This window comes from Sphingomonas glacialis (assembly GCF_006439055.1).
In the GTDB taxonomy this organism is placed as follows: domain Bacteria; phylum Pseudomonadota; class Alphaproteobacteria; order Sphingomonadales; family Sphingomonadaceae; genus Sphingomonas; species Sphingomonas glacialis_A.
This window is the reverse complement of the sequence record NZ_RCZC01000013.1, coordinates 1-84,293: the sequence shown is the minus strand read 5'-3', so window position 1 is coordinate 84,293 and position 84,293 is coordinate 1. Positions and strand designations below refer to the sequence as shown.

The following is an 84,293-nucleotide window of genomic DNA, read 5'->3' as shown; positions in this document are numbered from 1 at the left end:
TGCACGAACCCGCTGCGCGGGAGGGCGTGTGCGGCATGGTTGAGGTGAAGGAAAGAGCGTTGCGCGCCGGTTGAGCGATGCAGGACGCAGGCAGAGCATCGGGCTCCACCAGAAGGAGCCTCACCATGCACATCCTCGCACCCGCCGTGGCTGTCAGCCCGCTACGCCAGCGCCTCATCGACGAGATGGAGATGCGACGGTTCTGTCGCGAGACGCAGCGCAACTACATCCGCGACGTCGGGCGGTTCGCCACATTCCTGGGGCGCTCGCCCGACACCGCAACGGCGACCAGGTGCCTCAAGCATCAGGCGGCGCTGTCCGTCGCCTATGGCGCCGGGCTGCGCGCGGCCGAGGTCGCCGCCCTGAAGGTCCGCGACGTCGACAGCGAGCGCATGCTGCTGCGGGTCGAGCGCGGCAAGGGCGGGCAGTATCGCAACGCCATGCTCCCAGCCGGCCTGCTCGCGCTGCTACGGGAGTGGTGGAAGGTCGGGCGGCAGGAAGGCGTGATGCACCCGGATGGCTGGTTGTTTCCAGGCCAGCACTATCTCAAGCCGCTGAGCACGCGGCAGCTGCACCGAGTGGTCGYCGAGGCCGGCATCGCGGCGGGCATCGACAAGCGGATCGGCCCCCATACGCTGCGGCACTGCTTTGCGACCCACCTGCTCGAGGACGGGATCGACGTGCGGATCATCCAGGCGCTGCTTGGTCACGCGAAGCTGGATACCACCGCTTATTACACCAAGGTCGCGACCCGGACGATGCGCAACGTGACCAGTCCGCTCGACAAGCTGACGATGGTCACAACCGCGGGAAGAGCACCCGGCGGCTGACCCGGTGCGTGCCTCACTCGAGGTCGCAGACATCTTCCGCGCCGCCGGTCCTGCATATCGGACGAGCCATGCCGGGCACCTGAGCCTGGACAAGCTCAAGGTCATGTCGGCGATCGAGCACTGTCGGACGGCGGCCCTTGGCGGCCATGTCGACGCCTGTGAGGACTGCGGCCATTGGCGGGTCGCGTATAACAGCTGTCGGAACCGGCACTGCCCGCGGTGTCAGGGTGCCGCCGCGCGCATCTGGCTCGCCGAGCGCGAGGCGGACCTGCTGCCGGTCGGCTACTTCCACGTTGTGTTCACGCTGCCGGCCGAGGTCGCTGACATCGCGCTCCAGAACAAGGCTGCGGTGTATGGCCTGCTGTTCCAGGCAGCGTCGGAGACGATGACGACGATCGCGGCCGACCCGAAGCACCTCGGTGCCCGCATCGGTATCACCGCCGTGCTGCACACCTGGGGCTCGGCGCTCACCCACCATCCGCACATCCACATGATCGTGCCGGGCGGCGGGCTGTCGCCGGACGGCACCCGTTGGGTGTCGTCGCGACCGGCGTTCCTGCTGCCGGTCAGGGTGCTGAGCAAGCTGTTCCGGCGCCTGTTCCTCACCCGGCTGATGGCGCTGCACGAGGCGGGGCGGCTCGCGTTCTTCGGCAGTCTCGCGCCACTCGCCGACCGCCGCGCGTTCCTGCGTCACCTGTCACCGGTTCGGAAGAAGCGCTGGGTGGTCTACGCCAAGCCGCCGTTCGCCGGACCCGAGACGGTGCTCGCGTACCTGTCGCGCTACACCCACCGGGTGGCGATCTCGAACAGCCGGCTGATCCGCCTCGACGACAGCGGCGTCACCTTCCGCTACAAGGACTACCGCTGCGGCGGCGCCGAGCGGCAACAGATCATGACGCTCACCGCAGACGAGTTTATCCGCCGCTTCCTGCTCCACGTCCTGCCCAAGGGCTTTCACCGCATCCGCCATTACGGCCTGCTCGCTGGCGCCACCCGCAAAAGTCATCTCGACCACGTTCGTCAGCTGCTTGGCGTTGCGCTACCCGCCGCCGCCGATACGCCAATCGAGCCCGATGATGTGCGACCGCCATGCCCATGCTGCGGCGGCCATATGGTCGTGATCGAGACCTTCGAACGCCAGCACCAGCCTCGCGCACCGCCGGCGTCGACGGTGCCACCCGGAGTACGGGCGCTGTGACCCGGCACGGCCCGTTATCGATAGACCCCGCATCGCGACCGCGTCGGGGAACAGACGAGCTCGCGCGTAGCGATATCAGAGGCGTCGCTGCGCCCGGCGCGGATCGTCGACCTATACCTGAAAGCCCATTATCAGCTCCCGCATCGGGTCGGCCCGCGGGGACGGACGACAACAAATCCGTCAGGTCAGCAACCACTCCAACCTGCCAAAATCCGAAATCCCCATAGGTCACCGCTCGAGGCCCGCGGGTTCGGGCCTCCCAGACTTTCGTACGCCTGCCGGCGCCCGAAACTCTTCAGGNGGCACGGCCCGTTATCGATAGACCCCGCATCGCGACCGCGTCGGGGAACAGACGAGCTCGCGCGTAGCGATATCAGAGGCGTCGCTGCGCCCGGCGCGGATCGTCGACCTATACCTGAAAGCCCATTATCAGCTCCCGCATCGGGTCGGCCCGCGGGGACGGACGACAACAAATCCGTCAGGTCAGCAACCACTCCAACCTGCCAAAATCCGAAATCCCCATAGGTCACCGCTCGAGGCCCGCGGGTTCGGGCCTCCCAGACTTTCGTACGCCTGCCGGCGCCCGAAACTCTTCAGGATTACGGACTGGCCGGTTTGGAGCCGCAGACTGCGTTTTCGGTCATTCGTTCAGCTTCATTGGGGCGGCAACAATGTGCCCTAGTTTCTGTCGTTGAGGGCTCAACGCATCGATTTCAAAAGCGACCGCTGCCGTAGCCGGTGGAATATTTCGGCATTCTTTAACCATCGATGTCTTTAGTCGCGCTGCGTTGGAGTTTCGCTGAACGCTCTTCAATCGTCATTTTGTTCGCCATTCGCTCGTCGTCCACACGGGGCGCAGCTTATTAATATCTGGCGGCTAGAACCGACTTCCTCGGCAGGAGAACGCGTCACATCGTCGCGCAACTACACATAAAGCCAGTTTGGCAGAGGCCGAAAACTGAAACGGCGGCGGCGGGGATTCAATGAGTTTACCTCAATCCACAGAGAGTCCACCTATCCTTCGCTCGACAGCAGCAAATTCGTCGGAATTCGGTGTCCGTGATTCGCTGACCGGCCTTCCTGGCCGCCAGCAGCTCGTCGATGCGCTCGCGGCCCTGTTTGCCCCGCCGAATGCCAACCCGGCCCTCATCCTGTTGGATCTCGACCGCTTCAAGCTGGCCAACGACGGGTTTGGTACCGAGGTCGGCGACGCCCTCTTGTGCCGAGTCTCGCAGCGACTAGTCAGCCTGGCGAAGGGAGCCGTTATGGTAGCACGCGTCAGCGGCGATGGCTTCGGTGTCCTCTTGGCCGACACCGTGGAGACCGAGGCGGTCGCGCTTCGGATTCTGGACTACATCGGCCGCCCTTATGCCGTCAGCGGTCATTCCGTCACCATAAGCGCAAGCGTCGGGTTTGCGATGGCCCCTGAAGACGGGTTCGACGCCGCTTCGCTGTTTTACGGTGCCGACCTCGCACTTCATCAAGCGGAGAAGGATGGCCGAAGTCGGCTGCGCCGGTTCGCTTCCTCGATGCAGACGACGGCCAGCGTGCGCCAGAAACTGGAAAGCGATCTACGTGCAGCGCTGACACTGCAGCAGGTGGAACTGCGGCGTGCGCTCGTTTCGGAACAGTTCGAGGTCCATTATCAGCCCCAGGTGTGTCTCGCCGATGGGCGGCTGAAGGGGTTCGAGGCTCTGCTGCGATGGCGGCATCCTCTCTGCGGCTGGATTTCTCCGGCCGAGTTCATTCCAATCGCCGAAGAGATCGGCCTGATCGAGCTAGTCGGTGAGTGGGTTATGCGCATCGCCTGCCGCGACGCCGCCGCGTGGCCTGTTCCACTCGGCGGACGTCCTTTGAGGATTGCCGTCAATGTCTCGCCCCTACAGTTGCGGGATGGGCCATCTCTGCTGGCAGCCATTGCTCGCGCCGCCATGGAGGCAGGCCTACCCCTAAAGCGGCTGGAGCTGGAAATCACCGAGAACGCCCTGGTCTGCGACGTGGCCGAGACCCTTCTCGCCATCAAGCAGATGGGTTGCGAGCTCGCGCTTGACGATTTTGGCACCGGATACTCGTCGCTCGGCCGACTGCGCAATCTACCCTTCGATCGCATCAAAATTGACCGCTCGTTTATGTTGGACCTCGCCGAAGAGGCAGCAGATGAAGCGCGCAGCAGCGCTATGTGGATGGTTCGAGCTATCGCCTCGCTTGGCTCAGGCCTAGGTCAGGAGACGATCGCTGAAGGGATCGAGACTGAGGGTCAGGCGGCACTGGCGCGGGACGCCGGCTGCACCGAGATGCAGGGCTTCCTAGTCAGCCGCGCCATCCCCAATACCGAGGTGGCCGACTTCATCGTCAACCACGTCTGCGCCGAGAAAGGGCAGCCCCTCCATGACTGATCCCCTCTATATGCTCGCTTACTTCAGCCGAAATGCGGTCGATAATCAGGACCTCTCATCCTTGAATAAGGAGATCGAGGCGATCTTGCACACGGCGCGCGAAAGCAACCGTCAGCGCGGGATCACCGGCGCGCTGCTCTACAGCTCGGGTTGTTTCGCTCAGGTCTTGGAAGGTCCGCTATCCGAAGTTGAAAGCACGTTTGAGCGTATCCAGTTGGACCCTCGGCACCGCGATGTCGCGCTGATCCAGCACCAGCCCATTCCAAGCAGGAGCTTCGCCGACTGGTCCATGGCCTTCGCGGGTATTGACCCGGATGCCCCAGAACGCGCACAGATCGACGAAGTGTTGGCCGATCCAGATAAGATCACTGCCGAGGCCGACGGCCTAACGTTCGTCAGCGTCTTGCGACAGCTAATCGGGCGCCACGAACTTCACCAGGTGTGAGAGGTAGCTCGGGCAATGTCAGATCAACGCGCCCGGGCGCGATGGCAGAATGATAGCCGCTCATTAATTAGATGTATCGCACAGTTTATTAATGGCCGAAATGGTACATCTATCTGCCTCATTCGGAGGGGGATAACATGGCCGTTCACACAATCGTTTACCGCAGCGTTCCTGTCTTCAACGGATCAATTTCTTCTTATCTTGGAGAAGTCGACAGTATCCTAGCGACGGCGCGACGACGCAATCCTGCAGCCAATGTGACCGGTGCCATGTTGTTCAAGGAGGACTGGTTCGTCCAATTGCTTGAGGGTGACGAAGGCGATGTCCAGACCACCTTTGATCGCATTGCAACCGATCCGCGGCACGAAGATGTTGAATTGCTGGTCAATCGCACGGTGCCCGCTCGCCAGTTTCCCGATTGGTCAATGGGATTTGTTGGAGACGCGCCTGCGGTACGCAAGCGCTTCGCGGAATCTCCATTGGCTGCGCCGGGCCTGGTATTGCGCGAGGACGAGATTGTCGATTTCATGGTCTCGCTTGCGCGTGATGAGGCGTCAAAAGTGTGAGCCCGCCCCGGCGCAAGGTGTTAGACGACCGCGATCTGGTCCTCAACATCAATGTCAGCGATTGTAAATTCGCGGCGGTGGAAACACGCGACTATGCGGTCCTAAACGGCGTGCTGAAAACGTGACGAAAGAACAATGCGGACCTTGGGCTGACGGGCGCTTTATTGTTGTGCGAAGGCTCGTTCGTCCACGTGCTTGAGGGGACGCCGAATGGCGTAAAGAAGATGCGAGCGCGCGTTGTCGCTGATCCGCTGCACACCAATGTGCGTAACTTGCGCGAAAAAGCATGTATCAAACGCCGCTTTTCTAATTGGCCGCTTGCCTATGTCGGGCCGCCCCGCTGGGTACAGCGCGCACTGAAGAACCATGAACTGGCCTCAATGGGGTCTGAAACACCCGATGAGGCCGAGTTTCTGGTCGATTTAATACTTAGTTTTGTCGGAGACGACCCCGGGACCGCTACCGAACTTTCGCTCCCAGCTTGGGTATAGAGAAAGTCGGAGCCTAGGACTGAAGCGACCCTTATGGCTTAGGGGCCGACAAATTTAATTTTGTCTGTTTCAATCTCGGGCTTGTCAGGAATCATATTTCGGTAGGTGCAACCGCGACGTACGAATGTCTGAAAGCGGACGGCGGCCAGGCGGATCGCGATGCGTAAAGAAAAGACGACGAAGCCCGATTTAACCAGAGGTCGCGGAGCCTGGTGAACATAACGTCGCGCCAGCTAAGCTAGAGAAACTAGGCCGAGACATTTCAGCCCCGGCCGCGTCCCACTACCGTAAAATTGGTCGCCCGCATCTCGGTCGGCCAAAGCAACATACATCAACTATGATTGCCGTATAGCAATAAATCTGCTGCCAAAGTTTGCTCCTCGCAGTGGCCTCATTGCACCGGGCGCCGCGGTCGCGGATGTGTATCATCTTCGATCACTTAAGCAGATCCCGGTTTGACGGTAATTAGCGTTTCGCTCGCCCGCAAGGCGATCGGATCCGCGTGAACTGATGCTCTGCCGTTTCGGCGTTCGCTCGGCGATTGAGGCCGGTAGGAAGGTCGGTGTCATCGTCTGCATGCCGTAAAGCACCTATTTATGACTGATGAAAGCAAAGCCTGGTGTCGAGCGCGAAGTCGAACCGGCCCGGCGGGCGACACTGCCAATGCTCGATCAGATCGGCCAGTGGCGCGGACCAAGTGCTTCGATCGGCATTGTCGCGGCAGAACGGTTCCAGGCGGCGGCTGAGGCAGTATTGAAGCGACAGGAAAGTCACGAGATTGTCGTATCGCGCGCATCAGCGCGTTGAAGGGCACGGACAGGGCGTTGATCAGGCCACATGCGGCAGCATTTCGACGATCATTGCCACTGCCGCCTCGATCACGACGGTGCCTGTCGCCTCTAGCGGTTCGAGGAAACCGGCCGCCAGCCCGACCGCGGCACGATTGTCGATCCACTGGCGTTCGCGATAGCCCTGCTCGAAAGCCAGGCAACGCGTCGGAATCGTGCCGGGCTCAACACCAAGCCAGGCATGAAAAGTTTTTTGCCGCGCGCGTCGTCGATATGCGCGCTGGAGTATACACACCCATGCCATGCGCGTCGGCGAATCTCATGTCCCAAATCCAGCCCGCCTCGCGCGCTGTCGCGCCCGTGAAGCTTGGAAGCTGGGCGCGGCCGACGATAGGGTACCTGGGCGGTGAGCGCGCGATCGGTGAACAGACGGGAGCGCACCGATTTGTGGGGTCGATTGAAAACCGTGAACTCACCTTCCGGTCGGAGGAACCGGGCGGCTCTTTCGGGGGGCGTTGACCTGTACTTGAGGCCGCTCACTCTGCTGAGAGCATCGTCCGAGTTGCGGGAATTACGGGCCCCGCGCGATACAAACCAGAGAGACGGTTTCGATATCACTCAGTCCACACAAAATCTCAGCCGGAGATCGTCCGGCCTGTAGTGGAGTAGGTGGAATGAAGATGCGAACCGTCATGAACCTTACGGTCCTGCTAGCAGGGATTGCAGCCCTTCCGTCCGTCGCGAACGCGGAATCCAAATTCGTAACCGGCACGGCGACGCCGTTGACGGCGACGGCGAATCTGGATTTCACCATCACGATCCCGAAATTCGTATATCTACGTGTCGGCACTGGCACGAATGCTGCGACCAGCGCGACAATGGATAATCTGATGTTCACCGTCCCAGCAGCTAACATCGGTGATGGGACTGCGATCGCGGGTACTGGCGGCGATCTCACCGGCGGTCAGGTGACCGCGCGCGTCATGGGCAATAATGGCGCTATCGCCTTTAGCTCGACGACGACTGGTGCGCTCGGCAATGGCGCTGGCGACACGATCTCTTGGACGCAGATGAACGTCGCGGTTGCTTCCAACACCTCCGCGACTGCGCTCAGCCATCCGGGTCTGGTCGATGGCAGTACGACGAGCATCAACTTGCCGACCACCAGCGGTACCAAAGTGACCAATCTCGATGCCAAATGGACCTTCAGCTACAAGAACACCGCGATTGTCGCCGCGGGTACCTACGGCGGTATCAACACCAACAATGGCCGGGTCACGTACGGCGTATCCATGCCCTGATAGGTGCGATAAGGTACTGTGGTAGCGCGGCCCCAGGGGCGCCAATTGTGCCAATACGGGGCCGCCGGCAACCGTGGTCGAATGCGGTAAGGGGGCAGGAATGGTTCAGCGAAAATCGGGTCTGCCGATTGGTATTATCGCAGGTCGCGTACAGCTGGCATTAGCTTTCGCTTTGCTGGCGACCCCCGCAGTTGCCGACGCCTATACCATCACGATCACGGCGGCGCAGCGATCCATCTATCTTCAGGTCGGTGTTGGCGGCTATGTAGGGACGTATAACGCCGGCGGGAAACCGGGCAACAATGCGACAATCAACGTCGTATCGGTAAGCGTCCCGGCGGCGAGCCTCGGTTCTGGGACCGCGGTGCAGATGACCTCAAACAGCACCGCGTCGGCAAGCCCAATTGACGGTTACGCCTTTTGCACGCCCCCATCTCAAGTCTATATCGGAGCCTGGTCGGCACCGGGCGCGGGCGCGGGGACCGCCACACTTACCGTCACCACGCCCGTGAATCTGACCAACGGAAGTGACACGATCCCGTTCAGTCAGATCAGCTGGGTCATGTCGGGTGCCGGCGACACCATCACACAATTTCCGAACGGCACCTTCAGCGGGGGAACGCAGACGTTGGCGACCTTCCCGGCGAATGCGTGGAAGGAACAGTGCATGACCTTCACCTACGCCAACACGGTGGTGCCGGCGGCGGGCACGTATACCGGCCGCGCCGTCTATACGCTTTCACTGCCATGAACAGGTTGCGCACGGCAGTACTCCTTTTCTGGTTGAACGTGATGCCGTTAGCGCCCCTCACAGCGCAGACGGTCGCCTCAGGCTCGGCCACTGGAAGCAGCTTTCGGGTCGACGATAGTGGCACGGTCGTACTTGATCCGGTGCTAGCGATGCGGTGGCGCCCAGTCGGCCGGTCGGGCGCCTCATCGATCGTTTCGGCCAACACGCGTGTCGGCGTGCAACTCAATCTCGCCAGTTGGATTGGACGCTCCGGGCGGATTTATATGAGCCTCCCGCGCACATCGGGTCCGTCGGTCCGCGGAACTTGGACAACGGGCGGCGCAATGCTCGCCGGAACATTAATTTCGGGTGATCGTACGCTCGTCTATGCCGGCCCGATCACCGGACCAATTCTGCGCGACCAGTTCAACATCACCCTCGAGGCCGACGGCACGCGGCTTACGGGCCCCGAAGCGCTGGGCTTCGGGTTTGAAATCGATTTGGACTAGTAAAACATGGCATTACTCGCTCGAATTTGCTCTGCCACTGCCTCGATCGGATACACCGCCGCGCTGTGGCCCGCACCTGCGCATGCGGAGGATTTTGCTCTGTCTGTTTCGCCCCCGAGGTTCGAGCTTGCGGGCCAAGCGGGGCAGACTGTTCGCGGCGTCGCCGAGTTGTCCAACTCTTCCAATATTGGGGCGGAGTTGAATTTTGCAACCGCCGAATGGGAGCTAAGTGCCGATGGCGGCGTCGCGACGAGCACTGCGCTCAAGCCTGGATCGTGTCGCCCATGGGTGTCGATCGAACGCGCTCAAACGATGCTACAGTCAAAACAACAATTGCGCTATCGTTTCGAAGTAACGCCCCCTCCGGGCACGCCGCCGATGGAATGCCGCTTCGCGATCCTTATTTCGAGCGGCGAAAAACGCGTCTCGCCGACCGCTGGCGTTAGCTTCCCAGTGACTGCGCAAATCGCGCTGATCGTCTACGTCGCCATCGGTGGAGTGAAACCGCATCTCCAAATCGTGAAGGCTGACGTGCGGACGGTCGATGGCGTTAAGAAACCAACGCTGCTCGTAAAGAATACCGGCGAGGCGCATGGCCGTCTCGCTGCGTTCCTGACAGGAACCGACGCTAAGGGCATCAAGCGCGAATTCACACCTTCTACTCTCCCGATCCTACCCGGCGAGACCCGAATGGTCATTCTCGACGTGGATACCGGCACGGATGCGATTGAACGGGGCGGTGCAGCACCTACCAAGGAAGCGAAGGTATATCCGATCGCCTATCCGCTGAAGATGACGGGGACCATGAATGATTCGGCAAATTCGTTCAAGTTCGACGCTCTGTTTGATCCTTGATGCGTGGGCCTCCCGGCGATTGGTTTGGCGCTCGGTCCGGCGGGCTGAAATCGGCCGCCAGCATGCTCCTGTCCGCATTGCTGGCCCTATCGCCCGGCGTGGCGGGCGCACAAACCAGCGGCGCGCTCGTTCCGCCCCCGGCCGAACCCTATATCGACCGGCTTATTACAAGCGGTCAGCTCAAGCCGCTCACTCACGATGAATCTGACGCGACATCCGGGAAAAGCGGCCCGATCCGATCGTTAATCGTCGAAATCGGTGCATCACAGATCCTGCCAAAGTCGCGAGTTAGCGACTTGGAGACAGCGCTTGTCGACACTGCACAGCAAGAGGTCGGCATCTCGATTACTGGTCGGTACCAGACCGCAAACTATGGCCTGTTGGGCGTAAACGCGCAGCTCCGACGCGGCAGTGGCGACACGCTCTTCGACAGCACGCGATCGGACAGCACGAATGCCTCGATCACGCTCTCGAGTAAGGGACTTCCGCTCGGCAAAGGCTGGCTTGCGGACAGCGCGATCGGCATGACGTCGACTCGGTCGATTGGCACTGTCAACCAGCAAGGGCGATTCTTTATCCCTACCACGCCGCTGCTCGGCAGCAGTGTTTCACTGAACAGATACGCGCGAATAACCGCTGCAAACGGCACTGACGACCCCCGACCAGTCGCCACGGTCAACCTTTCGATTGGTGAACCCGGTTTGCTGGGCGGCCTGCGGCTCGGCAATTTCAGAGGGCTGTCAGGTGTCGGTGCCTCGGCCGGCGCCCAAGTCAACGTCTCGCAAACGTTGACGGTCGGGCTGCAGGCGATAGATATCGAGAACACGCACGATCCCTATTCTGTTATCCAGCAAGCTGCAGCCCCGAGCGCTGCCGCATCGAAGATTTCGTCGCGCGCCGCGCTCGTCTCGCTCGACTACCGAGCGAACGGGCTAAGCTTGCGGACGACCGCGCTTTGGTCGAGTGTGGGTGGATCGACAACGGACCCAATAATTCTTTCGCGCAATTCGGGGCAGGCAGCCGGTGCGTGGGTCGACGCGAGCTACCGCGCGGGGCGTACGGTGCAGACAGGCGGCGTCTATTACTTCGCGCCGAACCTGAGCTGGGGAACGTCTGCGATCGTCAACAATGCGGTCGGCGGCTATTATCGCATCGCAACCTCGTCGCAACGCTGGCGCATGACGCTGAGCCTCGATGGAGTGCGCGCGCTCAACGAACTTGGATCGCGCGGGTTCGTCACCAATGCCGATGTTCGGCGCCAGCTCACCTTTGTCACTTCGGTAGGGATCAATAGCACCTTCCGCAGGGCCAACGGAATTACCGCGTTCCAAACCCTCGGCTTTGTCGATCTACCGACGCCGCTAGGCCCGACGCGTGGCGAAGCCGGCTGGAGCCACGACCCGTTTTCCGACTTGTTTCGGCTGGGGTGGAATCAGACCTGGTCGCTGCCTGCTTGGTTCCCCTCCGGGAGCCGGCTCACCACGCAACTCTCTTTCGACCATCGCCGCCAGTCGGATGGCGCGCTTTTTGGCGCCTCGACTGGCTCGAAGGGACAATCCAATACCCTGAGCGGCGCGATCAGCGGCGGTGCGACCCCGTTTAACGGAGTCACGCTTGATGCGACGATCGCCTATAGCAGCAACGCTGCGAGCACTTCGTCCGCCTATTTTGGCCCAGTCGATTCGACGGGTGGCGCACTCAGCACGCTGACCTCGCAACAGGGTCAGACCTTTTCGGGCACCGCCATCGCAACGGTCCGGCTGTCTTCATTGTGGACCCTGTCAGCCTCGTTGACCGACGCCCGATCAAGCTTTTCGAGCCGTTATGGGCTGCTCGGTCTACCGACCTCCCCCTTGGGCTATACCCCACAGGAGATCGCCCGGCTGCAAAGCAGTTCGTTCCGGCTGCGCTCCGGTGCATTTACCCTGCGCTACGCGCTGTCCGCAGGGCTGCCGAACGCGCTCCTGGGTCGATCGACCTATCCCGTCGGGGGCACTGGTACGTTGGAAGGCAACGTTTATCTGGATGGCAACGGCAACGGACGTAGAGAAGCCGATGAGCACGGTGTTCCCGGCGTCGTTGTCATTCTGGATGGAATCCAGGCGATAACCACCGATTCCGCGGGTCGCTATCGGTTCGAACATGTCGCGGACGGACCGCACCGAATCTCGGTAAATGCCGATGCTTTGCCACTGCCATGGTCGCTCGCCTCGGACGATCCGACTGGCGCCAGCGGCAGCTTTGCAAAAATAGTTTCTGTGGACGTCCGTTCGACCGAGATTCTTGATATTGCCGCCGTGCGGCAGTAGCCACGTCCGTGCGTGTGTTCCATCGGCCCAATCTTCAGCGGTCTTTAGGCCTATGCCGCTATTAGGCTCGAGTGACCTTGAATTACAGATCTAGGATCAGCGCGTGAGCGATTTCGTCTATATCGTCGATGATGACCCAATCCTGCGCGATATCCTGCGATCGGCCTTGCTTCATCATCAGAATTTGCATGTGCAGTGCTTTATCTCGGGCGATGCGTTTCTTCGCGATTGCGAAGACCGTGATCCCGGCGTTCTGCTTCTGGATGTGCAAATGCCGGGATCTTCGGGGATCGATGTCCTGCGGCACCTAAGTAGCGAGCCGAAGCGGTTTGAAACGATTGTGCTAACCGCGACCGGCAACATCGCTATGGCGGTCGAGGCAATGAAATACGGCGCGCGCGATTTTCTCGAAAAACCGTTCGAAGTTGACCAACTCCACCGCCGAATAGATCAGGCGTTCGAGGCGCTATGTACCGATCGCGCAGCAAACCAGTCCAAGCGCAAGGCCATGGCATTGATCGCGTCTTTGTCAGTCCGTGAGAGGGAAGTCCTTTCGCGCATCGCCGATGGCCAAGCAAACAAGGTCACTGCGCACGAGCTTGGGGTAAGCATCCGTACGATCGAAACGCATCGCGCGGCGATCATGAACAAGTTGGCCGTCACAACGATCTCCGAGGCCGTGCTCGTCGCCGCGCGTGCTGGGATGTTGCGCTCATCGGATGTTGCGGAAACTACGGACGAGTCCGTTTATCGATCCGGTACGAACCACGGTTAGATTTGCGCACGGCGTAAGGCTCGGAATGGGTGCGGCAAATGTTGATATTAACGGTCGATGACAGTGACATTATCCTCGACATTCTCGAGGATGCCCTGCTCGAAGCGGGGCACCGAACAGCCCGCGCGGGTGATGGCGTGGAAGCGATCGAATGGCTGGGCCATCACCGCGCAGATGTGATCACCACCGACAGAAACATGCCTCGGATGGACGGCTTTAGCCTGCTTGAGACACTAGCGAATCGCCATGACCTTGGCGAGCCGCCCATCATCGTTATCTCATCACTGAACGACACGGCATCGCTTGACCAAGCCATGGCTGCCGGCGCAACCGACTGGTTCGTCAAACCTTTCGATCCGCAAAAGCTGATCGAAAGGATTGCTACCCTCGCCACAGAAGTCCCGATCGCGTCGGGGCCACTCAGCTGACGAATACAGGGCGGGCCAGACTGTTATCTGATGGATGTGTGGCGTACGCGTCAGCTATGCGTCGACGCCATTATCAGCGCGGCTCACCTGATAATGCCGCCTGCGCTCGCCATAACCTTGCCGATGGCTTCGAATAGAATGTCCATGGCGACTGGCTTAAATAGCACCTCATTCGCCCCTGCGGCATCGCAACGGGCGCGCAAGTCAAATGCTGTGTCGGCAGTTAGCACTATGACCTTCAAATTTGACTTTGCGTCATTCCGAGTGCGAATTTGGCGTAGCGTTTCGAATCCGTCGGTTCCCGGCATGCGTAAGTCGAGCAACACGAGGTCAAAATCGTGATTGTTGATGAGGCCTATGCCAATTTCGGTGCTTTCCGCCTCGATCATTGTAGCTCCGGCGACGTCGAGCATGTCTCGAACAACCCGCCGGTTCATCGCGTCATCCTCGATGAAGAGAATGTCCAAGAAACGCCCTACCGTGATCGTCGAGCCAAAAATGTGGCCGAACCGGTCAATTTATGAACTCCTTTCCAACGTCTGTAAAGCTGCGGTGCACGTGTTCGAAGCGGAAGCACGGGCTATCTAAAACTGACGTCCGTGGTGATCGTATCGACGACCATAGAAACATGTTGTCGTTACGGCCCGCGGCCGACGTACTTGGATCGGTACGAGCGAAAGCCGAGGCGTAACGAAACAACTTTACCTTGATCAAATCACCCTAGAATTTCCGATACTGGCAGGCGCGCGATAATCTCGCTGCGGACCTTTTCCGCAAAAATTAACCTAACGCCGCTAGCGTTTCTTAAATGACGAAAATCATTGTAGAGCCGACATCACGTCGCGCTAAATTCGTTCTGCGCGTTCTTGCTATCCTTGCCATTGCGGGACTCGTCAGCGCACTCGCCTACGCTGGCCTTGCTTTAACCCGCACCGGAGGCCGAGTTGCCGCCCTCTGGCTACCCAATGCTGTGTTGGTGGGGATCCTCCTCCGAACCCGCAATAATAGCTGCCCGTGGATCGTCGCTGCCTGCTTTGCCGCGAACGTCGTGACGAACATGCTGGTCGGCGACGTTCCGTCGGTCGCAGTGACGCTTTCATTCGCGAATGCTACTGAAGTCGTCATCGCTATTTTCGTCATGCGCCGGGCGTTCGGCCGCAATCCCGAAGTGGGGGACCTGCGAACGCTTGGTGCGTTCCTTGCCCTCGCTATTATGGCGCCACTCGCGTCGGGCGCGGTCGCGTTAACTGGTCTGGCGACAAACGATCAGGACATGCTGACTGCATACGGCTCTTGGGTAATCTCGGATGGGCTAAGCCTAGCGATCGTCACTCCGCTAATCCTTGTCGCGGTCGACGCGTGGCGGGCACGTCGACCATTGACTCGATCAACGGCGACAAATTGGGGCGTGCTGCTTTGTCTCGCACTGATCGGCTCGGTGCTGATTTTTTCGCAGGAACGCTTTCCGTTTCTCTTCCTTGCATGCCCGATCGTGATCGTGGCTGCGTTTCGCGCCGGCATTCCTGGAACTGCCGCAAGCGTTGGGATCGTAGCGGTCGTCGCCTCGATCGCGACATTCCTCGGAACCGGCCCGATCATGCTTGTCCATGGGGACGTGGCAGCGAAGATTTTGGTCCTGCAAGCGTTCCTCGCAACAGCGTTCGCCATGGGGCTACCGGTCGCGACTGTATTGGCGGGCCGCGAAACGCTGCGTCGGCAACTGGCTGACGCGCAATCCTTTACGAGCACGATCCTCGACAACATGCAGGAGGTCGTTTTCCGCACCGATACGGCGGGCCGCTGGATCTTCCTCAACCCGGCGTGGGAGAACCTCACCGGCTATTCCGTCAGAGAGAGCCTCGGTTGGACGACGACGAAGCTGCTCCATACCGAGGACAAGGCGGTCACGCTCGACATTTACCCGAAGATCGCGGTCGGCGATCTCGAGGAGGCAAGGCTGCGGCAGCGGTTCTTTACGGCGTCGGGCGAACGCCGGCACATCGAAGTGCTCGTCCGGCGGCTGACAGATGGCGACGGACGCTTCATCGGGACGACGGGCAATATCCGGGACGTCAGCGAGGCCGTGCATCACGATCGCGAACTCGCCGAAAGCGAAGCGCGCTTTCGCTGCATGGCCGAAGCGGCGCCCGTCGGGATCTTCCGCGCCGATGCGCTAGGACAGGTCACCTACGTCAATCGGCTCTGGTGCGAAAAAGTTGGTCTGACGGTCAACGAATCGCTAGGAAGCGGCTGGATGCAAGCAGTTGCCGATCCCCAAGCCTATGCCGATGATCCGGCATTTACCGGCTTTCATGCGGCTGGCGACGTGCGCCGCCGAACAGTGCGATTGCGCGGTGTTGCAGGGGACGACCTTTGGGTCGAGACTGTAAACGCCGCCGAATTCGACGAGAATGGCACGCTGACTGGATACGTCGGTGTGATCGTCGATGTCACGGTGCAGCGTGCTGCGACCGAGGCGCTACGCGATAGCGAGCGTAAGTTCCAAACGCTGGCAAATCTAGCGCCAGCTGGGATCTTTCGTACGGACGGCACAGGCAACTGCCAATATGTCAACGACGCGTGGTTGCGGCTGACGGGATTTGAGGACGACAGCTGGAGGAACGACGGCTGGACGACTTCGCTCCATCCCGATGATCGCGATAGGGTCTATGCGGCATGGGCCGCCGCGGTCGCGGAGCGGCGCGCTTTCCGCGAGGAGTGGCGTTGGGTGCGCAAGGATGGGTCTATCTCGTGGGTCGATGGGATCGGCCGGCCAGAAGTTGACGAGAAGGGTGTGGTTAGCAGCTTCGTCGGCGTCAATATTGACATAACTGAGCGCCGTGCTGCCGAAGTGAAGCTTGCCGAGCGTGAAGCCCAGCTGGAATTGCTCGCTACCAACGCCACGGATGCCGTCTTCCGCATCGGACTCGATGGCCGCTGCCGTTACGCCTCGCCGTCGGTTGGGCGGCTAACGGGCATTGACCCGGCGCAAATAGTCGGTCGCCAGATGCTTGCGCGCTTCCATCCTGAAGATTGCGCGACCGTCACCGATGCGTTCCTCAATTTGGCAAGCGGCTCGTTGTCCGAGACGATCATCACCTACCGGTCAGAATTGGCAGGCGAACCGGGAGTCTATCGCTGGCTCGAAGCCAATTGTGGCTTGGTACGCGACGTAGCAGGTCGGCCGAGCGAAGTCATTGCGTCGATTCGCGATGTCTCATCTAAAAAAGAGATGGAGGAGGCTTTGCGTCAGGCGCGTGCGAACGCAGAGAATGCGACGTCCGCGAAGGCTGCATTCTTAGCTAATATGAGCCATGAGATTCGCACTCCGATGAACGGAGTGCTGGGATTTACCGAGCTCCTCGCTGCCAGCAGCCTCGACCAGGAGCAGCAGCGCCAAGTGCAACTCATCGCGGAGTCTGGGCGAGCAATGATGCGGCTGCTCAATGATATTCTAGACATTTCGAAAATCGACTCGGGACAGATGGAGATTTCTAGCGAACCGGTGGACCTGCGGCACAAATTGCAAAACTGCGTGCGGTTGATGGAGGCTGTGGCGATGTCGAAGGGCCTCCTGTTGACGCTCGACATCGATCCAGTGCTGCCGGAATATATCTTGAGTGACGCACTGCGCATTCGGCAGATCGCCCTTAACCTGATCGGCAATGCCCTCAAGTTTACCGACACGGGTGGCGTGACGGTTCGGGCTTCAGTGCTCGACCAGACGCTGCTAATCGAAGTCATCGACACTGGCGTTGGCATTCCCGACGATCGTTTGAATGCGATCTTCCAACAATTCGCGCAGGCTGACGGCTCGATTGCGCGGCGTTTCGGGGGAACTGGCCTTGGGCTTTCGATTAGCAGCGAATTGGCCCGCCTGATGGGCGGCGCAATCGACGTGCGCAGCGAATTGGACAAAGGGTCTACCTTCACGATCCGGCTTCCCCTGCAGGTCACCACGAGAAATTCAAACGAGCAGGCTGCCTTCGCAGCAGCAGAGCGCAATGAGCCACTTGCCAAGCGCGCGCGCATCCTCATTGCCGAGGATTACGAGATCAATCAGATGCTGATGCTTTCTCTAGCGACCGCCGCCAACTTCGACGCCGCGATCGCTAAAGATGGCGCCGAGGCGGTGAGGATGGTCGAGGACGCCGCTGCTGACGGGAAGCCATACGACCTGGTCTTCATGGACATGCAGATGCCGCTTGTTGACGGGTTGGAGGCGACGCGCCGGTTGCGGGCACGCGGCTTCTCGGCCGAGCGGCTGCCGATAGTCGCGTTGACTGCCAACGCGTATCAGGATGACATTAGGGCCTGTCTAGAAGCCGGGATGCAGACGCATTTGTCCAAGCCGGTTCGCACGCGGGACCTGACCGATGTTATCAGCCGTTTCGTAAAAAACACCATGCGTGAAAAAGCGTTAGACCAGCCCGTCCTATTATCCGCGGACTCGATACAAGATCTATATCTTGAACGTCGGGAGACGACACTGAAAGTTATCGCTACGGCGGTCCGGGAGAAGCATCTCGACAAGCAAAGCCTAGCCCACATAACCGATTTGCTCCATAAATTGGCAGGAACAGCGGGCTTCTTCGGCGAAGCGGCATTGGGGTCGGCTGCCGCCGAACTTGAGGCGCAGCTAACGCGCGTTGCTTCAGACGAAACGCTCAGCGTTTTGTCAGATGGATGGCCAAAGCTCGCCGACGCCGCGTAAGGGGCAGCGTCTTACCGCCTAGTAACAACTGAATAAATAAGGGACTCGTAGTAAGAGCCATTCGACCCACGCAGCGAAATATTGAGGGTGCGTTCGAATTGGTGTGGGAAGAGGATTGATCCTGGCAGTGTCATATTGGTTGATGATCGCGAGATCATAGCACGCCTCGTCCCGGATGCTTTTATGACAGCCGGCCACGCGTTAGGCGGGCTTCTTGACGGCTTTTCAGCCTTGGAGAGAATCAAGCGCCGGCCGCCGGATTTTCTTGTACCGGATTGCAATATGCCGGGGCTGTCGGGCGTTCAGTTGCTTCACATCGTGCGAGAATCTTCGCAGTTGCAAAGCCTGCCCGTACTTTTGCTCACCGGCCGCGAAAGCGATGAGCGTATCGTACGTTATGAAGGCGCTAATGCTTATCTGCGAAAGCCGTTCGATGCGGTTCGGTTGGTCGGCAATGCTGAAGCGATGATGAGTGGAGGAAAGGCGTGGACGTAAGCGCTACGGCACCGAGCGATGTAACAAAGGTCCTAATAATTGACGACGATCCGATCATTTGTGCAATTGCGACGCGGATATTGTCCGAAGCGGGCTATGACGTGATCTGCGTCGCCAATGGCGAAGACGCCATGGACATCGCGTGGTATGAGGCCCCCGACATTGTTCTTCTCGACTGCGGTCTGCCGGGCAAGCCTGGCATGACACTTTTAAATGAATTCAGGGCATCGGCGCGGTTTCGCGCGATTCCGATAGTGATGATGACTTCACGTCGGAGCCAATGGTCTGAACGTATAGCTCGTGAGCACGGTGCCAACGCATATATTCGGAAACCGTTCGACGCACGAAACTTATTGATAGAAGTTGCACGGGTTTTCTCAGGACTTTAGTAGATGAAGACTTCATTCTTAGATGCGCAGCCGATGAGAACCGTTGGTTTACCCGCGTCGCGCGTGACCTGCTCCCCATTTCAGATCGCTGATACCTTAGCTTCGGTGTCCATGTGCCCTTGGCGGGGGCGGTTCGTAAACTCGTCGGGTGCCAACCCGTCAAGGCTACTCGGCGGATGCACGGTGTCGTAGACCGTCCGCCAGGCCTCGATGCGCCGTCTCGCCGCAACTGGCGAAGGGAACAGGTGCTCGTTCAAGCATTTGTCGCGCAAGCGACCTTTAAATGGTTCCACAGAACCGTTCTGTTGGGGCTTCCCCGGCGCGATGCGGCGTCCTGGCACCAGCCGAGGACGGCGTGACTGGTCAACTCGGTGCCATTGTCGCTGACTATCATGCACGGCAGCCCGCGACGTTCGGCGATGGCGCTCAGTTCACGAACGACCCGCGGACGGGACAGCGAGGTATCGACGATGCAAGTCAGGCATTCCCGGCCGTATCGGCGTGCTTGCACCCAATGTTGTACTGCGCAGCCAACATGAATGAATGGCCGGAGTTGGGAAGCGACAGTGGTGCCCTGGGCGTCCGGATCTGGGTCTTGGAAGCCGTAGCAACGCCTAACGGTCCACATTCAATCGCGTTTGTCGGGCATTAGCTGGCGTATTTCACAGACCGCAAACCCTTCCGGCGCCTCGCCAAAAGGAACTTCTTTGTCAATCTGGATGGATGAACCAGCGACCATCCGACCGATCGGCCCAATAACAACGGAAACGGTCCTCCGAACTCGGGGCTAAGACAGCCGCGGCATCTATTGGCCACTTGGCGTTATCGTCCTTGCCGTAGGACCGGCAGATCACCGCGGCTTTTGCCGCTACCGGATCGCTTTGGTAGGCATACGCCCGATAGTCGGGTCCTGCGGGACCACGTTCAAAACCGTCGGCAAGCAATGTTGTCAGGTCCGCAGTTGTCTCGGCTGGGGCGTCAACGAGACGATCTCGCTCGCTTCTGCTTCCAAGCCCGAGGGCGCTAGGCCGACGCTTAAGAACATGGATAGCCCGTGCGTCGAGCAAAACCGAAGCGCGATCAGTGCATATCACCTCTTTACCCAGGCAAGATTTATCGAAGCGCGCAATCAATTCGACCGTCGCGTAACGGTAGACGGCGTCAAAGCTGAAACCCCGCGCAGGTGTCGTGCCGCGCTGCCAATCCCATGAAAGCGACAAGCATCGGCTGGACATCGGGTTTTCCGGCGTTGCCTCTTTGGGGCACACTCTGCACCCCCACCCTTGGCACCGGTCGATCTGACCAACAAGCCGCACAGACGTTCCATTATAATCGTCTGGCTGGGAAATTATGTCGTCCAGGGATGTGACTACCTCGGCAATCCTGGGTGTGGCGGATCGCGGACCCGGCGCTGGGCCGCCGACCATAATCGCTACCGTCGAGAGCAGTAACAAGGTCATCATATCGACAAGCTCCGATAACCGTCGGCTTTATGTGTTCGAATGCTAGCCTCCTTGCGGACCAGCTGACGGTCTCGTTTCAGATATCATCGATGATCGACGGACAGGCCGACGACCAGAAACCGGCTGCAATTTCTCGATGAACCGATGTCTGTTTTTGGGCAGCGGAAAGTGCAACCTGAATGGCCCGAACTGGGTCGTCGTTGCCGCAAAGCTGACGGACCCCTGTCGATCAGATCTTGCCGTCTAGGAGCACATCGTTCGATGCCGAAAGCAGCCGCACCGTCATCGCGAAAGGGGTCCATTTCGCAATTTGTAAGTCTGTCTGTCAGTTTGTCGCTGATGTAGGGCGGGGCATGAAACAGCTGCTGAATGACCAAAACGGGTTTGTAGGATCGAACTTGCAACCAAGATGACTTTCTACGGCAAGCCGCGCCATCTCAACAGCAAATGCCGTACCTGGCTGGTCCTTACCTCCACATTGCGCCCAGCTTCCGCTGCCCTGCACCGCGTCTTCCGACGTTCCAAACCGGACGATCCAGCCATGACATATTGGCGGGGGCGGTAGTGACGGAAGATCGGGTTTGGGCGGGTCCCACGGTACATACGGCTTCGGTGCCAGCATATTCCCCTCCAAGCTCGTTAGATGCTCCCACGCCGAGGCGGGGAGATTTACTGGGTCGCTCTCGCCGGCTCGCCCCACAACCCTGATGGTCACTGTCCCATCCGATAGATGCTCTGCTTCAACACCGGGAATCGGTAGTATCATGTATGGATCTTCAAACAGTGCCCGGCGAACGATCCTTTTCGATTCGAGCATGTCAGCCAGCGGCCTGAAGCCTGCTTCAGTAAAAAGCCGTTGCTCGAATTTCGCTTGATTGGCTTGCCCGCGTTCAAAATCTGCTCGTTGTTGGGCAGATCCTTTGGGGGGATAGCTAAGCTCTGCTCCTATCGCGGGGGATGCAAAGACGAGAAGAACAGCTAAAAATTTCATGTCGAGATGATATTGGGACGCGCTATCCTAGCAAGCGGCATCATGATTACCGTTGCAAGGGTGTCGCTTTTTCAACGATGAAAAGACAGCGTGCGATATGAACGGCTTGGCTGCTGCAAAAGGCAGTGGCGGAATGTCGGCTTTCGTGCCGCAGAATTTTTATTTTTTGCATCACAAGCGACCGATCAGCACTCCTTCCCAATTGCGGCGTTCCCAGGGTTTGTCCTTGCGCACCATTGGTGAGAGCGACTTGGCAGCAGGGTCCTCGATCAGTTGTCGGAGACGCACTCTGCCGCGCGCCACCCGGCTTTTGAAAGTGCCTTCTGGTATAGCGAGCTCACGTGCGGCGTCTTCGATTGATACGCCGTTCCCGGCGAGCACCACTGCGTCGCGCTGGTCTGAACTAAGCTTGCCGAGTGCCCATCCGATGTCCCGCAACTCCACGGCCTGGTCCTGCCCGCCCTCGACACCGGGCATGCGATCGAACGCTTCTTCCGGCAGACTGGCATGGAAACGATCGCGGCGATGAGTCGAAAGGAAGCTGTTGCGCATCACCACCCGGCTCCAGGCCCCGAAATTGCTACCCGGCTCGAAGCTGTTCCGGGCCGACCAACACCGCAGCATTGTGTCCTGGACAAGATCAACCGCATCGATGCTGTTTCCGGTCAGGCGACGTGCATGGGCGCGAAGCGGCGTTCTATGACGATCTAAAAGCTCTGCGAAAAGCGTATCCGTAGCGGTCACGTTAAAGCGTGCGTGGTACATGGCGACAACTCCGCTCGTCTAAGTCAGACACCCTGTACGCCCGGGTTTCTTGCTGGCCGATGAGCGGCGCATCATACTGTCACCCGCTAGTCCTTCTATTTGTGAATAAGATACCGATCATCTGCGACGCGGTGGAGGGAGGGGCCGTGATAACGAGGCATCGTTGGCAAAGCTTGGCCCGGGACCCGCGGGTTGATTCAAGGCTGCCGTTTGAAGGGGGCATCGTGCGATCGGACCCGGGAGTTGGACTAAGAATTGGCGCTGACTGCCCGGATCGCCTGTTAATGGCCGATCCGAGGCAGAGGTTCGATGAACGTATGACCGGACTTGGGATATCAGAAGGCGCCTCGGAATGGCCGGTTGTGGGTCACTCCATCGGATCACGGACGTGCCTCCAAGCTCCACTGAGCTGCCCCTCTCGAAACCCCATGTCCACCCTAAATTGTCGACGTCGACAATTTTCGTTGACGGGGGCCTGTTGCGTACGGCAGCGTGTTCCCAACTATCGGCAATGACCGAGACGTCGGAGGGTTGGCAGTGGTTAAAAAAAGTTCCGAATGGAAATGCGCGCTGCGGATCGCGCGCGCATCGACGCTCGCCGCGGGTCTGTTGGCCGCGAACGCAGCTTCCGCCGGCGAACAGCGGCCAATCCTTGATCTCACGTTTGACTCACCGGCTACGGAATCCGAATTCCGCATCGAGACGCAGTTTTCCCAGCCGGATTTTACGTCCGGTGTCCGGGGCCGCGGGTGGCGCAGCGACGGCTTTTCTAGTGCTGTAATTGCGCCACTCACGCTTGCACCCAACCGCGGCTTTACGATTGAAACCTGGGTCGCGCTGGAAAGCAATCCGTCCGATGCCGAGGTGCCTGTCGCCTCCCTTAAGCCCGCGTCCTTTCTGAACCAGGCAACCGCTAAAGCCGGCTTTGACCTGTTCATCGACATGTACGGGCGCTGGGGTTTGCGCATTTCCACAACGCGCGGAAACAAGCGCGTCGTTGCGAGCGCGCCCTTTCCCCTCGGTCGTTGGGCGCATCTGGCAGCGACATTTGACCCGGCGGTGGGAGTGGCTCGGCTGTTCCTCGACGGCAAGAGCGTCGGCGAGGTCGCAACCGGGGTGGGCAAGCCATTTCTCGTTGCACCTAGAGACCTGCGGATCGCACGCAGCTGGCAAGATGCAACGATGGGCATATTCTCTGTCAACGGACTGAACGCCGCTTTCGATGATGTGCGAGTGTTTGATCGCACCTTGTCCCGCGAGGATATCCTGAAACAGGCAGAAACGGTTCCGGCTTCTGACGCCGCTGCCTCGCTTGCTGTCCCCGCCAGCCGCTTTGCTGGCGATATCCAGCGCCCCCTCTACCACGCTATGCCATCCGCGAATTGGACCAACGAGCCGCATGGCCTAATCCGGCGCAACGACGGTTGGCACATGTTCTACCAGCGAACGCCGAACGGCCCGTATAAGACCGAGATGCATTGGGGCCACATGGTCAGTCGCGACCTCGTCAAGTGGCGTTATATGCCCGACGCTTTGTGGCCGACCCTGCAGACGGATACGTTCGGCTTCGACATGAAGGGCATTTGGTCGGGTGACGTGGTGACCGGGCCGAAGGGTGTTGCGTATGCTTTCTACACCAGCGTCAACAATAGTCCGGATCTGTTTAATCCCGGAATTTCGGTTGCGCTGAGCGCCGATCCAGACCTCAGGACGTGGCAGAAGCGCGGGCCAATCATCAATGCGGCGGGTTTGCGCGACTTCCGCGACCCGTATGTGTGGCAGCAAGATGGGGAATGGCGGATGATCGTCGGCGCTGCGCTGCCGGAGAAGGGTGGCGGGGTCGCCTATTATCGCTGCGCTGACATCGACGACATCAAGGGCTGGAAGAAGCAGCCGCGGATTGCGCCGTTCGAGAAGATGGATATTGGCTCGGATATCTGGGAGATGCCCGTCTTCCAGCCAATCGGGCAGGGCAAATATATCCTGCTCGCCAATCCGATCGGCGGCGCTGTCTCGAAATATGGCGATCCCACGACGCGCGCGGTTTATTGGATCGGCGCTTGGGACGGCAAAGCTTTCACGCCCGAGCAGTTCGCGCCGAAGTTCCTCGATTTGATCCCAGGACATTTGAGCCCGACGGTGGATCGTGATGCTGCGGGCAATCTTGTCGGTATCGGCATCGTCGACGAGCGCCGTTCCACCGAGGCCCAGAAGCAGGCCGGCTGGGCGCATACGTTTAGCCTGCCGCGAGAGTGGCGGCTTCTAGGGGACGGCAAGACGCTGGGGCAAGCGCCTTTGTCCAAGCTGGCCGCGCTCCGCGACTCAGCTCGGACGCTCGAGGGGGCCGTCGAGGGGCTCGTCGGCGATCAGATGATAGGCGATCTCGGTGCCAGCGCCGAGTATAAGGTCGACTTTGGCGACAAGACCTCAAGTAGCCCGATCGGTCTAATTCTAGCGACCTCGCCCGATGGCGCCGAGAGCACGCAAGTGATTTATGACCCTGCAACGCGCAAGCTTACCCTCGACAAGCGCAAATCGAGCCTTTCCGGGACCAGTGAGGGGCCGATGCTTTTGACTGGCGCTTATGATGAGGTGGCGTTCGGCAGGCCGCGATCGTTCCACGTATTCGTGGACCATTCTGTGGTCGACGTCTTCATCAACGACGCTGCTGCCTTCTCGTTCAGGCTGTATCCGTCGCGCGCCGACAGCACCAAATTTGGCGTCATCGGAAGCCAGAACGGGCCGGTTCGCTACCAAGGGTGGCGGCTGCGCGCTGCAAAGTTCAGCTCGGACGTCGGCGAGCGCTCGACCGGTTCACCCTGAAGCGCGTATGACAATCGGACAGGGAAGGCATTCGACGCCTCCCTCCGATACGTCGCCAGCGAGGATTGCAAGCAGGCGGTCAGCGGCGCGAACGCCGATGTCGTAATAGGGCAGCGCGACAGTGGTCAGCGGCGGGATAACTTGTGCCGAGATCATTTGAAAATCGTCGAACCCAATGATCGCAAGATCATCGGGAACGCGCATCCCGAGCGAGTGCGCAGCGAACAGGCATTGCATGGCGACCTGGTCGTTCCCCGTTAGCAGGACCGTCGGGCGATCCGCCGCCTGAAGCATGTCGCGTGCGACATCATAGGCGCACAACTGTTCTTCGCCGATGCCGCCGAGGTATCCGGCGCGGACCCATTCCGGCCGCACCTCGACGCCGCGCGACGCCATCGCGTCGATGAACGCCTTGCCGCGAAGCTCTGCGGCGATGATCTTTGGGTTAAGCGTCACGAAGCCTATCTTACGATGGCCTTGGTCCAACGCGCGCAGGGCGGCGACATAGCCCCCTTCATAATCGTCGGGCACAACTGAAGGCATGCCCGGCTCGTCGGCAGCGGTGCAATTGACGAGCACGGTTGGGATTGTGGGACGTGACGCGAAGGTCACGCGGCGATGGTACATGGTCGCGAACAGAACGCCATCGATCCGGTGCTCCTGAAAGGTCCGCCAGATCCGCTGCTCGGCGTCGGGCGCACCAGCGGTGTTGGCGATCAGCAGGCTTTGTTTTGCGGTCGAGACGCGATCCTGGATGCCGCGAATGATGTCGACGGAATTTGGTGTTGTCGACACAACATCGGAAATGAGCCCAATCACACCAGACCGGTTGGTGCGAACGAGCCTGGCGCCCATGTTTGGGACGTACCCGAGCGTTGCGATCGCTGCCTCCACCAGCGCCTTGGTGCGGGCGCTGACATTGGGCTCGTTATTGGCGACGCGGGATACAGTTTTATCGGATACGCCGACATGCGCTGCGACGTCTCTTATGCTAACCATGTCGCCCTTCCGTTCCGCCGTTTCAGCGGGATCAGACCCTGACCGAACTCTGCCGCTTTGTACAACGTACAAGCGATTCAAAGACAAATTGTCGACGTCGACAAAAAGGATTGACGACGTCGACAATTGGCGAGATATGGACGTTGCGAGCCAGCGAGCCCGTACAATCGTCAGCAGGCCGCACAAGATGGCCATTGGGAGGTAGGATGATCAGGCACTTGCGGGCGACAGCCCTCGTCACAGTATCCGGTATTGCGCTTTCGGCCCTCGCGCCGGCTGGAGCGTACGCACAACAAGCAACGCCGGTCCAAGGTCAGTCACCGACTGTGCCGGTAACCGCGGCCGACGCAACGCCGGCGCAGACGTCCGCCCCAGCATTGCCTGACAGCCAGAACCAGAATGACATCATCGTGACCGGGGTCGCGGACAAGTCTCGCAAGATCGACACCACCTTTACGATCAATACGCTGACGCAGGCGCAGATCCAGCAACTCGCTCCGATCAGCACCGCCGATCTGCTGAACAACATTCCAGGCTTTTTCGCCGAGGGGAGTACGGCGGGCGAGCGCAGCAACAACGTCACCGTCCGTGGGCTGCCGAGCAGCGGCTTCCGCTACGCGCCTCAGCTCGTCGATGGTATGCCGGTGTTCCAGGATTCGGACATTCCGTTCGCTAACAGCGACGTCTTCTTCTCGCCAGACCTGATGACCGACCGCGTCGAGGCGATCAAGGGTGGCCCGGGCGGCACGCTCTATTCGAATGGTCTCGGCGGCGTCGTCAACTACATCACCAAGACCGGCGGCGACAAACTGGCGGGCGGTTATAAACTGGAAGTGGCCGATTACGGCTTCGTCCGCAACGATCTGTTCCTGTCTGGACCTCTTACCGACAAGCTGCACTTCGCCGTTGGCGGCTTCTACCGCCGATCGGACGGCTTACGCGACACGGGCTACACCGCCGACAGAGGGGGCCAGATCCGCGGTAATCTGACTTTCAAGAGCGATGACGGCAAAACCAACCTCGCGCTCTACGCGACGTATCTAAACGACCGCACCGCGGTGTATAACAACCTGCCGATCGAGGTTCCGGGTTTTGCGACCCCGGGGACCGTCGACCATCCGATCTACATCAATTCGGATAGCGTGAAGCCGATAGGGATCAATTTTCGGAACGGCACTTTGTTGTCGCCGTCCAACCGCTACGTTACGCAGATTAGCAACGATGGCCGTGTCACTAAGGCCGATCTTGGGGACGGCATCCACCCGGAATTCGTCACGCTTGCGGCGAAATTCTCGAAGGAATTCGATTCGGGTTGGCGCGTCTCACTGAATGCGAATTACGTGGAAGGATCGAGCGGTTTCAATGCGCTCTTCGCCGGCAATGACGCGGCGCCTGCCGCCAACTTCCTCAACGATCGATACATCGGGGACTTCCTGCAGCCGGCGTTCGATGCCAATTTCCAGTCAGCATCAGGCACGCCGCTCAATTCGTCGGCATACAATCGGAACGTCCTTGCAAGCTATTTTAACGCGCTCAGTCCGGCCGCCTTCCAAGCGCAATATCTCAATCCGCTCAATGCCGCAGGCTTCTCCAATTTCGAGGCGTTGCGCGCACAATATGGCAACCAGCAAACGATTGCTGGCCCTGGCGGTCACCTCGCGGCGTTCAACGTCAGCAATGGCCAGCCAATCGCGGCCGGCAGCAACCTAAGCTTCGAGATCCCGTGGATCGTGCATTCCAAGCTGCGAAGCGCGACGCAGGATCTGCAGGTCCAGAAGGACTTCACTTTGTTTGGCGAACACAGCCTCACGGTCGGCGGCTATCACAGCACCGATCATGACAACTATGATTTCCAACAGAGTCTGACGGTCTCGACGCTCGCCTCGCCAGCCGAGCTGGTCGACATCTATCTGGTCAACGCGGCAGGGGCCAAGGTTGCGCCATTGTCGCTCAACGGCAGCTTTCTTCCAGCGTTTTCTGGGAATGCGGCGTCGGGCGGAGCCGAGAACTTTGCCGGATACGTGCTCGATCATTGGGAGCTGTTCGATCGCAAGCTGAAGATCGACGCCGGTTTTCGTTGGGAAACCGAGCAGCTCGACATCCGCTACCAAAACCGCACGTGTTGCGTAACGTCCTTTCCTAACGGGGCGACCACCGGCAATCGCGCTCTGTCGCAGACGCAGACGCTGGGCGATCCGCAATATCTGAAGGAGCGCTATTACGGCCATGGGTGGTCGATCGGTGGCAACTATTCGATCAAGCGTAACCTGGCGGTCTATGCGCTCGCGTCCCAGTCGTTCCGCTTGCCGAGCTTCAACGACGGCGTCGCCTTTGCGCAAAGCCAGCCGCTTGGTAGCGCCGTCGAGCACATCACCCAATACGAGGGTGGCGCGCGTTTCCAGTCGCGCTATTTCGATGCGTCGGTGGCGGGCTTCTACAACAAATTTACGCCGCGAACGCTGATCAATACGTACCAGGACATTAATTCGCCGCTGTGCACGGCGGGGGGCACCGTCGCCACTACGTCGACGATCACTTCCTGCCCGAACATCTATCAGCCCTATTCCTACGGCACGACAAACTACGGGACCGAAATTCAGGCGACGATCCGCCCGTTCATCCCGGGGTTCGATGTCGGCATTGACGTCACGCTACAGGATCCGAAGGTCAACGGTTCGGGTTACACGGTCGTCAATCAGGTGGGGACCAGCTACCAGTTTGCTCAGATCACTCAGGACGGTCGGCGCGAGGCACGCCAGGCGACCACGCGGATCTTCATTCGTCCGCGCTGGGATCTGGGTCCGCTGTTGCACCTGCCGGTCAAGTTGTACGGTAGCTACGAGCATGAATCGCCACGCTATTCGACATCGCAGGATATCAATGTGACGGTCTATCCTGCCTATTACATCCTCGATGCCGGCGCGTTGTGGGATGTGTCGAAGCGGCTGTCGCTTCAGGTGCATGTTGCCAACCTGACCAACCAGCTGTCGTTCACCGAAGGCGATCCGCTATTCTTCGACCTCAAGGCGCCCGATGGTATCGGGAATCGTGGCGTCGCACGGCCGCTGTTCGGACGCACCTCCCGGCTTATGCTGAACTACAAATTTTGACCGATCCGGGGCCGGCGGAGCGCTTAGATGCGTCGCAAACACGGGGCTTGCCGGCCCCAAAAAATGGACTGCACTTCGATGTCAAATGACCTGTTTGCAGCCATTGAGGCCGGCGGCACCAAGTTCCTCTGTGCGGTCGCATCGGCGGACGGGCGCGTGCTGGCGCAGGAGCGGATCGCGACCTCTGCGCCGGACGAGACCTTCGCCGCGGTCGCGGCATTCTATGACCGTCAACGCGAAATGCTCGGCCCGATCCTAATCGGCGGCGTGGCGAGCTTCGGACCGCTCGATCTCGATCGTGGGTCACCAAAATATGGAAGGCTGACGAGCACCCCGAAGCCGGGCTGGTCGGGCGTCGACGTACGTGGTCGCATCGCCAGCGTCGTTCGCGCGCCGGTCGTGATCGATACCGACGTGAATTGTGCTGGCTTGGCGGAGGCACGCTACGGTGCGGGGCAGGGGCTCGACCGACTTTGCTATGTTACGGTCGGCACCGGTATCGGCGTTGGCGTAATCGAACAAGGACGTCCGATGGGCGGGGTCGGCCACTCCGAAGCCGGGCATATTCGCGTGTCGCGCGCCTCCGGCGACGATTTTGCAGGCTCCTGTCCATTTCACGCGGATTGCCTGGAAGGGTTGGCGTGTGGCCCCGCCATCGCGGAACGTTGGGGGCAGTCGGCAGAAGAGCTCGGCGAAGGCCATCCGGCGTGGGCCATGCAAGCGCATTATCTGGCCTCGCTCTGTGTCAACCTTACGTATTTGCTGCGGCCAGAGCGCATCGTCGTTGGGGGAGGGGTGATGGCGCACCCCGCGCTGCACGATGCGGTTCGCGTGCGCTTCGCCGAGCTTTCTGCCAATTATGCGCTCGATCGTTGCAGCGCTAACCCCACCACTTTCATCTGCCCGCCGGCAGCGCAGGAGCCATCTGCCGGACTGCTCGGCGCGCTTGCGCTTACGCGTGATTTCATAGCGGATTCGCACTGTGGGTAAGCGATGCGGAATTGCTGCGGGCCTAGCGCTGCTGTTCGCGCTCGGCGGGTGCAGCGATCAGCGCCGCGTGGACGGGCGCATAGACCTGTCGCTATGGCGGCACCAGGCGGGCGACGTGGAGGAATCGGCAGGTCGATACGCGATCGCGCGCTTCGAAGCGTCGCAGTCCAAGTGGCACATCACGCCCCAGTCGCTGCCTCAAGGCGGCTATACGCAATCGATCGTGGCGGCCTCGCTCGCCGGGCAATTGCCATGCCTGATGACGGTTGATCAGCCAATGGTCGCGAGCTTCGTCCAAGCGGGGCACCTCCGACCGCTCGACGGCTTAATCCCCGCAGCGGTGGTTGCGCAGCTGAACCCCGCAGCGCAGGGGCGCTATCAGGGCCATCTTTACTCGGTCGGGCAGTTCGACGCCGGGCTCGCGATTTTCACGAGGCGCTCCGCACTTGATCGGATCGGTGCACGGATTCCGACGCTCGACCATCCGTGGTCGCTCGCTGAGTTCGACGACATCCTGGGCAAGCTCAAGGCGACCGGCGCCTACAAATATCCCCTCGATCTGGCAACGCGCGACCCTAAGGCGGATTGGTGGACCTACGCCTTTACGCCCATGCTGCAGAGCTTTGGCGGCGATCTGGTCGATCGTGCGACTATGAGGAACGCCGATGGCGCCCTCAACGGCCCGGCTGCGCAAAGATTCGGGACATGGTTTCAGTCGCTATTCGTCCGGGGGCTGGTCGATCGGCGCGAGCCAGACGACCGCGCATTCGTGACGGGGCGTGCGGCCATGGCCTATACCGGCAATTGGTGGGCGCCCGACTACCGCAAGGCGGCGGGCGACGATCTGCTGATCCTGCCGCCCCCCGATTTCGGTCGCGGCACAGTGATCGGCGGCGGAAGCTGGCAGTGGGCAATCAGCTCTACGTGCGCACACCCCAATGGGGCTGCGGCATTTTTGCGCTTTCTGCTCCGTCCGGATGAGATCGCACGGATGGCGGACGATGCTGGGATGATCCCGGTCAGCGAGGCAGGCGCGGCGCTCTCGACCGACTTCCGCCGTGGCGGCAAAAGTCGTGCGTTCTTCGATCTGATGCAGCGTTTCGCGCGCCAGCGTCCAGCGACCCCCGCCTTCTCGGCGATCTCGAACAGCTTCTTCTTCGCCTTGCAAAATATTGCCGATGGCAAGGATCCACATGATGCGCTCGACGACGCGACCGACGCGGTCGATCAGGCGATCGCGGATGCCGGGAGCACTCCCGCTCCGCAGCCCGGGAAGGTGCGTGAATGACACAGTCGCGGAAGCGCGCGTATGGCCGCCGCATTGCCCTTCTGTCGTCTGGCCCGGCCCTGTTCGGCCTGACCCTATTCCTCATCATTCCGTTCCTGTTGGCTTTCGCATTGACCTTTACCGATCAGCGACTGGTTGCGACGGATTCGGGCCGTTTCGTCGGCTGGCGCAATTACGAACGGCTGCTGTCGATCTCCTATGTAGTGCAGGATCCGCAGCCGGGGGTGCAGGGAAAGCCCGCTTTCGCAAGGGTTCGGGACGTGACGCGCGCGGATCCGGTCCATCGCGGTTTTCGGCCGTTTTCTGACTTTAGCTGGGGCCAAAAGCGTGTCACGATCCTCGCAAAGGATCCGGTGTTCCTGGAATCCTTGCTCAACACCTTCGGCTTCGCACTTATGGTTGTGCCATTGCAATGTGCGATGGCACTCGCTCTGGCGTTGCTGGTCAATGCAGGTCTGCGCGGGCAGACCTTCTTGCGCGCCGTCTATTTCTCGCCGGTGGTGATGTCGATGGTGGTGGTCTCGATCGTCTGGACCTTCCTTTTCGACCGCGACTTAGGCTCGATTAACAAGCTGCTCTCGCTGCTCAGCTTGGGCACGATCGGCCCAGTCAACTGGTTGGGAGGCCGAGCAACGGCGATGCCGGCGATTGCGCTGATGTCGGCGTGGCAGGGCGCCGGCTTTCAGATGCTCATCTTCCTTGCCGGGCTGCAGGGCATTTCGCAGGAGCTCTACGATGCGGCACGGATCGATGGCGCGACGGCGTGGCAGCGCTTCTGGAACGTCACCATCCCCGGCCTGCGGCAGACAATCGCATTCGTGCTGGTTGTCACCGCGATTGCGGCGCTGGGGTTGTTCACCCAGGTTGACGTGATGACCCAAGGCGGACCGCAGAACGGAACCTCTACCGTGATGTTCCATGCCATTCAGCGCGGCGTGCGTGAGGAGAATATCGCCTACGGGTCGACCGTGGCGGTGGTGTATTTCGCGATCATCACGCTCCTGATACTCGCGCAGCAAGCGCTTCAAAGGCGGTGGTCGAAATGAGCGTCTTGTCGACCGGACGACACCAATCGGTGAGCCTGCGTTTCGCGCTCTACGCGCTGATGCTGCTGCTCGCCCTGGTCTTCGTATTTCCGTTTTTGTTCATGCTAACCGCGTCGTTTCGCACGAATGAGCAGATATTCGCGCACTCAGGGTCAATCGGTGCGTTCGTTCCGACGGGAGAGCTAACCACCGCCAACTATGCCTATGTGCTCGGTAACGGCAACATCCTGCATTTCTTCCTCAATTCGGTAATCATCACGACTCTGACCGTCGGCCTCGGTCTTATCGTAAACAGCCTGGCCGCGTTCAGCCTGGCGCGGCTTCAGTGGCGCGGTCGCGAGGCGGTCGCGTCGCTGTTGGTGGTGTTGCTCGTCATTCCGTTCGAGGCGATCTCCGTGCCGCTGATGCTGCTAGTTGCCCATCTCCCCGGGCTTGGGTTTGAGGCGGGTCGGCTGGTCCTGACCCGGTCCTGGCTCAACACACTGTATGTGCAGATCCTGCCATTCGTCGCCAACGCCTTCTCGATTTACCTGTTCTATCAATTCTTCCGTAGCATCCCGAAGGATTTCGACGAGGCCGCCTATATCGACGGCGCGACCCCCCTGCAGGTCTACCGGCATGTTATCGTGCCGTCGTCCAAGCCGGTTTTCGCGACCGTCAGCATCCTGCAGGGGCTTGCAATGTGGAACCAGTATCTCTGGCCGGTGATCACTGTGCCGGGCGAGTCAGCGCGACCACTCATGGTCGGAATGCAGCAATTCTTCGGGCACACGACCGAATGGGGCAACGTCATGGCCTACGCCACGATCATCACCGTTCCTGTGCTCGCCGCCTTCGTCATCTTCCAGCGCTGGTTCGTTCGCAGCGTAATCGGCAGCGGCGTCAAGGGTTAGGAGTAGATACGTGCCTGCATCTCTAGAACTTCGCGACATCCACAAAGAATATGGCGGTCGCCAAATCATCAAGGGCGTCAGCCTGACGGTTGCGCCGAGCGAGTTCCTCGTTCTGGTCGGGCCCTCGGGGTGCGGCAAGTCGACTCTGTTGCGCATGATCGCGGGACTTGAGGAGATCAGCTCGGGCGATCTGCTGTTCGATGGCGAGCGCGTCAACGACTGGGATCCGGCCCGGCGACGCATCGGCATGGTATTCCAGTCCTATGCGCTCTATCCGCACATGACCGTCGCCGAAAATGTCGGCTTCAGCCTGAAACTGGCGAAGATGCCGCGCGCCGAGCGGCAGCAGCGAGTCGACGACGCTCTACGCACCCTTCAGCTTGAGGAACTGCACGACAACAAGCCGAGTCAGCTTTCCGGCGGGCAGCGCCAGCGCGTTGCGATCGGCCGCGCGATCGTCCGCAACCCCAACGCCTTCCTGTTCGACGAGCCGCTGTCGAACCTCGACGCTTCACTGCGCATCCAGATGCGGATGGAGATCAGCCGGTTGCATCAGCGGCTTCGCAATACAGTTGTCTATGTCACTCACGATCAGGTCGAGGCGATGACTCTTGCGGACCGCATCGTCGTGCTAGAAGGCGGCGTCATTCGTCAGATCGGCGCACCGCTCGACCTATACGAACGGCCCGCCAACCGCTTCGTCGCGGGCTTTATCGGCACCCCGACGATGGCATTCCTGCAGGTGGCGCGGTGCGAGGAGACGAGCGGCCGTCTCGCGGTGAAACTGGTTGGTCAGGACGAGCATACGCCTTTGCTAGAGCTGGACACCGTTGCGTCCGCGACGCGGGGCGAGGGTCCCGTCACGCTCGGGATTCGCCCCGAACATTGCCGTCTCACGGCGCCCGATGGCGCGATGCTCGCTGGCACTGTCGCAATGGTCGAGCGGCTGGGTGCAGACACGTTCGCGTTTCTAGACTTGCCCGGCGCAGAGGACACGGTCGCTGTTCGGCTTGGCGAAGATGCCAGCCGTATCGCCGTCGGTGACCGCGTCGGCCTCCAGTTCGACGCGGAGAAAGCCCATCTGTTTGACGCTGGTGGCATCGCCGTCCGGTCGCCCGCCCGCTGAGCGCGCGCTCCCTAAATCTCCCCGTATATCTCCGAGGAACGATCTCATGGAAAATCTTGCACATTCGCATCCCGTCGATGCCCGAGCAGCGGACGATCAGGCGCGATACCGACCGCGGCTGCACTTCGCGCCGCAGCGGAACTGGATGAACGATCCCAACGGGCTCGTGTATTTCGCCGGTGAATATCACCTGTTCTACCAGTACAACCCGTACGGCGACCAGTGGGGACACATGAGCTGGGGGCACGCCGTCAGCCAGGATCTTGTAACGTGGGAGGAACTCGCGGTCGCGATACCCGAGCAGGCTGGCGAGATGATCTTTTCGGGCTCGATCATTGTCGACTGGGACAATGTCTCGGGCCTGGGGGTGGGGGGAGAGCCCCCATTGCTCGCTTATTACACTGGCTTCGATGCCGTTGCCGACATTCAGCGGCAGTGTCTTGCCTACAGCCATGATCGCGGCCGCACCTTTAGCTTCTATGCTGGCAATCCGGTGATCGATCTGGGAATGGCGCATTTCCGCGACCCCAAGGTATTTTGGCATGCACCGAGCAGCGCTTGGGTCATGGTTGTCGCTTTGTCGCGCGAGCACAAGGTGCAATTCTACCGGTCGACCAACCTGCTCGACTGGTCGCTGACCGGTTCGTTTGGCCCCGCTGGCGCGACCAGTGGCCAGTGGGAATGCCCCGATCTCATGCTGGTGCCGCTACAGAACGATCCGTTGCAGACCCGCTGGGTGCTCAAGGTCGATGTCGATGCGGCTTTCGTCGGGGGCGGTTCGGGCGCGCAATATTTCGTCGGCAAGTTTGACGGGTTCAGCTTTATCGTTGATCGGGACAGCGCCGACGGCGACACGGTCGATTTCGGGCCCGATTTCTACGCGGCGATCAGCTGGGGGGAACTGCCGTCTGAGCAACCTGGGCCACTGTGGATCGGCTGGATGTCCAATCATCAGACCGGCCGGTTCTACCCGACCCAGCCTTGGCGCGGGGCGCAGTCGCTGCCACGCACGCTGTTCGTATTCGAGGAAGCGGGGCGGTGGAAGCTTGGTCAGCGGCCGGTCGCATCAGCAGCAAAGCTATTCGAAGCGCCACAACGCGGCGTTGTGGGCGACTTGACGGTGGCGTCGGGCCCAACGAAGGGATCGTTCCACGCGAGCGTCTCGCTCACCGTCACAGAGGGAGCCTCTGAAACTATGGTGCTTGTCGCGGGAGACGAGGTCTTGCTTTCGATACGCTATGAGCGGGAACCTGGACTGATCTTCAATCGCAACGATCACGGCGACATCCCGGAAGGGTCGCTAACCTTTGAGACCGTGACCGCGTATCCTACCGAAGGACGGATCGCCATCGAGCTCTTTTTCGACAGCTGCCTGGTGGACATTTTCGTTGACGGTGGGAAGCGGGTCTATTCGTGCTGCGTATTTCCCGAAGCACCTGCCTTCGCCCGTGTCGCCCTAGAGCAATGACGGCCATGGATGTCGCTACTCCCGTGACTGTTTTAATGGATATCGATGTGCTTAGCCAGCCGGATTTCTTGGCCAGCGTCGCGGCGGCATTGACCATCGGCGCCGCACTGTATGTTTTCATCTGAAAGGGCCGGTCAGGCGGTGTGGGCATGTCGCTCGATCTTGCCGACGAGAAGCCAGTAGGCGGCGATCGCGGCGACCATGTGCAGCTCGACATAGAGTAGCGCGCCGTCATACGCCTCGGTCCAGGCGATGATTGCTCCGACGGCGATCGCGTCAGTATACCGGCTATGCTGCCCGCGCCGTTGAACAAACCGCCTGTCATGCCGATCGCCTCGCGCGGAGCGGTATCGGCGATAACTGTCCAGCCCAACGCCCCGAAACCCTTGCCGAAGAAAGCAAGGCACATGATCACGACCTTTCAAGCTCTATGCGGGTAACCGGCCTTACGCCACCGGCCCACTTTCGGTCGTTCTGCGATGCCGGGAGGGGAAAGCTGGATGTCGGCTCCTCACGAGACCCGTCGTTTGAAAAGTCGCTCGGAACAGCAGGGTTGTCACTGTTTTCGCAATTCCAGCGGCGCCTTGGTAGATCGCGATCTGATGAATGAGTGTCCGGAGTTGGGAAGCGCGAGGAGGGCGCTGAGCGTCCACAAATGGGTCTGAACGGCCGCAGGCTGCGCGGCCGGCAGCGGCCCTTCCCGACCTGAGAAGGACGTCGCTAATGCATAAACAATATTGGATCAGCGGTCACGTAGCGCTCCTGCTGAGTAAAAGGCACGCTTCGCGTCTTGAGGTCAATCACCTGGCGGCGAATGCGCGTCTGATCGAGTGTCGCTCTGGGCCATTGGGGTAAGCCGGGGCCGTTTGGATTACCAAACCTGACGAAATTCGCCCAGTAGCCGCTCATCATCCCCGAGACAGTGCGGTCGGCGTCGGTCCAGGCGTAGATCGGGTTCACGTTCAGATTGCCCAGCGCATATTCAATCTCTGCGCTATGCACTGCCCCCCAAGCTGGCTGACTACCGGGATCTAGTAGAAAGCGGGGGCGTACGTGCGTGTAGCGGAAATAGTAGGTTGGCGCGCCTGTGCGCCGATGCAAATCGAACCATTTCCACGTCGGCAGACCGAGGTAATCGTCGCTCGCCAATTCGGTTGCGGCCGGTAAGACGTCCGCATCGCCGGCGGCGGGATAAAGGCGAAAGAAATGGTCGGCCTTGTCGCCCAACGTCCGTGAGAGCCCCGCGCGATATGAGGCCACAGTCGCGGTGCCGTCGCCGAACACCGCAGTCCCAGGTGCTTCCTGCGAGTTGGACCCGACGAGGAGCGGCACATGGGCAGCCTTCCCGCCGGCGAAGGTGATCGACGGCGCCTCGGTGAGGAAATAGCCATCGATGATCGGATCGAAGGACATGCTCTCCGACTTACCCTGCGCCTCAAGCAACTTGTCGGCGGACATTGCACGCAAGGCGGACAGGGTGGGCGCACCGATGCCCTTGGAGAACACGACGGCTTTCTGCTCGATGTCGATCCTGCCGGGCGGCGTCCATTTCTGCATCATCGCGCCGCTTTCGCCGATAGCGCCCGCGATAATGTCACGCGAGAGCTGAGATGCCATCAAGGCGCTGACCGCCATCGATCCGGCAGACTCGCCTCCGATCGTGATCTTTTTGTGATCGCCGCCAAAGGCCACGATGTTGCGCTTCACCCACTTGAGCGCTGCTACTTGGTCGAGCAGGCCGTAATTTCCCGACGCATGATGCGGAGATTCTGCCGTGAGATCGGGGTGCGCGAAGAAGCCAAACATACCGAGGCGGTAGTTGACGGTGACGACGACGATGCCCCGGGCGGCCAGCGCCGCGCCGTCGTATCGCTTCTCCGATCCATCTCCCGCCACAAAGCCGCCGCCATGAAAATAGATCAGGACCGGTAGGAGCCCGGTCGCCGCCTGACTGATCTTCGCGGGTGTCCAAATGTTCAGGTAGAGACAATCCTCGCTCGGTGACGGAGAGCGAAACTGCATGTCGGAATAGAGAGGCTGCTGCATGCAACGCGGAGCGAACGCCTTTGCCTTAAGTGTCCCGCTCCACGGTTTCGTCGGATTGGGTTCTCGCCAGCGCAGCGGGCCGACCGGCGCTGCCGCATAAGGGACGCCGCGGAAGATCCGGATGGACGTCGTTCCTCTTGTGTCTACGCCTTCGACGAGGCCGCTCTCAGTCTTTACAACTGGGTCCGCCCAAGCGGGGGCCGAAACCACCGATGCGCCAAAAGCCGGCGGCAAATAGCAGAACATCGTGAATGCCAAGGGTGCCGTGAGGTTCACTCTAGCCCAAGCGCGATACTTTTCCTGTCTCACCCTGGTTCCCATCCATCCTGTATTGGCAGACTAACACAGGTGGATCGGTGCCGCAAAGAACCGGGGTTGGGCTTTCGGGATACCCATCCCTTTCGGGATAATTGATGACGGCGGCTCGTTGCGCTTGCTCGCGGGTCGAGATGAACGAGTGGCCAAAGTTGGGGAACCGACATGGCACCCTGATCGTCGTCTTCTGGGTCGTCGATGCCCCTAGTGAAAAGGGCTTAGCCGACACTCTGCGGCGTCAGCGTGCCCGCGACCTGCTGGCGCACGATTTCGCTCACGCCGCCAAAGACGAGATGAGAGGCATAGGAATAGAGGTTGCTTGAGATCCCCGCGTCCCACGGAGGGCTGCCAAGCCCCGTCGCGGGGACCGCGACTTCGTCCAATATTGTCGCGGTGCCGAGCCCGAACGCCGTACCAAAGCCCAAGGTAACCGAAGGTCGGAACTCCGCGGCGATACCATAAGCAGCACCTAACGCGATCCCGACCGCATAATGGACCGCCTGCCCAGCAAGCGGTTTGTCCGCATCAGGGATCGCATAGCCTGTGATGCCCATCGTTATGGCGTCGGCCGCTTTTTCGGTTGCCGGTTCCGAATTGCCCCCGCCCGACGGCAGTAGCGGAGATGCCGCCGCCTGGAACCGGTCCATGGCAAAGGACGCAACGGCGCCCGCGATCACCCCTGCCACCAGACCGCGCGCGATTTTGGCAGCGTTGCTCTCATCAGTCTTGGTGGGGGTCGAGGCCATCGCGTATCTCCTTGGGTCTGGCACTCAGTAACTCCGGAGGCGGGGGCGGGTTGCCCCAGAAGGGGCCCAAAGCTTCGAAACATTCAGATTAACGAATAACCGGATTGGGGAGTGGGATAGGTTGCACGAAAGGCCGGATGGGGTCCTTGCCGGGGATAACCGGGCCCTGATGAAAGCCAGGTAAGGAACGCGATCATTCAATTCCGACTATGCCGAGATAGCCTTTTCAGCTCGCCAGCCAATGTATTGAGGACCGTCCTGATCCGCGGCTCGTGACGAAGGCGTTCATGCGTCAGCAGCCAAATGCCGTGTCCTTCCGGGGACTGACGAGAAAGGCACGCAAGCAACTCGGGATCATGGTCGGCAACGAGGCATGGGAGGATGGCGAGTCCAGCACCAGCGCGCACAGCCGCCAACAGCCCGACCGGCGAAGAATAGCGTATCGTAACGGCGGCTTCGAGGTCATTGGTCTCTAGCCACTTGCGATAGTGCTCCCAGACATGGGTGCCACCTCCGCCGATCAGGGGATGCCCCTTGATTTCAGAAATGCTTGCGGGGCGACCGTGCGTCTCGGCATAGCTCCGGCTGCAATACAGCGACCAGGGATCATCGCCGATGCGCCGGCCAACCAAACCGGCTCCAAGTGGGCTGGCCGACGACCGTATCGCTATATCGGCGGCGCCTGACGCCAGGTCGCGCGGCTCGCTACTTGTGTCGAGGTCGATCGTGATATGCGGATGCGCGACAGCGAGATCGCGAAAGACCGGAGCCAACACCGTCACGGCCAATGTCTCGACGACGGTGACGCGAACCACACCACCGACGGTGCGGGCAAGGGACGACGCCTGCTCCTCGAATCCACATATCGCATCCGCGGCCTCTCGCGCGCGTTGGTGCAACGCGACACCGTCCGGCGTCAGCGCGTAGCCTGCCGGGCCCCGATCGAACAACCGTACGCCAATTGAGCGTTCCAAACTTGCCACTCGCCGGGCCGCAGTCGTCTGGCTCACTCCCAGGCGCCGGCCCGCAGCAAGCGTGCTGCCCGCTTCGGCGACCTCCAGGAAGTGTTTCACGTCCTCCCAATCCATTGGGAGACTCTGCGCATATGCAGAACCTAAAGGCAATAACGGTGTTCGTGGCCTACCCCCCTGATCGCATAGTCTTACGCGCATCGACCCGCTGCGGTCCCATTCGGAAAGAACATAGATCGATGCGCAAACACCAGAACGTAGGTCGGAACATTTCGAGCACTCGACAACGGCTTATTGCCGTCGCGGCGACGATGGTCGCCATCCCTTTTGCAAACACTACCAGCTACGCGCAGGAAGCACCTTTCTCGGGCGCAGGCATCAAGGCGATCACATTCGACGTTCAGGGAACGCTCGTCGACTACTCGGCGCCGTTCGCCCGCGTCACCGCGGCTATCGACAAGCGGAAGGGCACAAAGTTCGAGTGGGTGGGCTTCCTTGCCGATTGGAACACCCGTGCCGCAACGAATGGCTTGGCAATCGTCAGCGGTAAGCGCGCGTGGGTACCGGTTGGCCAACTTCTTCGAGAAGCGCTGGACGCGACGGTTGCAGGTCGCGGATTGAACGCCAGGCTCGATAACCGCGACCGGATCGAACTGCTCTCACTGTGGGGCCAGATGGTAGCGTGGCCGGATAGCGTCGACGGACTCGCCTTGCTCCGACGCAGGGCGATCGTCGCCGCGCTTTCCAACGCCGGTATGGCCGCCACCATCGCGACCACCAAACGAACGGGTCTGACGTTCGACGCGGTTTTGAGCGGCGAACTGGTTCACGCGTACAAGCCCTCGCCAGAAGTCTATCAGGCCGCGTCGACCTATCTGGGCGTTCCGGCCGGCGCCATCCTGATGGTTTCAGCGCACAAGATCGACTTAAAGGCGGCGAAAGCGTCCGGATTCAGGACCGCGTATATCGCTCGGCCTGGCGAACTGGGTCCGGACACGAAGGCCGACAAAACGCAGGAGCCATTTGTCGACATCTATGCTGACAGCCTCACCGATCTGGCACGCAAGTTGGACGCCGACACCGTTCGGTCTGCCAATTAATAGCCGCGCCACGGGCGGTTCGAGGCGCGCCTGTGGCCTTCTCGTAGCCGAACTCCAAACTGAGACAGATCGGAAGCGTCCATGAAGCTGATTGCCACCTCCGGCGCGATCATCCTGGCGATGATCACCGTGTCCGCGTTCGCCCAAACGAGCAACGAGGTCACACAGACGCAAATCATTCGTACTACCGACCTCAACCTCTCGAACCTTGAGGATGTCCGAATCTTCAAGCACCGCGTGAGCATGGCCATCGTTGACGTCTGCGGTTCGGCATCCGCGATTGACCTCGAGGGCGCGCTGAGTATCACCAAGTGCAGGCACGACCTGACCGCCCGGACAAGGGTTGACCTGTCGCGTGCGATCGCGATCGCACAGCACAAGGAGAGACCAACCGTTCAGACGGCGAATGCTCACAACTTTTCGTCTGCACCATGGCATCTTCAGGCATGCAGCGGTGACGATAAGGAATGATCTACGATGAACGTCGTTCCCTTGTGCGTCGCTGCTATGATCTTTTTACTTCTCGGCTTGAGCGTCAATGTCTCACGCCTCCGGCGGAAAAGTCGGACGGATAATCCTCCTTCTGAGTTGGCCATTCCCAACGCCGTTAGAGCCCAGGGCAATGCGTCGGAATACATCCCGGTCTTCGTAGCACTATTGCTTTACATGAATGCCGTGCCGACGGCATCACATGCGTTTGTCACGACGGTCGCTATCCTCGCTTTGGCAAGTCGTGTCGTTCACGCGATCGGTATGCTAAGTGTTACCAGCGTTGAGCAACGGCATCCTTTACGGCCCCTTGGTGCACTCGGCACATATATCAGCTTGCTGCTGCTTGGGGCGGCATTGCTCTTTCACGTTTTTTAAGATCCCAGGGCAAACACTGCCTCTGTCGTAAAACAGAGGCAGTGCACCTCTACTCATTCTCGTTCACCATCGTTTTCGGAAAAGCCGGCGCGCGGTCGGGCAGGGCAATGCCTGCGGCATCCTCCGTCTGAGCAGATGGTGTTTAACGAGCGACCGCTTTCGAGTAGCGCGCCGGGCGGGCCGAATGGCGATCATTGGGTCAAAATGCCGCGACGGTCCGATGGAATGTGGGAGGCGCGTCGCTCGCCCCCCGTTTAGGTCAGCTGCGGACAAAGCTCAGCAGGTCGCGGTTGATGACGTCGGCATGGGTGGTCGGCATGCCGTGCGGCAGGCCCGGATAAGAAATAAGTGTGCCATTCTTCACCAGCTTGACCGAACGCGCGCCGGTGGTTGGGAACGGGCAGATTTGGTCGTCCTCGCCGTGCATCACCAGCACTGGGCAGTCGATTTCCGCCAGGTCGTCATAGAATTCGGTTTCTGACAGCACGCGCACGCATTCCCAATGTGCAATCGCAGCGCCCATCATGCCCTGCCGCCACCAATTGTCGCGGATGCCTTGCGACACCACGGCGCCCTCGCGGTTGAAACCGTAAAAGGGCATCGTGATGTCCTGATAGAATTGCGAGCGGTGAAAGGCGGTGCCGTTGCGGATCGAGTCTACTGCTGCCTTCGGTACGCCATCGGGGTTGCGCTCGGATTGCATAAAGGTCGGTGGGATCGCGCTGATCAGCACTGCTTTGGAGACGCGGCCCTTCCCGTACTTCGCGACGAACCGGGCGACCTCGCCGCCGCCGGTCGAATGGCCGATATGCACGGTGTCGCTGAGCTCGAGCTTCTCCACCACAGCGAGCGCGTCGGCGGCATAGGTATCCATGTCGTGACCGTCCGCGGTCTGGGTCGAGCGACCGTGCCCGCGGCGATCGTGCGCGACGACACGGAACCCGTGCGCGAGGAAAAACATCATCTGGCTGTCCCAATCGTCGGCGCTAAGCGGCCAGCCATGGTGGAAAAAGAGCGTGGCCCCGTCCTTCGGGCCCCAATCCTTGTAGAAAATCTCGGTGCCGTCAGCAGTCGTTACGATGGGCATGTCGGACTCCTTCAACCGGTGGGTGTTGGAAGAGTCGGTAGACTTGTGATGGGCGCGCGGCTTGGAGGTCGTTGCTTCCGGTGGACGATCCTTGCTCCCGCGGCTCAAATTTTCCGTCGGGGATGTCGTTGCCATGCGTGATCGCGTTGGTAGTCAGACGGCGTGCGGCCCTCGTGATGCCGGAAGCGACGCGTGAAGTGGCTCTGGTCGGCAAAGCCAACGGCGTAGGCGATGTCGGCCAGCGACAATTGCCCAATGCAAATCATCGCCTTCGCGCGTTCGATCCGCGAGCGTTCGACGTAAAGCGCCGGAGGCATCCCGACGTACCGTCGAAACAGCCGGCTGAAATGGAAGCGGCTGAGTCCGGCCACGGCTGCAAGGTCGCCGAGGGAGACGCGCACGCCGGGTTGATCCTCGATATAGGCGAGCGCCCTATGCAGCGCCGCCGGAGCTACGTTCCTCAGAGGCTGCTCATCGCGCCAGGGCACGCCGGTATAGCCTCTCAGGAGATGCAGCAGCAGTGCGGTGACAAGCGATTCGACCAGCACGTCCTGCGCGGGGTGCGGTGCCCGACTGATCTCCAGGCTGAAAATCGCGGCCATATTGGCGATGAACGGGTCACGTATGCGGAAGTTGTTGGCGATTGCTTGGTGCGGAGTTCCCATCGGAAGCACGTCCGAGGCCATTTCGATGATGGCCGATGCTGGTATGCGGACGGTGACGTGTGCCGGCACGTTCCCATCCCAGGTCGATGCCTCGCCGGCTGGGATGATTGCAGCTTCGCCCAGGCGCCCGGCGCTCTCGTAGACACGCCCGCATCTCTTGGCGCGGACATAGGGATGATCGGCGAGGTTGATCGCGAGCAGATGATGGTCGCGCGGCCCCACTGCCATTTCAGAGACGGTGTACGCCGATAACTGGTCAATCGCGACGCCAGCCCACGTTCGCCCCGTAAGCATCGCCATCGGCGGACCTGCGCTGAGGTTTCGGCGAGCGTCCTCGATAGTCGCCAAGTGGGAATTGGGCTGCGGGCTCACAAGACGGGAATGCCGGTCACGACGCGCCTCTCGATCCTGTAGTTGTGACCGATGCTAGGGTCTGAAACAAGAGCGCATGGCAGGATGAACCAGTGTCTACTTTCGGCATCCGTTAGCCATCACTGAGCGTCCGGTGCTGGGTCTGTTCGTCATTGCACATGGGACGGGTATCAGATTGGTCCGAAAGGCCTGATTGACACGCTGAACTTTGTAGGATGCTACCACCGCTGGTTCACTTATCAATCAACGCGGGGAAATCGGTGGCCATCGGATATCTGGCGCTTGCCATCGTGCTCGCCTTCACATTGAACGCGCGGGCGCGGTGGTTGCGGATCGCCGGGACGGTTATCGCCGCGCTTGGGCTGGCGATGATGGTACTGTCGATCATCCTTGCCGACCTGGATGGCACGTTCGGTGCAATACCGTCGAGCGCGCCTGAAGCCCACCGGATTACGCCAGCGGTTCTGAACGTACAGGCGGGCATTGCCGCGGTCGCGATTCTGTTGCTGGCCTGGTCGGCCTGGACGCAGGCCCGACGACCGCTCGTCACGGCCTTGCCGCTGCACAATGACGCAACCCAGTTTGGCAAAGCTTCGCGCGCCTTCCACTGGGTGATTGCTGTCTTAATGTTCTGTCTTATGCCGATTGGCCTATTCATGGCCATCTTGCCCGAAAGCTCGCCCGTACGCGCAGGGTTCGTCGGCGCACACCAGTCGCTCGGCTTGAGTGTGCTGGTGCTGGTGATTGGACGGATCGGCTGGCTGATCGCGAGTCCGCCGCCGCCATCGCTGCCAGTGCTGACGGCATTGGAGCGGCGCGCCTCGCGCGCGGTCCATCTCGGACTATACGGAATACTGCTGGCGTTCCCCATCAGCGGATATCTCATCAGCCAAGGGCCGACGATCGACTTTTATGGCTTTGCAATCTCCCGACCTGACTGCGCCGGGTCATCGGGTGTGGCGCTCTGGGTGCATGCGTGGGCGCTGCCTGCATTCTTTTATGCAACACTGCTGCTGCATATCGGCGCGGTGGTGAAGCGGCATTTCGTACACCGCGATAAATCAGCCGTGCGCAGAATGCTGCGCTGATCTGGCGAGAACAGGCCATTCGTTTCGGCTTGGGTAAATTGCGTACAGCCGTAGAAACTCGATCTGGCCGCGAACGACCGAGATATTTGACTTTCTGCCACGTAAAGCGGCAGCCCGAGTTGCCGGAAAGGACGAACAACCATCATTAATGAGCGTGCAGTTTCGGGAAGTGCTTACGCTGAAAAAAAGTGTCCGGGTCTGGGTCGAGCCGGACGGGAGGCCAGGTAGGCTTCTGCCGCTGATCAGTTGACAAGTGCCGCCCAATTGCAGTGAATGATCGAGCGGAGTAGCGTCTATATCGGCTGTCGCTCTCGGAGGTCCATATGCTGATCCGTGCTGCTGTCCTTGCAGGTTTGCTTGCTGCGCAACCCAGTCGACTCGATTTTCAGTTGATGACCTCGCCGGCCTATCAGAATTTCGCCGATAAAGCAGACGGGCTATGTCCCGCACGCAATTTGCGACACCTGCACCCCGCCGACCTCGACGGCATCGAGGAAGATTTTATGCCGTCTATGACGCGACGTGAGCGACATCGGGTCGCCACTCTCAATCGTGGAGACAAAGGTTGCACTGGCGCCGGGGCATCCTGTCCGGCCCAAAACACGTTGGCTGCAATCTCGCAGGCAGGGCTGCTCGACGCGTTTGTCAGTTTCGCCTGCGCATCTGCCATTTAGCGAAGTGAGTATCTAGGCGGCCAGGCCGCCATCTATCGCCTAGTTCCGCGAATGCGATGATCATCCTCGAAGCGGCCGTCTGGATGAATAAGCGGCGGCTTTTGGGGAACGGGCGGGGCGGCCAGAGCCTCCGCGAATGGCTCAAAATCGGCTATAAGTCCTATAATCCGCTAGCTTGAGTGCATCTGAAGCCGACGCTCGAAGGTCTAGCCTTTTCTTTGTAGCCCAGTATCGTCTGATTGGCAGTCGAACCACGCTTCACGCAATCGTAGATGCGCCGGACCTGACGGCAAGGTTTGAACAGTGGAACGCCAGACGCGAAACGTCGCTGGCAATGAACGGCCCGCGGCGACAAGAGCCGCTGACAAACGCCAGAAATTCTGTTACTTCGAAAACACGTTGGAGGACGAGGGCGCACCGGACACTGACGAATTGTGCCTCCGCAATTTTGCGCTTTCAGATCGGCTTTCGGGGGGAATGTTATGACCGCCACCCTTGGCATTACGCGCCCCCGACCAGCGGTGGTCGGGCGCCCTTTCTATCTCGTTATGTCGCTGGCGATGGCGGCGGTGTTTATTAGCGGCTTCGGTAACACGGTGCCGAATGATTTTATCGGCACACCCGCTTTGCCGCTGCTGCTGCACGTCCATGGTGCGGTCTTTACGCTGTGGGTGATGCTGTTCGTCGCGCAACCCGCGTTCATCGCGCGCGGATCGATCACGCTCCACCGCAAGATCGGTTGGCTGGGCGTAGCCCTTGCCGCGGCGATGCTGATTATGGGCGTGGCGGCAACGCTGTTTACCGTCCATTACGGTTACATTCCGTCGTTCCTCCCACCAGCAATTTTTCTAGTGATGAACTTGGTCGGCATTGCCGTCTTCGCCGGACTGATCGCGGCGGGCATCGCGCTACGCAAGCGCAGTGAGTGGCACAAACGGCTGATGCTCGGCGCGACCGTGTCCATCCTAGGTCCCGGGCTTGGGCGCTTGCTGCCGATGCCATCGTTCGGCGCGGCCGCGCCAGTGGTGTTGTTCGGTGTGGGCATGCTATTCGCGCTCGCTGGTCCCGTCGTCGATCTGATCGTGCGGCGACGCGTTCACCCCGCCTATTATTGGGTGGTCGGCACTATCGCGGTCAGTCAGTTGGCAATCGCCCCGCTCGCCTTTTCCCCGATCGGCGGCGGCTTGCTCGCGGTTGTCCGAGCGCAGTGAGAGAGACCAATCCCGAGATAGGAGAAACGGCGATGCGGACGGCGCTTGTCATCGGTCTAGGTCTTCACCTGATCGCCTCCGGCGCGCCTGCGCGCGCGCAACGCATCGACCCGGCACCGGCGCTGGCGCTCGACCATGTCGGTATACAGGCAGCCGACCTTGTTCGCAGCGCCAGATTTTACGGGGATGTGCTTGGTCTAAAGGAAGCGTCGACGCCGTTTCCGATAGGTGCTGCACGGTGGTTTGCCCTTGGCGGCGGCAGGATGTTGCACATTGTCGCCAACGTCACCGTTGGTGCGCCGCATAACAGATGGGATCATTTTGCATTGGCCTGCGCCGATCTGGACGCGATGATCGCCCGTCTTGATGCACGGCACATCCCGTGGGCCGACATGGATGGCCATCGTTCCGCGCAGCGCCGACCAGATAATGTTCGCCAGATCTTTGTCCGCGATCCGGACGGCTACGTCATCGAAATCAACGATGCGAAGGCGTGAGGACACTGTCTCAACTCAGACGGAAGGGACCGCAGCATTACATGGCTCGTCGCTTTTAGCTTGATGGTCTTGTCGAGCGCCGCCGCGGCGGGACCAACGCCTGACTTATTGGCCGACCGGATCATCTCGGCCTGGAACGCCCACGACCTGAATGCCTTCGACGCGCTCTATACGCCGGACGCCGCCTGGGTGCTGATCGCGGAAGAACGAATCGAAGGCCGGGAGGCGATCGTAGTGGAGTTCCGAAAAGTCCACGCCGGAACCGGCTGGGCGGTCAAGACGACCATCGACAAGAAAGACGTGTCGGAGGTTCACTTTCTCAAGCCTGATGTGGCGACGGTTTTTTCCACATGGACTTCTAGACAACGGCAAGCCGGTGCGGGGATTGGAGCGTGCGATGATCTTGGTGGCGGTGCGCCAGGCGGGAACCTGGAAGATCGCAGCCCGTCAGTTGATCAAGGAGTCGCTAACAACAGGATGACGGTTCGAGTGCGTGCCGCAACTTAGATCCATCCTGTCAGAACGGGCCTATCCGACGAAATGAACGGCCGGCCGGCTTCGGGAAGTGTGCAAGGTCGGCTGAATGTAGGGTTCAGAGTCAGCTCCGACCTTCCGCTAATGGGTCGAATACGTCGTCAACGGGGAGCAAACATCAGAGCGCGCAATCTCGGATCCCGCAGGTAGAGCCCGGCCCAAGCAGCACCCCCGATTAGTACGTTTACAATCTCGGGCCAAATAACGTTCAACGTCACACGCAGATGTGCCGCCAGCGCCCCACCTATGAAACCGGTGATTACGATTGCGCCGATGAACGCGGTTCGCGGGATTGCGTAGAGAACGCCGCCGGTCAGCGCTAGCACCGCCACCGGCATAAGCGTCTCAGGGGGCCAACCGTCGCCCGCCATCTCGGGCGCGATCAGATGCGGCCAAAATAGGCCGTTGATGCCGTCGGCGATCATAATCAACGCTGTCAAAGCGCTGATCACTCGCCCGATCCATTTCGTCCGATCATGCATGGAATTTTGCCCCTTCACGATTAAAGCATGGGGCGGGGGGACGTAGCAACTGCTTGGTTTTGACCATTTGTCGCTACCAAGGACTTGCATCTGAGAAGCTGACGGCGGGCGTTAAGGGTATAGGTAGCAGGAACAGGCGCATGGCACGTCCGATCGCCTGCATGCGCTGATAGATGGAGTGAATGCGCGCGCACGTGCAAGCGATTCGGTCGGCGCGCTTCTGCTAGCTACGGGTGCGCTGCTGCCAATGGTAGCGGGACAGTCGCCCGCATCTCATGCTCGGGACATGCCTACCGTGCGTGAATGGGCGTCTGAAGTTCGGGAGTGGCGACGGCGGCTGGGATGGCGGTTTATGGTTCAGCACGATAGCGAGCGTTGCGGGGCCTCGAGGCCGGAGGTGGCAGTGCCTGATACTCTCGCTAACAACGAAACGGAAAGAGACGACATGGCGCATGAACGAGTGACGATCGGCACCAACGACGGCGCTTGCCCCTGCCAGCTGTTTACGCCGGCTGAGGGTGAGGGCCCGTGGCCGGCAGTCATCGTCTATATGGACGCGGGTGGCATTCGCCCCGCGATCAGCGACATGAGCCAGCGGCTCTCCAACGCGGGCTACCTCGTCCTGCTGCCGGATCTATTCTACCGCTACGGTCCTTACGGGCCGTTTGTTCCGAAAGAGGTTTTCGCCGGCGACTTCCGGCTGGTGCTTGGTCCTTTGATGACCACTACAGACAATCACAAGGCAGCGGCCGATACAGGTCCGCTTCTCGCCTACCTGAACACACGCGACGATGTGGCCGGCACCAAAGTGGGTGCGGTCGGCTTCTGCATGGGTAGCGGTATGGCGATCGCCGCGGCGGGCACGTGGCCCGACCGCTTTGCAGCGGTGGCGAGCTTTCACGGAGGCCGCCTCGCGACCGACGAGCCAACCAGTCCGCACCTGCTTGCCCCCCGGATGGAGGCCGAACTCTACGTAGCGGCGGCCGAGAACGATGGAAGCTATCCGCCCTCGATGGCGGAGCGGTTCGAGGCGGCGCTCGCCGATGCGGGCGTGCGCTACCACGCTGAAACCTACCCAGCAGCGCACGGCTGGATGAAGCCTGATTTCCCCGTCTATGATCATGATCAAGCAGAGCGGGGCTGGTCCGCGATGCTTCAGCTATTCGGACGGGCGCTTCCCGCCCGTTCTTAAACAAGTGCGGTTAAATGTCGCCATTCTGTGCCGACCAACAGTTCACTATGAAATGAACAAGTGGTCGGGTCCGGGGCGCGGCGGATCCAGGATGGATGACCGGCTATGGCTCATTGAGGTATTGCAGCGGCCCGTCGGTCTCTGCAAGGTGCTGCATTGCGTCTCGGTCTCACGAGCTTCAGAAGCCCTCATCGATGCAACATTCCGGAGTGAACCGATGCTGACCGTCAAAGCCGTTGATCACCTGGTTTTCAACGTCCGGAACGTCGACGCCTCCGCGCGCTGGTATGAACAAGTGCTGGGGATGGTGCGCGAGGATCGCCAAGCGCCCTCAGGCGATATTCGGACCAGCATGGTGTTCGGACAGAACAAGATTAATCTGCGGCCGCTGAACGCAACGCAAGAGGCTTGGTTCACCGGCATGACGCCGTGCCCAGGCAGCGACGACATTTGCTTTTTGACGGAAACTAGCCCCGATGATGTCGCGAGGCACTTTCGAGAGAATGGCGTCGAGATCGTCCTCGGGCCCGTCACCAAGAGCGGCGCTCTGGGCGCCATCCGCTCGGTGTACGTTCGCGATCTCGACGGCAACCTTGTCGAAGTTTCCTCCTATTGCTCATCGGCAAGCCTCGGGTGAGATTAATCTGAACGAACGGCTGGAGCTCGGGGGCGGGAGGCGGCCAGAAGTGTGTACCCCTCCGGTGTGGACCGCCTTGCCGGGAACGGGTGATCGGCTGACGTAGCACTGGTGCAAGCGACGGTGTTAGCGATGGTGCGATGAGTCAGATCACGATTATTTCAGGCGCGGAGCGGCGCCGGGTTTGGACGGACGATCAGAAGCGGGCGCTGGTGGCGGCGGCCTGCGAGCCGGGAGCGAGCGTGGCGGAGATCGCGCGGCGTGCCGACCTGCGGCCGAGCCAGCTTTATCGATGGCGACGCGATCTTGCCGAGCCGGTGTCGCCGGGCTTCGCGGCGGTGACGGTCGGCGGCGAGCCTGAGCCCGCGGCAGGGTGCGCGATAGTACTGGAGGTCGGCGGAGCGGTGCTGCGGATCGCAAGCGATGCGCCGCCCGCATTGGTGGCGGCTGTGGTGCGGTCGCTCAGGCGATGATCCCGGTCCGAAGCGACGTTCGGATCTGGCTCGCGACCGGCTGCACAGACATGCGCCGTGGGATGTTCGGTTTGGCGTTGCTGGTGCAGCAAGGGCTCAAGCGCGACCCGCATGCCGGCGATCTCTACATCTTCCGTGGACGACGCGGCGATCTGATCAAGGTGCTGTGGCATGACGGTGTGGGTATGTCGCTCTATGCCAAGCGGCTCGACCGTGGGCGGTTCATATGGCCTGCGGCAACTGACGGCGTCGTAGCGATCACCGCGTCGCAGATGGCGTGTCTGCTCGAAGCGATCGACTGGCGTAATCCGCGCATGACGTGGCGTCCGCAGGCCGCTGGATGATGCTAAAAAGCTAGGTTTCCCGCGCCTTTTTCGCTATCCTCAAGCCATGGCAGCGGCACCTTTCAGCGATGTCACGGCGCTTCGCGCGGCACTCCTGGATGCCGAGGCCGAAGCTGCCCGCGCGAAGGCGATCAACGCCGATCTGGCGGCCCGGGTGGCTCTGCTCGAGTTGCAGAACGAGAAGATGCGTCGGGCACTTTACGGGCAGCGTTCCGAGCGCGGCCAGTTGTTGATCGACCAGCTCGAGCTAGGTCTGGAGGAGCTGGAGGCGAGCGCCAGCGAGGATGAGGCTCTGGGCCAGAGTGCCGCAGCCGGCACCCCTGTTGAGGCATTCACCCGGACGCGACCTTCGCGCAAGCCGTTGCCGGCGCATCTGCCGCGCGAGCGCGTCGTCGTTGCCGCGCCGACCAGTTGCGCCTGCTGCGGGTCGGACCGGCTGTCGAAGCTGGGCGAGGACGTGACCGAGACGCTGGAGGTGATCCCGCGGCAGTGGAAGGTCGTGCAGACCGTTCGTGAGCGGTTCGCCTGCCGCGTGTGCGAGGGCATCACTCAGCCACCTGCTCCGTTCCATGCGACGCCGCGCGGACTGTTCGGACCGAGCTTTCTGGCGATGGTCATGTTCGAGAAGTTCGGGACGCATCAGCCGCTCAACCGCCAGCGCGACCGCTATGCTCGGGAGGGCGTGGAGATCAGTCTGTCGACGCTCGCCGACCAGGTCGGGGCCTGCGCGGCCGCACTCGCGCCGCTCCACCGGCTGATCGAGGCGCACGTTCTAGCCGCCGAGCGGCTCCACGGCGACGACACGACCGTGCCGGTGCTGGCGAAGACCAAGGCCCATGTCGGACGCCTGTGGACCTACGTGCGCGATGACCGACCGTTCGCAGGACCTGCGCCGCCAGCTGCCCTGTTCCGCTATTCGCGCGATCGTCGCGCCGAACATCCGGTCGCACATCTCACCGGCTATGGCGGTATCCTGCAAGCCGACGCCTATGCCGGCTACAACACCCTGTTCCGCTCCGATCGGTCGCCGTCACCAGTCACCCGTGCACTCTGCTGGGCACATGCCAGGCGCAAGTTCTTCGAGCTGGGCGACGTCGCCGCGCGGCCGTATCTGCCTGACCAACAACGCCGCAGAACGCGCGCTGCGCGGCGTGGCCCTTGGCAGGAAGGCGTGGCTGTTCGCAGGCTCCGACCGCGGCGGCGAGCGCGCCGCGTTCATCTACACGCTGATCGGCACCGCCAAGCTCAACGACATCGATCCGCAAGCCTGGCTCGCCGATGTCCTCGCTCGCATCGCCGACATCCAGCAGAACCAGCTTTATGAACTGCTACCTTGGAACTGGCGACGACCAGCAGAACTGCTCAAGGCTGCGTAAACGCGGTCCTCACCGGATGCTTACGATTTCAGCTACTTCCTCGCCATTGCGAAGCATCGCAGCTTTCGCCGTGCAGGGTTGGAGCTTGGCATCAGCGCATCGGCGCTGAGCCACTCGCTGAAGGGCCTGGAAGCGCGGCTCGGTGTCCGTTTGCTGAACCGGACGACCCGAAGCGTGACCCTCACCGCGGCGGGTGAGGAACTCCTCGGCGGGATCGGCGCGCCCTTCGAGGCGATCGGCTCGGCGGTCGATGGCCTGAACCGTTACCGCGCGGAACCAATGGGCAAGATACGCCTGAACGTGCTGGAGCATGCAAGTTCGCTCATTCTTGGTCCAGTAATGCCGACGTTCGTCGAGCGCTATCCCGACATCGAGGTCGATGTGACGGTCACCAACCACCTAGTGGATGTGATCGCGCAAGGAGCTGACGCCGGGATCCGCTATGGCGGAACCGTACCCGAGGACATGATCGCGCAGGCGCTTTCAGATGAAATTCGCTGGGTGGTCGTCGGCTCGCCCGCCTATCTCGCTCATTTCGGTGCCCCGGATCATCCACGCGCGCTGGCCGATCACCGGTGCCTGCGGATCAGGCTCGGCGACGACAGCCTCTATCGGTGGGAGTTCGAGAAGGACGGCGAGGCATTGGCCATCGATGCACCCGGCGCCATCACACTTGACGACACTCACTTCGCGCTGGACCTGGTGGCCGGCGGGGCCGGGCTCGCTTATCTGCCGGAGCCGTGCGTGGCCCCCCTTCTCGCGCGGGGTGTGGTGTGCACCGTCCTGTCGGACTGGGCACCAATGGGGGCCGGCTTCCATATCTACTATTCAAGCCGTCGGCAGCTTCCCACCGGCCTGCGCCTCCTGATCGACCTCATCCGCGAGCTGCGACCGCTCGGGCTCTGATCCCTGACGATGAGCTTGGCTCATCGCTCCGTCAAATCGGCAGCCGCTACTGCGGCACCGTAGCGCGCTCCATATCCCAAATGCGCCACACGGCGCCCGCCCCGGGGGATATTCGCAATGAAGCTGTCCAAACTGTCCCTGCAGTTGTTGCTCGTCGCCGCAGCGTCCGCAGCCAATGCGCAGGCATCGCACCCCCAGGGCAACGAATCACGCCAAGGAGTCGCAGCTATGGAAGTTACCCGCAAAGCCGAGATGAAGACGATCGACGGGCCGGCGGACTGGTTCACCGGCAAGGTCACGATCACAGGCCAGTTCCAACGCGGTGAGCCATCGCGCGTCGGCGGCGCGGTCGTCCATTTCGAACCGGGCGCGCGAACCGCATGGCATAAGCACCCGCTTGGTCAAACCCTGATCGTCGCCGAGGGCGTAGGTTGGACCCAGGTCGAGGGCGGCCAAATCGTCGAGTTCCATGCCGGCGATCAATTGTGGTGCCCGGCTGACCAGAAACACTGGCATGGTGCCACACCCACAACCGCGATGACCCATATCGCCATCCAAGAATCCCAGAACGGCTCGCCCGTAACCTGGCTCGAGCACGTCACGGACGAGCAGTATCTCGCTGGGGCCGCAAAGGGCTGAGCGTTAACGTTTTCGAAAATCAGTTCACGAGGTCTTCCCATGTCAAACGCCAACCGTTTTACCGGCAAGGTCGCCTTTGTTACCGGTGCAGCTAGCGGAATCGGCCGCGCAACCGCCGTCGCCTTTGCCACGGATGGAGCGCGCGTCGCCATCATCGACCGAACCGAGGATGCGCTGCGCGGAACAGCCGATGCGATCCGCGATGTTGGCGGCGAGGCGCTGATCATCGCTTGCGACATAGCGCAGCCCGACCAGGTCGAAGCTGCGGTCGGGCAAGCCGTGGAGACCTTCGGTCGGCTCGACATCGCGTTCAACAATGCCGGTGTCGAGAACAAGGCCGCGCCCGTCGCCGAGATCGAGCTCGACGAATGGGACCGCATCCTCGACATCAACCTGCGCGGGACTTTCATCTGCATGAAGCACGAGCTGGCACAGATGCTTCTCCAGGGCGGCGGGGTGATCGTCAACACATCGTCGGGCGCCGGCATCCGCGGCGTCGCCGGCGGTGCGTCCTATGCCGCTTCCAAGCACGCCATCATCGGCCTGACCAAGTCTGCAGCGCTTGATTATGCCAAGCAGAATATTCGCGTGAACGCGATCCTACCTGGGAACATCGAGACGCCAATGATGGATCGCTTTACCGGCGGCGACATCCAGAAGGCGATCGATCTCGAACCGGTAGGTCGTCTCGGCAAGCCCGAGGAGATTGCCGATGCTGTGCTTTGGATGAGCGCCGACCTTGGCTCGTTCGTGACCGGTGCAGCGATTTCTATCGATGGCGGTTGGTCGCTCTAATCGAGACCGACGATCTGATCCGCCGAGGCAGCGCGAGCCAATCGGCTAGATGTGTCAGGCGGCGCTAAGCTGGCTCGAACGTCCGACAGGTTGATCCAGTCGTTCGCCAGAGATGAATGAACGGCGGGTTGCGGTGATCTGCGGGCACCGTTGGATGTCACTTTTTGGCTCGTTCTGGTAGCTGCTCATGCGCGAAGGTTCGCATGAGCAGCTTATAAGCTTATCGATCGGCTCGGACGAGTTCCGTGGCAGCCAGATGTTCGGCAAGGAACCACACTTGCGGCTCATGAGTACGGATCAGATTACTGACCAGCAGATCGTTGGTGCCATCGTCACCAGACTCATCAGCAGCCTCTGCGCCCTCATGGCATTGCCGCAAAATGTTCTCGTGCGCCTCGAGCAAACGAGCCAGCTGTGTCGGCACATCCTCTCGGCCACGCGGCGGGCGAGCGATCGTGGTCATTTCAGCGACATCGGCGGCCATCGCGATGCTGATTCCACCTAGCGCCATGATCCGTTCGGCAATCATGTCGACGAGATTTGCCTGCTCCTCGTAGTGCTTATCAAGCAACAAGTGGAGCTGGTAGAAGGTTGCCCCAGACATTTGCCAATGGTGCTTCTTGTACATATCGCGCAGAGTCATAGTATCGACCAGCACTTGGTTCAAAGTCTCAACACTCTGCTTGCGCGCATTATTATCCAGAGCGATCGGCAGGTCCTTGAGAGTACCGTAAGGTTGTATTTCCCGATACTCGACTTTGTATTGCGGCTGTGCTTCGGTTGATGTCGACGCTGCGGTTTTCTTCGCCATGGGTGGTATCTCTCAATAGAAGGGGCATGAGGTTAGCAGGGAACGCGCCTACACAACGGAATGATCCCTCATCGTTACATCCGACGCGATACGCCAACGCATGTTAGTCGGAAGCGGTAAGATGGTCCTGAGTGTCCACATGTGGGTTCCCCGGCGTTTACGAAGCAAATCAATTACTTGCGACGACCCGGCTGTCTTAGCTCTTGCCGGCATATGGCGTGCTGCGACCACAACGGATGGTGCGCTGCCAGGGCGACCACTCCGCTGGTCGGCCGCAGGATCTGCGGCGCCGCTTCTGCCCAGAATGGGGCGCCAACCACGTCTGCGTCAACGATGTGGCGGATGGCCATGGACTGCGTCGAAATTGGCCCTCCCGGGTTGACGATCAGGGCGCCACGCTCCTCGTTGACCTCCCAGCGACTGTCATCATCTCGGACGACGTCCTGCCAACCGATCTCGCACACGCCGTGGGACGCGGAGCCAGCTGTCTCCAGATCGATGACGCGGATGCGATCAAGGCCTGGCGTCGAAGGGGTCGTCATGCTGGTCAGCTATTATCGTGTCACACCAGTTCTCACAATGTTCTCCTAGGCGGCGGGTCGTGCACGGCATGTCGATCCTTCCTTCGCGCTGACGCCGCCTGCCAGTTTGGTCTCAGCCAAAAAGCGATCTGACGCACTCGGCTCTCCGCATCACAGTTGCCTCTGCGTTGTGAATCGGGCCAACGATTGCGTTGGCCGCTGCTGCATGCAAATTGCCGGAACGGCGCCGGGCACCTGATTCCCAAGATGTAAAATACGTTGAGGATGGAGAGACGAATTGCCGCAGGATGATCGTCGGGCGGGTTTCGATTTCGCGGATGGGTATTGGCGGCAGGGGGCGCCAACCGATATGCCGCTTGGAACATCGACTTCGTCCCGCCCGAGCGAGGCTGAGCTGCGCTTGCTCGCCGACAATCTGCCATCGCTATGCTGGATCGCCGACGGCGACGGCTCGATCGGGTGGTATAATCGCAACTGGCATGACTATTGTGGCAGCACGCCAGAAGCGATGTCCGGATGGGGATGGCAGTCGGTCCACGACCCGGAAGTATTGCCCGACGTAATGGCACGGTGGACGGCGTGCATCGCGACAGGGGAGGCGTTCGAGATGACGTTTCCGCTTAAGGGAGCAGACGGCATCTTCCGGCCTTTCCTGACGCGTGTCACCCCATTGAAGAATCTCTCGGGACAGGTCCTGCGCTGGTTTGGCATGAACACCAACGTTAGCGCCCAGAAGGCGACTGAGGCGGCCCTGGCCAAGAGTGAGTCGTACCTTCGATTGCTGTTGAATTCCAGTGCGGAGGGCTTTTACGCTGTCGATCGCGACGGAGTGACAACTCTGTGTAACGCGACCTTCGTCGACATGATGGGTTTTGCGACTGCCGATGACGCGATCGGCCGAAAGCTGCACAACGTCATCCACCATACCAAACCGGACGGCGCCCACTACGATGTCGATGACTGCCCGATCTACCGGTGCGCCGCAGCCGGGACGTCCGCGCACGTAACGGACGAAATGTTTTACCGCCTTGATGGCACGCCCGTTCCAGTGGAGTATTGGGCCAAGCCGATCATAGTCGATGGAGAGCATCGTGGCGCGATTTGCACGTTCATCGACATCACCGAACGTCTCCTCGCGCGCGCGAGGCTGATCGCAAGCGAGGCTGAGTTTCGCACTTTTGCGCAGGCTATGCCCAATCAGGTCTGGGCTTCGCGACCCGACGGATTGCTCGACTGGTTCAACGAGCGGGTCTACCGATATGGCGGATATGCCGCAGGCGAGCTCGACGGCACTGGGTGGGCCGAAATGGTTCACCCCGACGACGCGCCGTCGTCGATTGAGCTTTGGGGTGCGGCGCTGACCTCAGGCGAGAATTACGAGAACGAGTTTCGCCTACGCCGAGCCGATGGCGAGTATCGCTGGCACTTGGCCCGCGCGGTGCCGATCATGGCTGACGACGGCAAACCGACCAGGTGGATCGGGACAAACACCGACATCGAGGATCAGAAGTCCGCGCGCGCCGCGCTGGCTTCGCTCAACGCGACGCTCGAACTGAAGGTTGCGCAGCAGGCGGCGGAGCGCGACCGGTTGTGGCAAACGTCGCAGGATCTGCTGGTGGTGGTCGAGGCTAACGGCACGTTCCGAGCCGCCAATCCTGCATGGTTGACGGTGCTCGGCTGGGATCCCGATGAGGTCGTGGGGCGAAACCACCTCGACTTTGTCTATCCCGAGGATCGCCCGGCTAGCGACGCCGCGCTGGACTACGCCGCAAAGGCCCCGCTCGCGCCGTATGAGACCCGGTGCCTGCACAAGGATGGCACCTTCCGTTGGATATCGTGGATTGCGTCTTCCGACGACGGGCTAGTCTATGCAACTGGCCGCAACACGACGGCGGAGCGCCTTGCTGCTGACGAACTTGCCGTGGCGCAAGAAGCGTTGCGCCAGAGCCAAAAGATGGAAGCGGTGGGTCAGCTGACTGGCGGCATCGCGCATGACTTTAACAATATGCTCGCCGTCGTGATCGGGTCACTCGAGCTGCTCGGCCGACGTCTGTCGGACGGCGACGCACGCGCGCAACGCTATATCGATGCGGCGACCGACGCATCGAAGCGGGCGGCTCTCCTGACGCAACGCCTCCTCGCCTTTTCGCGTCAGCAACCGCTTCAGCCTGAAGCGCTCGATGCCAACAAGATGGTGTCAGGCATGTCCGATCTTCTGAGGCATTCGCTGGGAGCGGACGTACAGCTCGAGACCGTTTTGGCGGGCGGTCTTTGGCGTACGCATGCCGATCCCAACCAGCTCGAAAACATTATCCTCAATCTAGCAGTCAACGCGCGTGACGCCATGCCTGACGGGGGGCATCTGACGATTGAGACGCAAAATGCGCATCTCGACGAGCGCTATGCGGCGACCAACCTGGGAGTCTCCGCCGGGCATTACGTGCTGATTGCCGTTACCGACACGGGAACGGGCATGCCGGCCGAGGTCGTCGAGAAGGCTTTCGATCCCTTCTTTACGACCAAGCCTGTCGGTAAGGGCACGGGCCTTGGCCTCAGCCAGGTCTATGGGTTCATCAAGCAGTCCGGCGGCCATGTGAAAATCTACACCGAGCAAGGTCACGGCACGACGATTAAGCTCTATCTGCCCCGACTTCGCGGCGGAGGGATGATCGATCAGCCTGATGCTGGTATTACCGAACTCGTGCGCGGCGATGACCGTGAGGTGATTCTTGTTGTCGAGGACGAGCCCGGCGTTCGTCAGTTCAGCGTCGATGCGCTGACGGAGCTCGGTTACCACGTTCTGGAGGCGGACGGCGCTGCGAAGGCACTACGGTTGCTGCAGGAGCATCCGGAGATCAGTCTTATGTTCACTGATGTCGTCATGCCGGAAATGAATGGCGCAAAGCTGGCCGAGGCTGCACGTGCGCTGCGACCCAACCTCAAGATCCTCTTCACCACCGGCTACACACGCAATGCCGTCGTACATAATGGTAAACTCGACGAGGGCGTAGATCTGATAGGTAAGCCGTTCAGCCTTGAGGCGCTCGCGTTTAAAATACGGGCGGTGTTAGAGAGTGCGTGAGCCACCAGAGAGCGCCGCGTCGGCATCATCAGCATCGCGTCGCGGTCGCGGAAACATCTGTTACTGCGTATGCCGTCGCTCGTTTTGGGCATGACGATCTCACGATTCTATCGATAGAGCTTACCCGGTCGGCTCGAACAGGCGCTCAACCTTCAATGTTTTCAGGCACCGCCTGGGTCTCCGCAGGTCGTGCGGCAGTAGCTCGCTCCCGGCTTCTAATTCACCATCTTTCGATCTGTCCCCCGAATTAACGAGATGGCGCCGGCCGGGTCACCTTCGACCAGCGGTCCTGCTTAGCGAGACCAGATGAGGTAAAGCTGCCGTCGTCGGCTTCGACGAGGTTGGCATAGATCAGGGCGTGGAAACCTGGGTCGTCTAGCTTCACGGCCATGTAGGAGCGATCCTCGCGCGAGGTCTTCGGCAGCACCGAGCTCGGTGGTACCGGCGTAAACCCATATAGTCCTGCTGATAACAAAGGCAGTTTTGTCCAAAACCTCGCCCTCCACAGCGATCGCGCTGGCCCGCAGAAGGCGAGCACGTAGCACGTGAACCGATGTCCGCTTTCCTGTGGCGGCAATCTCGCCGTGAATGGAGAGGTTTGGGTCTAGGCGATCGTCCCGTCCGACAATTCGCGCGCTGCACCAAGCGTTCGTCGACGCAGCGCGCGTCTTACATTATTGGCGAGAAGCGACGCTTCTCTCCACTTCGAACCCGACCAGGGCCGCGCAGTTTTTCAGCATTCTCGCCGTATCTGATCGTTCTGCGGTGGCTTGAACGGTGTCTGCGGACGTAAGGTTCGCGATGATCGACTGATGCACGGCACCGATATCGTCCGATATCGCAGCTGCGTCCAAGCCGACGCGCTGCCCGGAAGTCTGGGTCCTCTTCAGGAAAAGCGCCGCTATCGGCGCGGCGTCAGTAGCCGGGATCGTGGAAGGAAGGTCATTCCGCTCAATCGCCACAACAGAAACCGCCGCACACGTCCTGTCTACTTCATACCGTTCCTTCGGGCTCTCGTCCGCCGCAGCAATGGGAACGCTCGTACCCGCTGCGATGATGGCGATGAGGAAATTGGCCTTGCTCTTCATGACTACGCTCCTGCTCGTGATTAGAACTTAATGAGCCCGGACATCGGGCGATCGCTGGTCGCCTGCGCAAACAGCCCGCGTCCAACACGCGCGGGATCGAGCGCGAGGCTTTCCGCCGCGGCGCCAGCGATGAGCGCGTCGAGCGCGCTGGTCGGGTGCAGGTCGCGCGCCTGGTAGAGGTTACCCACCGCGAGGCCCGGCCAATCCGACAGTACCCGGCCGCCCTTGACGGCGCCGCCGACGAGCATCGCGACCGATCCGGTGCCATGATCGGTGCCGCCGGTGCCGTTGACCGCCACGGTCCGCCCGAACTCGGTCGCGAGGAGCACGGTCGTGGTCGCCCAGGCCGCCCCGAGGCCGTCGCGCATCGCTGCGAGCATCGCATCGAGATTCTTGAGCTGGCTCGCGAGCCGGCCCTTCTGCGCGCTGTGCGTATCCCAGCCGAGCGTCTCGAGCATGGCGATCCGCGGTCCGTTGGGCTTGGTCAGGAAGCTCGCGGTGAGGCGGCCGAGGCTCGCCGGATCCTGTCCGGCGGCGGCATTCGCGGCGAGGTTCTTGGTTTCCAGCGCCGCCTGCCAGACCGAGTGGAGCTGCGGGTCGGCATCGTAGAGCGCGGTGACCCGTGTCATCAAATCGTCGGCGGCATGCGGCAAAGCGGAGGGCGCAAACGACGCAACCTGCATGTCCCCGCGCAGCGCGGTCGGCACCGTCGCCGCGATCGCGATCGCCGCGTCGCTCGAGCGCGGCATCATCTTGACCAGCCGGTTGAGCCAGCCGTCGCGCACCGCATAAGGCTGGGCGCCGCCCGTCTCGAGCACGTTCTGCCCGTCGAAATGCGAGCGGTCGCGATAGGGCGAGGCGACCGCATGGACGAACAACGCCTGACCCTGACCGTACATCTTACCGACCTCGACCAGCGAGGGGTGCAACGTGAACATCGCGTCGAGCTTCGTGCCCACGGTGGCATCGCCGATCAGCCCGCCGCGAAGCCCCGCGAACGCCGGGTCGCCGGTCGGGCGGAGGATATCGAGCCCGTCGGCGGCGCCGCGTTGGATGATGAAGACTAAGCGGCGATTGGTCGGCACGGTCGCAAGCGCGAGACCGGGGGCGACGAACAGCGCACCGGCGCTGAGCGCGGCGACGGACAGGAACTGGCGGCGGGCGATCATCGGATCATCTCCTCAGGAATTCTGGCGAAACAAGCATCAGCGCGATCGCGCCGGCGGGACTTTCGGACCGGGCGATCTGCTCGGCGGTGGCCGCGCTGAGCGAGGCAGGCATGATCCGCGGCGCGATGACGCGCGCATCGACGCGCGCACCGAGCGGGGCGGCGAGCCGTTGCGCGATCTCGACCCGGCGCAGCAGCGCATCAGAGCCCGACCAACTCGCGGCGGCGTCTTCCCAGCCGGCGGGTGCGCCCGGCTTCCAGACGCGCTGACCGAGTTGGGTTTGAAGCGCGGCGATCTGCATCGTCCCGACCTGCCGGTGGCCGAGGCCGGGCAGCGACGAAATCGTCCATTCTCAAGGCGTCTTGAACTTGGTCGGTTTCGGCACCCATGCCTCGGGCGACGCGATGAGCGTGCGGTAGACGGTCGGCAGATCACCCTTGCTCCGCGTGAAACTGTCCGCCAGCCGGGCGACCATCGCTGGTGGCGGTTCGTCGCCGGCGAAATGGCGGGCGAGCTTGGTGGCGATGTGGTCGCGGTCGCGGGAGCATGCGCGAAGTCGCCGAGTGCAGCGCGCGCCTGCGCCTCGCCCTCTGGGCATAACGCTTGCCGAGGATCGTCCGCGCGCCGGGTTGATGCTGGGCGCGACGAAACCGGAAGCGATCGGGATCGCCATTTGCCTCGCGTCCGCCGCCGAGACCGTCGACGCTCCAGCCGGTCATAGCGCGGGCAAATTCGGTAACGTCGGCCTGAGTGTACCCGGAGCGGACGCCGAGCGTGTGCAACTCCATGATCTCGCGTGCGAGATTCTCGTTGAGCCCGCGCTTGCGATCGGGACTACGCGCGGCGGCCGGACTATCTGGGCCGATCGACTGGAACTGGTTGAGGTAGATCAGCATCGCTGGGTGCTGTTCGACCGCGAGCGTCATGTCGGCGAAGCTGCCGAGCACGTGCGGGCGGATCGCCTCACGTTCGAAGGCCGCGGCGAAAGCGGTGACGCGTGGATTGTCGGCGGAAATGCAGAAATGGTTCGACCAGAAATGCACCATGCGTTCGACGATGGGCGCTTCGGTCGCGAGCGCGCTGTCAGTGCGGGCCTGGACGCCCGCGCGATAGAGCGCCTGCACATCCTGGCGGAAATACTGGCGGCCCGCCTTCAGGCCGGCCTTGACGTCTTCCGCACCGTCGGGTCGAACTATGTGGCGAGCCGCCTGTCGTTCCTCGCGGTAGCGCTTCACGGCCGCACCAGCGTCGTCGAGAGCTGCGAATCCCGTCGGACGCACATCGAAGTGCGCGAACTGATCGGCAAGCCAACGCTGAGGATCGGCAGGAACGGCCTCGTCGGGTCGCGCGCCAAGGCCGAAGCGGTTGAGCGCTATCGTCGCGGGCGACATGGATGGGAGCTGGGCGGGCAACGGTTGTACCTCGGTGGTGATCCGCTGCCTCTTCAACGCAGCGGTGCCGAGGTTCCGTCGCAACGATCAGTCGGTTGCCGGGCGCGCTTTGTCGGCTCGCCGCTGCATCGCGTCGGCGAGCTTTGCCCGGTCGGCGGGTGGTAGCGTCGCGGCGTAGGCGACGGCGCGCCGTTCCACCGCAGCGCGGACCGCCATGTCGGCGGCGCGTGCGCGGTCGAGCGCGACGACCGCCGCCGCCTGATCGATCGTCGGCTGGCGCAGCAATCGGGCCGCCTCCCGCCGTGCCGCGCGCGCCTCCAAAAACGCGGGGCGCATCGCTCGACGCGTCTGGCGCAGCGCGATCCGGAAGGGGCGGCGCTCGGCCACCGGGAGTTCGGCGCCGGCGATCCGCAGCGACCCTGCGTTGATCATGCGGGCGCCCGATCGCAGCGAGATGACGCCCGCGACCAGCGCCCCCGCCAGAAATAGGTTGAGGATGACCGAGGCGATCAGCGAAATGCGAAGCTTGCCCATCGATCAGGTCTCCGATCCGGCGACGTCGCCGAACGACGTCGCGCTGTCCGATGCGGCCTCGATCGGCGCGGCGAACGCGACCGCAGCGGTCCCGGCGGTTGCGCCGGCAAGCGCGGCGGCAAGTCCGATACCCGACCACCAGAGGCGGGCCTTGGTCATGATCTTGCGCGTCGGTACTGGCGCGCCGGCGATTACCCCATCGCGCAGCAGAAGCGAAGGCGACGCCACGCGCCAAGCATCGAGCGCGCCATCCAGCGCGGATGCGGCGTCGAGGATTTCGCGTGCAGCGGGGTGTGCCGCCAGCGCCATTGCGGCGTCGCGATGCTGTTCGGGCCAGCGCGCAACGACGCCGCCATAGGCATCGGCGAGCTCTTGAAAGCGCGCGAGGGTTAGTTGGTCACGCATCCGTCGCCTCCTGCGGTTCGGAGAGTTTCGCACGCAGCGTGCGGCGCCCTCGCGCCAATAGGGATTCCAGCGCCTCTACACTGATATCCAGCGCCGCGGCAGCATCCGCGCCGGACATATCCTGATAATGAACTAGCAGGATCGCTTCGCGCTGGCGCTCGGACAGTTCCGCGATCGCGTTCGCGACGGCATCGCCGCGTTCGGTCTCGATCAGCCCAGCCTCTGCATCGGGCGAAGGATCGACCGGCTCTTGCATGGCATCGCCCGTAATCTCGCGTCGACGCCGCAACCGGTCGCGGCACAGGTTCAACACGACCGTATGCAGCCAAGTGTCGAACTTCGCGCGGCCAGGCTGCCAAGCGCCCGCAGTTCGCCAGATACGGACGAAGGTCTCCTGTGCAATATCCTCGGCTTCGGTCGTATCGCGCAACATGCGCGTCGCCAGGCTTAGGATTCGTGGAAGTTTCGCGGCCACGAGCATACGCGTCGCGGCAGGTTCGCCGCGCCCGACGCGCTCGATCAGCCTCGTGTCCGGATCGTGATCGGCCAAATGCGTGCCGCCTTATGCCCATACCGTCCGATCCATATCAGGATTCCGCGCCGTCGCCTGCATTCGGGCCCTTGCGCGCATGGGCGGCCGCGCGTTCGTCGGCGCTGAGCAACCCGTCGCCATTCGTGTCGAGGCGTTTGAACCGCCGGCTGAGCATCGCATCGATCTCTGTTTTGTCGAGCATGCCGTCGCCATTCGCGTCGAGCTTGGCGAACCGTTTGGCGGGATCGTGCTTGCCGGCCTTGGCAGCAGCTATGAACTCTGCGCGGCTGACCTTGCCGTCGCCATCGGTATCGTTGGCGAGAACCTTTTTCTCATGCCGCGAGACAAAGGTCGACGCCGGTACGCTTGCCGTCGTGGTCTTAATCGCGCGGTTCGACGGGGCCGACTGATCTGCGGGTTGCGCGCATGCAGCAGCGGGGGCCAGTACGGCCAGCGCCAGGGCAGTGCGTCCCAGCAGTATCGGCGATGTGGTTTTCATTAAAACTACCCTTACGTGATCGGGTCGCCGCTCGCACGGCATGGCCTGTTCCGAAATGGGATGCCGCAGGGACGCGGACGTGCTGTCCCTGCGGCGGACCAGCCTTAGCGATAGCGCCAGCCGCCATGCCAGCGATAGCGATGACCGTAATAGCGGCGACCATCCCAATAGCCGCGCCCGGGGTAGAAAACGCCGATCCGCACGCCAGGGGCGACGACCACGCCGCCGCGATTGGGGCGGCAATAGCCCGCCGGGCCGCGATGCGCACCGACGCCGCAACCTTGGCGGGCTTCCGCGGGTGCGATCGATGTCAATGCTGCTCCGGCCGCGATGGCGGCCAACAGTAATTTTTTCATGATGGTTTCCTCACTTCATGGTCGATCACCGGCGGCGAATACGCCGCCCGGGTACCATTTCTTCAGTAGCGCCGGCCGTTATGCTTGCTCCGGTAGATATGGGCGCTGGCCCGATCCTGCCGGCTCTCGAGCCGCGCGCGTTGATTGCCGTTGAGGCGACCGCCATTATTGGCTCGCATTCGCGCCTCGGTCGCATCGATACGACCCTGTTGGCGCTCGTCACGGACAGCTTCTCCAGCAGTCAGGCGACCGCTTGTAACGCCCTGGTCGATGCGCTCCTGCTGGCGTGCCTGACGTTGATTGACGCTCTGCGCCTGCGCTGTCCCGGCCAACATCAAAGCCGCAGTCAGGGCGGCGGCGTAGCGTAGTTTGATCATCTCACTCTCCTCGTTACTCCCCCTTCAACGGCGCACTTGTCCCTTTCCGTCGCGGCGGCACGCGAAGAGAGAAATTTTATGCAATGTCGTTGCTGCCCCTCGATCCCGGATCCATCAAAGGTACCGGCCAAGGATTAATGGACCTCCGCTTATCAGCATTGGGAGCCCGCCCCGGAGCGTCCGACTTTGGGTCAATCCAACGGACGGCAGGGAAACCAAGAGAGCTCTGGGGTGCCAGCCACCGTACAGCTCGAAATTTGCGCTGCAATGGGAGCGTTTGCCGACATGGAGGTATGCGCGCAGTAATGATCTCGTAGTTGGTCTCGTGTATCTATGGCCTCATGAATTTGACACATCTGGTCAACGGCGAACGGACACGCATTTGCGACACCGGTGGCGAGCAGCCAGTTCTGGTGCTTGTGCACGGCTTGGCGAATAGCATCGAGATATGGGACCGGATCGTGCCGCGATTGTCGCGTCGGTTTCGCGTGATCGCGTTCGACCTGCCCGGGTTCGGCCAAGCCTCACGCCCCGACGCCGCTTATGACGCACCCTTTTTTGCAGACCAACTGTCCGCGGTGCTCGACACGTTGAAGATCCGGCGAGCGCATCTCGTCGGTAGTTCGCTCGGCGCAAGCGTAATCCTGCGCTTTTCCGAACAGTCGCCCGACCGGATCGATCGCGCCGTGCTCGCCGCACCCGGCGGGTTCGGGCGGCGGACTCATCCGTTAATGCGACTGCCAGCCTTACCGCTGATCGGCGACTGGCTCGGGCGGCCGACACCGTTCAACAATGCACTGACGCTGAAGCTGGCGATGTGCGATCCTGTGCAGGTGACCCCGGACCTGCTCGAACTGACCAACCGCTTTGCGCGCGTTCCCCGCAGCGAACGCTCATTCGTGCGGACACTGCAGACCGGCGTTGGGCTGTTCGGCAGCAAGGACTGCGCCAGCGTCGCGCGGATCGCGGAACGACTGGATCGGCCGACCTTGGTCGTATGGGGACGGCAGGATCGCGTTTTCCCGCCGCTCTATGCCGAGCGCGCTGCTGCACTCCTGCCGCGATCGTCGCTCTGCCTGATCGATCGCTGCGGGCATTATCCACATTGGGAGCAGCCCGAGGCGTTTGCGACCGCAGTCGAGGATTTTCTGACGCGATGAAGCGCCCGTGGTGGGTCCTCGCGGCGTCAGCACTGGTCGTGATCGTCGTCGCGCTGTGGGGCACCGCGCGCTGGACAACTGAGTCGCTGACCCGGCCCGCAATCGACACGGACGCGCCCGCGGCGATGCGGGGCGCCGCTGCCTTCGAGGGCGCGGGGTTCGGCGGCATCGGCATGGATGCGCTGTCCAGCAATGCCGTCCCGTGGCGGCTGGTCGCGGCCGCCTTGGTGCTCGAGGAGCGGCGCCGCGATCCGCGCGCACCGCTCGATGCCACGACGCTCGACCGGGTGTTGCGCCGCTTCGGCTTCCTGACCGGCGCCACAATCGTCAACCGGCCGCCCGGCGCGTCACCGACGGCGACCGGGCTGCCGCTCGGCATCACCGCTGGCGATGTCGCGCCAATCGGGGGCAGCGTGATCCGCGTCGCCAACCTCGGGTGCGCGGCGTGCCACGCCGGCGTGACTTATGCGGCCGACGGGCGCCCGCTGCACGATCGCGCGATGCTCGGCATGCCCAACAGCTCGATCGATCTGGAAGCCTATACGCTGGCGATCTTCCGCGCGTTGCGTCGCTTTGCCGGATCTGACCAGCTGCTCCCCGCGGTGGCGACGCTGTATCCAGAGATGAACTGGCGGGAGCGCGCGAGTTTGCGCTTGCTGGTGCTACCGCTCGCGCGCAAGCGGCTCGCGGAACTGGCGGGCGTCGACCGGCCTCTGCCGTTCCCGAATGGCGCGCCGGGCAGCACCAACGGCGTCGCGGCGCTGAAGGCCGCTCTCAATCAGCCAATGCTCGGCCACGGCCGGGACGATGCAGGCGTGGTCTCGATCCCTGATCTGGGCGACCGCGTGTGGCGCACGAGCTTGCTCGCCGACGGTGCCTATGCGGTCCCGGGGCAGCCAAGCCAGTCAGCGACCACCCCGGCGATGATCACCGCGGTGCATCTGCGCTCGCTGGCTGCGATAACAACTTTCTTCACGGTGCCGAGCATGGGTGTCCACCCCGACAAGGCGATTGCCAGCCTCGACGACGCGACCGCGATCATGGACTTCTTGAAGGGCTATCGACCGCAGCGCTTCCCGGGCACGATAGACCCGGCACAGGCCACGAGAGGCGGCGTGGTATACGCCCGGCAATGTGCCGCGTGTCATGGGAGCTACAGCGCCGGCCTCACACCGCGATTGACGCGCTTTCCCAATTGGCAGGGCGGTGTCGGTACCGACCCGCTGCGCGCGGCGGTGTTCGATCGCAGCTTGGCCGACGCTGTGGCCGGGACAGCCTATCGCACACGCATCGCCGTACGGACCGGGCACGGCTATGTCGCGCCGCCGCTGACCGGAATCTGGGCGTCGGCGCCGTATCTGCACAATGGATCGGTGCCGACGCTGGCGATGTTGCTGGCGCCGGAGACGCGGGTACCGCGCTTCATGGTCGGCGGGCATGCGCTCGATTTTGCCACTGTCGGGGTGAAACTCACGCCGAACGGTGCGTATCCAAGCGCCTATCGGCCGTTTTCGCAAGCTAGTTGGATCGACACGCGGTCGGCCGGACGGGGCAATGGCGGGCATCGTTTCGGCGAGGTGCTGTCGAAACGCGACCGCGCAGCGCTGATCGAATATATGAAACTGTTCTAGACGAGAGTTTCGTCGAGGCTACGTCTAGCCCGTTCGATGGCGCCGCCGACGGGGCGGCGTCCGATGCGAAACGCGCTGACGATGCGGCGCCCATCGGGAACGCCTGCCATCCGCGCAATTTCCTGCGCCGCCCTGGGGTCGTCGGCGAGCGCTGCGAGCACAGCGGCGCCAAAGCCGGCGCGCTCGATGCCAAGCCACAACCGATAGAAAGCCACGCCGCTCTCGAACGGGGCTTCGCCCACCGAACGGTGGAACACCACCACGCCCGTCGCAGCAACGATCTTCTTGCCCTCGGCAAGCAAGCCCGGCGCCACGCCGCACCAATCGAGCACGCCGAACGCAGACCCCAGCACGACCGACGCGCCGATCGCCTCGACCCGTCCGAGCGCCATCGCTGCCGCGTTGAGACCGTCGCGGTTCCAGCGCGGATGACCGGGAGTGAAGCGCATCCAGGAGCGAAGCTCGGCACGGAAGGCATGGTCGCGCATGTAACCGTAGCTGGCGGCGTCGTAGAGGTGCGCAGCCTCCGTCAGCGCAGCCGGATCGCTGATGACGGCACAGTCTGGCCCTGAGAGGTGCTGCACATCCGCGCGATCGGTCAGACTGCTCATGGCAAATCCGCAGCGCCAAGAAGCGCGTGTTGCGACCTGCGCGGCGAGCACGTCCGGGGGTATTCCAGCTTCGATGACCAGGAAGCGCGCCACCGGAACCAGCGCCGCGTCGGTTTGCGTCGGGGCCGCATGCGTTTCCAGCGCGAGCCCCATTCGGCTCGCGGCGATTCGTAGTCCCTCGGCGGCGGCGCCCAGGCTGATGCCGGCATCGTTGCCGCGTGGGTCACCGACCGAGAGGCGCGTGCGCACATCCTCGAAAAGGTCTATCGTGACGGAGTCGACGATCCGCCAGCGTGCCGGCTGGACGTTGTGAACGCTCGGCGCGAGCATCGCTTCGGCGACCAAAGCACGCAGGGCTTCGGCGTTCATGCCAGATCCTTGCGATACAGATGCAGTTTCTGCAAAGGCTTGGCGCCGAGCCGCTCCATTTGGCGCAGGCTCGCGGCGTTGCCGTCGGCGATCCAAGTGATACCGAGCCGTTCGTAGCGCGCATCGCGAAGCGCAGCGACGGTGCGCGCGAGCATCGCTCCCATCACGCCCTGTCCGTGCATGTCGCTGGCCACTGAATAAAAAATGATGACTGCCCGGCGCCGGCGCAGGCGATACCGCAAGTAATGATACGCCGTGGTGAGCCCGATGCGCGAGCGCGTCGCCGCGAGGAGGCCATTGAGATCGGGGATGCAGATAATCGTGCCGACCGGGCGCCCTTCGCACAACAGCACCGACGACAGTCGTGGATCGAGGATCGACATCATTTCCCCCGCCTGGAATTGAAATTCGTCGGCGGTCAGCGGCACGAACATCGGATTGGCGGCAAAACCGTCGTTGAGCACGAGCCGCGCTTCTTCCATGCGCGCGGCGAAGCTGGCCCGCTCGATCGGCGCGAAGCTGAACCCGGACGTGGGATCGAGCGGACGCGCGGTGAAGGTCGTCGCGGTAGCGAGATCGAGCTCAAAGGTGCGCATCGGGAAGAACCGTTCGAAACCGTTCGCTTCGAGTAGGCGGGGCACATGGGGTGGATTGATTACCATGTCGGTATAGCTGCGCGCACCGAAACCATCGGTTTGCACGCCGGCCTGCTGCATCGCGGTCAGGTTGAAATTCCCGACCAGTTCGCGCTGCCCCTGCGTCCGCGCGAAATCGCTGGCGGCATCGAGCAGCCGCTGCGCCGCTTCGGCATCGTCGGCGCAGTCGAAGAAGCCGAATTGCGCGCGCTGCGTACCGTGCAGCACATTCGACTGGCGATGAACGTGCGCGACGATTCGTCCGATCGGTCGGCCGCCCCGATGCGCGCTCCAGAAAGCGAAGGGGTTTCCCGCGATCCATAGCGGATTCTTCGCCGGATCGAGCATCCGCACGATGTCGCTCCGAAGCGGCGAGACGTAGCCGTCGGCAGGGTGATAGGCATTGAAAGGCGCGTCGAAAAAGGCGGCAACATCACCTTGGCGGAGTTCGAGCGTCATGCTGCACGCTCGATCAAACGCGCGGCAAGCGCAAGCTCGTCGTCCAGTCTGGGCGAAGTCAGGCTTCCGGCTGCCACCGCCAGCAGTCGCGGCGGGGTACGCGACAGGCGAATGAGATGGGTCGCGGCGTATGCGTCGAGCAAATCGCGGGCGGCGTCGCGCGTTTCGGCATCTCCCGTCGAGGCGCTGACCACGCGAAAAGCGAGCACTCGAGTAATGCTCGAGTCTGGATAGCCAGCGAGTTCGGCCGGACCCAGCAGCCGCCCAGAGGCAAGGATCGGGTGGGCCGCGATCAGCGTATCGAGGTCATCGGAGGGGGCATGGGCGAGCGCCGCGATCAGCCCGGTCGCATCGCCGCCGCCACCTGCACGGGCGACGATCAGCAGCAGGCCGGCGATCGCGGTGCAACCCGCAGCGACAAGGAGGGCCGGAATTTCCGACAAGCCGTGAAGCGCCGAGAACGCTATGCCAACGCCGATGCCGCCCGCGCCTGCGGCAATCGCGAGGTCGGCAAGCAACCGTCTGGGTGTCCCGTCGCCCGCCGCGAGCCGCGCGGTGGCGAGCGCGAGCAGCAACGCCGCAAACGCACCGCCACGGACCGGCAGACCCGGCAGCACCGCCGCAAAATCGGAAGCGGCCAGCGGGATCGTCAGCAGTATTGCGAGCAGGACGGTGTCGCTGGTGCGCCGTTCGCCTTGTCCAAGTCCGGCGCGATTGTGCGTGAGCAGCGCCACCATCACCGCGAGCATCGCCAGTTGATACAATGCCAGGGCCAGTGCAGCGGCCGCGGTCCACACCAGTCCGAGTGTCACCGCCAGGATCGAAAAGCCGACTGCACCGGCTAGTGCGAGCAACTTGACCAGTCGGGGGGCATGCCGGCGACGCAATTGCTCGACCAACCATAGCGTCGCGATTGGCAGCCATGCGGCGACCCCCATCAGCGCAATCATCACCGGGGTAGCGCTCACCCATGGCGCGACCAGCCGCAACGCTAGCAGCAGCGCGACCAGCGTATACAGCGTACGCAATCGCGCCGCGACCGACGAGCGCGCCGCCATCTGCGCCACGCCGTGTCGCGCCGCCAGCACGGCCAGCAGCGCGATCGCGGTAATAATCGCAGCGACGGCTTCGTTCATCCCATCATCCGGGTCAACAAGCGCCGCACGGCAAAGCCGCGGATCGCCGCAACCAGCACCGAGCGTGGCCGTTCGACCGCGACGCGATGCGGGTTGAAGAAATAGCCCCGATGATCGGTGCCGCCCTTGCGGTCGAGCAGGATGTGCACGGCTTCCTCGGCCATCATTGTCCCTGCCATCGTTACCATCGTCGAGAACGAAAAGCGCGAACGCTTGCCTGCGGCGACCTCCGCAGCGATGTCGAGATCGACATACAGATGCGAGGAACTGTGCGTCAGCACATAGGCGATCTCGCGCTGCAAACAGTCCTTCCGCATCTCCGCTGTCACCTGCGTCCAGTCGGTTCCGACGGTCAAATAGCCCAGCCGTTCCTCGAGCCGGGGCGCTTCGGGTCGCACTACGGTGACCGAGGGCAGTGGGGACGCATAGGCATCGATCACAGTGCGACCCTGCGCCCGGGCGCGACGGTAGAGATGCACGCCGGCCGCGGCATCGTCCATGCCGTTGACCGCGACCTGACTGTCGGCAAGCAGGCGGTCCAGATCGTCGGTCCATTCGCGACCTAGCACTTCGATCTGCACTTCCGGGTTGATCGTCAGCGCGGTATCACGCGCCACCTCGGCCTTGGGTCGGCCGACCCCAGGCAAGGTCGCGAACATCTGCCGGTTGAGGTTCGACACTTCGAACGTGTCGATATCAGCGATGATGAAACGCCCGACTCCGGCGCGCACCAGCGCCATGAATGCCGCGCCACCCATGCCGCCCACGCCGGGGATGAATACGCGTGCCTCCCGCAGCCGGGCCTGGTCGGCTGCGGTGACGAAGCCGCGGTTGCGCGTGGTCATTTCGGTATAATCGAAGCTGGTCATCGGGCAGGTCTCAATCGTCCCAGGGGTTTGTCGGCGTCGAGCCACTGCAGCAACGGCGCAAGCACCGCCTGCACGCCGATCATCAGTCCTTGTGCGGCGAGTTGCGGCAGCGCGCCACGCGGGACGCTGCGTGCAAGGAAACGGCGCGCGCTCCCCAGATCGAGCCGGCCGATCTGGAGGACGTCGTCGCCGCGCTCATAATCGAGTACCGCCGCGCAGAACGTGTTGTAGCGCGCGTCGCGATGCTTGGCTGCGACCGCGAAGCTCTTCTTCAGATTGTCCGAGCCGCCGGTATAGGCATTGGTGATCACTTGAGCCTCTGCGTCGAAGCCGGCATCATCGCTCACGCCGAACGCCGCGCGTTCTCCCGCCATGATCTGGTGCGCGAGATGGCGATGCGCAAAGCTCGGCGTGGTCCCGGCCTGGCCGGGATAAACCTGGTCGAACGTCTCGGCGATCATCCCGACCACTGCTGGGACTTGGGTTACGCTGCTAATCCACAACGGCCGCAGTCCGCCGCGCACGAAGAGGGCGAAGCACGTGAGGCCATAGAGGATCCACGACAGCCCGCCGCCGCGTTCGCGGGGATCGACCATCACCAGCCCGAGATGGAGGACGTGACTGGCTTGACCGCCCCGCGAGACCGGCAGCAGCGGCATGGCGTTGAAGGCGATCGGCCGGCCATCGTCAGCGCGCCGGATCAGCGTGATGACGCTGCGATTCCACGCTGCCCCGCCTTGGGCAAACAGGCCATAATCGAGTTGATTGCCGTTCAAGCAGCTGGCCACTACGGCTCGGCAGGCCTCGACAAGTGCATTCAGGTCTCGCTGATCGAGCCAAAGACCCGGACATTCGACGATCTCGACCGAATGATCTCGGTCGGGCCGAAAGCGCAGTCGAAGAAAATCGCCGCGCAGCGCCTGAAAGATCGTCGATGGCTGCACGCGGCTCCCCCCAATCGGGCGGAGCCTACGATCAGATCCTTAAATATTGTAAGAAGATCGGCGTATTATATCGGGTTTCGTAAAACGCGCCTAGAGAAGCCCTCTTTGCATTGTCGACCGAACGCGATCCAAGACACGCCAAAATGCAAGCTGAATGAACGGCGGAATTCCGGAAACGGCGAGTGTGGCGCGAATGACCGGAAGTGGGTCCAGACCGCCACCGTCTGGCGGACGTTGTCATGGAAGGGCTGGTGGGCCGATGCAGACGGATCAGCGTCGCGATGACGACGGTGTCCGCCTTGTGACGATGAATATACCAAAGCGCCTAGTGGAGCGCATATCCTGACGACACAAATCGAATTTGCAGCATACCGAAAGCACGAATTCACATGGATGTCATAGAAATATCACGTTTGTGAGTGCAACTTCCGACCAACGGCCAAGCCGGTTTGAGCTCGTAAAGAAGCTCGCTTTTGGAGAGTTGCATGAAAGTTCCCAGCGAGCTGCGGTTTGCCTTGTCGACCGCAGCGCTTGTTATTGGCGTGCAGGCGACGGGAGCGTCTGCGCAATCGACACCCCGTGGCCCCGTCGCACCTGACGCAGGTCCGCAGCGCCCGGTTGCCGCTCCGCCATCGAGCAATGCCGCGGCCTTACCGGGACAAAATGTCGACGACATCATCGTCACCGCGCAGAAGCGCAGCCAGAGCTTGCAGAACGTGCCAATCGTGGTGACAACGGTGACCAAGCAGTTGCTGCAGGATTCGGGCGTCAAGGACATCAAGGACCTTGCCTTGCTGGCGCCGGGCCTGCTTGTCACCTCGACCAGCAGCGAAGCCTCGACCACCGCCCGCATCCGGGGGATCGGTACGGTCGGAGACAATCCGGGGCTCGAATCCTCGGTCGGCGTGGTGATCGACGGCGTCTATCGCTCGCGCAACGGCGTCGGCTTCGGCGACCTCGGCGACGTCGAGCGGATCGAAGTGCTGAAGGGCCCGCAGGGCACGCTGTTCGGTAAGTCGGCGACTGCGGGCGTGATCAACATCATTACCGCGCTGCCGCAGTTCAAGTTCGGCACCAATGCTGAATTCACCGCGAGCAACTATGGCGGCTTCGGCGGCGCGGCCGAAGTGACCGGCCCGCTGTCCGACAAGCTCGCCGTCAGCCTCTATTTCGCCGATCGCCAGCGTGACGGCTTCTTCAACGTGAACACCGGGGCCGGACCGCGCGCCGACACGCGCGACACCGACCGGAATTTCTACACCGGCCGCGCGCAAATTCTCTACAAAGCGACCGATGCGCTTACGCTGCGGCTGATCGGCGACATTTCGCACCGCAGCGAGAATTGCTGTATCGCCGTCATCACCCGCGCAAGCCAGGCGCCCGCGCCAAACCTCGCTCAGAACATCGTGGCGGCACTCGGCGGCAATGACGGCAACCCTACCCGCCCGTATGACCGCACCGCCTATTCGAATTGGCCCGATCATCAGACGATCGTCGACAAGGGCGTGTCTCTTCAGGCAGATTGGACGGTAGGCCCGGGTTCGCTCACCTCGATCACGGCGTATCGCGACTGGAAGACGCGCGGCGGCTTCGATGCCGATTTCTCGACCGCAGACATCGATTACCTGCCAGACGACGACCGCAATTCGTCGCAGTTCCGCACTTTCAGCCAGGAACTGCGCTACGCCGGCACCGCCGGCAAGCTCGACTATCTGGTCGGCGGTTTCTATTCGCACGAACGGCTGCGGCAGAACACCGCCGTGCTGGTCGGCTCGCAATTCACGCCGTATCTCAGCCTGCTGTTTTCCTCACTTGTCGAGGGCCATCCCGACCCGACCTTCCTGCGCACTGGGCTCACCTTCCCGTTCGTCGGCGGCGTCAATTACGCAGCCAACAGCGGCGGGGTCGATCGCTATCGCCAGACCGACGACACCTACGCGATCTTCACCGACAATACGCTGCACCTCAGCGACAAGTTCTCGTTACAGGGCGGCGCGCGCCTCAACTTCGACGACAAATCGCTGGACCAGACGAGCACCAATATCGGCGGAGGCGCCGGCTGCGGGGCGGCGAATGCCGCGTTCGGCATCCTCAACGGCGCGAACCCAACCGCAGCCGCGCAACTCGCCTCGGTCAATGAAACGATGTGCCTGCCTTTCCTCAGCCCAGGCTATAACAATTTCACCAACCAGCAGAAGGAAAGCGAAACCGCGCTGACCGGAACCGTCAAGGCGGTCTACCGCTTCGATCGCAATCTGCTGGTTTATGCCTCGTACGCACGCGGATACAAGGCCGGCGGCTTCAATCTTGACCGCGTGCAATGCACGGTCGGCGAGCCTGGTTGCGCAGTGGGCAGCGCAGCGGTGATTACCCCGATCCGGAACACGAAATTCGGCCGCGAGACTAACAATTCGTTCGAGCTTGGCGAAAAAGCGACGCTGTTCAATCGCAAGCTGCTGTTCAACGTGTCGCTCTTCTATCAGCGTTATGCCGGCTTCCAGCTCAATTCATTCAACGGGTTGGTGTTTGTGGTCGATTCCATCCCGCACGTTGTCAGCAAGGGTATCGACACCGATTTCGTGTGGTTCGCGACGCCCAGGCTGAGCTTCCAGGGCGGCCTAACCATTGCCGACACGCGCTACGATCTGACCACGTCCGAGCTCGCCGGGCTCAAGCTCCGCACGGGTTTCCAGGGTGGGCAATATTCGCGGCTCTCGCTCGCCCCGCTCTATTCGGCTTCCCTGTCAGGTACCTACACCCAAGATTTGGGCGACACCTACAAGGCGCGCTTTACGATGGGCGCGAAATATTCGTCGCGCTACAATACCGGCTCGGATCTCGATCCGGGCAAAACGCAAAAAGGCTATATCGTCTCCAATATCCGGCTTGGCATTGGGCCACGCAACGATCGCTGGAGCCTTGAAGGCTGGGCGGATAACCTGTTCGACACCAACTACAAGCAGGTGACGTTTGATTCAGGCTTCCAGAACGTGCCAACGAATGCGACCGGTACACTCGATGCGTTTCTTGGCGCGCCGCGCACATACGGTCTGACCTTACGCGTCGAATATTGAATCGACATCACAGTAGCCGTCAGTGCGGGTTTGTATCGAGTTCCGTAGCGAATTCGGTGTCGTGGTAGCGATCTAACCGGTTCTCTACGAAGGTGCGCTTAGGCGGCTGTCGGGGCGTGGGGAGGCGGCACGCTGTCGTTTCCCCAACGTCGCCTGATGGCAAAGCCGTAAGATTGACCTGTGCGAATGATGAAGCTGTGGCCACTGATTAACGGGGGGGCTTTTGGGGGTGTGACAAATTGTCGCTAGGCTCTCATCCGATTTTGGTTGGGATTGCAACGTCGAGATCAAAATTCGACGTGTTCGAGAAAGGTTTAGGGCTCGCAAGGCCGGTAATCAGGCTAGGCAGATAGGCCATCAACTGTGGGGCAGTGTCGAAGCGCATGACGTCGCCAATCTCGACCACTAAGGTGACAGCCGTAATGAGCGCAACACCGCGCATTGCCTGCTAGGCTTCGACGACCGGGCCCATCGACCAGGGTGCCATAGCCTCAGCGACCTGCTTTGTAAGCCGGTCCAGGCGAACCGCGGCATCCTCAATTACTTGGATGTATTCCACCAGCACGATGTTTTGAGCCGGGTGGGCAAAAGATTGGATCGCCAACCATCGGCTATGCCCCCGCGTCGAGGGCGAGCGACCGGCATAAATTCGACCATGCCTCAGAAGGAAGGACTGAAGGTGCTGTCGCGCTTTTTCTCAAGCCGTCGTTTGCGACCTCTCGCGCTCGTACCAGATCGCGAATCGCCTCATGCGTTTCGTCTGGTACCCAGACCGCGGTCAGCTCGCCAGCCCGATGGAGCCGGGCTAAGCTTACAGCATCTCGACGGTTGGTCTTGACCCGGTCGCCCGGACGCTTGGGAATGAGCGATGGCGCCACCACCTCGCAGCAGTGACCCAGCTCAATGATCTGGCGGTAAAGCTCGTATCCGGTCGGACCAGACTGATAGCAAAAGTGAAGCTTGGCGCCTCGCTTTGCCAGTTTGGCCGCCATCGATGCCACCGATGCCGGCTCGGCTGAGATGTCGCCAAAAAACCGGACTTCGCCATTCCGTTCGCCATCGGCAACAGCAACCGAAATCTTTAACGTTGACGTATCGAGTCCGACGAAAAGTTCGCTATCCTCTTCCATGGTCTGCCCTCGCTTAAGCCTAGGGCTAGGTGCCGGCCCATCCGGCGCAACCCCGTATCTTGCTTACTACGGGGGCGGGCCACCTTGGCAGCACGAAATACGGTCTTTTGGGCGCTTAGCAATCACTTCTAGCCCTTCGTTAATAGCGTGGGTGAGGGCTTTGAATGCCTGCCTGAGCGGAAACTCGCGGTGCAGCCGCCCAATCTCCTACTGCTCGGGCTTCATCTGGCCGTTGCCAGGGCATGCGACTGGGGATTAGCTTCCGCTTCGCGGCCCCATTTGCGCAGCACGCTCTCGTGCAAGTCCAGGTCGCGCGCGGCCTGTGCCACCGCCACGCCCCGATCGCGGACCAACTTTCCCGTCTCGAGCTTGAACTCTCGGCTGAACTTCCGTCGTTGCATTTAGACCCTACGGTTCCGAAAACACCTTTAGGGTCAGGACCCATTGATGTGAGAGGCGCGATCTGATTCAGGCTCTGCGAAGAGACTCGCGATGAGCGACCTGTATTGGCTGAACGACGAGCAGGTGGCGCGGCTCGAGCCGTATTTTCCCAAAAGCCACGGCAAGCCCCGGGTTGATGACCAACGGGGGCTGAGCGGCATCGTTTTCGTAAACCGCAACTGGCTGCGTTGGTGCGATGCGCCCACTTAGTACGGGCTGCACAAGATACTCTACAGCCGGTGGAAGCGGTGGGGCGAGAGGGGCGTGTTCCTGCGGATGATGGAAGGACTGGCCGCTGCGAGCGCCACGGCCAAGACGATCATGATCGACGCGACCTATTTCAAGGCACGCCGTACAGCATCGAGCCTGCGCGTGAAAAAGGGGATCTCGGGTGGCTCATCGGTCGCACCAAAGGCTGCATGAACATCAAGCTCCACGCCTTCACCGAAGCGAACGGTCGCCCGCTGAGTTTCTTCATGACCGCTGGCCAGGTCCGCGATTTACACAGGCGCGGCCGCAATGCTCGGTGATCTGCATAAGGCGCAGTGGATGCTTGCCGACCGCGGGTACGACGCAGACTGGTACAGACGCGCTTCAGGCAAAAGGCATAAGGCCCTGCATTCCGCGACGAAAATCCCGGAACGTGCCATCACATACGACAAGGGTCTCTACCGAAGCCGCAGCCGCATCGAGATCATATTTGGCCGCCTGAAGGACTGGCGCCGCGTTGCACCCGCGACGATCGATGCCCAACGGTCTTCCTCTCCGCTATCGCGCTTGTTGCCACCGTGATCTTTTGGCTCTGATCACGAGTCCTTAAGCTAGCGCGATCAGAAGGCCGCCATGCGTCCTACGACGATCAGTCGGCATTGTTCAGTAGAGCATCGCGAGAGCAATCAGTTATTTGCTCAAGTAAGGAGCTTCTCAACTTACGCCGTCGCTCCTTACGTCGGCGATGAGCGGATGAAACGGACTGGCTATGAATGTCATCTGATTGGCTTAGTATCAAATAAAACTCGTTGGGCAATAGCTGGCCGCCATTGCTGGTCCACAGATCATTATATTGCGTCTTCATTCGATCGCCGGCATAGCTCGATGATACGTGTTGGCTAGACGAAACACCGTAAACTGTCTCGACGCCGATTACAGAAGCGATGGCCCTAGCTGCCAAAATAAGAATTGTCGCTGGGGAGATGTCGGAGTTGAGCTTCGCCGCATGCCTTATTGCATCCTGCGATTGATAAACTCCTTGGACGCCACCGATAATGCAACGAGCGTTTGAAGTATGTCCTCGGATCCCTAAACGACAAAAGGAAAGACTTAGATGATAGACTGCAGTGCCATTAAAATAAAATGATATTTGCCACTCGCCCTCAAGGGGTGATATCACATTTGAATGTAGAGTGATATTACAGTGACACTCATCAGAAGTTATATGCCATATAACTAAACCTGTCGAAACAATTCTGTTAAGAATCTTATTCGGGATAACCCTACTAACAAGGCGATAATGAGAAAGGATCGCTTCTCGTTTTTGCGCGCTATCGAATGACCGGGAAAGATACCTTCCGAGGTATTTGAAGTTATTGAAACGCTTTAAATCGATAAGGCCTAAATGGCCATAAAATTCCAATTCCTCCATATAGGAAACGTGCGCAGGAAAGCTCTTTAATAGGGAAACTGTTTTTTTTGTCCGTTGTATAAGATTCGCCACTCCTCGATTCCGCTTTTGAATCGAGCCAGTTACCGTTGATCCTTTGCTCATGATGACGCCCCTATTTACAAAACGGATGTATCATGATGTTCGTGACCCGCGCCCCCTATTTGTGGTAGATCGCGTCACTTCGACGGACTCGTTTAAGACCTGCCGCGGATCACGTGCGTTGACTTTCGCTAGAGAAAGCAATGAAATGCTTGCGCTTGAGAGAGGCAAGAAACGCTGATGTATACTAGGCCGTGAATCCATAAACGGGTTTCCCGGGATCGTACTTTTCTGATTAAGACTCGGCACTAACCGATATGATCGGCCGACGGAGTGGCGCATGATCGAGCCGCTGTTACCCAGCAAGCCCAGAGGCGTTGCGCGCGTCGATGATCGCCGGGTATTGAACGGCATCCTCTGAATGTTGCGGTCGGGCGGGCCGTGGCGCGATCTGTCTGAGCGGTGTGGTCCACGCACGAGGTGCTACCTCCGCTTTTCCCCATGGCGCAAAGCTAGCGTTTGGGGCAGGCTGATGGACGCCCTCACCGCGGCGTACGATGGCGCCATTCAGATGATCGACAGCACTTCCATCCGGACGAACCAACAGGCCGCGGCCGCAAACAGGGGGACGTGGATCATTGCCTCGGTCGCTCCCGGGGCGGTCTAACGACCAAGATACGTGCGCTCGTCAATGTGCAAGAGCTCCCGAATTGGCGCTGCCTGACAGCAGGACAGTCACATAATGGGCCGGCCGCATATCGGCTGCTGGAGCGCCTCGATCCCAGTGCCATCGTCCTGGCCGCTAGGCTCATGACACCGATGACATCCGCGATCTGATCAAGGCGCAGGGTGCAATGCCGAACATCCCGGCCAAATAAAATCGCAAATCGAAGCCCTGCGTCAGCAAGGTACTCTATCGCGAACGCAACTTTGTCGAGCGCTTCCTCAGAAAGCCCAAGCACTTCGGGAGAATCGCGACCCTATACTGCGGACTCACGGATAACTTCTTCGCAATCTTCCAACTTACCTCAATGCGGCTGTGGCTTCACGCTTATGAGTCTAAAACCAAGGGAAAGGGGCAAGCGCCTGCCAAATCAGATTGGTTGTCCTAATCCGAGCAGCAATCGAACTAGTTCCGCCTGCCGTCGCACTCCGGTTTTTAGAAACACATTGCGCAGGTGGGTGCGTGCAGTGCCATCGGCGATTCCGAGTAGAACGGCAGCATCGCCTAGCGCGTTACCTTCAACCAAATTGCGGACCAACCGTGCCTCAGCGGGAGTTAAATCGAAAAGTAGGCGCAGGAGGTCGGCCCCGGGAATGCTGGCATTCGCCGCTTCGGCGCCAAGCAGGAGCACGCCTTCCGCCTCGAAGATATCGCGCGCGTTCAGCCGCAGAGGCAAAAGGTGGATGACGCACGCCGCCCTATCGTCCGTGGCCGCTATGACGATTGAACGTCCGTTGCGCCTATCGGCGGTAGCAGCAAGGGCGCTTACGAAGCGCGCCTGCAGAGAAGGATCGGCGAAGCACAAACGGCCGAACCGCTCAAGAAGTTGTATGCTGAGTCGAGCCTGGAAGCGCTCGTTCATCGCTCGAATGCGACCGTCCAAGCCAACGATCGCGGCTGGGGTTCCCGACAGGTCGAGCGCGGCAATCGCCGTGGCTGCGCGGCTGTTCCGCAAGCGGGCGCTCAGGCTAAAGGCTCTTCCAAGTGGCGCGCGTAGCGAATCAAGCCAAGGGAGGGCGCGTTCCGGCGCAGCGTGCGACTGCCAGCCCTCTAGCGCTACATGCAGAGCGTCTTCGTGAGTCCCTTGGATGACAGTGGCCGCTCCGCCAAAGAGCCCGCGCGGCCCGAGAAACTCAGCGTGGACTGGCAGACGTTGGAGTTCTTCGACCGCGCGATAGGCCGTCTCAGAGCGGAAGCCCGGATACTGTTCAGCGTAGAGATCCGCGGTGCGGACTGGATCCGCGCCCCAGCCAGCACCCATATAATCTGCGACATCGGCTTCGAGTCTCGGTGACGCTATCCAGCTTACAGCATTGGGCGCCTGTTGAACGAATACGGCGCCCTTGGCTCCTACGCGATCCGAGATTTCGTGCAACACGGCCGGCCAGAGTTCAGGGAGCGCTGCGGCTTCGTAAATACGCTCGATCAGCGTCGGCTCTATCGTCATCCCCGCCCTTTTCCGTTCGCTTCCCCACACAGCGCGCCATGGGCACGCCATGCGGAAGTGATGGTACCAAGTTTAAGCCATCGACCAACGTCAAAGTACTTGTCGTTTTGATTACACTGCTCCCAAAAGCTGAACGAGCGTTACCCACCGAGGCTGCGTGAGAACGGTGGTCGAGCAGCGCTGATACCCGATCGCTTATGACAGGAAGCGGCGCCGCCCCTGCTATAGGTCCAGCCAAGTTCGTTTCCCTCCGTCAGGACGACACCCATCGTCAATCGTTGCCGGTGTTTCCATTCAGCCCGAGCGACGCGCCGATCACTAGCCTAGTCGCGTTGAACCCGTATGCCGGTAAGCAGGTTGCTAATAGGAGTTGATAATGGATTTGGTGTCCAGGCGGACAATGCTCGCTGCCTCGTGCTTCGGGACGCTCGCCATAGCCGTGGCAGCAGGTGCAGCAACCGCGACGACGCCCAGCACCCTTGCCAACTTGCCCACCTGGATGGATTTGGCGTCCGTACCGGGCGTGAGCTGGGCAATGCTGGACGGCTCCGGCCCAATCTCGTGCGGTGCGGTCGGTTTTGAAAAGGCTAATGCGGTGCTCGCGACACCCGAAACTCTGTTCGAAGCGGCATCACTGTCCAAAATCGTTCTGGCGGTCGCGGTCCATGACATGGTGCGGGAAGGCCTGATCGACCTAGATCGACCGGTAGCGAAGCATGTCGCGTTCACAGACGATGCCGCGACGCGAGCGATCACGCCTCGCCACCTGCTCTCTCACTCTAGCGGCCTGACCAATTGACGCGACGAAGCGGGCGAGCCGCTAACGAGCGCGTTCGCTCCCGGCACCCGCTTCCGCTACGCTGGCGAGGGTTTCGTCCTGCTCGGCCGGTTGGTCGAGGCAGTTTCGGGCCAGACCGCCGCTCAGGTGGTCGAGACGCGGGTCCTGCGACCCGCAGGAATGAGCCGAAGCACCTATGGATGGGCGCGGGGCACCGAGCCGGCCGTCGCGTGGGCACACGACGGAGGCGGCGGTGTACTCATCGACAAAGGTCTCGCGGGCTATGCGATTCGTCGCGATGATGGCTCGCCGAAGCCAGTCGACCGGTGGACGCTAGACGAACGGGAGAAGTCGTAAAGCCGCCGAAATGACGAGCGTCGGTTTGATTCTGCCCCTTCGACCTACCCAAGCCATTCGCCTTCGCCAAACCAGATCGTTTCGCGCTGTAATCAGCAGATACCATCGAATAAGAAACGGGGAGTGACCATTTTGCACGATACTCGTCGGCGGTCAGGTCGTGCGTTCCGAGGTGCTTGCGAAGTGCCTTGAAGCGCTTTCCGCATTCAAGGCAGCCAACCGAGCCAGGCTTAACGCTCGCCCGGATCGTCATAGCGGGCGCTGGCACGTCTTCCATACCGGTTGGCGCACTCGTGCCCTCAAGCCCCGCTAAGCTCTCATAAACGGTCATAATGAGTTGCGGAATATCCTGCGAAGCAACGACATTTGAGGTCAGGTGGGCGGCAACAATATCGCTTACGTGAATTAGTAACTTTAAATCAGCCATGTTTTACCAGTTACGCTGTTATGGAGTAGTCCCAGTTACACTTTTTATAACGCAGCCACAGTGACATTCGTCATACGGCCGCGTGAGCTTCAAGCCAAAATCGGATTGTGAATGAACGGCGGCTTCTCTATCGCGGCCTGAGTCAACAGGCGCAGGCCACTTTCCGCCGCCGCGAGTGCGCCGGTCTGACGAATTGGTAGGCAACGAAGTTCAAATACTGTTTTCTGCCGAGCTTGAGATCGTCACACGGGGTTCGTGCTTCTCTCCGGGGTCGGCACGTAGCCGCCCCATGATGGGGTAAGAGAAAGCGGCGTGGATCAATCTTTTGGACGCCTTTGTTCGTAAGAACAGGGCTGCCGCCATTACGATCTCACACCACCTTCGTCCCCGTGAGGACCTCTTCCTGCCGAGGCAG

Annotated in this window: 81 protein-coding genes and 9 pseudogenes; 54 read left to right on the top strand and 36 right to left on the bottom strand. The window is 61.3% G+C overall.

Features of this window, described 5'->3' with window-relative positions; translation table 11 throughout:
* Positions 1 to 125 precede the first annotated feature (125 nt).
* From EAH76_RS23525 to EAH76_RS23495, 8 genes and pseudogenes are all read left to right on the top strand, one after another.
* The gene (locus EAH76_RS23525) at positions 126 to 830 is read left to right on the top strand and encodes a tyrosine-type recombinase/integrase (protein ID WP_140852692.1); all 705 of its coding nucleotides are present in this window, start codon (positions 126 to 128) and stop codon (positions 828 to 830) included.
* A 4-nt stretch (positions 831 to 834) separates the two neighbouring features.
* Positions 835 to 2,028, top strand: coding sequence for an IS91 family transposase (locus tag EAH76_RS23520; protein ID WP_140852691.1), 1,194 nt, complete (start codon positions 835 to 837; stop codon positions 2,026 to 2,028).
* 983 nt (positions 2,029 to 3,011) lie between these two features.
* The gene (locus tag EAH76_RS23515; RefSeq protein ID WP_140852690.1) at positions 3,012 to 4,424 is read left to right on the top strand and encodes a putative bifunctional diguanylate cyclase/phosphodiesterase; all 1,413 of its coding nucleotides are present in this window, start codon (positions 3,012 to 3,014) and stop codon (positions 4,422 to 4,424) included.
* Entirely contained in the window at positions 4,417 to 4,869 is a 453-nt protein-coding gene (locus EAH76_RS23510; protein ID WP_140852689.1) for a BLUF domain-containing protein, read from the top strand. The genes EAH76_RS23515 and EAH76_RS23510 overlap by 8 nt, the downstream gene beginning before the upstream one ends.
* A gap of 137 nt (positions 4,870 to 5,006) precedes the next feature.
* Positions 5,007 to 5,435, top strand: coding sequence for a BLUF domain-containing protein (locus tag EAH76_RS23505; protein ID WP_140852688.1), 429 nt, complete (start codon positions 5,007 to 5,009; stop codon positions 5,433 to 5,435).
* Positions 5,432 to 5,560 carry a hypothetical protein gene (locus EAH76_RS24765; RefSeq protein ID WP_277754324.1) on the top strand — a complete coding sequence of 43 codons (129 nt, stop codon included), beginning with the start codon at positions 5,432 to 5,434 and terminating at the stop codon, positions 5,558 to 5,560. Before EAH76_RS23505 ends, EAH76_RS24765 begins: the two co-directional genes overlap by 4 nt.
* Before the next feature lie 12 nt (positions 5,561 to 5,572).
* A pseudogene (locus tag EAH76_RS24930) lies at positions 5,573 to 5,926 on the top strand (BLUF domain-containing protein); the annotation flags it as partial.
* A gap of 603 nt (positions 5,927 to 6,529) precedes the next feature.
* Entirely contained in the window at positions 6,530 to 6,733 is a 204-nt protein-coding gene (locus tag EAH76_RS23495; RefSeq protein ID WP_140852687.1) for a hypothetical protein, read from the top strand.
* 21 nt (positions 6,734 to 6,754) lie between these two features.
* Here the strand turns inward: EAH76_RS23495 and EAH76_RS23490 are convergent, their stop codons facing one another.
* A complete protein-coding gene (locus tag EAH76_RS23490; RefSeq protein WP_140852686.1) occupies positions 6,755 to 7,018 on the bottom strand; it encodes a tryptophan 7-halogenase in 264 nt (87 codons plus the stop codon).
* Positions 7,019 to 7,388: 370 nt separating this feature from the next.
* On the opposite strand from EAH76_RS23490, the gene EAH76_RS23480 reads away from it, so the two are divergent.
* From EAH76_RS23480 to EAH76_RS23450, 7 genes are all read left to right on the top strand, one after another.
* Positions 7,389 to 8,015, top strand: a complete 627-nt coding sequence (locus tag EAH76_RS23480; RefSeq protein WP_206667928.1) for a hypothetical protein — start codon at positions 7,389 to 7,391, stop codon at positions 8,013 to 8,015.
* A gap of 100 nt (positions 8,016 to 8,115) precedes the next feature.
* Positions 8,116 to 8,766 (top strand): hypothetical protein, encoded by a 651-nt coding sequence (locus EAH76_RS23475; protein ID WP_140852684.1) that lies wholly within the window; start codon positions 8,116 to 8,118, stop codon positions 8,764 to 8,766.
* Positions 8,763 to 9,254, top strand: coding sequence for a hypothetical protein (locus EAH76_RS24065; RefSeq protein ID WP_161989139.1), 492 nt, complete (start codon positions 8,763 to 8,765; stop codon positions 9,252 to 9,254). The genes EAH76_RS23475 and EAH76_RS24065 overlap by 4 nt, the downstream gene beginning before the upstream one ends.
* A 6-nt stretch (positions 9,255 to 9,260) precedes the next feature.
* Positions 9,261 to 10,109 carry a COG1470 family protein gene (locus EAH76_RS23465; RefSeq protein ID WP_140852682.1) on the top strand — a complete coding sequence of 283 codons (849 nt, stop codon included), beginning with the start codon at positions 9,261 to 9,263 and terminating at the stop codon, positions 10,107 to 10,109.
* Positions 10,110 to 10,171: 62 nt separating this feature from the next.
* Entirely contained in the window at positions 10,172 to 12,418 is a 2,247-nt protein-coding gene (locus EAH76_RS23460; RefSeq protein ID WP_161989138.1) for an SdrD B-like domain-containing protein, read from the top strand.
* A gap of 103 nt (positions 12,419 to 12,521) precedes the next feature.
* Positions 12,522 to 13,193, top strand: coding sequence for a response regulator transcription factor (locus EAH76_RS23455; RefSeq protein ID WP_140852680.1), 672 nt, complete (start codon positions 12,522 to 12,524; stop codon positions 13,191 to 13,193).
* A gap of 38 nt (positions 13,194 to 13,231) precedes the next feature.
* Positions 13,232 to 13,621, top strand: coding sequence for a response regulator (locus EAH76_RS23450; RefSeq protein ID WP_140852679.1), 390 nt, complete (start codon positions 13,232 to 13,234; stop codon positions 13,619 to 13,621).
* An 83-nt stretch (positions 13,622 to 13,704) separates the two neighbouring features.
* Here EAH76_RS23450 and EAH76_RS23445 read toward each other — a convergent pair whose 3' ends face one another.
* Entirely contained in the window at positions 13,705 to 14,088 is a 384-nt protein-coding gene (locus EAH76_RS23445; protein ID WP_140852678.1) for a response regulator, read from the bottom strand.
* 341 nt (positions 14,089 to 14,429) lie between these two features.
* Here EAH76_RS23445 and EAH76_RS23440 point away from each other — a divergent pair, with 341 nt between their 5' ends.
* From EAH76_RS23440 to EAH76_RS23430, 3 genes are all read left to right on the top strand, one after another.
* Positions 14,430 to 18,335: a PAS domain S-box protein gene (locus EAH76_RS23440; RefSeq protein ID WP_140852677.1), complete on the top strand. Its 3,906-nt coding sequence runs from the start codon at positions 14,430 to 14,432 to the stop codon at positions 18,333 to 18,335.
* Positions 18,336 to 18,422: 87 nt separating this feature from the next.
* On the top strand, positions 18,423 to 18,830 hold the full coding sequence (locus EAH76_RS23435; RefSeq protein ID WP_277754323.1) for a response regulator: 408 nt from the start codon (positions 18,423 to 18,425) through the stop codon (positions 18,828 to 18,830).
* Positions 18,821 to 19,219, top strand: a complete 399-nt coding sequence (locus EAH76_RS23430; RefSeq protein WP_140852676.1) for a response regulator — start codon at positions 18,821 to 18,823, stop codon at positions 19,217 to 19,219. Before EAH76_RS23435 ends, EAH76_RS23430 begins: the two co-directional genes overlap by 10 nt.
* A gap of 80 nt (positions 19,220 to 19,299) precedes the next feature.
* Here the strand turns inward: EAH76_RS23430 and EAH76_RS24685 are convergent.
* The 4 genes and pseudogenes from EAH76_RS24685 to EAH76_RS23410 all read right to left on the bottom strand — a co-directional run.
* Positions 19,300 to 19,715 (bottom strand): annotated as a pseudogene (locus tag EAH76_RS24685) (integrase core domain-containing protein); the annotation flags it as partial.
* A gap of 214 nt (positions 19,716 to 19,929) precedes the next feature.
* A complete protein-coding gene (locus tag EAH76_RS23420) occupies positions 19,930 to 20,454 on the bottom strand; it encodes a hypothetical protein (protein WP_161989136.1) in 525 nt (174 codons plus the stop codon).
* A gap of 553 nt (positions 20,455 to 21,007) precedes the next feature.
* The gene (locus tag EAH76_RS23415) at positions 21,008 to 21,673 is read right to left on the bottom strand and encodes a hypothetical protein (protein WP_140852673.1); all 666 of its coding nucleotides are present in this window, start codon (positions 21,671 to 21,673) and stop codon (positions 21,008 to 21,010) included.
* A gap of 171 nt (positions 21,674 to 21,844) precedes the next feature.
* Complete coding sequence (locus EAH76_RS23410) at positions 21,845 to 22,438, bottom strand: RNA polymerase sigma factor (RefSeq protein ID WP_140852672.1); 594 nt, start codon at positions 22,436 to 22,438, stop codon at positions 21,845 to 21,847.
* Between the two features lie 537 nt (positions 22,439 to 22,975).
* Here EAH76_RS23410 and EAH76_RS23405 point away from each other — a divergent pair.
* Positions 22,976 to 25,261, top strand: coding sequence for a LamG-like jellyroll fold domain-containing protein (locus tag EAH76_RS23405; RefSeq protein ID WP_161989135.1), 2,286 nt, complete (start codon positions 22,976 to 22,978; stop codon positions 25,259 to 25,261).
* Here the strand turns inward: EAH76_RS23405 and EAH76_RS23400 are convergent.
* On the bottom strand, positions 25,253 to 26,260 hold the full coding sequence (locus tag EAH76_RS23400) for a LacI family DNA-binding transcriptional regulator (protein WP_161989134.1): 1,008 nt from the start codon (positions 26,258 to 26,260) through the stop codon (positions 25,253 to 25,255). The genes EAH76_RS23405 and EAH76_RS23400 overlap by 9 nt on opposite strands.
* A gap of 110 nt (positions 26,261 to 26,370) precedes the next feature.
* On the opposite strand from EAH76_RS23400, the gene EAH76_RS23395 reads away from it, so the two are divergent.
* The 8 genes from EAH76_RS23395 (at position 26,371) to EAH76_RS24760 (ending at position 36,306) form a co-directional block, all read left to right on the top strand.
* Positions 26,371 to 29,370: a TonB-dependent receptor gene (locus tag EAH76_RS23395; protein WP_161989133.1), complete on the top strand. Its 3,000-nt coding sequence runs from the start codon at positions 26,371 to 26,373 to the stop codon at positions 29,368 to 29,370.
* A gap of 78 nt (positions 29,371 to 29,448) precedes the next feature.
* Positions 29,449 to 30,360: an ROK family protein gene (locus EAH76_RS23390; RefSeq protein WP_140852668.1), complete on the top strand. Its 912-nt coding sequence runs from the start codon at positions 29,449 to 29,451 to the stop codon at positions 30,358 to 30,360.
* Positions 30,353 to 31,648, top strand: a complete 1,296-nt coding sequence (locus EAH76_RS23385; RefSeq protein WP_161989132.1) for an extracellular solute-binding protein — start codon at positions 30,353 to 30,355, stop codon at positions 31,646 to 31,648. The genes EAH76_RS23390 and EAH76_RS23385 overlap by 8 nt, the downstream gene beginning before the upstream one ends.
* Complete coding sequence (locus EAH76_RS23380) at positions 31,645 to 32,694, top strand: carbohydrate ABC transporter permease (protein WP_140852666.1); 1,050 nt, start codon at positions 31,645 to 31,647, stop codon at positions 32,692 to 32,694. The genes EAH76_RS23385 and EAH76_RS23380 overlap by 4 nt, the downstream gene beginning before the upstream one ends.
* A complete protein-coding gene (locus EAH76_RS23375; protein ID WP_140852665.1) occupies positions 32,691 to 33,587 on the top strand; it encodes a carbohydrate ABC transporter permease in 897 nt (298 codons plus the stop codon). Before EAH76_RS23380 ends, EAH76_RS23375 begins: the two co-directional genes overlap by 4 nt.
* Before the next feature lie 10 nt (positions 33,588 to 33,597).
* Entirely contained in the window at positions 33,598 to 34,713 is a 1,116-nt protein-coding gene (locus EAH76_RS23370) for an ABC transporter ATP-binding protein (protein ID WP_140852664.1), read from the top strand.
* Positions 34,714 to 34,759: 46 nt separating this feature from the next.
* Positions 34,760 to 36,181 (top strand): glycoside hydrolase family 32 protein, encoded by a 1,422-nt coding sequence (locus EAH76_RS23365; RefSeq protein WP_161989131.1) that lies wholly within the window; start codon positions 34,760 to 34,762, stop codon positions 36,179 to 36,181.
* Positions 36,178 to 36,306, top strand: a complete 129-nt coding sequence (locus EAH76_RS24760; protein ID WP_277754322.1) for a hypothetical protein — start codon at positions 36,178 to 36,180, stop codon at positions 36,304 to 36,306. The genes EAH76_RS23365 and EAH76_RS24760 overlap by 4 nt, the downstream gene beginning before the upstream one ends.
* Positions 36,307 to 36,901: 595 nt before the next feature.
* Here the strand turns inward: EAH76_RS24760 and EAH76_RS23355 are convergent.
* The 3 genes from EAH76_RS23355 to EAH76_RS23345 form a co-directional block, all read right to left on the bottom strand.
* Positions 36,902 to 38,503, bottom strand: coding sequence for a carboxylesterase/lipase family protein (locus EAH76_RS23355; protein WP_206667927.1), 1,602 nt, complete (start codon positions 38,501 to 38,503; stop codon positions 36,902 to 36,904).
* Positions 38,504 to 38,760: 257 nt separating this feature from the next.
* The gene (locus tag EAH76_RS23350) at positions 38,761 to 39,288 is read right to left on the bottom strand and encodes a DUF1440 domain-containing protein (protein WP_140852662.1); all 528 of its coding nucleotides are present in this window, start codon (positions 39,286 to 39,288) and stop codon (positions 38,761 to 38,763) included.
* A 197-nt stretch (positions 39,289 to 39,485) separates the two neighbouring features.
* A complete protein-coding gene (locus tag EAH76_RS23345) occupies positions 39,486 to 40,361 on the bottom strand; it encodes a LysR family transcriptional regulator (protein WP_241659861.1) in 876 nt (291 codons plus the stop codon).
* 137 nt (positions 40,362 to 40,498) lie between these two features.
* On the opposite strand from EAH76_RS23345, the gene EAH76_RS23340 reads away from it, so the two are divergent.
* The 3 genes from EAH76_RS23340 (at position 40,499) to EAH76_RS23330 (ending at position 42,226) form a co-directional block, all read left to right on the top strand.
* Positions 40,499 to 41,359 carry a haloacid dehalogenase type II gene (locus EAH76_RS23340; protein WP_161989130.1) on the top strand — a complete coding sequence of 287 codons (861 nt, stop codon included), beginning with the start codon at positions 40,499 to 40,501 and terminating at the stop codon, positions 41,357 to 41,359.
* A gap of 81 nt (positions 41,360 to 41,440) precedes the next feature.
* A complete protein-coding gene (locus EAH76_RS23335; protein ID WP_140852659.1) occupies positions 41,441 to 41,830 on the top strand; it encodes a UrcA family protein in 390 nt (129 codons plus the stop codon).
* Between the two features lie 6 nt (positions 41,831 to 41,836).
* Complete coding sequence (locus EAH76_RS23330) at positions 41,837 to 42,226, top strand: MAPEG family protein (RefSeq protein WP_140852658.1); 390 nt, start codon at positions 41,837 to 41,839, stop codon at positions 42,224 to 42,226.
* 259 nt (positions 42,227 to 42,485) lie between these two features.
* Here EAH76_RS23330 and EAH76_RS23325 read toward each other — a convergent pair whose 3' ends face one another.
* Positions 42,486 to 43,313, bottom strand: coding sequence for an alpha/beta fold hydrolase (locus tag EAH76_RS23325; protein WP_140852657.1), 828 nt, complete (start codon positions 43,311 to 43,313; stop codon positions 42,486 to 42,488).
* A 104-nt stretch (positions 43,314 to 43,417) separates the two neighbouring features.
* Positions 43,418 to 44,278: an AraC family transcriptional regulator gene (locus tag EAH76_RS23320; RefSeq protein WP_140852656.1), complete on the bottom strand. Its 861-nt coding sequence runs from the start codon at positions 44,276 to 44,278 to the stop codon at positions 43,418 to 43,420.
* 287 nt (positions 44,279 to 44,565) lie between these two features.
* On the opposite strand from EAH76_RS23320, the gene EAH76_RS23315 reads away from it, so the two are divergent.
* From EAH76_RS23315 to EAH76_RS23295, 5 genes are all read left to right on the top strand, one after another.
* Positions 44,566 to 45,438 (top strand): cytochrome b, encoded by an 873-nt coding sequence (locus EAH76_RS23315; RefSeq protein ID WP_140852655.1) that lies wholly within the window; start codon positions 44,566 to 44,568, stop codon positions 45,436 to 45,438.
* 323 nt (positions 45,439 to 45,761) lie between these two features.
* Positions 45,762 to 46,112, top strand: a complete 351-nt coding sequence (locus tag EAH76_RS23310; RefSeq protein WP_140852654.1) for a hypothetical protein — start codon at positions 45,762 to 45,764, stop codon at positions 46,110 to 46,112.
* Between the two features lie 482 nt (positions 46,113 to 46,594).
* Entirely contained in the window at positions 46,595 to 47,323 is a 729-nt protein-coding gene (locus EAH76_RS23305) for a hypothetical protein (protein ID WP_140852653.1), read from the top strand.
* Positions 47,324 to 47,355: 32 nt separating this feature from the next.
* The gene (locus tag EAH76_RS23300; protein WP_140852652.1) at positions 47,356 to 47,820 is read left to right on the top strand and encodes a VOC family protein; all 465 of its coding nucleotides are present in this window, start codon (positions 47,356 to 47,358) and stop codon (positions 47,818 to 47,820) included.
* Positions 47,821 to 47,928: 108 nt separating this feature from the next.
* On the top strand, positions 47,929 to 48,327 hold the full coding sequence (locus EAH76_RS23295; protein ID WP_161989129.1) for an SgcJ/EcaC family oxidoreductase: 399 nt from the start codon (positions 47,929 to 47,931) through the stop codon (positions 48,325 to 48,327).
* 128 nt (positions 48,328 to 48,455) lie between these two features.
* On the opposite strand, the gene EAH76_RS23290 is transcribed toward EAH76_RS23295, so the two are convergent.
* Positions 48,456 to 48,806, bottom strand: coding sequence for a DoxX family protein (locus EAH76_RS23290; RefSeq protein ID WP_241659860.1), 351 nt, complete (start codon positions 48,804 to 48,806; stop codon positions 48,456 to 48,458).
* Between the two features lie 475 nt (positions 48,807 to 49,281).
* Here EAH76_RS23290 and EAH76_RS23285 point away from each other — a divergent pair, with 475 nt between their 5' ends.
* The 10 genes and pseudogenes from EAH76_RS23285 to EAH76_RS23250 all read left to right on the top strand — a co-directional run bounded on the left by EAH76_RS23285 (position 49,282) and on the right by EAH76_RS23250 (position 55,198).
* On the top strand, positions 49,282 to 50,028 hold the full coding sequence (locus tag EAH76_RS23285) for a dienelactone hydrolase family protein (RefSeq protein ID WP_140852650.1): 747 nt from the start codon (positions 49,282 to 49,284) through the stop codon (positions 50,026 to 50,028).
* Between the two features lie 217 nt (positions 50,029 to 50,245).
* Positions 50,246 to 50,665, top strand: a complete 420-nt coding sequence (locus EAH76_RS23280) for a VOC family protein (RefSeq protein WP_140852649.1) — start codon at positions 50,246 to 50,248, stop codon at positions 50,663 to 50,665.
* Between the two features lie 140 nt (positions 50,666 to 50,805).
* Complete coding sequence (gene tnpA / locus EAH76_RS23275) at positions 50,806 to 51,138, top strand: IS66-like element accessory protein TnpA (RefSeq protein ID WP_140852648.1); 333 nt, start codon at positions 50,806 to 50,808, stop codon at positions 51,136 to 51,138.
* A complete protein-coding gene (gene tnpB / locus EAH76_RS23270; protein ID WP_010189271.1) occupies positions 51,135 to 51,482 on the top strand; it encodes an IS66 family insertion sequence element accessory protein TnpB in 348 nt (115 codons plus the stop codon). Before tnpA ends, tnpB begins: the two co-directional genes overlap by 4 nt.
* 46 nt (positions 51,483 to 51,528) lie before the next feature.
* Positions 51,529 to 52,665: pseudogene (gene tnpC, locus EAH76_RS23265) on the top strand (IS66 family transposase); the annotation flags it as partial.
* Positions 52,586 to 52,858, top strand: a pseudogene (locus EAH76_RS24680) (transposase domain-containing protein); the annotation flags it as partial. The pseudogenes tnpC and EAH76_RS24680, both read left to right, overlap by 80 nt.
* A 39-nt stretch (positions 52,859 to 52,897) precedes the next feature.
* Positions 52,898 to 53,044 (top strand): annotated as a pseudogene (locus EAH76_RS24755) (helix-turn-helix domain-containing protein); the annotation flags it as partial.
* A 93-nt stretch (positions 53,045 to 53,137) separates the two neighbouring features.
* Entirely contained in the window at positions 53,138 to 53,764 is a 627-nt protein-coding gene (locus tag EAH76_RS23260) for a LysR substrate-binding domain-containing protein (RefSeq protein ID WP_277754325.1), read from the top strand.
* 117 nt (positions 53,765 to 53,881) lie between these two features.
* The gene (locus EAH76_RS23255; RefSeq protein ID WP_241659857.1) at positions 53,882 to 54,403 is read left to right on the top strand and encodes a (R)-mandelonitrile lyase; all 522 of its coding nucleotides are present in this window, start codon (positions 53,882 to 53,884) and stop codon (positions 54,401 to 54,403) included.
* A 39-nt stretch (positions 54,404 to 54,442) separates the two neighbouring features.
* Positions 54,443 to 55,198 carry an SDR family NAD(P)-dependent oxidoreductase gene (locus EAH76_RS23250; protein WP_140852646.1) on the top strand — a complete coding sequence of 252 codons (756 nt, stop codon included), beginning with the start codon at positions 54,443 to 54,445 and terminating at the stop codon, positions 55,196 to 55,198.
* Positions 55,199 to 55,418: 220 nt separating this feature from the next.
* Here the strand turns inward: EAH76_RS23250 and EAH76_RS23245 are convergent, their stop codons facing one another.
* Both EAH76_RS23245 and EAH76_RS23240 read right to left on the bottom strand, forming a co-directional pair.
* Positions 55,419 to 56,009: a Dps family protein gene (locus tag EAH76_RS23245; RefSeq protein WP_140852645.1), complete on the bottom strand. Its 591-nt coding sequence runs from the start codon at positions 56,007 to 56,009 to the stop codon at positions 55,419 to 55,421.
* Between the two features lie 173 nt (positions 56,010 to 56,182).
* Positions 56,183 to 56,551, bottom strand: coding sequence for a 3'-5' exonuclease (locus tag EAH76_RS23240; RefSeq protein ID WP_194151069.1), 369 nt, complete (start codon positions 56,549 to 56,551; stop codon positions 56,183 to 56,185).
* A gap of 277 nt (positions 56,552 to 56,828) precedes the next feature.
* Here EAH76_RS23240 and EAH76_RS23235 point away from each other — a divergent pair, with 277 nt between their 5' ends.
* Entirely contained in the window at positions 56,829 to 59,633 is a 2,805-nt protein-coding gene (locus EAH76_RS23235; protein ID WP_140852644.1) for a hybrid sensor histidine kinase/response regulator, read from the top strand.
* Positions 59,634 to 59,880: 247 nt separating this feature from the next.
* On the opposite strand, the gene EAH76_RS24675 is transcribed toward EAH76_RS23235, so the two are convergent.
* From EAH76_RS24675 to EAH76_RS23185, 10 genes and pseudogenes are all read right to left on the bottom strand, one after another.
* Positions 59,881 to 60,060, bottom strand: a complete 180-nt coding sequence (locus EAH76_RS24675) for a DUF736 family protein (RefSeq protein ID WP_241659856.1) — start codon at positions 60,058 to 60,060, stop codon at positions 59,881 to 59,883.
* A gap of 247 nt (positions 60,061 to 60,307) precedes the next feature.
* Positions 60,308 to 60,721, bottom strand: a complete 414-nt coding sequence (locus EAH76_RS23225) for a hypothetical protein (protein WP_140852643.1) — start codon at positions 60,719 to 60,721, stop codon at positions 60,308 to 60,310.
* Positions 60,722 to 60,741: 20 nt separating this feature from the next.
* Positions 60,742 to 61,890: a DUF1501 domain-containing protein gene (locus tag EAH76_RS23220; protein WP_140852642.1), complete on the bottom strand. Its 1,149-nt coding sequence runs from the start codon at positions 61,888 to 61,890 to the stop codon at positions 60,742 to 60,744.
* A 4-nt stretch (positions 61,891 to 61,894) separates the two neighbouring features.
* Positions 61,895 to 63,281, bottom strand: a pseudogene (locus tag EAH76_RS23215) (DUF1800 domain-containing protein).
* A gap of 87 nt (positions 63,282 to 63,368) precedes the next feature.
* Positions 63,369 to 63,815: a periplasmic heavy metal sensor gene (locus EAH76_RS23210; RefSeq protein ID WP_140852641.1), complete on the bottom strand. Its 447-nt coding sequence runs from the start codon at positions 63,813 to 63,815 to the stop codon at positions 63,369 to 63,371.
* A 3-nt stretch (positions 63,816 to 63,818) separates the two neighbouring features.
* Positions 63,819 to 64,220, bottom strand: a complete 402-nt coding sequence (locus EAH76_RS23205; protein WP_140852640.1) for a hypothetical protein — start codon at positions 64,218 to 64,220, stop codon at positions 63,819 to 63,821.
* The gene (locus tag EAH76_RS23200; RefSeq protein ID WP_140852639.1) at positions 64,213 to 64,770 is read right to left on the bottom strand and encodes an RNA polymerase sigma factor; all 558 of its coding nucleotides are present in this window, start codon (positions 64,768 to 64,770) and stop codon (positions 64,213 to 64,215) included. The genes EAH76_RS23205 and EAH76_RS23200 overlap by 8 nt, the downstream gene beginning before the upstream one ends.
* 37 nt (positions 64,771 to 64,807) lie before the next feature.
* Entirely contained in the window at positions 64,808 to 65,251 is a 444-nt protein-coding gene (locus EAH76_RS23195) for an EF-hand domain-containing protein (RefSeq protein WP_140852638.1), read from the bottom strand.
* Between the two features lie 104 nt (positions 65,252 to 65,355).
* Positions 65,356 to 65,607: a GCG_CRPN prefix-to-repeats domain-containing protein gene (locus EAH76_RS23190; RefSeq protein WP_140852637.1), complete on the bottom strand. Its 252-nt coding sequence runs from the start codon at positions 65,605 to 65,607 to the stop codon at positions 65,356 to 65,358.
* Positions 65,608 to 65,669: 62 nt separating this feature from the next.
* Positions 65,670 to 65,984, bottom strand: coding sequence for a hypothetical protein (locus tag EAH76_RS23185; protein WP_140852636.1), 315 nt, complete (start codon positions 65,982 to 65,984; stop codon positions 65,670 to 65,672).
* Positions 65,985 to 66,325: 341 nt separating this feature from the next.
* Between EAH76_RS23185 and EAH76_RS23180 the strand changes: the two genes are divergently transcribed.
* Both EAH76_RS23180 and EAH76_RS23175 read left to right on the top strand, forming a co-directional pair.
* Positions 66,326 to 67,144, top strand: coding sequence for an alpha/beta fold hydrolase (locus EAH76_RS23180; protein WP_140852635.1), 819 nt, complete (start codon positions 66,326 to 66,328; stop codon positions 67,142 to 67,144).
* The gene (locus EAH76_RS23175; RefSeq protein WP_140852634.1) at positions 67,141 to 68,775 is read left to right on the top strand and encodes a c-type cytochrome; all 1,635 of its coding nucleotides are present in this window, start codon (positions 67,141 to 67,143) and stop codon (positions 68,773 to 68,775) included. Before EAH76_RS23180 ends, EAH76_RS23175 begins: the two co-directional genes overlap by 4 nt.
* On the opposite strand, the gene EAH76_RS23170 is transcribed toward EAH76_RS23175, so the two are convergent.
* From EAH76_RS23170 to EAH76_RS23150, 5 genes are read right to left on the bottom strand one after another with little or no spacing between them, the layout of a single operon-like run.
* Positions 68,772 to 69,716: a hypothetical protein gene (locus tag EAH76_RS23170; protein ID WP_140852633.1), complete on the bottom strand. Its 945-nt coding sequence runs from the start codon at positions 69,714 to 69,716 to the stop codon at positions 68,772 to 68,774. The two genes, EAH76_RS23175 and EAH76_RS23170, sit on opposite strands and share 4 nt — an antisense overlap.
* A 35-nt stretch (positions 69,717 to 69,751) precedes the next feature.
* Positions 69,752 to 70,849: a GNAT family N-acetyltransferase gene (locus EAH76_RS23165; protein WP_140852632.1), complete on the bottom strand. Its 1,098-nt coding sequence runs from the start codon at positions 70,847 to 70,849 to the stop codon at positions 69,752 to 69,754.
* Complete coding sequence (locus tag EAH76_RS23160) at positions 70,846 to 71,985, bottom strand: hypothetical protein (RefSeq protein WP_140852631.1); 1,140 nt, start codon at positions 71,983 to 71,985, stop codon at positions 70,846 to 70,848. Before EAH76_RS23160 ends, EAH76_RS23165 begins: the two co-directional genes overlap by 4 nt.
* Complete coding sequence (locus EAH76_RS23155; protein WP_140852630.1) at positions 71,982 to 72,854, bottom strand: HesA/MoeB/ThiF family protein; 873 nt, start codon at positions 72,852 to 72,854, stop codon at positions 71,982 to 71,984. Before EAH76_RS23155 ends, EAH76_RS23160 begins: the two co-directional genes overlap by 4 nt.
* On the bottom strand, positions 72,851 to 73,642 hold the full coding sequence (locus EAH76_RS23150) for a hypothetical protein (RefSeq protein WP_206667926.1): 792 nt from the start codon (positions 73,640 to 73,642) through the stop codon (positions 72,851 to 72,853). Before EAH76_RS23150 ends, EAH76_RS23155 begins: the two co-directional genes overlap by 4 nt.
* A 641-nt stretch (positions 73,643 to 74,283) precedes the next feature.
* Here EAH76_RS23150 and EAH76_RS23145 point away from each other — a divergent pair.
* On the top strand, positions 74,284 to 76,872 hold the full coding sequence (locus EAH76_RS23145; protein WP_140852629.1) for a TonB-dependent receptor: 2,589 nt from the start codon (positions 74,284 to 74,286) through the stop codon (positions 76,870 to 76,872).
* Between the two features lie 253 nt (positions 76,873 to 77,125).
* On the opposite strand, the gene EAH76_RS24355 is transcribed toward EAH76_RS23145, so the two are convergent.
* The 3 genes and pseudogenes from EAH76_RS24355 to EAH76_RS23135 all read right to left on the bottom strand — a co-directional run.
* Entirely contained in the window at positions 77,126 to 77,314 is a 189-nt protein-coding gene (locus tag EAH76_RS24355; RefSeq protein ID WP_206667925.1) for a transposase, read from the bottom strand.
* 169 nt (positions 77,315 to 77,483) lie between these two features.
* Positions 77,484 to 78,002: an IS110 family transposase gene (locus EAH76_RS23140; protein WP_206667924.1), complete on the bottom strand. Its 519-nt coding sequence runs from the start codon at positions 78,000 to 78,002 to the stop codon at positions 77,484 to 77,486.
* 210 nt (positions 78,003 to 78,212) lie between these two features.
* Positions 78,213 to 78,403 (bottom strand): annotated as a pseudogene (locus EAH76_RS23135) (transposase); the annotation flags it as partial.
* A 91-nt stretch (positions 78,404 to 78,494) separates the two neighbouring features.
* Between EAH76_RS23135 and EAH76_RS24925 the strand changes: the two are divergent.
* The 3 genes from EAH76_RS24925 (at position 78,495) to EAH76_RS24915 (ending at position 79,235) form a co-directional block, all read left to right on the top strand.
* The gene (locus tag EAH76_RS24925; RefSeq protein ID WP_431358017.1) at positions 78,495 to 78,653 is read left to right on the top strand and encodes a hypothetical protein; all 159 of its coding nucleotides are present in this window, start codon (positions 78,495 to 78,497) and stop codon (positions 78,651 to 78,653) included.
* A 54-nt stretch (positions 78,654 to 78,707) separates the two neighbouring features.
* The gene (locus EAH76_RS24920; protein WP_431358016.1) at positions 78,708 to 78,866 is read left to right on the top strand and encodes a hypothetical protein; all 159 of its coding nucleotides are present in this window, start codon (positions 78,708 to 78,710) and stop codon (positions 78,864 to 78,866) included.
* A 96-nt stretch (positions 78,867 to 78,962) separates the two neighbouring features.
* Positions 78,963 to 79,235, top strand: coding sequence for a transposase (locus tag EAH76_RS24915; protein ID WP_431358015.1), 273 nt, complete (start codon positions 78,963 to 78,965; stop codon positions 79,233 to 79,235).
* A gap of 67 nt (positions 79,236 to 79,302) precedes the next feature.
* On the opposite strand, the gene EAH76_RS23125 is transcribed toward EAH76_RS24915, so the two are convergent.
* Positions 79,303 to 80,208: a DUF535 family protein gene (locus EAH76_RS23125; protein WP_140852628.1), complete on the bottom strand. Its 906-nt coding sequence runs from the start codon at positions 80,206 to 80,208 to the stop codon at positions 79,303 to 79,305.
* A 277-nt stretch (positions 80,209 to 80,485) separates the two neighbouring features.
* Between EAH76_RS23125 and EAH76_RS23120 the strand changes: the two are divergent.
* A pseudogene (locus tag EAH76_RS23120) lies at positions 80,486 to 81,257 on the top strand (IS5 family transposase).
* Here the strand turns inward: EAH76_RS23120 and EAH76_RS23115 are convergent.
* Complete coding sequence (locus EAH76_RS23115; RefSeq protein ID WP_140852627.1) at positions 81,240 to 82,316, bottom strand: helix-turn-helix transcriptional regulator; 1,077 nt, start codon at positions 82,314 to 82,316, stop codon at positions 81,240 to 81,242. The pseudogene EAH76_RS23120 and the gene EAH76_RS23115 sit on opposite strands and share 18 nt — an antisense overlap.
* Positions 82,317 to 82,692: 376 nt before the next feature.
* On the opposite strand from EAH76_RS23115, the pseudogene EAH76_RS23110 reads away from it, so the two are divergent.
* Positions 82,693 to 83,451 (top strand): annotated as a pseudogene (locus tag EAH76_RS23110) (serine hydrolase domain-containing protein).
* Here the strand turns inward: EAH76_RS23110 and EAH76_RS23105 are convergent.
* Positions 83,354 to 83,878, bottom strand: a complete 525-nt coding sequence (locus EAH76_RS23105; RefSeq protein ID WP_140852626.1) for a MucR family transcriptional regulator — start codon at positions 83,876 to 83,878, stop codon at positions 83,354 to 83,356. The pseudogene EAH76_RS23110 and the gene EAH76_RS23105 overlap by 98 nt on opposite strands.
* Positions 83,879 to 84,293 lie beyond the last annotated feature (415 nt).

Excerpts from the sequence above, each read along its gene's own strand:
- EAH76_RS23160 (WP_140852631.1), bottom strand. The coding sequence starts at position 71,985 with ATGAACGAAGCCGTCGCTGCGATTATTACCGCGATCGCGCTGCTGGCC.
- EAH76_RS23280 (WP_140852649.1), top strand. The coding sequence starts at position 50,246 with ATGCTGACCGTCAAAGCCGTTGATCACCTGGTTTTCAACGTCCGGAAC.
- EAH76_RS23195 (WP_140852638.1), bottom strand. The coding sequence starts at position 65,251 with ATGAAAACCACATCGCCGATACTGCTGGGACGCACTGCCCTGGCGCTG.
- EAH76_RS23515 (WP_140852690.1), top strand. The coding sequence starts at position 3,012 with ATGAGTTTACCTCAATCCACAGAGAGTCCACCTATCCTTCGCTCGACA.
- EAH76_RS23140 (WP_206667924.1), bottom strand. The coding sequence starts at position 78,002 with ATGGAAGAGGATAGCGAACTTTTCGTCGGACTCGATACGTCAACGTTA.
- EAH76_RS23420 (WP_161989136.1), bottom strand. The coding sequence starts at position 20,454 with ATGTCCAGCCGATGCTTGTCGCTTTCATGGGATTGGCAGCGCGGCACG.
- EAH76_RS23325 (WP_140852657.1), bottom strand. The coding sequence starts at position 43,313 with ATGCCCATCGTAACGACTGCTGACGGCACCGAGATTTTCTACAAGGAT.
- EAH76_RS23300 (WP_140852652.1), top strand. The coding sequence starts at position 47,356 with ATGCGGACGGCGCTTGTCATCGGTCTAGGTCTTCACCTGATCGCCTCC.
- EAH76_RS23210 (WP_140852641.1), bottom strand. The coding sequence starts at position 63,815 with ATGGGCAAGCTTCGCATTTCGCTGATCGCCTCGGTCATCCTCAACCTA.
- EAH76_RS23330 (WP_140852658.1), top strand. The coding sequence starts at position 41,837 with ATGAACGTCGTTCCCTTGTGCGTCGCTGCTATGATCTTTTTACTTCTC.
- EAH76_RS23225 (WP_140852643.1), bottom strand. The coding sequence starts at position 60,721 with ATGAAGAGCAAGGCCAATTTCCTCATCGCCATCATCGCAGCGGGTACG.
- EAH76_RS23245 (WP_140852645.1), bottom strand. The coding sequence starts at position 56,009 with ATGGCGAAGAAAACCGCAGCGTCGACATCAACCGAAGCACAGCCGCAA.
- EAH76_RS23185 (WP_140852636.1), bottom strand. The coding sequence starts at position 65,984 with ATGATCAAACTACGCTACGCCGCCGCCCTGACTGCGGCTTTGATGTTG.
- EAH76_RS23390 (WP_140852668.1), top strand. The coding sequence starts at position 29,449 with ATGTCAAATGACCTGTTTGCAGCCATTGAGGCCGGCGGCACCAAGTTC.
- EAH76_RS23450 (WP_140852679.1), top strand. The coding sequence starts at position 13,232 with ATGTTGATATTAACGGTCGATGACAGTGACATTATCCTCGACATTCTC.
- EAH76_RS23505 (WP_140852688.1), top strand. The coding sequence starts at position 5,007 with ATGGCCGTTCACACAATCGTTTACCGCAGCGTTCCTGTCTTCAACGGA.
- EAH76_RS23180 (WP_140852635.1), top strand. The coding sequence starts at position 66,326 with ATGAATTTGACACATCTGGTCAACGGCGAACGGACACGCATTTGCGAC.
- EAH76_RS23365 (WP_161989131.1), top strand. The coding sequence starts at position 34,760 with ATGGAAAATCTTGCACATTCGCATCCCGTCGATGCCCGAGCAGCGGAC.
- EAH76_RS23250 (WP_140852646.1), top strand. The coding sequence starts at position 54,443 with ATGTCAAACGCCAACCGTTTTACCGGCAAGGTCGCCTTTGTTACCGGT.
- EAH76_RS23125 (WP_140852628.1), bottom strand. The coding sequence starts at position 80,208 with ATGAGCAAAGGATCAACGGTAACTGGCTCGATTCAAAAGCGGAATCGA.
- EAH76_RS23115 (WP_140852627.1), bottom strand. The coding sequence starts at position 82,316 with ATGACGATAGAGCCGACGCTGATCGAGCGTATTTACGAAGCCGCAGCG.
- tnpB (WP_010189271.1), top strand. The coding sequence starts at position 51,135 with ATGATCCCGGTCCGAAGCGACGTTCGGATCTGGCTCGCGACCGGCTGC.
- EAH76_RS23415 (WP_140852673.1), bottom strand. The coding sequence starts at position 21,673 with ATGAAATTTTTAGCTGTTCTTCTCGTCTTTGCATCCCCCGCGATAGGA.
- EAH76_RS23170 (WP_140852633.1), bottom strand. The coding sequence starts at position 69,716 with ATGCTCGCGCCGAGCGTTCACAACGTCCAGCCGGCACGCTGGCGGATC.
- EAH76_RS23460 (WP_161989138.1), top strand. The coding sequence starts at position 10,172 with ATGCTCCTGTCCGCATTGCTGGCCCTATCGCCCGGCGTGGCGGGCGCA.
- EAH76_RS23490 (WP_140852686.1), bottom strand. The coding sequence starts at position 7,018 with ATGGCATGGGTGTGTATACTCCAGCGCGCATATCGACGACGCGCGCGG.
- EAH76_RS23510 (WP_140852689.1), top strand. The coding sequence starts at position 4,417 with ATGACTGATCCCCTCTATATGCTCGCTTACTTCAGCCGAAATGCGGTC.
- EAH76_RS23495 (WP_140852687.1), top strand. The coding sequence starts at position 6,530 with ATGAAAGCAAAGCCTGGTGTCGAGCGCGAAGTCGAACCGGCCCGGCGG.
- EAH76_RS23440 (WP_140852677.1), top strand. The coding sequence starts at position 14,430 with ATGACGAAAATCATTGTAGAGCCGACATCACGTCGCGCTAAATTCGTT.
- EAH76_RS23380 (WP_140852666.1), top strand. The coding sequence starts at position 31,645 with ATGACACAGTCGCGGAAGCGCGCGTATGGCCGCCGCATTGCCCTTCTG.
- EAH76_RS23155 (WP_140852630.1), bottom strand. The coding sequence starts at position 72,854 with ATGACCAGCTTCGATTATACCGAAATGACCACGCGCAACCGCGGCTTC.
- EAH76_RS23255 (WP_241659857.1), top strand. The coding sequence starts at position 53,882 with ATGAAGCTGTCCAAACTGTCCCTGCAGTTGTTGCTCGTCGCCGCAGCG.
- tnpA (WP_140852648.1), top strand. The coding sequence starts at position 50,806 with ATGAGTCAGATCACGATTATTTCAGGCGCGGAGCGGCGCCGGGTTTGG.
- EAH76_RS24355 (WP_206667925.1), bottom strand. The coding sequence starts at position 77,314 with ATGCGCGGTGTTGCGCTCATTACGGCTGTCACCTTAGTGGTCGAGATT.
- EAH76_RS23350 (WP_140852662.1), bottom strand. The coding sequence starts at position 39,288 with ATGGCCTCGACCCCCACCAAGACTGATGAGAGCAACGCTGCCAAAATC.
- EAH76_RS23205 (WP_140852640.1), bottom strand. The coding sequence starts at position 64,220 with ATGCGTGACCAACTAACCCTCGCGCGCTTTCAAGAGCTCGCCGATGCC.
- EAH76_RS23145 (WP_140852629.1), top strand. The coding sequence starts at position 74,284 with ATGAAAGTTCCCAGCGAGCTGCGGTTTGCCTTGTCGACCGCAGCGCTT.
- EAH76_RS23340 (WP_161989130.1), top strand. The coding sequence starts at position 40,499 with ATGCGCAAACACCAGAACGTAGGTCGGAACATTTCGAGCACTCGACAA.
- EAH76_RS23260 (WP_277754325.1), top strand. The coding sequence starts at position 53,138 with ATGGGCAAGATACGCCTGAACGTGCTGGAGCATGCAAGTTCGCTCATT.
- EAH76_RS23400 (WP_161989134.1), bottom strand. The coding sequence starts at position 26,260 with ATGGTTAGCATAAGAGACGTCGCAGCGCATGTCGGCGTATCCGATAAA.
- EAH76_RS24925 (WP_431358017.1), top strand. The coding sequence starts at position 78,495 with ATGAGCGACCTGTATTGGCTGAACGACGAGCAGGTGGCGCGGCTCGAG.
- EAH76_RS23285 (WP_140852650.1), top strand. The coding sequence starts at position 49,282 with ATGGCGCATGAACGAGTGACGATCGGCACCAACGACGGCGCTTGCCCC.
- EAH76_RS23105 (WP_140852626.1), bottom strand. The coding sequence starts at position 83,878 with ATGGCTGATTTAAAGTTACTAATTCACGTAAGCGATATTGTTGCCGCC.
- EAH76_RS23465 (WP_140852682.1), top strand. The coding sequence starts at position 9,261 with ATGGCATTACTCGCTCGAATTTGCTCTGCCACTGCCTCGATCGGATAC.
- EAH76_RS23305 (WP_140852653.1), top strand. The coding sequence starts at position 46,595 with ATGACCGCCACCCTTGGCATTACGCGCCCCCGACCAGCGGTGGTCGGG.
- EAH76_RS24915 (WP_431358015.1), top strand. The coding sequence starts at position 78,963 with ATGCTCGGTGATCTGCATAAGGCGCAGTGGATGCTTGCCGACCGCGGG.
- EAH76_RS23190 (WP_140852637.1), bottom strand. The coding sequence starts at position 65,607 with ATGAAAAAATTACTGTTGGCCGCCATCGCGGCCGGAGCAGCATTGACA.
- EAH76_RS23475 (WP_140852684.1), top strand. The coding sequence starts at position 8,116 with ATGGTTCAGCGAAAATCGGGTCTGCCGATTGGTATTATCGCAGGTCGC.
- EAH76_RS23375 (WP_140852665.1), top strand. The coding sequence starts at position 32,691 with ATGAGCGTCTTGTCGACCGGACGACACCAATCGGTGAGCCTGCGTTTC.
- EAH76_RS24065 (WP_161989139.1), top strand. The coding sequence starts at position 8,763 with ATGAACAGGTTGCGCACGGCAGTACTCCTTTTCTGGTTGAACGTGATG.
- EAH76_RS23335 (WP_140852659.1), top strand. The coding sequence starts at position 41,441 with ATGAAGCTGATTGCCACCTCCGGCGCGATCATCCTGGCGATGATCACC.
- EAH76_RS24760 (WP_277754322.1), top strand. The coding sequence starts at position 36,178 with ATGACGGCCATGGATGTCGCTACTCCCGTGACTGTTTTAATGGATATC.
- EAH76_RS23220 (WP_140852642.1), bottom strand. The coding sequence starts at position 61,890 with ATGATCGCCCGCCGCCAGTTCCTGTCCGTCGCCGCGCTCAGCGCCGGT.
- EAH76_RS23310 (WP_140852654.1), top strand. The coding sequence starts at position 45,762 with ATGCTGATCCGTGCTGCTGTCCTTGCAGGTTTGCTTGCTGCGCAACCC.
- EAH76_RS23480 (WP_206667928.1), top strand. The coding sequence starts at position 7,389 with ATGAAGATGCGAACCGTCATGAACCTTACGGTCCTGCTAGCAGGGATT.
- EAH76_RS23175 (WP_140852634.1), top strand. The coding sequence starts at position 67,141 with ATGAAGCGCCCGTGGTGGGTCCTCGCGGCGTCAGCACTGGTCGTGATC.
- EAH76_RS23315 (WP_140852655.1), top strand. The coding sequence starts at position 44,566 with ATGCTACCACCGCTGGTTCACTTATCAATCAACGCGGGGAAATCGGTG.
- EAH76_RS23165 (WP_140852632.1), bottom strand. The coding sequence starts at position 70,849 with ATGACGCTCGAACTCCGCCAAGGTGATGTTGCCGCCTTTTTCGACGCG.
- EAH76_RS23240 (WP_194151069.1), bottom strand. The coding sequence starts at position 56,551 with ATGACGACCCCTTCGACGCCAGGCCTTGATCGCATCCGCGTCATCGAT.
- EAH76_RS23410 (WP_140852672.1), bottom strand. The coding sequence starts at position 22,438 with ATGTACCACGCACGCTTTAACGTGACCGCTACGGATACGCTTTTCGCA.
- EAH76_RS23320 (WP_140852656.1), bottom strand. The coding sequence starts at position 44,278 with ATGGCGATGCTTACGGGGCGAACGTGGGCTGGCGTCGCGATTGACCAG.